A 96,383-nucleotide genomic window follows, 5' to 3' on the forward strand; every position below is an offset into this window, starting at 1 on the left:
CACCTGCAAAAATTAAGTGGACACCTAAATTACAGAACCTGATGCAGTAAACCAGACGGTGCTGACTGGACGCTTACGTCAAACATGAGTACAATCATTTTCTATCTTCATTTTAGGTGTGTATGTAGTGGCACACTGACACCATATTGCCGATTCTATGCCTCCACCTGACTGCCACTCTGTGAACTGGAATGGCATTTACGTCAAGAGAATCGCTTCGATGAAATGACTAGAATATTATGGATAATACCTTTCAGATCGATACGGAGATTATCCACGTGTTGCGCCCGATCACCACCGTCACTTATCCCTGTTTTTCCTGTATTGCAACGGCGCTACACCGATACCTTTGCGAAAAGTGCTGATAAAGTATGTCGCGTCGGAAAATCCAACCCGTGTGGCAATTTCATGAACACTCAGTTCGCTGCGCAACAGAAATTCACACGCTTTTCTGAGACGATAAGTGGTGATGTATTCGTTAATTTTCTCTCCGGTCTCGGCATGAAAGCGACGTGATATATAGCTTTTGGACTTCTTTAAGTCTGCTGCGATATTATCCAAGCTAAATTTATGCTCATAATTTTCATCCACCCACAGCATTACCTGGCTTGAAAGCCGGTATTCATCTTCCTGAACACGTCGCGCTTGCGCAGGCAACATGCTGAACAATGACAACAGCAGCGTTGCGACGTTTTCTCTATCCAGTTCATACCCTTGCGCCAATACGCTGTAATGGGTAAACAACACATTAAGCCAGTCGTGTAACACCAGTAAATCCGCAACAAACGCCTCGCTTCCTCGCGCCGATAAACGCTGGAATTTTTGCTGATGTTGTGGGAAAGCATCAAACATGTGCAGTACAGCATTTTGATCAACATGGATGATTGTCCGGCGGTAGTGGCTGGCAGTACTCTCTTCCACCATAACTTTATGCAGGGTGAACGGCGGGAAAATAAAAAGCCGCCCCGGGCGCATGGTGTAATGCCGATTATCCGCAATGACCACGCCATACCCGTCCTCCACATACAGCACCTCGAGGCACTGATGCCAGTGGTGATAGCGCACCGCATTGGCATTAAGCCGACTGAAAGAAATGAGGCTGTCTTTCAGCGAAATAAGTTCCAGTTTGTCTGATGAGGATGTTGTTGTAGGCATAGTGCAATATTCTTAAATTTTTTCTTTACTGGGGATATTAATAAAACGTTTTTTTAAATTTTCAATAACAACCACTCACCGTCATATCTTGTCTGTGACAGCGATAACATTTTGGGCCTCATCGCCTCCCTATGCTCTGTGCATCCACTCATGCAGTGCAACGGCCTGACGTTGCGGTAGCAGAGTCAATATCGTCGGGCACTAAAATAAGGGGTAACACCATGAGTTCCCAAAAAATAAAATCAAATAGGTTGTCCTCAAAACAGGATGTGATACAGCTACTTTCCGACATACTGGCTCCGTTGAATACACAATTTTCACCCGGCGATTCGGGGTTTTCCCTCGGAGATACCTGCGCGCATTACGGACCAGATATCGCACGGATGGAAGGGTTATCCCGTGCGCTGTGGGGGGTCTTCCCACTGATGGCATCCGGCGAAAGCGAACCGTTTAGTGAGCGCTATATCGATGCGATCAAGGCAGGGACGGACCCTCAATCACCCGCATATTGGGGAGAAACCGGGCCTTATGATCAGCGGTTGGTTGAGATGGCGGTCTATGGTCTGGGATTGGCCCTGCTTCAGGAGCACTTGACCAATAAATTTACCGAAAAAGAGCTAACTAACGTCTATCGTTGGCTAAATCAAATCTCCACTGCCGTTATGCCCGACAATAACTGGAATTATTTCGCCATTATGGTTCAGTTGGGTTTCAAACGCGCTGGCCTGCCGTGGGATCAGCAGGTTATCAATCAGCGTTTTGAAATGATGGAGGCCTATTATCTTGGCGAGGGATGGTATTCTGATGGTATAGGCCGCCCACGGGATTATTATATTTCCATGGCATTCCACTTTTATGGTCTTATTTACGCCACACTCAACAGTGAGGACGATCCACAAAGGGCCAACGAATTACGAGAAAGAGCACGGCGCTTTGCTGATGATTTTATCTATATGTCCACGGAAGACGGTGCGGCCATTCCTTTCGGCCGAAGCCTGACTTACCGATTTGCCACCTGCGCATTCTGGTGTGCCGTTGCTTTCGCGGAATTGGATGTACTCACTCCGGGTCAAATTAAAGGGCTCATCCTCAGAAATTTACGCTGGTGGCAAAATAAACCCATTTTTGATCGGGATGGCATTCTCACACTGGGGTATACCTATCCCAATCTGGCATTTTGCGAGGATTATAACTCCCCGGGCTCCCCCTACTGGGGTCTGAAAGTGTTCATTATTCTGGCCATGCCAGAAAAAAGTCCTTTCTGGCAGTCCGAAGAACAGTCGCTGCCAATACTGAAAGAGACACACGCCATTCCACACGCGGCGCAAATAATTATACACCCGGAAAACGCTGGGCATGTGTATATGCTGACATCAGGGCAACTTGAGCTGAATAATTACGTCAATACCGAAGCGAAATATACGAAATTTGCCTACTCAGCCCTTTTTGGGTTCACCATCGAACGAGGCCGTTTTGGGAGTAAACATGCCGCCTGTGATTCGATGCTGCTTTTATGCGAAAACGATGATTACTGGCGTGGACGTCGCGACTGTGAACAGGTATCGGTACACGATGAGTATATCTGGTCACGTTGGTCACCATGGTCCGATGTTCATATCGATACCTGGCTGATCCCCTGCGGAGAATGGCACGTTCGCGTTCATCGCATTGACAGTGCAAGAGGGTTAAAAACGCTAGAGGGGGGGTTTGCCGTCATGAACAGCGCGGAGGTTTTTGTTCAGGGCAATGACCGTGACAGCCTGTTGCAGGCCAGCAATGGCACCAGCATCATTCATGAAATCTCACCGCACTGCCGCCGGGAAAATGGCCATATTGTTACCCCGCCCAACAGCAGCATCGTTTTTGCTGAATGTGCGGCGATCCCCACCTTATCGGGTTCAATCTCTCAGGGTATAAGTTGGCTGTGTTGCGCCGTCGCCGCCACGAATGACATTGCCCGTGACTATTCCGACAAACCGCAAGTGAGTATAGAACGCAACACCCTTTGTATCCGTCATGCTAACAAAGAAAAACATATCAGTACTACTGACCAATATCCGTCCCTGCAGTAAATAACTGTATCTTATCGAGGCGTTTATGAAAAATATAACATCAAACAACAAATTAGAATATTATAAAATCAGCGCATTTATTTTTATGTATTTCTTTACCTGGTCTGCAAGTATTGGGCTGCTTGCTATTTGGCTAGGTCAGAAAGCAAACCTGAGCGGCACCGTGATCGGCACAGTATTTGCGGTGAACGGCATTTTCTCTGTCATATTAAAACCGATATACGGGTATATTCTCGACAAACTGGGCATGAATAAATACTTGCTCTATTTTGTTGTCGCAATGTCTGCCCTTATGGCGCCCTTTTTTATTTATGTCTATCAACCGTTATTACTTTCCAATACCCTGCTAGGCATTATTGTGGGTGCCATTTATTTGAGCTTTGCCTGGTACGCGGGTGTGGCTGCCTGTGAATCCTACACCGATCGTTACAGCCGCCTTAACGGCATGGAGTTCGGGCAGATACGCATGTGGGGTTCTCTGGGATGGGCCGTCGCCTCCTCATTTTCCGGCATTCTGTTTAATTTATCCCCGGCTTACAACTTTCTTCTTGGCAGTGTCACCTCGCTGGTGATGTTAGCGGTGTTGTTCAGCCTCAAGGTAAATACATCCACTGCCCATGCGAGTGAGGTTCTGTCGAAAGAAAAAATTGTCCCAGCCGATGTTTATGCCCTGTTGAAAACCAGTAAATTTTGGGCGTTCTGTATGTACATCGCGGGTGTTGCCTGGATGATGTTTATCGCCGAGCAACAATTCTCCCGCTATTTTGTGACCTTCTTTGCCGATGTCCATCAGGGAAACGCGGTATTCGGTTACCTGGGTACCGTGCAATCCGGTATGGAATTTATCATGTACATGATTATTCCGACATTCGTGAATTATATCGGTGCTAAAAAAGGCTTGCTGCTGGTGGGTCTGGTGGTCGGTTGCCGCCTCATTCTGTCAGGCGTGTGCGACTCACACCTGTTAATTTCCGTTATCAAACCCCTGTACGGGTTGGAAATCTGCCTGTTGTTGGTTTCCATCTTTAAATACATTGCCGAGCATTTCGACAAACGCGTTAACGCCACCATGTACCTTCTGGGATATCAAGCCATGCTGTATGTGGGTAACGTGGTCGTGTCGTCACCCGCAGGTCTTCTCTATGACAAAATTGGGTTTGAAAAAACCTACATCATGATGGGAAGTATCGCCCTTCTCTTCACGTTGATTTCCTCGGTAACCCTCTCCGCCTGCCGGAGCAACAGAAATAAATCGTCCCACCCCGTCAGTCAGAATACTCAGGATGAAATTCATCAATAGACAGGTTAAGAGCCTATCCCAGTAGGCTCTCAATGTGGCCTGAACATTATAGGAATCGCAGTATGTTAAATAACATCGTTAAAGAGTCGTTGCATGGCATGGCTGATGAACCTCATGATAGCCGCCAGTTTTATGATGAGCTCATTTCAGCACGTGAGCATGTTCTTAAACTGATTAGCCGTAATTTAACGGATTTCGGTGACCGTTTTCCCGCAGAAACCTGCGTCAATGGCTACTACCCGCTGACCGAGAATGTGGAATGGACCACCAGTTTTTGGACTGGTCAGTTATGGCTCGCTTGGGAGATGAGCGGTGATGACCGCTACCGTGCCATGGCGGAACGCCATGTACGTTCGTTCGGATTACGTATTGCCGGGCGTCACGACACCAACACGCATGACCTGGGCTTTCTTTATACCCTATCCTGCGTAGCAGCATGGCGACTGACGGGCAATACGGAAGCCCGTGGTTTCTCGCTACTGGCCGCGGATGCCCTGCTAGAACGCTTTCATGATAAAGCCCGCATCATCCAGGCGTGGGGTGATCTCTCGGACCCGGATCAAGCAGGACGGATGATCATCGACTGTAATATGAACCTGCCGCTGTTGTATTGGGCCAGTGAGCAGACGGGGGATAAGCGCTTTGCCGAAGCGGCCTATGAACATGCTCGTCAGGCCGCCCGTTATCTGGTGCGTAAAGATGCATCGACGTATCACACCTATTATATGGATATAACGACCGGTGCAGCGCGCTACGGCAATACACAACAGGGGTATGCAGACGACTCTTGCTGGTCTCGAGGGCAAGCCTGGGGCATTTATGGATTCACGCTCAGTTATCTCTATACCGGCGATCGGGAATTGCTGGAACTGGCGAAGCGACTGGCAAATTACTTCCTAAACCGATTGCCAGAAGACGGTGTTTGTCACTGGGATCTCGCGCTGCTGGGTACCGATGCGTTGAGGGACTCATCGTCTGCATCGATTGCCGTGTGTGGGCTGCTTGAACTGTGTAAGCATTTGCCGGTAACAGACCCGGAGCGAGCTCACTACTTACACGCAGCCCAACATATTATGTCTTCCATGACGCGAGATTATCTTGCCCGGCTTGACGATCCTTGCAACGGTCTGCTCAAACACTCTGTTTATCACCTCGCCAGTCATAAAGGCGTAGATGAATGCGCAAGCTGGGGAGACTATTTTTATGTCGAAGCACTGGTGCGGATGCTACAGAGCTGGAAACCCTACTGGTAAACCCGACGCCCACTCGGGCATTGACATGCGGAGGTGAGCGGCGACCTGTTGCCAGCATCACTCACCTCCGCATGGCCAGCATCGCCCCCATGCACTAGCCCGACAAAGGAAGATGAATGAAAGCCGCATTATTAATTGCCGATGGATTTGAAGACGCAGAAGCCGTGGTTATATATGACATTTTACGCAGACTGCATATCGACGTGACACTTATTTCCTGCGCGGCCTCAGGGCGATTAACCGTCAAAAGCTATTTTTCACTGTCAGTACACGCAGATGATCATATCGATAATCTCGCGCTTGCACACTATGACGCCGTCATTATTCCTGGGGGGCCGGATTCTACGATGCGTATGGCAACAGACCCCCAGGTTATCGATTTTATTCGACGGCATGATGCGTGGGGGGAATGGGTCTGTGCGCTCTGCTCTGCCCCTGCACGTGTGCTAGGCAATAATCATCTGTTGCATCATCGCCGCTATACGTGCTCTGGAGATCTGTGGATGCAGTGCCCAGAGGGAACCTATACCGGCGAGAATGTGGTTATCGATGGCAATCTGATTACCGGAAAGGGATTGGGTGTCGCGTTTGAATTCGCCTTCGCCGTCGCCGAAAAGCTTTTGAAGACTCCCAACCCCGGCCGGAATCAAGCAAATCATATTTATTTCAGCCATCCCGTGTAAGTCGCCATGTCTGCCAAACAGGCTTAGGGTGTTAATCCCAATAGCCGCATTACGCTCCGTTGGGAAAGGTCAATGGTACTGTTGATCTTTACCATTCTGTTCGCGTGCGACATTCCGCTGACAACACCTATTAATTAACTCTATTTACAATAAGTTATCTTGATGTTTAAACGCTAAGACTAAAAATGTAAACGATTACATAAATTAACATCAGATCATAGTTTATGTACAACGAGAGTGATAATCTCACTCCAATATAACTGGCATTAGGGGGAGTATATGCGTGTACTGGTGACAGGTGGTAGCGGTTACATTGGAAGCCACACCTGTGTACAACTGCTGCAACAGGGGCATGATGTCGTCATTCTCGACAACATGTGTAACAGCAAGCCCGGCGTGGTGCCGGTTATTGAGCGTTTGGCGGGAAAATCCGTGCAGTTCATCCATGGTGATCTCCGTGATGAAGCGCTGCTAGTCAGTACCCTGCGTTCGCACGCCATTGAAACGGTGATCCATTTCGCTGGGCTAAAAGCCGTCGGCGAATCCGTATCCAAACCCTTGGACTATTACGATAACAATGTACATGGCACGCTGTGCTTGGTGAGCGCCATGCAAACCACCAACATCAACAATCTTATCTTCAGTTCTTCTGCCACGGTGTACGGTGACCAGCCAAACATTCCCTATGAGGAAAGTTTCCCCACTGGTACACCACAAAGCCCGTATGGCAAAAGCAAGCTGATGGTTGAACATATTCTCACAGACCTGCAAAAAGCGCAGCCCGCGTGGAGCATCGTATTGTTGCGTTATTTCAACCCCGTAGGCGCACACCCTTCTGGAGAAATGGGGGAAGACCCTCAGGGTATTCCAAACAATCTGATGCCTTACATTGCACAGGTCGCCATAGGCCGTCGCCCTTCACTGGCCATCTTTGGCCATGATTATCCCACGCCTGACGGCACCGGTGTACGCGATTACATTCATGTAATGGACCTCGCCGATGGCCACATTGCCGCGATGGAGCAGCTGTCGGGAAAAGCAGGTATCCACCTCTATAACCTTGGCGCAGGGATTGGCAGCAGTGTCCTTGACGTCGTCAATGCATTCAGTAAGGCGTGCGGTACATCGGTTAACTATCATTTTGCCCCACGCCGCGATGGCGACTTATCTGCCTACTGGGCGGACGCCAGTAAAGCCAATCGAGAACTGAACTGGCGTGCCACGCGTTCGCTCGACGACATGGCACAAGATACCTGGCGCTGGCAGTCCCGCCATCCGCAGGGCTTCACCGACTAAGGAGTGACCATAATGCCATTTAATCCGGTCGATCATCCCCATCGACGTTACAATCCACTAACGGGGCAATGGGTCTTGGTTTCTCCACACCGAGCAAAACGACCCTGGCAAGGTGCGCAAGAAGCGCCAGCAAAACAGGCTCTGCCAGCCCACGATCCCGCCTGTTTTCTTTGTCCCAACAATACCCGTGTCACAGGGGATAAAAACCCGAACTACACTGGCACCTATGTCTTTATCAATGACTTTGCCGCACTGATGCCTGACACCCCGCCCGCACCAGAAAGCGACGATCCCCTCATGCGTTGCCAAAGCGCGCGCGGCACCAGTCGCGTGATTTGTTTTTCGCCGGACCACAGCAAAACGTTGCCGGAACTGAGCTTGTCCGCCTTAGAAGGGGTGGTAAAAACCTGGCAGGCGCAAACCGCAGAGCTGGGTCAAACCTACCCTTGGGTACAGGTTTTTGAAAACAAAGGGGCGGCGATGGGCTGCTCGAATCCACATCCCCATGGGCAGGTGTGGGCCAACAGTTTCCTGCCGAATGAAGCCGAAAACGAAGACCGCCGGCAAAAAGCCTATTTCGGCGAGTACGGTTCGCCCTTACTGGTGGACTACGCTGTACGCGAACGCGAAGACGGCAGCCGAATGGTAGTGGAAACGACGCACTGGCTGGCGGTCGTCCCTTATTGGGCGGCGTGGCCGTTTGAAACGCTGTTGTTGCCGAAAACACACGTGCAGCGCATGACCGAACTGACGGATGCACAACGCGTTGATTTGGCACTGGCGTTGAAACAATTAACGGTCCGTTACGACAATCTTTTCCAGTGCTCATTCCCCTATTCCATGGGCTGGCACGGTGCGCCATTCAACCGACTGGATAATACCCACTGGCAATTACACGCCCATTTTTACCCGCCACTGCTGCGTTCCGCCTCCGTGCGTAAGTTTATGGTGGGCTATGAAATGCTCGCCGAAACACAACGTGACCTCACGCCAGAGCAAGCGGCCGAACGTCTTCGTGCGGTAAGTGACATCCATTTTCGCGAATCCGGAGTATGAAAACATGAGTCTGAAAGAAAAAACGCTGTCTCTGTTTGCTGAAAAATTTGGCTACCCTGCCACACTGACCATCCAGGCACCTGGGCGCGTCAATCTGATTGGTGAACATACCGATTACAACGATGGGTTTGTTCTACCTTGCGCCATTGATTATCAGACCGTGATCAGTGGTGCCCCCCGCTCGGATAGCCTCGTTCGCGTCATTGCCGCGGATTATGACAATCAGCAGGACACATTTTCGCTGGATGCACCTATCGTGCCGCATGCTACCTGGCAATGGTCAAACTATGTGCGTGGCGTGATAAAGCACCTGCAAACACGCAACACACCTTTTAACGGTGCCGATCTCGTCATCAGCGGCAACGTTCCACAAGGTGCGGGACTCAGTTCGTCGGCATCGTTGGAAGTGGCCGTCGGCACCGTATTCCAGCAACTTTATCACCTGCCGTTGGACGGCTCTCAAATCGCACTGAATGGACAGGAAGCGGAAAACCAGTTTGTTGGCTGTAATTGCGGCATCATGGACCAGTTGATCTCCGCACTGGGTAAAAAAGGTAACGCGCTGCTGATCGACTGTCGTTCGCTGAGCAGCAAAGCGGTGTCGATGCCGAAAGGCGTTGTCATCCTCATCATCAACAGCAATTTCAAACGCACATTGGTGGGCAGCGAATACAATACTCGCCGCTTGCAGTGTGAAACGGGTGCTCGTTTTTTCCAACAGAGTTCGCTGCGTGACGTTACGCTTGATGCCTTCACGGCCCGCATACATGAATTGGATCCCACTGTGGCCAAACGTGTCCGCCATGTGTTGAGCGAAAATGCCCGCACACTTGAGGCAGCGTCCGCGTTGGAAAAAGGGGACCTAAAACGCATGGGCGTACTGATGGCGCAATCGCATACCTCCATGCGCGATGATTTTGAAATTACTGTCCCACACATAGACTCGCTGGTTGAGATCGTAAAAGGGGCCATCGGCGAAAACGGTGGCGTACGCATGACCGGCGGCGGTTTTGGCGGATGCGTGGTAGCACTGATTCCCGAGGTGCTGCTGCCCAAGGTGAAACACGCGGTGGAGATGCAATACGAAGCCAAAACGGGTATTAAAGAAACCTTTTATGTGTGCAAACCATCCCAAGGGGCGGGGCCCTGCTAGCTGTTCGCAGGCTGGCGTAGGAAAGCCCATCACGGGTCAACTATTAGGTGCAACCCGATAAACCCTATTAAGACATTAGTAACACTTCTGCGCGGTCCGGAGGGGCAACAATGGAGATGGACGACTGGTGGTTTGGCTGGAAGGGGTTCACACCCGAGCGCCCCTGCCCCGGCAAGGTTGTGTTGATGGTTGGTGCAGGGATTTCCATCGAGTCCCCCACGCTGTTACCTGACGGAGAAGCATTAACGGAAGCGCTACTCGACCATTTGCTTGACAGTAGCGCGGCCTCCGAAATTAAAAAAGTATTTAGCCAATGTAAGCAATGGATGGGGAGAAGCCTACCGCGTCTTGAACACGTTCTTGATAAAGCATTTGAACCTTTATCCGCTCGTATTAAGAACGCCGAGGTTAACGACAACATTTTCAGGCTCACAGTTGAAATCACCGCCAATCACATAATCACCGATACTCTCAGCCTGGCTAATCAGGCCGTCGATATACTGGTTTGAAAAATTGATGGACACCCCCGAAGGCGCATGCATCGAATAATAAGTTGCATTGCCCAGAGTGATACCAGTGATTGGGCGGATTCCGACAGCACCGGGAACAGGGTTCAGCACCACAACGTTAGCCGAAAAATCTACTGGCTGATCGCCAGTGGATACCAATACGGCGCACGCAGAAACACATTCCGGTGTGTTGCGCTTCCCATAGCTGCCGCCACTGCCTTGACTTATTTTGCAAAAAGTATATTTTTCGGACATGAAGAAGATCCTGATTATCGTTCCCGATGGCGGCATGCTGTTTGAGTCCGCCGGTATTGCCGACATCCTGATGCAAGCGAACCAGCTGCATACTGAGGGGCTGGCGCATCCTCGTTATCACATTAATATTGCCACCACGCAGCCGCATCAAGTCATCCACGGTCAATCCGGGCTAAATCTGCTTGCGGATCATCGCCTGCATGAGCTCGATCCTCGAGAGCCGCTCGACACCATACTGATTACCGGTCGTGGACAAAATGAGCAGGAAGGCACCGCCGTCGTCGATTGGCTGCGCCTTGCAGCGCCGCATGCGCGCCGGATTGCCTCGATTTGTGGCGGTGCGATGCTGCTTGCTCAGAGCGGGTTATTAAATGGACGGCGAGCAACCACGCATTGGAAACTGCTGGAAACCATGCAGGCAGCCTTTCCTGAGGTCAAGGTGGAAGCGGGCCCGCTGTATATACAGGATGGCCCTATCTGGACCTCTGGCGGGGTCAGCTCGGGGTTTGATCTGACGCTGGCATTGGTTGAGGAGGATTACGGTTTTAGTCTCGCCCGTGATGTCGCGCAGGATTTGGTCATGTATCTGCATCGCCCAGGCAGTCAGTTACAGTTTAGCCGCTACAACCTGCGCCAAACCGGCAATACAGGCCCGATCGGCGAGTTGCAGACGTGGATACTTGATAATATTACCGCCGATCTCTGCGTCGAAGCCCTGGCAGAAAAAGTCGCCATGAGTCCGCGTAATTTTACCCGCGTATTTACCCGGGAAACCGGCGTTTCCCCGGCGCGTTATGTGTCAGAAGCGCGCCTTGCCGCCGCACGACAACATCTGGAACAAACCACCGATACGCTGGAGCGGATCGCCACTAATACGGGATTTGGCAGCAGCATTAACCTGCGTCGTATTTTTGAAAAACAGCTGCAATTAACGCCCGGGGAATATCGCCAGCGCTTCCACTGTCGCAATATGGCGTAATGTGATCCTTTTTTGTCATTTACGCCAAATATGCCATGACCTACAGTCACTCCAGAGACAACCACTAAGGAGTTCATCATGGTCAAGGTCGGTATCAATGGTTTCGGCAGAATCGGGCGCAACGTACTGCGTGCTGCGTTGGGCAACCCAGACATCCACATCGTGGCAATCAACGATTTGACGGACAGTAAAACGCTGGCCCATTTGTTGAAATATGACTCACTGCTCGGCACACTCTCGGCCACGGTGGAAGCAACCAATGGACAGTTGCGCGTTAATGGCAACCCGATCACCGTGTTCAGCGAACGAGATCCTGCGCGCATTCCCTGGCGTGATGCTGAGGTGGATATCGTTATCGAAGCGACGGGTTTTTTCACCGACCGTGAAAAAGCGGCAGTGCATATTCATAGCGGCGGTGCCAAGCGCGTCATCATCTCTGCGCCGGGCAAGAATGATGATTTGACGGTGGTCATGGGTGTAAACCATGAATTATACGATCCGCAAAAACACTATGTGGTCAGCAATGGGAGTTGCACCACCAACGGCCTGGCGCCGGCTGCCCAAGTTCTGCACCAGCACTTTGGTATTAAACATGGCCTGATGAATACCACTCACGCCTACACCAACAGTCAGGCATTGCACGATCAGCCGGAAAAGGATCTGCGTGGCGCGCGCGCCGCAGCGTTATCGATTGTGCCCTACTCCAGCGGCGCGGCCAAAGCGCTGGGGAAAGTGATCCCTGAACTGGATGGGCGCTTGACGGGTTATTCCCTGCGCGTACCGGTTCCGGTAGTGTCCATCGTCGATCTCATCGTCACCCTTGAGCGCGAGGTCACCGTAGAAGACGTCAATAATGCGTTCCGAGAAGCCGCCGCTTCCGGCCCCTTACAAGGTATTCTTGGCTATAGCGACGAACCGCTGGTCTCAAGCGATTACCAGGGCGATCCTCGTTCGTCCATTATTGACGGGCTCTCGACGTTGGTTATCGGTGGCAATATGGTCAAAATCCTCGCCTGGTACGACAATGAGTGGGGATTTTCAAACCGCCTTGTCGATCTGGCAGTGATGATCAGCCAACGCGAACCCGCATAAATTCAGTGTCTGAGCACCCGGTTTAACCGGGTGCTCATCGCCTCGTGAAGACCCCTGCGTGACTACACTCAGAGGTCACGCCCTTGCCCCCTCAACGCCGCGCTACTAACAGGTATTACAGCGTTTTCAATGTTCCGCTTTCCATGGTTTTTTCAGGTATTGCTGTTGGTGAAGCTACGGCTATCGGTTCGCGACAGGGGGCAAACACGTCCAGATCGGATTGGTATACGGTGCTATGAACATCAAACAACCCTAACAGGGAATGGTACAAATTGTCGTGACTGTAGTCTTTGTTGTCTGCATTTTTCCGCAGACAAGCGAGATTAAGGTGGGCATGTTGAGCAAACGTCGGTGAAAACCACATCACCATAGGCACCTGTGTTTGCTCTTTAGGTGCAATGATATAAGGTGTCCCGTGCAGGTACATACCCCGCTCTCCCAGTGACTCACCATGATCGGAAACGTAGATCATGGCCACATCACGCCGATCAGAATAGCGTTGCAACACGTCAATGGTTTTGCCAAGCATCCGGTCGGTGTAGACCAGCGTATTGTCGTACGTGTTGGTGAGCGCGTCGTTAGTGCACTTCTGGATCTGATTGCTGTCACAGGTGGGGCTGAAGGCTTTGTCGTGTTCCGGGTAACGCTCAAAGTACGTTGGCCCATGGCTGCCCAGTTGGTGCAACACGATCAGCATATCGCCCTGCCTGGCATCAATGCGTGCGTTGAGTTGGTGCAGCAGAACATTGTCATAACAGGTTCCGTCTTTGTTGACACAGTGCTCAACAATGTTCAGCGTCGGCATATCTTCAGAAGGCACGCGCGCACACATCCCTTTGCAACCACCGTTGTTGTTGTTACGCCACAGCAGGTTTATACCGGTGCGTTGCAGGATGTCTAGCAGGTTCTCTTCCGTGGCTGCACGCACTTCATCGTATTGCGAACGTGTCATCCGCGAGAACATACAGGGCAGAGAAATGGCAGTGGCCGTACCGCAGGATGAAACGTGCTTGAAACTGATGATGCCTTCACGTGGTGACAAGGATGGGTTGGTCGCGCGCGGATAACCATTAAGCGCAAAATTCTGCGCTCTTGCCGTTTCACCCACCACGACAATCACCAGCTTGGGGCGCTCGCCAGCAGCAGCCGCAGGACGTGTGGCATCGGCGGCCACAATGCGTAACACCTGTGACTTTGTGCGTTTCAGATAGCGTTTCAGGTAGCCGTTGGTGTTGCGCACAACATTAAAGGGCAACACTTGATCCTTGATTTGCAGATTGTTGCGCAGCAGCGAGGCGTAGTCTTTATAGAACGCCATGGTCACTACGGCCAGCACAGCGAATGTCACCAGTACATTCCCAAGCCACCACAGCACGGTTTGCAAGGGCCGCCCAGTCTTTTGGGCCGGCAGGAAGACCATCACTACAGCAGGCAACACACCAAGCACAATAATGGTGAGCAACAGGGGGATGGAAAAGTACGAGATGAGTTCCGCTTGGTTAGTCTCAAACACGTTCTGTATCATGCTGCGGTCGATCAACACGTTGTAATAGAGCATAAAGTAACTACAACTGGCACTGATGATAACCAGCAACGCCAGCAGAGGTTTGCGCACATACGGTAGAATTAAAATCGGCGTAAGCAATAGATTGAAAAGGCAAAAAAAGAACACTGGCAAGCTGATCAAGAACAGTAAACTGTGCAGGCTGTTGACTTCCACGTTGGACCATAGCGTTTGCCACAGCGCAACGTTACCCACGGAGGTGAAGAACAGCGCAGCTACCCAGGTCAGTTGTACTGGATTGAACCGCAGAGATATCAGATATTTATACACGCGCAATTCCCAATCAATAAAGAGTCTGCGCAGTATCAGAAAGTGTCTGTCAGGAAGTTGTTAAGATGCCGTTTATCTTTTAAGGATGCCAATGCCCCATGACTCGCCTGCTTATCATTGAAGATAACCCCGAGTTGGTAGCCAATCTGTACGATTTTTTCGAACCACTGGGTTATGTGTTAGACGATGCACGTGACGGTGTCACAGGACTGCGTATGGCGACACAGCACGATTACGACGCCATCTTGTTAGATCTGATGCTGCCGCGACTGGACGGTATGACGCTATGCAGCAAACTGCGGGGAGAATTTCAGAATCCCGTACCGGTATTGATGCTGACCGCACGCGATCCCGTAGAAGACCGCGTGCAGGGCTTGGCGCTAGGTGCCGACGATTATCTGGTTAAGCCCTTTTCGCTCAAGGAACTCGATGCCCGCATCAAGGCGTTGGTGCGCCGAGCCCAAGGCCAACAGGTGCAAGGGACGTTGGCCTGGGAAGACCTGCGGGTAGACACTCGCTCACCGCAGGCATGGCGGCAAGGCCAAGCCATCAACCTGACCCCCACCACGCACAAGTTGCTGCTGTGTCTGGTCCGCGCCGCACCTGACGTGGTTAAAAGGCAGCAGATGGAATACCTGCTATGGGGCGACGAACCGCCTGAAAGTGGTGCGTTGCGTACACACATTCATGACCTGCGCCAGCGAATTGACAAAAACTTCACATCTGCTCTGATAGAAACGGTGCATGGCGTCGGTTTACGTCTCCATACGCCCGGGGAGGTTGCGCCGGAATTATCACACAGCGAGTAGGCTCACCATCATGAAATTCCTTTACCACCAGACGACGCTCAAGACACGTATTACAATTTCATTTGTACTGCTGATGGTAGCCGTCATGGGGTTTGTGATTATCGCGGAGCAACTTGATTACGATGAAGTGAGATCGTATGTCATCGCCAAAAGCCTGCACGATGAGGTGCCTCGGCTGGAAAGCGCGATTGTCAACGGCATTTCTCCCACGTTGCCTGAAGGCAGCCAGTTTTACGATGTGCACAACGCACCGGATACCCTGCGACACTACGCACTGGGCTATCACCGACTGGAAAAGCCTGGCCATTGGTATCTGCTGGTATTTGAACGCAACGATCAACGCTACTACCTGTTACAGGATGGCAAGTCCTACCCGTTTCTGGAATACCTGATTGACGGCTTCGCGCCGCTGGTGATCCTGTTGTGTATTCTGTGCGCATTCTGGATTGGCAGGTTAACATCAGCGCGCGTTACCGCGCCCATTATTCGTCTGGCCGACGTGGTACAGCGCAAGCAGAAGCCCTTGCCGTTTCAGGACGCGAGTGATGAAATTGGCGTACTGGCGCGCGCATTTGCACAGCACAGTGATGAACTGGAGCAGTTTTTGTACCGTGAGCGCTGCTTTGTGAGCGATACCAGCCATGAATTGCGCACGCCGCTGGCGATTATTGGCGGCGCGGCGGAAACTATCCTGCACCAATTGCCTGTCGACAGCCACTTGATACCTAGCGCTGAACGCATCGTACGCACCACGCAGGAAATGCAACGCCAACTGACCTGCCTGTTGCTGCTGTCACGCGATCCGCACACGTTGACGCGTACCGACGTGCCGCTTCGTCCGTTGATCGAAGAGTGCATAACGCGCTGCCAGCCCTGGCTGGCGAAAAAACCGGTCATGCTGGTTCTGGAGGCACCGCAAACGCCCCACGCGCACACTCACGCAGAACTGGCGCGCAGTATTATCTGGAACCTGCTGCGCAATGCTTGCCAGTACACGGAGCAAGGTGAAATACGAATTGCCCTGCACGGCACCACGCTTATCGTTTCCGACACTGGCCCGGGCCTGCCATCCAGCATCGATCCGCAGCACTTTCAGCGTTTTCTACCCAGTGCGCAGCAACGTGGCGAAGGACTTGGCTTATCCATTGTGCAACGTATCGTGGAGCATTTGGGCTGGCACATGCAGGTGGATAGCTCAGATCAAGGCTGTCGCTTTACGCTGGAAATGCGCCGTTGTGAATGACACATTTCCCCACCACAAAAAATTTATTTTTTAGTGCACATCGCCTCTCCCGGCGACTTAAAGTCTTCGCAGTGCCATTCATTCACACCATCAGAAATCACGTTCTCATTGACGGTCACTTTGCTCGCCTCCAATCCGGCTAACAGCTCCGGCTCAATTTTCACGAACCAGACTGACTTACCATCGGTGACGACATAATCGGATAATGCTTTAAGGCTTTTCACATCGGTATCCGGTGTGAAAATTGGGAAAGGTTTGCCGTAAATATAAAAACCGGTTTTATCCGCCGTCACGCTAAAAGAGAGGCAGGTAAAGGTATTCGCATCAAACTCACTGTTTTTTTCACCGCGAAAATAAAGCGCATCATCGATAGTCGCCCATCCAAAACACTTCTCATGAATGTTGACACCCTTTTTATAAGGCACAGTGGCTGAATCGCTTTCTCTGAAGTAATACTGTTTTTTATCGAAAGCCTGATTCGTTCCTTTTGTCTGGAACGTCGCAACGTCAGCGCCCTTTAACACCGAACCGTCACGCATGAAGATCCGTTTACCATCACTGAAGAAAGGGAAATCTAGCGCTTCAAATTTCGTCCAGTCGATGTCGCCGGTCACTTTCTTGCAATAGGCATAGGTTCCGACATCGCTAACCAGATAGGAATCAATTGCTTTGGCTTTTTCCGGGTTAAATGCCTTGGGCAAGGCGACGGCATTGCAATAATAGGTGCCATTGGCTTTCCCTACCCCAAAGGCCGTATCAGAATAGATCACCGAAAAATTCTCCGGCTTGACGTTTTTCATCGGCACGGCAGGCAGATTCACGGCACTTTGATAGTGTAATACACCGTTAATCACTTTATACGGGTATTTCACACCGCTGTAGGTGGCTGTAGTTTTTTCTGCCGAAATAGCGGGTGAGTGAATAACGGTAAACATCCCACCGAGAATTGCCACCCATAAATTAAGGGTTCCTTTTTTCACGTTCTTTTTCTCCTTTTCCATTTTTACACCAGCAAATCCTATCCCTGCCAGAGGCAAATCGTTTTTATGACTATGATTTTTCGCGGTAAAATATCAATTTTTGCGCATAGCGTAAATTCTGAAAGACAGATTAAGCACATCTAAAACAAATCCACCGTAATGTGGACGTCTCATTTTTTACAAACGAAAAAAATCAGAATAAAACGCCAGTCGGCTGAGATTTTAATGCAAAAAGATCGCTGTTCTTCCCTCTTTTTCCCTGCCTGGCTAAGCGAGGTATACGGTAGAAATAACATTTCCTCGCTATACTTGCTCACTCCCTCAAAAAACACGCAAGGGGTACGCATGAAAATTTGGCCAATCCTTACCGGTATCGCGCTATCACTGGCGCTGGTTGCCTGCAAGTCGCCCTCGCCCCCCGCAGGGGTAAACCCTGTTGCCGATTTTGATGCCACGCGTTATCTGGGAAAATGGTATGAAATCGCGCGTTTGGAAAACCGTTTTGAGCGAGGGTTAGAACAGGTAACGGCAACCTATGGAAAACGCAGTGACGGGGGGCTACGCGTGCTGAATCAAGGCTACGATCCGCTAAAGAAACAGTGGAAATCGAGCGAAGGCAAAGCCTATTTCACCGGTAAAGCCACAACAGCAGCGCTCAAGGTTTCCTTTTTTGGTCCCTTTTATGGGGGATACAACGTCATTGCGCTGGATGACGATTACCAGTACGCGTTAGTCAGTGGGCCAAACCGCGATTATTTATGGTTACTGTCGCGCACACCGGAACTTCCGGCTGAAGTAAAACAGCGCTATTTGTCTATAGCGAAATCCCTGGGCTTTGCGGTGGATAATCTGGTTTGGGTTAATCAGCAGCCACAGCGCTAACTCTCACGGTGATGCATCAGCGAAGGCATAGGAGCCTCCTTCGCTGATGCCGGTGTCAGCTCACGCAGCGCTCACCGAGCCATGCCAGCCATTGCGCCCAATTCTGCGGGGCTTTGGTCGAAAGGGGGAGAACTGCACTTCCCGGTGACAGCAGCGCGACTTCCTCTCGCACCCGTTCAAGGCTGAACTCGGCAAAATAGGGTAATAAATCCACCTTGGTCACCAGCACCGCTTCCGCCTGACGGAACATCACCGGGTATTTCTCCGGTTTATCGTCCCCTTCCGGCACAGATAGCAGCACTACGTTATGGTGTTGACCGAGATCGAAACTGGCTGGGCACACCAGGTTGCCAACGTTTTCGATAAATAAAATGTCCACCGGTTCAGAACAGAGCGTTTGCCAAGCGGTGTTGACCATTTGCGCATCGAGATGGCAGGCCATTCCCGTGGTGATTTGCACGACCGGGATACCTTTGCGGCGCAGGCGTAAGGCATCATTTTCGGTTTCCAAATCCCCTTCTATCACCGCCACGTTCACACCGCGTGCCGTAAGTTTTTCGATGGTGACTTCCAGCAGTGAGGTCTTGCCGCTCCCCGGCGAGGACATCAGGTTGAACACCCGTGTGCCATGGGCGTCAAATTGTTGGCGGTTGAGCGCCGCCCGATCGTTGTTCTCTTGCAACAGGTTCTGCATCACCGCCAGCGTGCGCGGTTCAGCCGCGTTGAGTGGTTTTATCGCCCGGATGGTGCCGTTGGATAAGCGTAATTGACTGGCATGCGGGATATTGCAACCACAGTTATCACACATCGTGTCTTCCTCGCCTCGTCAACCGCGCAGTGATATCGGCTTGAGTTGCTGCGCCATTACGGTGAGTTTTTCACTCACCGCCGTCATCTGAGCAATAACATCGCGGCAGTGTTGCGCCAGTTCTTTTTGCCCTTCCGCGTCCAATGCATGCAGGTACTTTTCCATTTCTGCGATGTGTTCATCGTTATGCTCGATCCAATGCGGCACCAGCACATTGAGTTTCTTCATCAAGGGAATAGCCATCATGGGTGTTCTCCGTTTTGTTTTTCGACGCTACGCTGAACCAGCAGCACTTCGTTGCGCAGACTATCAATGTGTTGAATATCAAAACCGCTCAGCTCGCGCGGCGGCTCAAATAAAGCGGAAAGCGTAATTTTGTCCGGCGTAACCTGAATCGCCGCAATATCGTCCAGCGACACTTCGCGTCGATCGGCATACTGCAGTCGGACTCGCAGTTGGCACATGATCTAGGCTCCTTGGTACAGGGCGGCAAGACGCTGTTCGATCACGGCAAGTTCAGCCATAAAGGTGCCACCTAGATCGTAAGGCGCACTGCCGCTGAGGTCGGCATCACGAATGGTGTCGTTCAGTGACAGAAAACCCAGCAACGGTTCACCGTTCAGTGCCGACGCCAAAAAATCCTTGTCGGAGGGTTTGGCGATTTTACTGCCGACATAAACCACGTTATGAATGCCAATATCCGCGGCCAAGCCACCAATTTGGCGTGCGGTCTGAATGCTGCGTTGACCGGGCTCCACCACCACAATCAGCATATCTACCGCTTCCGCCGTGGAGCGCCCTAAATGCTCGATACCGGCTTCCATATCCATGATCACCACATCGTCCCGCTCCAGCAGCAGGTGGCTCATCAAACGGCGCAGTAACGTATGTTCAGGACACACACAGCCCGTACCACCGTGTTCGACCGTGCCCATCAGCAGCAGGCGCACACCAGCGTGCTGCACACAGTAGGCATCCGGCAGGTCGTCCACTTTGGGATTAAGGATAAACAGGCTGCCATACCCAGCACCGGCCCCCGTGCGTTCCATAGCCAGCGTTTTCATACGGGAAAACGGTTGCAGCAGCGCATAGCTTTCAGCCGGAATACCCAATGCAGAAGCCAGATTGGCATCCGGGTCAGCATCGATCGCCAGTACCGGTTTCCCCTGCGCCGCGTAGGATCGCGCCAGCAATCCTGCCAGCGTGGTTTTTCCCACGCCGCCTTTGCCCGCGATAGCTATTTTCATATCACCCTCATCAACGGATAGTGCCAGCCGCCTCACGGCGCTGGCTGTACCTCAGGCTAGATCCCCAGTGCGTGGCGTTTCTCTTTCATCACCGCGACCAGTTTCTCAGCGGCAAGCGCGGGATCGGTCTCCACCAGGAAATAGCCACCAAACAGATCCTTGGCCTGCGTGGTGATTAAGTCCGTCACTTGCTGTGAGCCGGTAACGTGCGGCACCACACCCAGGTGTGTCGGCAACCCTAGCGCCACGCTCCAACTGGCAATCGCGATGGCTTTTTCCGACATCGCCTCCGGTGCAGAGGCCACCAGCGGCAGATCGCTCAGATCGACATTCAGCTTTTCCGCCAACGCCGTCGCTAACATCACTGCACGGCTGTTGTCTACGCAGGACCCCATATGCAGCACCAACGGCAACGGCCCCTCCAACCCAGCAGCCACACCCACGGCAGTCAGCACCGCTTTCAAACTGTCGCCCGCCCAGCTTTCTGTTGCTTGTGAGTTCATCAATCCGTTCTTGGCAAACGCCCCCGCACCGCAACCGGTGGCCAGCATCAACACGTTGTTGCGCGCCAGAATTTTGGCGATGGTTTGGAAGCTATCATCCTGTTTGACGCGGGTCGTGTTGCAGCCAGCAAACAGCGCCACGCCGAGAATATTGCCGTTGGCAATGTTCTCTACTAACGGGGCTAAGGGATCGTCGGGGTTGAGCGCTGCCAGCGCATCCATCACCGCTTCGGTGCTGAAGCCAACCACCGCCGTTTGCTTGATATCGGGGATCTTGATACGTGTTGCATCGCGACGACCATAGGCATCGATGGCATACTGCACAATCTTGCGGGCGGTTTCCCGGGCATGTTCTTCGTGGAAGCTCACGTGGCGAGCCCCCGGAATTTTGTTCTCATCTGCCGTAGTGATGAATTCCGTGTGGTAGCACTCACTGATCGGCGATAACGACGGCATGATGCACTGCACATCCACCACCATGGCATCTAACGCGCCAGTGAAAATCGCCATTTCCTGCGACAGATAGTTGGTTGCCAGCGGAATACCGTGACGCATCATCACTTCGTTGCCGGTACAACAAATACCCACGATATTGATACCTTCGCTGGCTCCAGCATCGCGCGCGATGCTCTGCATTTCACCGGCCACATCGCAAATCACTTCGCTAAGCAACGGGTTATGGCCGTTCACCGCAATGTTGACCGCCTGCTTTTTGATAACACCAATATTGGCCTGCGTTACCACCGGCGTTGGTGTGCCAAACATCGCATCTGATAACTCTGTTGCTAATACCATGCCATCAAAATCAGACAGCGCGCCGCGAATACCGCCCAACACCAGATTGGTCGGGTCAGCGTCGCAGCCGATATGGGTGCGCGACATGATCTGCGCGACCGTAGCATCAATATTGTGCGGCAACACCCCCAGCTTACTGAGCAGTGATAGACGTTTAGCCGGCAGAGAGGCATTAAGCCAATGGCACGGTTTTTTGCTGTCTTGATTCTGGTAATCTTCCAGCGTTTTTGTCGCGACGTCGTAGGCGATCTCGCGCGTGGTGCGCCCCTCTACGTCGATAGCCAGACGTTTGGCGACCGCAGCCAACTTTTTCGGATCGCGAATCTGATAATCCGGCAATTCGCCCTTGCCGACGCGCTGCATTGCCAGCGCGATGTGTCGGCCGTGTTCCGAGTGACCGGCCGCCCCGGCGGCCATCATACGGATCAGGTTGCGCGCGACGATAGTGTCTTTGGTCGCGCCGCAAATGCCATACTGTGGACCGTCCCCAAAAGGGTCAACCCGACAGGGCCCTTTCCAGCAGATACGGCAACACAGCCCCAGGCTGCCAAAACCACACTGCGGTTGTTGCATCTGATGACGATCGAACACCGTGGCGATACCCTCGTGTTCCGCCACCGGACACAGGGCAATGGTGGCGGGATCGCTCGTTCTGGTTTTGATTTCCATTACCTTCCCCTTAATACCACATCGATATTTTTCTGAGAGTTCGCCAGCTCTTTCGCTCTGGCCTGAATCAGTGCCTGACGATAGGTTTGTATATCCACCAGACTGATGGCTTTGGTGGGACAAGCCTCAATGCAGGCGGTTTGGCTTTTTCCCTGCTCTGCACGCCAGGTGACGCACAGGTCACATTTTTGTGCCACCCCTTGATTAGTGACGCTGTAACCTTTTTGTTGCTCACTGCGTCGCACGGTAATCGAACCAAACGGACACACCATCACGCACAGTTTGCATCCCACACAGTTAGCTTCGTTAATCTGCACCTGCCCATTACTTTGACGGCAAGCGCCAGTAGGACACACCAGTGCGCACGGCGCGTTGTCACACTGACGACACTGCATCGGCAGATTGACATCGCCCGCGACGACCACCTTCATACGAGGATGCAGCGGCAGTTGTTGTTTCACCGCATCAAACAACCCGCTATCGCCTCCGTGGCTGACCGCGCAGGCCATCTCACAGCTATGGCAGCCAAGGCATCGCTGCGCATTGGCGTAAATCATGACATTTTCCTGTCTTTTCATTTCGTTACCCTCTACCTCAGGCATCAAAACTTTCAATGTAAAGCTCATCGCCCTGAATCAGCCGCACACGGCGGCTGTGACAACCTGAACATTGAAAATGGAATTTGATCACTTCAAAATCCTTACCGCACGCGTCACAGCGCGCGATAGCTGGCAATACTTCAATAATCAATTCAGCATCCTCAGCCAGCGTCCCGGCACTAAACGCGTTAAAGCAAAACGCCATCGACTGAGGCTCTACGGCACGCATTTTTCCAATTCTGAGCCGCACGCACGTGATGCGTGCCACCTGGTGGCGTTGCGCTTGCGCAAGCAGAATTTTCACCAGACTCTGCGTCAATGCCGCTTCGTGCATTGCTGCATCCTCCCCACGTTGCACTCAGTCAAGCTCATCCAACTCACTCAAGGCGATCAGCATCTCGGCGGCTTGCTGTTCATCCAGTCGCGCCATAGCAAACCCCACGTGAACCAGAACCCAGTCACCGACACAGTCCTCGGCAGCGTGCTGCGGACCAACCAGACACGCGATGCTGATGTCTCGCTTCACGCCCGCTACCGACACCACGGCAATCAGATTGGCGGCATCTTTAATCGCCAGAATTTGACCTGGAATACCCAGACACATCGCAATGCCTCCTTTGATTGCCTGAGAAACGCGTTGGGATAATAAAGAACACATCGTTTTATTGACTGAGATCATCTTTATTGCGATGAAATCAAATTCAACCATAAATAAATATTATTCCTTCTCATCCAAACGCAGCGTATTAATATTCATTCTCAGTTATAAAGTGATAACGATCATGTTTTATTTCTGAGAATGTTAATTTTTGATTAATAATATTCCGTCTGTGCATCATATTCCCAGCTTTGCCCGGAAATATCTGTCAGCCAGCCGACAGACAGTATGGGTAACATTGATTACATTCACTCCCGCCTATCCGCTCTCTACGTATTGTGAGGAATAAATGGGAGTATCACTGTTCGGCGCACCATTATTAGCCTGGTCTGGAACCTTATTATTATTGGTTGGCGAAATTGTGGCGTTATTGCATTTACGCAATCTCTCCAAACTGCTGTTGTTTTCCACGCTGGCAGAAGTGGGATATGTGCTGCTGGGATTTGGTTTGAACAATGCGTCCGGCGAAACCGGGGCGTTATTGCATTTAGGCTTGCAAGCGATTATGCGCTTGTTAACCATTATCAGCGCTGCCTACCTGATAAAGCGTAACGGTTCCAGTGCATTATCCGTTTTGGCTGGCAGCGGTTCGCGTATGCCTCTGGCCTCGTTGCTGTTTGGCTTTGGGTTATTTTCCGTGATGGGGCTATCACCGTTTAAAGGCTCATTCAGCAAATTTCTCATTTTATACGGTGCGATGGAGCAAGGTGAATGGGCTATCGCCGCCGTGGCGACAGTCGCGACAATGTTGGCCTCGATTTATTATATTATTGTCATTCAGCGCGTCTGTCTGGAGCGAGACGATAATGCGATTATCGCGCCCTTTCACGTTGCCACCTTATTTTCTCCGCGCTGGTTACTAATGCTGTTGCTGACCGCAATCACCATTGCCGTCAGTATTGCGCCAGAACCGTTATTACATCTCGCCGAGCATTATGCAAAACCCTCGACAACCGCAGCGGTGCCCAATTTCGAAACCCCCTGGCATTACTGGATAATATTACCCTATGTTGGCGGCTTTTTACTTTATGCCTTGGGGATGATTAACGCCCGATTACGTGATGGCATTGCCGTGATTATTGCACTAGCAACACTGTATGGCGTATGGCAAATGGATCCCAGCGACAGCCTGTCGCATTTATTCAGCGTTCTGTTCGCAGGCCTGATAACCGTAGTGGTGCTCTATTCCCTGGCCTATATGCGTGATGATAAACACGCCAATCGCTATTATTTCTTTCTGTTTTTAATGGCGGGATCGCTTATCGGCGTCACCACAGCGGGAGATTTTGGTAATTTCTATCTGTTCTGGGAATTGATGACCTGGAGCTCCTATTTTCTGGTGGTGCATGAACGTACGCCACAGGCACTCAAGGCCGGACGTAAATACTTTCTGATGTGCTGTACCGGTGCCTATATCATGCACTTCGGCATTCTGGTGTGTCACACCCAGTTTGGCAGCTTTGATATGGCGGCGATCGCCTCACAGGCTGCCCAGCTTACACCGGGATTCGCCACGTTGATTGGCCTCTGTTTTCTCATCGGGCTTGGGGTCAAAGCGGGTTTGTATCCGCTGCACGGCTGGCTGCCTGATGCCCACCCGGTAGCACCTTCGTCGATTTCTGCACTGATGTCGGGAGTGTTAACCAAAGCAGGCGTCTACGGATTGGCAAAGATCATGCTGGTGGTGCTGGGAACCAGCCTGACCGGACAGTGGCTCACCGTCGGTACACTGCCGGCCTTCGGATTGGCACTGAGCCTGTTGGGTTGCCTGACGGTTATCTATGGCGAAGTGAAGGCACTGCGTGAGCAAAACCTGAAACGCATTCTGGCATTCTCGACGCTGGCGCAGGTGGGGGAAATTCTCGCCATGCTCGGGCTGTTGACCAGTCTGAGCGTTGCCGGTGCCTTGTTTCACGTGATGAACCATGCCATTTTCAAAAACCTGCTGTTTCTGGCCGCCGGCGGATTGATTGCGCGCGCCGCGGGTAAACACCTGTCGGACTTGGCCGGACTCGGCAGAGTCATGCCCTTCACCGCGCTGTGCTTTGCCATCGGTGCGTTAGCCGTAATGGGGTTGCCCCCGTTCAGCGGTTTTTACAGCAAATTTCTGATGATCTACGCCGCCGTACATGCCAATGCAGTCGCCGTAGCGGTGTTGTTTCTGACAGGCAGCGTGTTGGGGGCAATCTATTACCTGCGTATCGTGCGCGTACTGTTCTTCGCCCGTTATCAGGGCGCGGGCGTAGAGGAAGCGCCGCTGGCGATGCGTATCGCCATGGGCCTGTTGGCGGCGCTGGTCATTCTGGGTGGCGTGTTCCCCGATTATGGGTTACAGCACTGGATACAACCTGCCGTTGAGCAGATGGCCGACTCGCAAGGTTGGCCTATCACGCCGCTGCCAACCCTCAATCTGGATTGGTCGCCCGCCGCGGCAACAGCGATTATCGGCGCACTGCTGACGTTTTTGCTGGGGAGACGAGCGCCGCAGCGTGCGGGTCTGCTGGCTGTCGGCGTCATGGCATTAACGCTGGGAGCCGTGCTGTGGGATGCGGGTCGCTACGATCTGCTCTCTTACTGGTTTGCCGCCTTGATTGCGGGCGTTGGCGTGCTTAATTTGTGTTATGCCATCGGCTATATGGCACACAGCCATAGCCAACACCGCTTTTTCTTCTTTTTTGTGTTTATGATCGGTGGCTTGCTGGGGATCACCGCCAGCAAGGATCTGTTCAACTTCTTCGCGTTCTGGGAAATCATGAGCAGTTGGACGCTCTATTTCGTGATTGTTCACGATGAGACCGAAGAGGCGTTGCAGGAAGGTTTCAAATACTTCATTTTCAATTTTGTCGGCGCTACCTGTATGTTCCTCGGTGTCGCCATCCTGTGCGCGCGCAGCGATGCTTTCAGTTTCGATGCGATTCTCGCTGCCGCACAACATATGCCGCTCCCCTGGCTGGGTGCAGGATTATTCCTTTTCCTGTCTGGATTGCTGATGAAATCAGCGCAACTGCCCTGGCGCATTGACTACCAGATGCATCCCCCAACAGCCCCCACGCCGGTCAGCGGCTATATTTCTGCCGTGCTGTTAAAAAGCGGCATCTATGGCGTTCTCAAGCTGTTCGCACTGGGCGGTGCCGGGATGCTGTTTGTTCGATTCGGCTCGCTGGGTGATACCTCTGGGGTGATGTATGTCATCGCGCTGATCGCCACGGTTACTCTACTTTATGCTGGCGCCATGGCGCTCATCCAGAACGGCATCAAGCGCCTGTTGATCTACAGCACCGTAAGTCAGTTGGGCTATATCCTGCTCGGGCTGGCATTGGCAACGCCAGAAGGCATTGCCGGGGGGCTGATGCATCTGGTTAACCACCTGCTGCTCAAGGACATTCTGTTTCTGGCGGCGGGTTGCATCCTGGCCCAGGTGCACGTGGTGAGTCTCGATCAACTCGGCGGGCTGGGGCGCAAAATGCCAATCACCTTTGCCCTCTTTCTGTTCGCCGGGCTGTCGCTGTCGGGCATTCCACCGCTCAACGGCTTCGCCTCCAAATGGCTCATTTATCAGGCGGCATTCCAGAGTGGGCACTATCTGCTAGGACTTAGCGCCATGATGTCCAGCCTGTTTACGCTGGCCGCCGTGCTGAAATTCGCCCATGCCGCGTTTATGGGGCAACCCGCCGCGCATCTGGAAAACGTTACTGAAGCCCCGCGTTCCATGCTGTTTCCAATGGGCGTGTTAAGCGCGGCAGCGTTGGTTATCAGCCTGTTTCCGGGGGTGCTGCTGGTGCCCATCAGTCACCTGATGGCACAGGCTGGTCTCGGCCAGATAGCGGTCAGTTGGGACGGCGCACTCCCCGGCACCGCAGGCTGGCATCCACTGACCTTGTGGGTGTTGGTTGCGATAGTGGCAGGCTGCGGTGGCGTGTTCTACCGATTGAGCAACCGACAGTCACAGCACATTCATTTACATCAGGGCGGCGTCACCGATATTACCCCGGCCCAGGCGCATGTACCTGCCTCCGCGCTGTATCAGGCACCGGAACGTTTTATTCGCCTGGCCCTGCACGCTCAGAACAAGGAATAAGGTCATGATGACGACGATGTTTGCACCGCTGATGATTTTTCCGCTTGGGGCCGCCGCGCTGATTTTCAGCCTGTGGCTTAAAGGGGTCGATCGCATTCTGATTGCGCGTTTACAACGCCGTATTGGACCACCGATGCTGCAACCCTTTTTCGACATTATCAAGCTGATGCGTAAACAAACTCTGGTGCCGCACGGTGCACCGCGCGCGTTATTTCTGGCCCTGCCTGCCATTGGCGTCGGCAGCCTGTTGATCGCGATTACACTCATCCCGATCGCGCAGATCTACCAGCCTGCCATTGCATTCGGGGATCTGCTGGTCGTGCTGTATCTGCTCACCGTGCCCGCCGTGGTGCTGATGTTAGCCGGTTCCTGCTCAGGCTCAGTGTACGGCGCCATCGGTTTCTCCCGCGAAATGGCACTGGTGTTGGCCTACGAAGGGCCGTTGCTGCTGGCACTGGCGAGCGTGGCGCTGAAAACCGGGCTGGCGCAAGGCGGTTGGGTAACCTTTTCCTTGTCGGAGATTGTCGCCTATCAGCAGCAGCACGGCGCGTTTTTGTTCGATCCCTGGATGTGGCCTGCGCTGGCGGCCTATGTACTGTTTATGCCCGCCAACCTTGGTATTGCGCCGTTTGATATCCCGGAAGCGGAATCCGAAGTGCTTGAAGGCCCGATTCTGGAATACACCGGCCCCGCGCTGGCCCTCTTTCACCTGATGTCTGCCCTGAAAACGCTGGTCGTCGTGGCGCTGGGCATCACGCTGTTTTTCCCCAACGGCCCGGCGGGGTTCGCCGGTATTTTGGTATTTCTGGTGAAGTGCCTGATGGTCTCCTGCCTGTGCAAGACGTTATTGCGCGCCATGGTGGGGAGAATGCGTATCGATCAGGCATTCGTTTTTTATCTGAAGTGGCCTGAATTACTGGGCGTAATCGGCCTTATCAGCGTAATCGCTCAGGCATAGGAAAAGATGATGACGTTATTAACCGCTATCGCCACCCGCTCGCCCTGGCTGTACCGCATCAATGCGGGCTCCTGCAACGGCTGCGATGTCGAGCTGGCAACCACGGCCTGCATCCCGCGCTACGACGTGGAACGATTTGGCTGTCAGTACTGCGGCAGCCCAAAACATGCGGATATCGTGCTGATCACTGGCCCGCTAACCATGAAGGTCAAAGAGAAAGTGCTGCGAGTGTATCAGGAAATCCCAGAACCCAAGGTTACCGTCGCGATTGGCATTTGCCCCATTTCCGGCGGCGTATTTCGTGACAGTTATGCCATTGCCGGGCCCGCAGACAGCTATCTCCCCGTGGATGTTAACGTGCCGGGCTGCCCGCCGCGTCCACAGGCCATTATTGAAGGGATTGCCATGGCAATCGATATTTGGCGTCAACGCATTTAGGAACCCAGCATGAATTTTTTAAAAATCCTGATCCGTAATCTGCGCCAGGGGCCAGCCACCGACCCCTTCCCGTTTGGTGAAACCTTTACCCCCGACGCGCTGCGCGGCCGCATTGCTTTTGACGCAACCCGTTGCTCGGTATGCCGGATGTGCGAGCACGTGTGCGCAGGCGGCGCGATCCGCTTTGAGGAAACGCCACAGGGCGTCGAGTTTATCCTGTGGCACAACACCTGCACGTTTTGCGGATTGTGTGAACATTACTGCGTGCCCAAAGCCATTCATCTCACCAATGACTGGCATCTGGCGCACCGGCAGGAGGACAAATACCGCATGACGGAGGAAGGGGCAATGCCCTACCACACCTGCATCGGTTGCGGAGCGTCCTTTCTCGCACCGAGCGCGGCACTGCTGGACAACGTCTACCAGACACCGGGCAGCATCGATCCTGCGCTGAGTCTGCGTTGTCCCGACTGCCGCCGCACACGCGCCGCCGCCCAGCAAAACACGCCGGGCATCGACACGATTAGCGATCTCGGGATTGCCAACCGAACATTGCACCTTAACCTCTGCGAGAAGCCCCATGATTGACGACATCACTCAGGTAGAAAACCTGTTTAATCAACGGCTCACTTCCGGTTTCACCTTCGAAACGCGCATCAATAAATGGGGCGTCGTCAGCGCCTGGAGCCGTCTGGCTGACACAACACAATTGTTGCCCGCCGCGCTTGCCATTAAGCAGTTGGGCGGAAGGTTGCATACCATCAGTGCGTATCAGCGTCTGGCGGGAGAACCGTCCGAGATCCACGAGATTGCCTACCATTTTGACCTGGATGGCTCGACGCTGACCCTGACAGTGTTTCTCAATGAAGGCCAACGCGATGTGCCATCACTGACACCCGTGTTCTGCAACGCCGACTGGAATGAAAGAGAATTTATGGAATTGTACGATCTGAATGCGGTGGGTCACCCCAATCCCACCCGACTGTTTATTGATGAAAATATCGATGCCGCGGTACTGCAAAAATTCATTCCGTTCTCAGATATGGTCAACGCCGCCAGCACTAAGGCGCTGTGGGAAAAAATCATGCAGCAACGCGGAGAGAAATCATGACGCGCTATCAGATGCCGGTCGGCCCGCTACACGTGGCGTTGGAAGAACCGATGTATTTCAAACTCGATCTGGAAGGGGAAACCATCAAAGGGTTACACATTTCCGCCGGACATGTGCACCGGGGCATGGAGTATCTGGTGATGAAGCGTAACTTTTATCAGAATATCACCCTGACAGAACGTATCTGTTCGCTGTGCTCTAACAGCCACCCCACCACCTTTTGCATGGCGCTGGAAGAGATTGCCGGTATTGAGGTGCCACCGCGCGGTCACTATTTACGCGTGATTGCCGATGAAATTAAACGCGTGGCATCAAACCTGTTTAACGTCGGCATCATGGCGCACATCATCGGCTTTACGTCGCTGTTTATGCATGTGTTGGAAACGCGTGAAATTGTGCAAGATATCAAGGAGACGCTGTACGGCAATCGCATGGATCTCGGCGCCAACTGTATCGGCGGCGTGAAATATAATCTGGATGCTGAGCGCATCGCCTACCTGATAACACGGCTGGATGAAATAGAGCCAGCCGTGGCGGAAATTCACCAGATCTACAGCACCCATCGCAGCATACTGACCCGCACGCGCGGCGTCGGCGTTCTGCCTCAGAGCATCGCCCGCGAGTACGGACTGATCGGCCCGGTGGCGCGCGCGTCAGGCGTGGAATATGACGTTCGGGCCAAGACCCCCTACGCCATTTATCCCGAGCTGGATTTTGCCACCATGACGCGCCCCGATGGTGATGTGTGGTCGCGGGCGATGGTGCGACTGGATGAAGTACAAATGGCGATTACGCTTATCCGTCAGTGCCTGACGCAACTCCCTGATGGGCCCGTATCCATCGTGGGTATGCCGACAATCCCCGCAGGCGAAGCGGTTGCCAAAACCGAAGCACCGCGCGGTGAGCTGATTTACTATCTGCGTACCAATGGAAGCGATATGCCGGAACGTATGAAATGGCGCGTGCCGAGTTATCCGAACTGGGATGCGTTACATGTGATGATGCGAGACAACACCGTGGCCGACGTGGCGCTGATTGTGAACAGTATCGATCCGTGTATTTCCTGCACTGAACGTTAACACCGCCGGCCTGAACCGCAGGCCGGAAAACGGGCACCTGGCTTATTTTTTGTATTCTGCCAGCCGGGTAGACAACTGCTGCATATTGACAATGGCGTAGCGGTTTTTGGCGACACGAATAATATCGCCGTCTTTCATCATCACATTAAACAACGATGATGTGGTTTGTCGCGTGGCACCAATAATCAGTGAAATATTTTCCATGGTTAAATCACAATCGAACTCGATACCATTTTCTGTCATGTTACCGTTAGCGCGTCCCAGCGATAAAATAAACGCGATGAGTCGCGTTTTAGCATCATGAAAAATGATGCCTTCTATCACATCCCAGGAGCTTCCCAACATGTCACCTAATATTCCCGTCATCAACAACGCTATTTCTGGGTGATCCACAACTTGTTGACGAAACGCTTTGATAGGCGTCAATAAAATAACAGAATCCTTTACTGCTTCAATAACAGCGCGGGTATGGGTGCTAAATATATCGCCCTCTTCCAGATAATAGAGCGTGAACTCTCGCCCTTCATAAGAAAGAAAAACCCGCAGCCGCCCGGCAGAGACAATCAGCACGTCATCGCTAGCCTTATCAGGGCCACTGACCTGGCTTCCTTTTGGGCAGCGTTTGCTGCGAAATTGCTGCAAAATATGATTGTGTTGTTGCTGATTCAGTAACTCAATCAAATTTATCGCCGACACTCTCATTTTTGACCGCATCAAAAATGCCCTCATTGCATGAGTCGGGGAAATATATCCCGTATTGTTTATCACCTATTTTCATGCCAATGAGGTACAAATGCCATAACGCAGATCGAAAAAATAATGCATCGCGTAAAAATAATAATAAAGAATACGAGAAAGGCGATTTCTCGCCTTTCTCGTTGAACAACGGTTACAAGGTAAAGCGTGACACCACCTGTTCCAATTGAACAGATTGCTCTTCCATGGACTGTGCCGCCGCCGCGACCTGTTCGACCAACGCCGCATTTTGCTGCGTGGTGTTGTCCAACTGGTTGATGGCGACGTTGATCTGATCGATGCCTTTACTCTGCTCTTCGTTGGCTGAGCTGATTTCAGCAATCACACCGGTTACGCTGTTCACACCGCTCATCAACTCTTCCATGGTTGACCCCGCCTGACGTACCAAACTGCTACCTTGCTCAATATTGGAAACCGATTCCTCGATCAACGATTTAATTTCCTGTGCTGAGGTTGCACTACGTTGCGCCAGTGAACGCACTTCTCCCGCTACCACGGCAAAACCACGTCCATGCTCACCCGCCCGCGCCGCTTCTACCGCAGCATTTAGCGCCAGAATATTGGTCTGGAAGGCGATACCATCAATGACGCCGATGATCTCGACAATCTTATTGGATGACGCATTTATCCTGGTCATGGTGGAGACCACTTCATTCACCACCGATGCGCCTTTGTGCGCAATACCGGACGCATCTTCCGCGAGTTTGCTGGCGTGGCGTGCGTTGTCGGCCGTTTGCCGCACCGTTCCCGCCAGTTCTTCCACAGAAGCGGCAGTTTCGACAATCGATGATGACTGTTCTTCGGTACGCGAAGAGAGATCGGCATTACCACTGGCAATTTGGCGCGACGCGGAGGACATCGCCAGCGCGCTTTCTCCCACCTGCTGCATCAGTTCTTGCAGATAGGCGATAAAATCATTAAAGCTCTGCACGACTGCATTAAACTCAGGGTTTTTGCTGGCGGGCAACCGTTGCGTTAAATCAGCGCCACCGCTGGAGAGCGCCTGAATATTATGCTGTAACAACTTCAAGTTTTTCATGAAAATACGGAAGAAGCTGACCAGAACAATCAGCAACAGAAAGCACAACGCCCCCTGCACCACGGTGAGTTTTGTCAGTATGCTGCTGGTGTGGCGTGACAAATGGCTGGAAGGGATATCCGCCACCAGATACCACGGGCTACCGGCAATCGGCTGGACCAGCAGTGTATGCTCGCCATCAGCCCCGTCGTAGGTTCCATCGATGGCCGCGTTACCGGCACGCGACAGCAACGCCTGCAACGGTGACGCTGCCGGGGTCTTCAGATCCTTAAGATTGAGCAGCGCCGCGCTGCCCTGGCCTGGTTGACCGTTGCCAACCACTTTTCCATCCGCTTCCACAATCAGTACGTTACCTTCAACGGCAGTACTCATCTCATTAGCGAGCTTGTTGAAGAAGCCTAAGGTGACATCAATGGTGGCAACGCCCCAGGGTTTACCGTCGCGGAATATCGCCATGGCACAGTTGGTACGCGGTTGGGGGCTGGCGGCATCCTGATAGGCTTTGGCCCATGCGCATTGGCCCTGCGCCGCATTCATCCCATCTTTATACCAGGGTTGTTCCCAATATTTTTCTGACTCAGGCTGGTTCCACACCGTATTGACATGCAGTTGACCTGCCGCATCGCGCGCAAAAAAGGTGCTGAAGCGATCGCGCGCTGCGTCACGCACGCCCGGTAATGGCCAAATGCCCCCGCCAAACACGTTCAGATCGTTGTATTGGTTAACCAGATTAGGGAGCAACGTATCAATCTGCTCGCTGCTTAACACACTGACCAGTTCGGTGATGGTTTTTTGTTGCGCCTGAACCCGATTCATCTGTTCGGTGATCGCGCGCGCCTGACGGTCAACGGTAAGGCGGATGAGATTGCTTTCATTTTCAATCAACTGGGGAGAAACAAATTGGCGGATAACAACAAACGTGAGAATGAGTAGTAGTCCAAAAAAGCCGATAAGAAATAGGCTAAAGCGCGCTTGTGTGGTTTTTAAAACACCATGTTTATACATGCTACACGTCCATATTTTATAGGAAGGAACAACATATTTTTAACGACGTTATCAGGGAATTCTTTAATGGAACAGCCACGATTTTCAACGTTTGTCACAGAACCCAAAAATCAGCGCAATATACTGATATCGCTAATTATTTATGATTGATAATTTGAGGGCCGACATCAATTCATCCAACCTAGTGCTCACTCGTGGTAGCACCGGTTCCACTCAGCCCATTTTGTTCACAGCCCGTTCGGCCAGTTCGCGAACAGACAGGCCAGACAAAAGCTCATTGGCACTAAATTCAACCTGAAGTGTTCGTCTAATCTGCATCTGAAACTCCATGTACATCAAAGAATCAAGGCCAAATTGCGCCGTTGATTGATGAATATCCAGATCCTCAGTATCAGCGCCAAGCACTTGTTTAAGCAAATGAGCTAACACACCGGCAAGATAATGACTACGCTCCGCTTCAGGTAACGCAAGCAGACGTCTCTGATGCACATTACTTTTTTCATCGGCAAGGCCGTTATCCGCAATAAGCGCCTGAAACACGCCCTCATCGCTTCGCGTTCCGGTATAGTCAGCCAACGTCGCCCAGTCCATGTGAGCAAAGGCAAGTTGATGTATATCACCATTTACTGCACAGCGTAACAGTTCACCCAGCAACGATGTGGGAAGACACGTGATGCCCATTCTGGCAAGGTGTGACACCAAAGCAGCATTGTTGGCCACCATCCCCGTGTCATCAATCGCGCCCCAATTCACCGAAAGTATGGGTAGATTTTGCTGCTGCCTCAGTTCACTCAGCGCATCAAGTGCAGCATTAGCTGCCGCATAGCCCGCCTGTCCGGGATTACCAACGATAGCGGTAATGGATGAGAACAAGATAAACCAATCCAGTGCCTTGGTTTGAGTATATTGATGTAGATACACCGCGCCAGATAACTTCGCACCAAGGTTGTTTTGCAACTGTGATAACGTGAGCTTATCGCTGGCAGCATCCTCCAGGCTAGCAGCACAGTGTATAATCCCCTTGAGGGGTAAATGGTGGGCATCAATCGACATGAGTAGCTGGCGTACCTCGTGTTCCTTCGCCATATCGCACGCTTCTATACGAACGCGAACCCCGCTGTTGCGCCAATCAGAAACGCTCACTCGCTGCGCCGGTGGTAACATCCCCGTCAAACTGACAAGAATGATGTCACGCACCCCCTGTTCAACTAACCACGTGGCCATCGTAAACCCGAGCCCACGAACGCCTCCGGTCACCAAATAACTGGCCGTTTTATCAACCAGCTCCTTGGATTCGGCCCGGCGAACAGGCATTGTCTTACCCTGAAATTGCAAGACTGTGCGAGATACTTCAGCATCATCTACCGCATATCCCCGCGCTTGCACAACCTGTTCAGCAGAAAAAATCCGCGGCGGCAAAGCCCGAATCTCCCCAGCTGTCAGTGCAGTCAAAGCCAGAAGGGCCAATTGGCGAAACGCTGCGGGTCGCGTTTTTTGCATTGAACAGCAGTCAACAGAAAAAAACGACAGATTGCGTCCCCGGCAAAATTCACTGTCCACGGATAGCGGGGCCATCGCTGAACCGAATGCCACAAATACGCCAAAATCAGTCAATAATGGCATCAATCGCGCCCAATCCATACCGTCCGCCTGATGTAAAATAACATTGACCCCCTGCTCGCCTACCCACGCGAGAACATCGTTACGCCACAGCGGATCCGCGCAATCAAACACGGCATCCGCACCCTGAACGCGATAGGCTTGCATGCGCGCGCTACCGAGAGTCGCAACCAGCACGATGGCATTATCCGTTTTTGCTAAATCGATAGCGGCCTGAATGACACCGACGTCTTGCCCAACAATGAGCACCATATCACCTGCCGCCAATTGAACCCGCTGACGCAGACACGCCAATGCTGTCATGGTGTGCAACAAGACCGGATCGGTTGACACTGACAACCGTTGCGGCAAAGGAACAACCAGCGACTGTTTAACATTAAGCGTGACGTGTGAAACATAAGGCTGGTCTGGCAAGATAGCAGCCACATGATCGCCCATGCGGAACCCACTGCGATGCCCGGCACGCGTAACTATGCCGGTAATGTCGCCCACGGTTGCCTCGGCGTGATAACGTTCAGGTGAGACGGCCAGAGCAACAACCTGGATTTCAACGTCATCATCCTCAGGCAAGATTCGCATCTGAAGTGAATAATGTGGCGTCTCTTGATGCGTGAGCACCACACGTTGTACGTTATCATCCACAAAATCGACGATTGTCGGCTGACGTAACGCATTCGCAGCAACCCGAACCCACTGATGCTGATACAGATTCCCTTTTCGCTGGCAATATTCGCCCCGGCGCGGCAGAGATAATAGTCGCGAGAAACAGGCTTCATCGACTGTATCGAGATCAACCATGCGTAAATCCAACTGTGGCAGTTCATTTTGCAAAGTGCGTGCCATCCCCCAAAACGCAGACTGGGTATAGGACACAGGTGCAGACTGCCCGGGCCCTGCTGTGGCATTTACCGTGACCACTACCACAGGTTGAGGGGGAACTTGTTTTGCCCGCCAATGGATGAGTCGGGAAAACTGCAACAGTGCTTCTGCCAAGTTTTGGTGTGGTGTGTCTGGCGGAGAAATGATCGCACCGACAGAGTCCATTATCAGTGAGTCAACGGGGGGCCAAAAATGCCGCTGCACCATCCAACGATACTCGCCCGACCAGAGCTCTGGTATGGTTGAGGATTGCCATTGCCACTGATACAGCATGCCCTCTAACGGATCGCGACGAATCAGATTAACGGCATCACAGCGCAGCCCCAAGATTTCAAGAAGTATTGCGCCAGAATCATCAAACAGGGTGATATCCCCTTCAATGCAATGCTCCGCTACACAATGGCAACGAGCATGAACATGAAGATGACGCGCAGTATGCAGTGGGCGATAGAATAAGATCTGCCTCACGCGCGTTGGCAACCAGACCTTAGCCTCTGAGGTATCGGCAACCAGTGCCAAAAGAGCTTGAAATCCCGCATCCAGCACGGCTGGGTGCACCAGAAAATCTGCCAAATGCAGGCTATCAACAGGCTGAATATCTGCAATCGCTTCCCGCTGTCCGAGTATCACCCGTTGCACGAGCGTAAAGCTCGGTCCATATTCCAATCCCATATGCGCAAAACGCGCAGATAAATTGGCGGTATAAGGCCGAGTACATCGACGTCTCAGCGCGTCAATATCAACGCGACTGGCACGTAACGATCGGGCATGTTGGCAAGTTTGTCCACTAGCATGCTGTGTCCAGGGTGTCATAGCGCCAACGGTGCTGGAGAGACGCCAGTGCCCGGTCTCTTTCTGAAAGTCGAGCCGTAATCGCGTATCATCACGATCGGAAAGTGTGCACATCCGTTCAAAACGGACGTTTTCCAACACCACGGTATCGTTACCCATAACCTCAACGCTCGCCTGAAGCGCGGCTTGTATATAACCCGCAGCAGGAAAAACAGCGCTCCCTGCCACCTTGTGATGCCACAGCCAAGAAAAACGTTGGTTATCCAGCGTCTGCTCCCAGGCAGGCTGAGGTGAATCGAGCCGTTTACCCGGCAAGCGATACTGATTATCGGAACGTCTATCATTCAAAGATGCCGTGGATTCACTGTCGAACGCTGTGCGCTGCCAGGGATAATCAGGAAAGCGCAGCGTAGAACGGAACGACGTGGCGTATTGACGCTGCCAATCTACTGCAGCCCCAGCGCACCATAAGCGCTGAAACTGTTGCTGAAAACAGGTTTGTGCATCCATTTTGCGATGCTGGCTGAAAAATGCCTCACCGGCGACTTTTTTCAGATAGGGAGAAAGCACCGGGTGCCCCCCTATTTCGAGAAATAGCTTGTGCCCCTCGTTAACTAATAACTGCAATGCCGCATCAAACTGGACGGTATTGCGCATGTTCTCCCACCAATAAACCGCATCCAGCGCTTCGCTGTTAAGATAACCAGCACGCACCGTTGAACAAAACGGAATCGATTGGGGCTGTGGCAGCAACTGGCTAAACGCTTCAAGGGCCGGTCTGCGCAATACATCTAAATAATGGCTGTGATAGGGCGTGTGCACCGAGGCAAAACGTTGAAATATGCCTTCTTCTCGAAGTTGTCGTGCGATGGCTGTCAGTGACGCTTCATCACCTGACAACACCTTCGCCGTGTCGGTGTTCACGGCGGCAAGGTCCACTTTATCCTGCCACTGCATCAGGATCCGCTGTGTCGTTGACGCATCCATTTCAACCGCCAACAACCGCCCCTGACCTTCAATTTCGTGCTGTAGCTGGCTACGCGCGATGGCTAAGCGCATTGTATCTTCAAGACTCAGGATGCCTGCCGTATAGACCGCAGCCATTTCTCCTGCACTGTGACCGACCACCACAGCAGGAACAATACCTTGAGCGCGCCATAGCGCAACCAATGCAATCTGTATCGCCACAATTGCCACTTGTAATTCGGCATCGCTTGCACGCCCTTCATCATTACCCCATAAAAGCGCGTACAACGGGCAAGATTGGGGCTGCAAGACCTGAAACACCTTGTCACAGGCAGTAAATGCCTGACGAAACGCACGTTCATTCTCCCACAGCTCTCGCGCCATACCGCGATAACCCGACCCCATTCCAGAAAAAACAAACACCACACCGGGTTGCTCTGTTAATACACAGGAGGGAGCTGCGTTTTGCTCAGCCAGTTCACCCAGTTGTTCCACCAGTGCGGATTTATCGCTGGCGAGGATTAATGCCCGATAACGCAAGTGGTTACAACGTAAACGGGCAACCGCACAAAGTTCAGACACGTCAGCCGGGCTCTCATGAATAAAACGGGCATAATTCGCCGCCATGTCCCTCAATGCTGCCGGGGATTGGGCTGAAAGCGGAAAGGTATACGCCTGCTGTCTGTCAAGCGCTACAGCCATTGGCGGTGCAGTGTAACGCGACAAAATAGCGTGAGCATTAGTGCCCCCATAGCCAAAAGAATTCACTGCCGCGACAGTGAGTCGAGCCTTTTGGCAAACATTGACTAACGAGAGCCCTAACTGAGTAAAAGGAATATCTGGATTCGGGTGCTCACCGTGCAGATTTGCAGGTACAGTTTGGTGGTGCAGTACCAAGGCCGTTTTGATCAGCCCCGCCACACCTGCCGCCGCTTCAGTGTGTCCAATATTTGATTTCACCGCGCCAACCAACAGGGATTGTCCGCTCGCTTTACGTGCTAGCCCAATAACGTTACCTAGTGCCTCGCTTTCCGCACTGTCACCAGCGCGTGTGCCCGTACCGTGAGCCTCAACATAGTCGATCTGTTCAGGGGTAACGCCTGCACGACGTTGTACTGCGCGCATCAATGCTTGCTGCGCTCGCGTATTTGGCTGTGCGATTCCCGTCGTGTGACCATTATGGTTGACACCCGTGCCCAGCAAACACGCATAAATACGATCGCCCTCAGCCTGAGCACGTGACAACGGTTTTAGTACCACAATACCCGCGCCCTCGGCACGAACATAACCGTCTGCAGACTCGGCAAAGGCTTTACAACGCCCCTCCGGCGAAAGAAACTGTCCTTTACACATGGCGATACCATAGTCAGGAATCAGCATCGCATTAACGCCGCCGACCAGTGCAGTGTGACACTCACCATGAGCAATACTTTGCGCAGCCAAATGCAGCGCCACCAGTGATGATGAGCATGCCGTATCAAGGCTCATGCATGGACCGGATACATCCAGCCAATGCGCCAAGCGCGCAGAAAGGATTGTCATCGTCATGCCAGGTGCCGAGTGCGCATTAATAAGATGTCGGTTTGATTCACGCAGTTGAATAACAGTGCGATCGAGCGTGAACCCACCGATAAAAACCCCTACCGCTTGTTGGCGTAGTGATACCAACGGTAATCCGGCATCACACAGCGCTTCGTACGCCACCTCCATCAGTAACCGTTGCTGGGGATCCATCGATGCCGCTTCCCTCGGTGAGATAGCGAAGAAATCATTATCAAATTGATCAAGGCGCTGACGTATAAAACCGCCTTGGTTAACATACATTTTTCCAGGGACATCTTTATCTGGATGATAAAAGCGGCTGGCCTCCCAACGATCGGGCGGCACATCACCGATCGCATCCTCACTCTCACACAGCAGTTGCCAAAAATGCGCCAGATTATCCGCTGCACCGGGGAAGCGGCACGCCATACCAACAATCGCAATAGGTTCTGGGGATGCATTCATGATTGATGCCTTATGATGACAGGAAATGGGACTCAACAATGCCAGCGTGCGCCAACAAAAATCGGCTTATCAAACCTCGTTGATAAGCCGTAGATACCCTTAGTTATTTCTTTTTGAGGTTAATCGCACCCTTCGCACCAGGGTTACCGGCATGACCGTCAGCGCCCTTTTTCTCACCCGGATTGCCCGGGTTACCATCCTTAGCCCCATCGCCACCGCCGGTACCCGCTTTACCGCCTGCACCAACCTGTCCGCTGAGACCGGCTGCACCGCCCTGGGCGTTTTGGTTCACGGGTAGAATTTCACTGCCGTTTGTCGAACTGTAAATCACGGTCACCGTACTGGCATCTCCACCGTTCCCCCCGTTGCCGCCATTGCCGTTGATCCCACCATTCCCACCATTCCCACCATTTCCTCCGCTTTCATGGTAGGCGGCACAATCATCACTTTTCCCGCCGTTACCACCAGTGCCACCATCTCCGCCCGCGCCGCCGGTGCCGCCCAACCCACCGTTGCCCCCCCGGTTAAGCAACGAAATCGACGAGGCCAGATCATCGATCGTTAAGGTTACAATCGGCCCATCTCCGCCCTTTTTACCGTCAGTAGCCGAGCTACCTGGCTTACCGTCTTTGCCATCAGCGCCGGCTGTCCCCGGGTGATTTGTTGCAACGTTACAGTTACATTTGGCATTATCACCGTTGCCGCCACTGATACCGTTATCCGCTTTGCCCGGGCCGCTACCATTGTCGCCCGCCTTGCCGATAACGCTGATATCATAGGCCGTGCTTTGACTCCCACCTTGAACCTTCTCCAATCGGGAACACTGAAAATGGCAGGGCACGCTGATTTCGATGTAACCGCCGTCCTTCAGCGTAACCACACCGTAAACCGTAACAGAGGATGTAGAATTGATAATCAACGGTTTGCTGGCCGTTACAACGATGTTTTCTGCAACATAAGCACGATAGAGGAAGCTATTGCCGAAATTATCTTCCAACTTACCGAGATATGCCGCATTGTTCACGGGAGCCAACCCAGCAACATGCGCATGTAGCGTGCTCCGTTGCTCATGCTCACTCATGCTGTCCAGAGACTTGAGTTCAGGCGCAGCCAGCGCATTGTCTTGTGGGGCTGGAATATTAAATGCCGTTTTCAGTGCATCAATACTGTCAACGATCCGGCTGCGGATAAACGGCTTATTAGGGCTGTCAGGATCCAAGCCCAGCGCCTTAACACGACTACGCCAGTTTTCTTGCAATTCTGCCGGTAAATCTTTGAATGCTGTCATCGATAACTCCTTTGTGTCGTACGGATATATGAATGAATGCAGCTTGACTAACGGTAAGGCACCGGCACCCTATAGGTACACAAGGCCGTGATGACACGCCCGAAGGCTGTCACCACGGTGCCGGTTGTTGTGATGCAGATTAAAGTTGTCGCGCACCGGAGAGACGTGCCCACCATCGTAACGAATCAGGAGTGACGGCCCACAATGGCGGTTCGAGGCCAGCTGCGCGCACGACGGTTCGGGCCCACGTGGTACAACTGTTCGTTAAAATGTTATAGGTGCCATGGTTCTGGCCTATGCCCCCTAACATGATGGCGTTGGCTTGATTCGCCGCAGCCGTCGGAACGCGCAAAGCCGAACTATGACCAACAGGATTAAAATGAGGGAAGTCATAAACGTGAGTCTGTCCCGTTCCGCTAACCAGCAGCGAGGGCCCTCCGATACTGCCGGCCAGGTCGCCACGCAGATGTGACCATCCCAAATGCCCTCCGTTCTCAACACCGACAACAGTGTGATGTGGGAAGGGGCCCACGCTGGCAATACCAATTTCAGGATCGCCCGCGGCCGCAGAGCGTAGTAACCGCCCATTTTTGAAGCTCGACCAGCGGCCAATAACACCTGAAACGGCACCAAACAGTCCACCGAATCCGGCATTGGCCAATCCGCCTTCATTAAAATTGTGGCCGTTAATCACATTGGTAAGTCCGTTTGAGACATAACCATCAACGGCTCCTACCGCCGTTTCAGCGGCGATGGCCAACCCCGTTGACGACATTGAGGCTGTTGCCATACCAATACCGCCGGATATAGCACCAAAGGCAGCACCTATCCCCAACATGGCAGCCCATGAACCTGCATTGAAATCGGAGGTATGGCTAGCCCCGTACGCCGCGCTGCTGACGCCAGCACCCACCAGAGCGCCACCAACCACAGCGCCAGCAACCGCCGTTGTTGTTGCTGATAGCGTAATCCCCGCAATTTCGAGCGGTGCCGCTGCACCGGCTGTCGCAATGGTCAACACCGCGCCCACGACCACCAGTGCGATTCCTGCCAAAATGGCAAAGAATGAGCCCCATGAGAACTTACCGCTAGGGTCGATAAAATAAACAGGGTCATTACCCGCGTAGGTATAGGGGCTGGCAAACTCACCGGCTGGGTCAATGCTGTAAAAACGGCCAACATCCGTGTCATAAAAACGGACTTTAAAGTGGTAGAGCCCAAGCTCTATATCGAATTCCTGTCCCGTGAACAGGTAGTGTAGCGGCCGGCCTTTGGCTTCCCAGGCATTCCCCATCAAGCTACCAAACGGCTGGTAGTTGTATGCCGCAATGGCCTCTCCATCGCACAGCACCAGACGGGTCGACAGAGTATGATCGTTGAGAACAGTGTACGCGGAGCAACCGCGAAAAAAGGCCAACACGCCTTGCTTATCGCAGACATACTCGGTTTGTACACTCCCCCCTTGATCTTTCTCTATCTGGGCCAGTATCTGCCCATCGAGATCCAACAGGTAAAGCGTCTGATGGGCTCCGACTGTCTTCAACACTCGATGGCGACCACCGTCATACTGATAGCGCAGTGTCTTATCTGTCATCACCGTTAGCGCTTGCTGGTAGCGACGATCGTAGAGAATATTGGTAATCCCCCGCAGCGAAGCTCGATTCACATTGCCGTTAGCGTTATACCCCCACTCGCCTTGAATGCCACCCTCGGTATTCTTTAACTTGTTACTGCCGGGGACAAATTGATAATGCGTGTCCTCTGCACCCGATTCCAGTGCGGTAATGTTGTTGTTCGCATCGTAATCGAGGGGGCTATGTGTCCCAAGGCTGTACTTTTCTTGCGCACTATTATGGGCGACGGTCAGTCGGCCCAGCACGTCATAGGCGAACCGATACTGATAGTCGCTGATAAAATCGGCCTGAGCGATGGGGTGTTTGAACTGATTGTGCGTACTAGCAATTTTTCCAGCATAATAAGATGCTCCGTCATACCCCTCCGAGTAGGTGAGCGTCTCATTGAAATACGCATCGTCTATCTCCAACAGCCAGCCTGGGGAGTTGTAGCGATACGTGCGTTGCAGCATATCCTGTGTGCCGGGATGCCAGGTTTTCTCTCTTAGCGCACCATTTGCGTTATAGCGATAGCCAACCAGAGATGTGCCATTGCGCAGGATACCGTTAAGTTGCCCCGCCATGTTGTACTGATACTCAATACTTGACGGCCCCTCAGCATTCTCGGGGAAATGTACCTGAGTACGGTTGCCCAGGTTATCGTACGCGTAGCCGCTGCTGCGCGTACTGTCATCAAATGCAGGTACACGCAGCGTTTTTTGGCAGGTTCGCCCACGGCGGTCATAAATAAAGTGCTCTTCGACATCAGCCTGTTGCGATGTATCATCGTTTTTAGTGAGGATCGTAACGAGTTTACCAATGGCATTCGCATCGCTCCCATCACCATCATAGATCCGTTGCGTGCTCCATAGGCCTTCCGCAGGCAGCCAATCAGGTTCATCAGCATGGGCCCACTGGATGTCTTCCTGCCAGGAAACATTGCAGCACCCTTCCTCGGTGACCCGACCGAGCGCGTCATAGCGCCAGTAAAACAGATATTGTGCCAGCGCGCCGTTAGGATCCTGCATAAAGCGTGGACGATTGGCTTTGTCATAGACGTAACGATAGGACCCCGTACCGTCAGGTTCTTTTTTCTCGACCATTCGGCCCAAAAAGTCGTACGCCATGGTTTGAATAAAACGTTCTTTATTCATGACATCGCTATCGAAATAGTTTGGCAATTCGGTACGCACGCAATTTCCTGCCGGATCGAAATAATGGCGGGTCAACGCATAGTGCCCTACACCTGCATGAGGATCGCCTTCAATGGAAGCGATGATTCGTCCGGTTTTATCGGAATATTGCACTACCGAAAGTTTATCGGGATCGCAAACCACACTCAGCGGATATTCCCCAGCGGGTAAATCGGTGAGTAGCAAACCGTTTGCATTAGTGCCATAACGCGTGACTGTCACACGCTGGGTTTCCGAGTCGGTAATCGCATAACGCTTACCCGGTTTGCCCAGCAAATGAATACGCGACATGGGGGTTTTATCAAAGCAGGTACGGGTATAAGGGAAACCGTCGTCTTCAGGATAACATTGCGAAATTTCGCCGGTGATAACGCCCGTTACCCAATCAATCGACTCAACAAAGGCCGAACGATAACCCAGTAAACCGTCAGAAATAAGGGCTGAACGCGTGATGATAGCCTGGCGTCCCAGAGGGTCGAAGAGGGTCTGATTGACCACCGCCCCATCGTCCTGTTGACGCTGGGTTTGTACTGTTCGTTTCGCGTTATCGAGAAACGCGACGGAAGTCTGAGGAGCAAGCCCGAGGATCGCTGTACGCAAGGCAATTTTACCACCAGAAACCAAACGTGCATTACCATCAATACGGCTACGCAGGCGAACACGAAAAAGGCAGCGACCATCCACCAGGAAAAGCAACACCGAACCGAGTAACGATAACCACAGATCGCGACCATCCAATGTCGATTGTGCAAGGCTTGCCCGTACTTCACCGTTTTCCGTTACCTGCCATTGCCCCTTATCCCATTGCACAGACAACCCGTCACCGACATGAATGCCAATGGCATGCTCGACAGACTGCATCGGTTCGAGGATAAAACGGACTGAGAGACATCCCGCTTGTGCGCCGAGCGTAGATGCTAATGACGCAGGGGTATCCTCTCCATGCGTTAAAGCGCCATTGGCAGCCACCCAGTTCCCCGTAGCAGCCCAGTGCTCACGCCACTGTTCACCCTGACGGAAGTTATCAAAAGTCCCCCCGACGCGCAGGGCCTGAGACAATGTAGCATTCGGGGTTTCGCGATCGAAGGTGTCGCGGTCCATCCGCCAAAGCGATTCACCGCTCATGCTTTGCGGCGTATTATCGGTGCCAATGTCAGCAATCGCCCGGTACCAGCGATCGTACACCGTGCGCTGCACGTTCCCCAGCATATCCAGGGTCGCAATCCGGTGATTAAATCGCTCGTCATACACCGAGGCGCTAAATGTTGCCGCCCCCTGTAATGGTGCAATGGCAATATTATCAATCAGTAATGTCACCCCTGCTGTCGGGCAGGTTAACAGTATCTCCAGCGCAGTCAGGCGTCCCACAATCAAATCGCCGCCATGCACCGGCAGGTGAAAATACTGCCAGCGATCACCTTCACTTGGCAGCGTGTAAGAGCGCTCGCCAACGGTTTTTTCGGCGTGTCCAGTCAGCTTCACCGTAAGTGCCGCCGGTACCGCCCCCTTGCTATCCGTTTTCATCCACCCGCTGATAATCCACCCATCACAGCTGCTTTGTTGGGAGAAAGAGGCCGCCAACCCCACATTCACCCCGCTGCTATTAAGACGAAGGCTGCGTTCTCCGGTGTAGCTATCGTCATCACCAAGGTGCGATTCTAACGGGCTGTGATCGCTCATTTCCCACGGGGAAAATGTCTCATAGCGCTCAAAACCACAGTACCCTGATATCCCCTGTTGGTGCTGAGGCATAGAGAAAACGGCCACGGGGAAACGGTTATTTTTATCGTAAATAATGCGCTTCTGTATCCCCTCTAGGTCTACCGTTTCGGTGGGTAATCCATTCTCCGTCATTCCCTGTATCTGAGACACGTTCAACCAACCGACAGGAGGTTCGTTACCACCAGACTCATTTTCAAAATCAAATTGTTCAGTACCGGCCACCCCTTGCCAAACGTACTCTTTATGTGATGCCCACACCTGACTGGTTTCCCAGTTATTTTTGAAGGTATTTACGGATAACGCTGTGATCTTGTCTGCCGACTGATTGAAGGTTTGTTTCAATGCCCATGGTTGTAGCAGGTTAAGTGCTTTAATGGGGGGGTAAAACTCCCACGCATAGCGTGTCGTTTTCACTTTGACTTCTTCATGGCCGGAAGCATCGTAAGCTCGAGTGATACTCGAGGCTATTTGCCCCATGCCGTTGTAATCACTTTCCACCACACTGTCCACAGCATAGCGGACCTGAATATCACCGTTGTCTAGCACCAGCGTAAAGTGTCTGTCGATATCGTCCACCCGCCAAAAGCGGCCCACGGCAGTTGTCGATAACACGGCGTCCGCTGTCAGCGGGAAGCCAAACTGCGTAAAAGCGTCGCGAATATCCGCTGAAAGCGTGCCAGCATCCAATGCAGATGCCTGGAATCCCGGTAGTGTGAATGCCGCCAACCAGGCTGTTTCGACTTTCTTACGCAGCCGAATATAAACGCCGTATATATTCTCTCCTTCTGGCGTCTGGTCCCAGGCATAGAGATAATGCGTTGTCTTTGCGACAGGTAAACCATCGCCATCGTAAGAGAGTGCCTGATAGATTCGCCCATTAAATAAACTGAAGAACGTCTTCACATTGGTGAAGTCATCCGTATCAGGGTAATCCACCCCGGGCACATCAGGATTGAGTCCATTGAAGAAAATGCTTTCGGTATAACCGTCTTTCCCTTGAAGATCGTTCCTGTACGTTTTTGCTCGTACAAACTGCGCCACCAACCCGCGCGGATCGTACGTTGCCGTTTCCAAATCGTATTGGTAGAGGCTGGCGACAGATTGAAAACCAGTATCAACAACCGCACGACTAACAGAACGACTTACTTGCAAATCGGTCACTGACTGATTGATTACTCGGTGTAAGAGTAGCTCATCGGCACGTGCAAACGTCTCACTCTTATAGGTGATAAACGCTTCGCCACCTGCCAGATTGGTAAAAGCGCTCCCATTTGGCACATAAATTTTTTCGTTCAGCAGCATTGTCGGTTCCCCGACGATGGCACCATCCGCCAGAAACAGCACCCACGTGCTATTGTCATTGCGCAATTGATAGGCAATGTAAAACGGGCTGCGATTCTGAATAGTGACCGTATCTACGGCATCAGGTAGCGAATGGATAAGCTGCCAATCATTGTTGGCATCTTTTCCATATACACGGTTTTTAACAATACAAACGCTGCCACTGATACTTGGTGCTTCCGGCACATCCGTCGCACCACCACTGAAGGCTATCGGTCCATCACTCCACTGCCGCAGATAGGGATCAAAAACCCGAGAGGAAATAAATTCGGTATTGCCCGTTTTTGCAACTGCGATCGTCAGATCCGCACCATAGGCATAGCGATAGTCACTGCCCGCAGCAGGTGTCAGCGCCATGTTGGCGTTCCAGGTCTGTCCGCTGAAACGGAAAATATGTGCACCGTTACCAAAAACAGTCTCTGTGCTGACGCTATACCCTACGGGGTTACCCAGCGCTTTGTCTTGTTCGTAGCTGAATACATTGGCGGGGAGAAACTGATAATTTTTACGCCACTGCACCATCATAAAATCATATTTCGCCACGTCACCAGACACTTCTTTGATGTAAGTCGCAATGGCATAATCAGGCGCAATCGACCAAAATGAACTTTCAGTTGTGATGCTCCAATCAATCGTCACGTTAAACTGCTGCTGGTCGGCTGGCTGCCACAGACGCTGCTGATCGCCGTAGAAGGATCGAATAGTGAGGGACTGGCGCGGCGTGTCGTAGTATGCGGCGAGACAAATATTGTTAATGCCGCACAAGGCAACCTTGTCATAACGCTCTGTGTTTATAAGATTTTCTACCCAACGGCGCGACAAACCATCCCACTGTTGTACCCGCAGTTGTGTCGATCTCGGTGCTTGCATGGCAACAAAGTTATCACCGACACAGAGACTGATTTGGGTAAAATCGTGGTCCAGCAGCGCTTCTGTTGTTTCCCACTCACCGAAACGGTGGGCACTTTGTTTGAACATCATCACTCTGTAACGTCTTAGGTTTAGATCTTTAAACCAGACGACAAAGAAATCTCTTCCTACTCGTACGTTAAAGTCATCAATGTTCAGATTACTGATCGTATCACTCTGCCAGCCTTTCCAGGTTCCGCCCCAACTGTAGGCAGATAACAGTGCATGATTGCGGCCTGCGTTATACCAAGCCACAACGGTATAATCGCTCCCAGACCAGGTCATTGGCGTGTAATCCTGTCCAGGCGAGCGCAATACGGTACAGGTGGAAGAACTCGCCAGTTCCTGTAATGCGTATTCGTAAGACACAACGCCGCCATAAGGTCGAGTAATGCTTTTAATCGCACCAGGGTTGGCTGCGTGGGCATCATCCCAATAACTGAACGTCATTGGCGGTAACGCTGCATTATTGGCATTAAGTTGGTGAATAGCTGTCAAATACCTTTTCTTGAAATTATCATTTTCAGGTTGTTGACTGACATTCAAAAAATCATAATTGAACGTTGTGGTAAACAAGTGTTGCCGTTGTTCGTTACACACATCAATGTGAGTAAGATATTTTTCTTCATATTTAAACTGATAGGCATTATCTTCTGCAGGTGCAATATGGGGAAGTTGAATTTCAAACAATTCTTTTAACTGATAATGTAGCGTAATCGTTCGCCCTAACGAATCAGTGATTGTTTCAACCCGAGACGCGCGTGTATAGAATGCATCTTGGTTACTGCCAATTTGAATGTTTTCATTATTATACGTAAAGGAAACACATTCATTCCATGGACTCTCTATTTTCACCAAATTCCAGGCAACGGGAAAACGCTGCCCCGTCAAATCAGTTGTCGCCCCGATCCAATTATCCCAACAAACACCCCATTGAATACCGTGCAAACCAAAGGTATGGCGTTCACCGTTATCTTTAACTACTTGCCAATATTCATTTTCAGGGGTATCGCTATTGGGGAAATACCGAATATGCCAGAATGAGTACTCTCTCGACTGAAACGTGATAACAGGAGCGCCATTCTCAATAATAAAATTAGTACGATACAGTGGGATGGTCGCGCCATCCACCACAAGGTAGAAGGTATCATCCGTACTGGTTCCAGTATTTTTCGTATCTGCGACAATGCAATCAAATGGCATACTCCAACCCACACCGAGCACATCAGTCGGTGCACTTTGATTCCAACGCGTTATTTGATTGTAATTATTACTTTGATAGAAGGCTTTGACACCAAATTGAAAGCCATTATGACCATTTAATGAAATTATATTAACAGGGAAATTAACATCCCCTCTAAATAAATTCACACTGGAGTCCATATCTCCAATATTTCCGTCTTGCATTTGCAATCCGGTAATCAAGGGTTGTTCGCTGGCTTGCTGTGAGTTCATAAATGGTATCCTGAGTTTACCGGCAAAATCTCCCCCACCCCAAATAAATGGGCAGAGATTTATTAGGGTGTTTTTATTTAGTACGCTATTTATTTACTATACACAGATTTCTTTGCAACATATCAAAAGCAAGCCTTCTTCCTAACCTACGCTTCTGAACGAGGTATAAAAGAATTCTGCATCTTAATGTTCGTTTGCATTACATCCCAACAGGAATATAAAAGAGCCTATAGGAAAAGTAGTTCATCTTAGGGGAAAGTCCACACTATCAAAAAACATTCATACATAAAAACTAAAAAAACCGCATAACTTCATCAATACTGTTGATTTTTAAGCAATGTGGAAAATAAAATTAATGTTGTGTGAGAAATCACCCTGCAACATAATCATCATCTCCATTAAGTAGAGCCCTAATGGCATAAACGTCGTGGGTACCTGTTTTTGCAATCAGACTGAAACGTCATATGAATCAATGAATAATTTCACCCCTACGCATACAGCTCGGAACATACGGAGAGCATATTACCTTTGGTGATAGTGCCAGCCACACAGGGTTGGCATGCTCAGAAGGCTATCCTCGGCATGGTTCACATTGCACACCAGGTATATGCGCTGAAATGCTTAATACAAAATCCATCATTCGTTATGCTATTTTTATCCGTTCTTTGACACCAAATGTCCTGTTTATTGCCCTAGCCGCTCTGCCAACATGGCATTACACCCTCTAATGTCGTATCAAACATCTGGCAGGAACCACTCATTATGCACTATCGTCCGGTTTTAGACGCGCTTCGTCGCTTTGATCCGCCGCACGCGTTGCAAAACGCGAAAGGCCCATTAATCAATCTGGCACTGAATGAAAACAGCCTTGGCTATTCACCGTTGGTCGCGCGGGCACTTGGCGCAGCGCTGACATCCGCCTCGCGCTATCCCTCCACCTTCTGCGATGCGCTGCGAGAAAAGCTGGCGCATCATCACGATATTGACCCGCAGCGTCTGGTATTTGGCAGCGGCATTTTTGAGATCTTGTCGCTGATAAGCGCAGTCTTCGTCAGCGATGGGGATGAGGTGTTGATCCCCACGCCCTCTTTCGGCTGGTATAACCTGACCACGCGGTTGAACGGTGGCACGGTGGTTGCTGTGCCTTTAGCCGAACACGCCATTGACCTCAATGCGGTGCTGGAAGCTATCACGCCGCAGACGCGGTTGATCTGGCTGTGCAACCCGCACAACCCGATGGGAACGCTGGTTGCCACAGACGCATTACAGGCGTTTCTCGCTAACGTCCCCGCCGACGTTCCCGTCGTACTCGACGAAGCATACCGTGAATATGCCGTAGCATCGGATGTGCCCAATGGCATTGCGCTGGCACGCCAGCACGCCAATCTGATTGTGCTGCGTACCTTCTCCAAAGCCTACGGTTTGGCGGGTTTGCGAATTGGTTATGCGGTTGCCAGCGCTGAGACGGCCAGCCTGTTGCATAAAGTCAAAGTGCCGCCCAATGTGAACCATCTGGCCCAAATTGCCGCTAGCGCTGCACTGGACGACAGCGATTTTCTTGCACGCTCTGTCGCACTGGTGCGCGATGGATTGGCCGATTACTATGCCTGCTGTGAGGCGCTGGGATTTGACTATATTCCGAGTTTCGCCAATTTCCTGATGATTAACCTTGAGCGTGATGGCGATGAGGCCGCGAAAGTGTTTTTCGACGCAGGCATCGTGCTGCGCTCAGGCCGGGAAGTGGGCCTTCCCTCGTGGATTCGCGTAACGATCGGCACTGCCGATGAGAACCAACGGGTATTTGACATACTGCATCAATTGGCCGCGCAACGTCCGGCATGACAGGAAATAAAATGGAAATAATCAGAGTGGCAGAACCTTGGCAGCTCGCTGCCGTCCACTACCTCCGTATTCAAGTGGCGTTAAGCCTGGATATTACTATTTCCGGTGAGATCGACGAAAAACCGGGAGATAACTGCGACTATCTGCTGATCATGGACGGTGAAATACCCGTGGCTACCGGCCGCCTGCGTCATTATCACGGGCAGGCAAAATTCGAGCGGATAAGCGTTGCGGTGGGTTATCAGGGTAAAGGCATCGGCAGCCTGCTGATCCGTGAGATGGAAGCCTGGGCGGCAGAATTGGGGTTTACCCAGGTGCTCATCACCAGCAAATGGGACGTGCGACAGTTTTATCTGCAACTGGGCTATCAGACCGAAGGTGACATCATCAAGGGTGGGCTGTTTGCATTGATTCGTGTGACCAAAACGTTGAGTTGAAGACACGCTAACAAAGAAGGGCACCAACGGTGCCCTTTGTTTTTATGCCCAGTTACTCCGCTGTCGTTTTTATCTGCACTCGCGTCTGCCACAGAGCCAATACCAACCACACCGCTCCCGCACTGGCATAGGCCACCGGCGCAACATACATTGCTATGCCCAAGCTATAGCGATCGGACAACTGACCAACGAGTTCCGGGCCAATGACACCAGCAAGACCGGACGTCAGAACGATGGAATAGGCCATGGCGCTGTTACGCAACTGCGGTGGCACTGTCTCCACAATCAGCGTGGTCAAGGTTCCAGCGCTAAAACCAAAGGCAGCAATCCCCGCCGCAATCCCCACCTGCGCATGTGACAACGTCGGGCTACTATAGGCTAATGTAAATGCCAGCGCCGCCAGCAGTGAGGTACTGGCTAAAAATAGCGGAAATCCCCAACGATACTGACGCAATAACAGGCTGGAAAAATACCCGCCAATCAGCCCCATTGGCAATGTATACAGCAACACCTGTGCCAAAAAGCCTGAGGCCTGCGGATTGGTGAGTGCAAAAACGCGATGCAAATAAGCCGGTATCCAGATTTGCACTGACATAGCGATAAAAAACAGCAGCAAAGCAACCGTATGCAACACGTAGGCCGGATAACGGAACACCGCCAGACTGTCTCGTATCCCGGTTTTTTCGGGTGTGGTATTCGCCGTCTGTGCACTATCCATTGCGCCAATGGTCGGCTCTTTTACGCGCAGCAACAGCAACACCAGCACAATACCCGGCAAACCTGCGACAAAAAACGCCGTGCGCCAGCCATACTCACTGGCGAGCAGACTACCCAACGCAAGCGCAGCAGCAGTGCCAATTTTATTTCTCAACATGTATAACGAAAACACCACGTTGCGCCAGCGTGGACGGTAAAGATCGGCCAACCAGCCCGGCGCTACCGTGTTATAGGCCGCCTCACTGAAACCGGTGAGAACGCGCCACAACAGCAAGCCGATAAACCCGGTGGCGAGCCCCGTCGACAACGAGGCCACGCTCCACACCGTCGCGCCGATCAATAACACCGTTTTACGGTTAAAGCGGTTTGCCAACGTGCCCATAATCGGCGCACCAATGATACCGGCCAGGGTGAACATGGAGGAGAAACGCCCCATTTGCTCATCGCTGAAACCAAACTCCGCTTTGATGGGCGTCAACAGGGAGGAAATAATGGCGGAGTCCAACACACACACCACGCCCAACATCCAGATAAACGCCAGCGACAGATGGCTGTTTTGCTGCCAACCGGATGCTGCAGGCAACGCCTGATAATACGAGTCACTCAGTAATTCTTTTTGCGATACCGCCATGGCAATGCCCTCACCAATACTATTTTCAATAATCCATCGGTCGTTATCGCTATTGTTTAATAACCGGTACTGACGGCAAAAGGACAATCCGTGCCACAGATAGATAAAAACAGACTTTCGTTAGCTGTTTTATTGCATTGCTATTGAGGGGATATCCTGATTACATTTTTAGTCATGATGACATCACCACAAAGCACCAGGTGAAAAATGGAATCGCAACGCGCGGATACGCTGTCTTTAAACAGCAGAAACCCTGTCCCGACAAACCAGCCGCTCGGGACCAATGACCGATTTTTTACATTATTTCAAATATCAGGCTTATTACTTTCCTCAGCCAATACATCTATTTTCACCGACGTATTACAGCAACATGTTAATATTGAACCAACCCGACGAGATTGGTCATCCGCCACCATTTCTTATCAGGAACTGCGTTATATTTTTGAGCGTCTTTGGTTAGGGAAAAATAAAGACAGGAGCGCATGTTTATTCAACCATGCAGCGCAGATTACTTACACCAGCTTTGGTGCGATCAGCCTAGCTGCAATGACACAGAACAATGCTGAAGAAAGCATTCGTTTTTGCGCCAAACATTTCCAAACGCCGTGGAGTGCGGTGCCAGAAGCCAACCGTAATGGAGGGCTCAGTCTGCTGCATATTCCCCGATTTTACGATCCTGAGCTGCGCGCGACGCTTGAACACTTTCACTTTGTGAACTGTTTTGCGGTGTCCCGCTCCCACACGCCGGGCATCCCTATTGCTGACAGCGTGCGCTTTACCCGCTCCTGCGGCATTGCCAAATCCACGCTTGAGCACTATTTCGGCTGCCCGGTGTTCTTTGATGAAGGCATCGCACAGATCGATTTTTCGCGCCAGTGGCTTAACCGCCCCATTCCTGCATTGAACAGTACTTTGCGCACACAGGCCGAACGGCTGGCAGCAACCGTCGCGGGCCGTCTGCGGGATAAACACAGCTTACTGGAGTTTTTGCGTGCACATCTGGACACCATTCATTCTGCCGACGACATGGCGCAACGGCTTAGCATCAGCCGCCGCACGCTGGCTCGTGTCCTCGATCAGCAAGGAGCCAGTTATTCCATTTTGTCGCGTGAAGTACGACTCACCGAAGCTCGTCGCCTGCTGCGCAGCGGAGTAACCACACCTGATATCGCCGAACGATTAGGGTTCTCGGACGAACGCAGCTTCCGGCGCGCCTTTAAATCCTGGTGCGGCAGCAGTCCATCCGACTACCGCAGTGGTCAGGAACAGTTTTTACATTCATTAAAATGATCGCCAGTGCCCCTGGTTAGGAGTTGTTATGTCTACCGTGCTATACCCAGAAAAAACCGTCGAACAAACCGATGATGGCGGGTTTCGCCGCCAAAGTAACGCGTTCACCACCCGTTTCGGCCCAGGAAGTCATCAGTTGCCGGTCGAAGCGGGCCGCTATCGTCTGATCGTCAGCGCTGGCTGCGGCTGGTCACGACGCGTCCTTATTTTACGTCGCCTGTTGGGGCTGGAAGCAGCGATTTCCGTGGGATACGTATCCCATCGCGATAGCGACGGCTGGCTGTTTGCGGGTCAGCCTGACGGCGTTGATGCAGTGCTCGGCGTGAAGCGACTCAACGATCTCTATCGACGCACTATTCCTGATTACACCGGGCGCGGCACTGTACCCACGCTGGTCGATGTGAAAACCGGGAAGGTGGTCAACAACGACTACCATACCCTTCCCTACGATCTCGAAACGGCGTGGGCACCGTTGCACAGCGCAACTGCACCGGATCTTTACCCCACCGCGTTGCGCCCCGCCATCGATCTGCTTAATCAGCAGATCTTTGACGATGTCAACAATGGGCCTTACAAAATTCTGTTTGCCAACTCCCTGTTGGCCGCGCGCGTCGCTAAAAATATCTTTGAAGCGCGACTGGCGGATTACGACCACCGTCTGACGACCCGGCGCTACCTGTTTGGGGCGCAGATTACCGATTCCGATGTGCGTTTATTCCAAACGTTGCTGTCCTATGATCGGGGATACCGCCCCAGTCTGCCTCCCGAGCTGGGCACCGCGTTCGCCATCAGCGATTTCCCACACCTGTGGGCCTATGCGCGCGATTTGTTCGCTACGCCGGGCTTTGCCGATGATGCCGATAAGGTCGCTACCGGTTTATTACCACAGGCCGACGGCACCTATCGCTACGGTTTTGGCAGCGATCGCATTGCAAGCGTTACCGACGATGCGGCGTTGGCGCGCTGGCAAGCGCCCCACCAACGTGATGCGTTGAGTGGCTCACCATTGGCCTCCGGGCCCGGCGGTGCGGGCACGGAGCGCTATTGGTCCTGGCTTGAGAGAACGGGCGTGGTGAATTCAACAAACGTATAGGTATTCAATGGCCGCCAAGCCTGGCATAGTAAAGGTCACAGATAACACCTTGAATTATTTGCCGGGAAATCGCTTATGGCGGCCATAAATCGCTGGACGCGGGAACAACTGCTGGTGGCTTTTACGCTCTACAGCCAGATCCCTTTTGGAAAATTGCATGCGCTCAATCCTGATATTATCCATTATGCTGGCCTGATTGGCCGCACACCGTCGGCACTGGCGATGAAGCTGGTGAACATTGCCAGCCTAGACCCTTTTATTATCGAATCAGGGCGTCGCGGCCTGACGGGCGCATCAAAAGCGGATCGTGAATTGTGGCAGGAAATGGATCTGGATAGTGACGCGTTCGAACGACACTGCCAATCCGCGATGGCCACGCTGGAGAAACCACTGACGGCGTTGCAAGACACTCCCACAGCGGATTTCAGCGGCAAAGAAAAAACCACTATCGTCAAAGCGCGTGTCGGACAGCAATTGTTTCGCAAAAGGGTGTTGGACGCCTACGAAAACCGTTGTTGCTTAACCGGTCTGGAAGAACCGATGCTGCTGGTCGCCAGTCACATCCGTCCCTGGAATAACGCGGTTGAACATCGCCTTAATCCGAGTAACGGTTTATGCCTTTCGAGCTTGCATGACAAAGCCTTCGATCGCGGGTTGATAACCTTTAACGAGCATCTCGAATTGGTGCTTTCCCCACGAATCAAGCAGCTAAAAAGTGCAGTAAGTGAAGACAGTTTCGCTAAATATGAAGGACACACGCTAAGACCGCCCATTGCTTTCCCGCCCGATGTCAACCAGCTCGCGTACCATCGCACGCATATCTTTATCACTACGCACTAAGTCACGTTAAACACGCCCCCTAACGCGGGTTATCAGGGAGCGATATGTGTTGCCTAAATCTGGTATTCGGGTTCTAACCGCCGGTAGTAGCGGGCCAGAAAGGCTTTGGTGCGCTCATGTTTCGGATTATCAAACACCTGCTGCGCACTGCCATCCTCAATGATGCGTCCCTTTTCCAAAAAAAGTACTCGATTGGCCACCTGACGCACAAAATCCATCTCGTGGGACACAATGATCATGGTATTGCCCTCCAGCGCTGCCTGTTTAATCACATCCAGAACCTCTGTCACCAATTCGGGATCCAGTGCCGATGTCGGCTCATCCAGTAACAAAATTTGCGGCTCCATCGCCAACGCACGCGCTATTCCCACCCGCTGCTGCTGCCCACCGGACAAGTGGCGTGGATAATAATCAGCACGTTCAGCCAGACCGACCTTTTTTAATTGGGCTATCGCCACCTTCTTTGCTTTCTCTTTCGGGTATTTTTTGACGATGGTTAACCCTTCCATCACATTTTCCAGCGCCGTTTTTTGCTGAAACAAGCTGAATTGCTGGAACACCATCGCGGTACTTTGCCGCAAACGAACCAGTTCACGGCGAGACAAGGTTGCAAGATTGAAAACCTCGCCCGCGATGGTCACTTCGCCCTGTTCTGGCTGTTCAAGGCGGTTGATACAGCGCAGCAAGGTTGATTTCCCTGCACCTGAGGAACCGATAATCGCCATCACGTCCCCTTTCGCCAGATGGAACGAGATATCATTCAGGATGATATCGCTCTGAAAGGTTTTCGATAAATGTTTAATGTTTATCACTGGCTATCGCTTCCTTATTTATCCGTGGTCGCTCAGGTATCCGAATTCGGGCTTCAACCACGTTTATCAGCGCTTCAATAATAATGGTGAGTGCCCAGTAAATCAGCGCCAGTGAGACATACACCTCGAAATAGCGATAGTTGCTGCTCGCCAGGATCTTGCCGCGCGCGGTTAACTCAATCACCGAACAGACAAAGGCTAATGAGGTCCCCTTCAATAAACCAATCAAGGCATTGCCTAACGTGGGCAATGCGACCACAAAGGCTTCGGGGATCGTCACGCGCCTCAACACCTGAAGTGGCGTCATACCCAACGATTGCGCTGCTTCGATCTGCTTTTTATCCACCGATAATAGCGCCGCCCGGATACTTTCTGAGTTATACGCCGCTTCATTGAGGGAAAAGGCCAATAGCACAAACAGCAGCGAGGGAATATCATTAACGCTGTAATCAGTCTGGTTGTAATAATTGTAATATTTTAACAGAATCGGTATGCCGTAATAGGTCAGGTAGAGCTGAACGATCAGCGGCGTGCCACGAATAAAAGAGACAAACACGCCCGCACCGGAATTAAGCAACCAGACACGTTTGATTCTGATTACTGCAATTGCAAACCCCAGAATAACACCGGCGATCATCGAAAACGCGGTGATCAACAGCGTTACCGGTAAATACTCCAGCAACGCCGGGATCTGCGTAAAAACCAATTTTATGTCAAAAATAGTAGGCATTCAGCGCAGACCTTATTTTATTTTGGTGCGTAGTCGCCGTGGAAATATTTCTGGCTGATCGCTGTTATCGTGCCATCCGCGATCAGTTTTTGAAGCTGCGCATTGATGTCATTCGCCAGCGTTTCGCCCTTCGCGCCTTTGGCGATCAGGAAATAGCTGTAGGGTGCACCGATAAGTCCGCTTTCTTCTTTGCTAAGCGGTATCACCTTCAGTTTCAACTGATACTCAGCGATGTACTGCTCCAGCATCGATTTATCAATCAACTGAAAGTCAGCTGTACCACTCTCCACATTTTGTAATACGGGTAACAGTTCCGCTTCGGTGTACTTCAGCTTGACCGGATTCTCTTTGTGTTGCTGGTTATACTTTTCCAACGCGGTGGTGAAGTTGATCCCCGGATTAACTTCCGTGGATTTCCCCAGCAGATCCTTCAGGGAATGAATACTGTCATTTTTTTCGCTGATGGCAATCACAAACTGGTTTTCAAATATCGGCTGGGTAAAAATATATTTTTCTTTGCGCTGTTTGTTTTCAGCGAAGTTATTTGCGCCGACCTGAAAGCGATCGGAATCCAGCCCGGCCAGTATTGAGGGGAATTCAGTGGTAGTAAATGAGACCTTATATTGCGGCAGATGGCTGAACACCGCTCTGGCAAGATCAATATCATAGCCCACCAGTTGATTATCCTTATCAAAATAGGTAAAGGGCCGCGGGCCAGCCGAGGTGGCGATAACGATATTGACCGGTTTATCCGCCGTAGCCGCATTGGCAGGCTCAATGCCATAAAAACCGCCGATAGCCACACCGGCACCCAATAAAAAGAACGATGCAATCGCGTGCTTGGTCATCTGTAAATTCATAGTGATTATCCTGATGGTAAGAAATATGTTGTTATTTTGCGCCCACTCTCATGCGCTATGTTAGTGTTACAACGCGGCTCGCTGATGTGGAAAGTGCCAGAGTGAGACATCAGGCCCTTTTGCCAATACCGTGCCGATGCTTATTCTCAAAGGAGAATAAAACTGTACTTGAAATATTTTTTCGAATTATGCGCGTATCGATAGGCAAAGTTAAATGCAGAAAACAGATATGTTTAGCAAAAAAAAACCTGCGACAACCTTTGTTATCGCAGGTGAATGAAAAGGTTAATTCGGGGTTATTAGAACATCCACTGGAGGCCTAAGGTATATTGCGTTTGAGCGCCGTCATCATGGGCAAAACGGCTGCCCACTTCGGTGTAGACGTTTAGGTGTTTTGCCGTCACCCACTGCAAACCTAACGTGGCACGACCAAAATGTTTATCCGGTGATGCCACCTGCACGCTACGCGCTCCGCCACCATCGCGCGCATGAACGGTAAAACGGTCATTTAATCCATCAGCCAACTCATTGACCCAACTGACTGACGCATAAGGGTGCAGTGAGAATGTAGGATTGAATTCGATATTACCGCGCACACGCCAGCCAAGACGCGCTTCCAGCGAGTTCAGGTTCTGTTTTTCATAGCGAACGGCCGTGCGTAACGATTCCCGGTCATCAAAGCCGTTAATGCGATAATGGGTATAATCCATTTCTACCAACGGGCCCGTGCGCCATGCACCCAGTGAGAAATCATAACCGCTCATCAGACGCGTGCTGACAAACTGGGCTTCTGTTTCACCGCTCAGCGTATTATCCAACAGCACCGGGCCACCCGCAGACTGAATGTGCACATCACGACGGGTATCGATTGAAGCGCGCCCGCCTGAAATATCCCCCGCCGCCCACAGCGGCCCACCGTCATGCCACAGCGAGTAGAGCCCAACTTGCCAGGTGTCACTTTTCAGGTGCCCATCGCGCTCCAACTCATCAGTATTGCGCATAACGCTTAGGCTACCGCCCACAGTGACACTGTCACTCAGTGTATAATCCAGCAGTGCATAGGCCATGACCGCACGCGCATTTTTTTGTGGAGCCAGATCGAACCCGGAAGATGGCAGTTGCTGCCCTTCAATCCCGACGGCGCCATCCAGCGATCCTGGTCGACGGGGCAAATCCTGGAGCATCAACCAGCGCTGGCTGTGAAGATCCGCCAACGACTGATGTTGGCGTTTCACACTGTCTTCCATGGCACGCTGCATAGTGGCCGCCGAAATCGCAGAATGCAGACGGTCGGTATCAGAGATTTCCAGCAGCAAGCGTGAGATCAGGCGAGAAACGTCGCTCAGGCGCTGTGCCACGCGATCGGGTCCTAGCGCATCGGTCAGGACTGTTTCGTTGTCTAGGGCGGGGTTATGCCAGGTTGCGCCCCCCGGAATGGCAGGATTAGTGGTCTGCTCATAACCATCTAAATCACCGATCTCCCAGTTGGTCGCCTCCATATACAGCACCGGGATGTTAAAGGCATTGTTGAAACTGTCACCATCGCTGCAACAGCCGGTACCGGCTGGATACTCACTATTAAGACCCGGGTTGGTAAACAGTTCGATGCCAAGCTCTTTGGCGATTCGAAAGGTGTGTTCGCGCAAACTGGTCAGCGCAGGGTTTGCTACGCTATTTTCACCCGCATGGGCATAGAGCATATCGCCGGTGATCATGCTGTCCATGTTGATCATCGCCTTGAGATTGCCGTCATAGCCTTCGGTTCGCAATGCATTGACCAATGCCTGCGAGCCACGCAGCCCCTCTTCTTCCGCACCAAAAGCGGCAAATACCAGGGTTTTCTCTGTTTGCACGCCGCTGAAATTACGTGCAATTTCGGTCAGAATAGCAGCACCAGATGCATTGTCGTCGAGCCCTTGTAGCGTCGGACGATTGAAGTAAGTGTCAAAATGCGCGCCGGTGATGATGTAATCGCTGCTTAACCCTTGGTTGTAAACCAGCACATTCTGCGATGCACGTGAGGTGCCCCCAGCCGTCCAGGTAAAGTCCTGCCTGACGGCGGTATATCCTGAGGACAGCATACGCTGCTCCATCCAATCCGCAGCGCCGGCAAAATTATCGGTACCGCGATAGCGTCCAGGGTAATCATGGATCAGACGATCCACGGTCACCTGTGCATAATCGCCATAGTCCACCGCCCATGCGGAAGAAGAAAGACACGCCAATCCCACAGCCACTGCTATTTTTTTTATCATATACTGCTACCTCTTGTTATTTTTGCCGGTGTAACAGTTTCCAGCGTAAGGGTTTATGCAGTTTTTTGTTAATACGTTAATAATATGAAACATTAGGAAACAATCAGCCTGAATGCGGGGTTAGTGACGCTCCATATCCTCAATAGAGACTGAACCATCTGCACCACACTGTTTGCGTTCCGCTAACCAGCACCCCATCTGGTCGGGAGCCATCGGTTTGGCAAACAGGTAACCTTGCGCCACCGGATAACCCTGCTCGCGCAGAAAGCGATTTTGCGCCGGTGTTTCAATACCCTCAGCCACCACGGTCAAGGACAGGCTACTGCCGATCCCTAAAATGGCGCTACTCAACGCCCGCGCAGCTTCATCCGCCTCTAAATCGGCGACAAAGCTGCGATCCAGTTTCAGCTCGGTTACCGGCAAACGGCGCAGATAGCTGAGACTGGAATAGCCGGTGCCGAAATCATCCATCGACAGACGCACCCCCTGCTCACTCACTTCAGTGATGGTTTTCATGGTGTTGGGGTTGGTATCAAGTAGAACGCTCTCGGTAAGCTCGAGGGTTAAATGCTCCGGTGACAACGCATGACTGGCGAGTGTAGACGCAATCATGCGTGGCAAATCGAGATTGTGGAAACTGGTAGGTGACAAGTTAACGGAAACCGAGGGCACTGGCAGTCCTTCATCACGCCAGGCGGCCAGTTGGCAGCAGGCTTCCCGCAGCGCCCAGCGACCCAAATCGGCGATCAATCCACAATCTTCTGCCAGCGGAATAAAGCGCGTCGGCGGAATACTGCCAAGTTCCGGGTGCGTCCAGCGCGCCAGCGCTTCCACACCGTACAGTTTCCCGGTTGCCAGCTCAATTTGTGGTTGGTAGTGCAAAGAGAGCTGATTGAGTTTCAATGCCTGACGCAGTGCGGTTTCCAACACAAGACGCTCTTGCGCTAGTTGATTCATTTCATTGCTGTAGAAACGGGATTGCCCGCGCCCGCCACTTTTGGCCTGATACATCGCCATATCGGCGCGATGCAGTAGCGTATCCAAATCCCGGCCATCAGCCGGAAACATGGCGATCCCAACGCTTGCGGATATCGACACGCTGGTACCCAGCAGCACCATGGGTTCTGCCAATATTGACTGGATTTGCTCGACGCTATCACCCACCTGGGCCATACCGCATCCAGGCAAAATCACTACAAACTCGTCACCGGAAAGTCGCCCGGCAATGTCCACTGCCCGCAACTCATGGCGCAAGCGAGCGGCTACTTGTCGCAACAATTCATCCCCTGCGGGATGTCCGAGCGAATCGTTGATTTTTTTGAAGCGATCGAGATCGATAAACAAAAACGCCATCTCGTCGCCATCGCGGGTGGCGGCAGCAATGGCCTGATCGGTAGTGGCTTCGAGCAGGCTTCGGTTAGGCATTCCTGTCAAACTGTCGTAGAACGCCAGTTGCCGCATACGCTGGCGTTCATGCTCACGTACCAGCGCCAGCGCACATAAATGGGTACAGGCGTCGATCAGGCCTTGATGAAACGTTCTCGCCATGGTGTTGCGCGGCGTGCGAAAATAGAGCGCGAAGGTGGCGATAACCTGCCCATGGTTGTTGCGAACCGGCGTAGACCAGCAGGCGATATAACCGAGCGGCAGAATCAACTGGCGATAACCGTCCCAGAGTGGATCCGTCGCAATATCATCCACAATCACCACGTCGTTGCGAAATGCTGCGGTGCCACAGGATCCGGCTTTTGGCCCTATAGGGCTGCCGTCCAGTGCCTGAGAATACACATCGGGCATACTGGGCCCAGCCAGAGGATGCAGTTTGCCGTAATTATCGACCTCTAAAATAGTGGCCGCAATATCGGGTGCTATACGCTCCACTTCACGACACATCAGATTAAGCACTTCCGACAGCGGGCGTTCTGCGACCAACGCCTCCAGAGCCTGATGCTGCAGCACCTCATGCATCTTGGCGCTGGTAATATCGGTGAGCGTCGATACGGTGTACAACAGGCTGCCCTCGGCGTTCATCACCGGATTCGAGATCACTTTTGCCCAATAACGCTGCCCATGCTTCCCTACCAAAACCTCTTCTCGTTCGAACGATTTGCCCGAACGCAAAATAGTGCGCAACCCTTCCACCATCACACTATCTTGTTGGGGTGAAATCAACGCTATCGGCCGTTGCCCTATGGCTTCGTCTGCCGTCCAACCAAACATATGCACGAAACCGACGTTGACATAGATAATCTGCCATTGCGCGTCGCTGATCAGCACAGCGGTATCCGTCGCATCAGCCACCAGCGATAAACGCCGCAGCCGTTCATTTTGATCGTGTTCGTGCTTGACTCTGGCGCTGACGTCCATAGCAATTTTCAGAATATGCTGCACCTCGCCATCCTCACCCTGCACCGGAATATAGGTGGCTTCAAGCCAAAGTTGAGCACCATCGCGGTGCTGACGCGCAACCAGGTCGGAATGGGACTCGCCTCGACACAGACTGTCCCAAAACGCTGCATATACCGGGCTGTTGGTAAACGCCGGAAAACAAAATTGGCGGTGATCCCCCCCCAAAATCTCATCGTCACGGTAGCCAAACAGCGAAAGATAGTTTTGATTGACTCGACGCAACCTACCGTCGAGATCAAACTCGGCAATCGCCATAACCTGATCCAATGCGTTGAATTGCTGCGCAATGACCTCGGCAGAGAGTGATTCGGCTCTGTTAAGTGCTTCAAACATTGTTTTAGCTCCTCATTATATGAACCGCGATCGTCCCTTATCAGAGGCTCCACGCCAAAAAAGTTAATTCCAGAGGTCATCCCCATAAGACACAAATAAAAATATCATTCATATGCAAATATTCAGCATAAAACGCACGTTATGTTTTTTTTGTCATGTGGAAAAATAACTTTTTCACAGCAAATAGCGGTGATAACACACGTTAACTCGATCCATGAAATAAATAATTTTTTGACATTTTTTGTTAATTAGCATGCTAAATATTCAGTCATTTCATAATGATAAAAACTTATCATGCCATAGCAACGCCATTCATAGACTGTATAAGTATGGTACTAAACTGACATAAGGCCATTTTTCTATAAAGAAGCCGATTACCCTGCCGATAGAGGTATTAATAAGGAAAACCAATAAATAATATGGATTTATCTGCCTAATAAAACGGCAGGTGGTGTGAGGGTACTACGTTGTAAGTGTTATCTGCGGCTGCCAAGGATGGGCGGTTGGTGAGTCATCCCTCCCTTCCTGCACCTTCAGACTGCACGCTTGAATAACGCCGACATTTCCTTATTGAAACACTATGCCAGCGCCTTAGTGTGACGCTTGATTTGCCTGAAAATGAGAGAAGAGACTACACCATGAAACTACGCACTCGGATTATGCTGCTTTGCGGCGCAACACTATTGGGTCTTTTGATTTTATCTGCTGTCGCGTTGAATACACTCTATTCTTCGCTGATGAAAGAGCGCACCAGCCACCTGACAACGCTGGTTGAGTTAGCGCAAGCCTCCGCGCAAAAAGCGTATGACCGGGAAAAAGCGGGTCAGATCAGTCATGACGAAGCAATGGCCGAAGCAAAACGTGCCATTGGCAGCTTTCATAAAGATACGCGCTATTTCTTCGTGCTCGGCTACAGCGATGACGTGAACTACGTTCACCCTGATGCGAAACGCGTCGGTATTGTTGATGCCAACGGTGGCCGGGAATCCGGCGTGCGTAACCGTGATGCGCTTAAGCAGGCGGCCCAGCAGGGCCAAACGCTGGCTTTCACCTCGGGTAAGGGCATGCGCCCCGGTACCGACGGCTTGGTGGATAAACTCTACGGCATCACGCGCTTCGAACCTTTCGACTGGATTATCGGCACTGGCGACTATATTGATGATATTCAGCAAACGTTCTGGCGCAATGCGCTGATGCTGCTGGCGCTCGTTGCCGTATTGATACTTGCCACTACGCTGTTGGCTTGGAACATGTTGCGCACGTTGTTACGTCAATTGGGTGGCGAGCCGCAATACGCAGTAGAAGTGGTACGTGAAATCGCCGACGGCAACCTAACCGTTGAAGTGCAAACGCGTCCAGGTGACGACAGCAGCATTTTGTTTGCCATCAGCGCCATGCGCAATAAACTTGCCGATTTGGTAAGCCAGGTTCGCAGCAGCACCCACTCTATCACCACCGCATCGATGCAAATTGCTTCCGGCAACGAAGACCTGTCATCACGCACTGAATCGCAAGCCAGTGCGTTGCAGGAAACCGCCGCTGCCATGGAACAGCTCACCTCTACGGTGCATAACAACGCAGAGAATGCCCGTAATGCCAATACGTTGGCACAGTCGGCCTCCGACGTCGCTATTCGCGGCGGTGATGTTGTTAAACAAGTGGTGAATACCATGGACTCCATCAACGGCTCATCGCGTAAAGTGGTGGACATTATCGGTGTGATTGACAGCATCGCCTTCCAGACCAATATTCTGGCATTGAACGCCGCCGTTGAAGCGGCACGTGCCGGTGAGCAAGGACGCGGTTTTGCCGTGGTCGCCACCGAAGTGCGCACGCTGGCACAGCGCTCCGCATCAGCCGCCAAGGAGATCAAGGGTCTGATCGATGACTCGGTATCCAAGGTGGATGAAGGCACCACGTTAGTGAAACGCGCCGGTGTCACCATGAGCGAAGTGGTAGAAAGCGTACAACGCGTGACAGCCACCGTTGCCGAAATCAGCGCCGCCAGTGCAGAACAAAGCTCGGGTATCGAGCAAGTCAACCTGGCAGTCGCGCAGATGGATCAAAGCACGGAGCAAAATGCCGCACTGGTGCAAGAAGCACTGGCCGCTGCCAAATCGCTCAGCGATCAGGCTCAGGGTTTGTCGCGCACCGTGGCTCAGTTCCGCGTTGACGACGGCACGGACACCCTTCCCACGTTGGCACGGTTGAACTAAGCCGAAAACCGCCTGACGCGAGCGGCCTTATCTCGCGCCAGGCGTTCGACAGCGAACGCGTTGGGCTCAGGCAACGCCACCTGTTTTGAATGTGCTAATAGCCTTGCCCCTTACGCCATTTACGCAAACGCCCTCGCGCATTGCTATAAGGGGAAGCGGTATTGAATTGGATCATGCGGCCTTGCGTCCACTTTCCGTACCATGCCTGGCCGTAAAGTTGCTCATTGCTGCTGGTGTTAATGTGAGCAACGATCTGTGCCTGAGCGGCGATAAGGCGCTCAATCACCTGAGTGAAAGGGAGTGCATCATAATCGCGATAGAATTTTTGCGCTAACCGACCCAGTTCATTCCATTTGAAGCCTGTTTCAGGAAAGTCGATTGGCTGACCGACAGCATCCCGCGCCAACCATTTCAGCACCAGTTCGTTCCAGCCTAACAAGTAGGCCGCCAGGTTATTCACGCTCATCAATGTGTCCTTCGCGTGTCCCGGCAGACTTTGTTCATCCACTAATGCGGCAGGCACCTGCGCAAATTCACGGCACAGCTTACTGAATTCGCTGTTGATTGCCGCTAACAACGCGGTTTTATCTTGCGGAACAGCCATTCACTTTCCTCGCATTCACCCAATTACACTCGAATGCTAAGGCTAAAACGCGTGGATAATCCAGACCGTGATCGTGCTCCGATACTAACGCGTGGACGTCATGGCGAGCGCATGAATAGCAGGAAGCAAATCCACAGGACATTGGCACAGCCGGTTTGCGCCGCTGCAGGTCAACTCTTGCAGCGAGCCATATCCCCACTGTGCGCCAATCGACAACAAGTGGTTATGCTGCGCGCTAACCATATCTTCTTTACGATCGCCCACCATGACCGATGAGGAAGGCTGCAACCCTTGTTTGCCGAGCAGATGCGCGACCAGCAATCGCTTATCGTCCATACTGCCATCCACTGGTGTACCGAGAATATCGTCAAACAGCGCGCTGATGTCGAGACGCTCGAGTATTCGTTCCGCAAAGGGTTGTCGTTTGGAGGTGGCGACAAACAGGTGATGCCCCTCTGCGTGCAGTGTCTGAAGCACCTGCTGTATACCTGGATACATTAATCCCTGAAGTAATCCGATGCGGCCATAATGTTCACGATAGAGCGTCACCGTCTGCGCCACACGATCGTCCCCAAACGGTGCCAGTAGCGTCGCGACAATCTGATCCATCGGTGGGCCAATCAAGGCGGTGATATCTGTGTCTTCGGCCAACCGGTGCCCTTGTTTTTCCAGCGCGTAGGCGAGACTGGCGCGAATGCCCGGCACAGAATCAACCAGCGTGCCATCCATATCAAAAATAACATTCATCCCTTGTTCCTTAACCTTTTCCTTAATCTTAGTTACCTGATACCGTTTTAGCGCTGACGCTGGTCACCATCGCGGCACTGGCGACGGTAAACAACGCCATAATCCATGCCATGGTCCACGGCGTACCATCACTCAACCACGCCAGTAACAGCGAGGAGATAATACCGCTACCGTATTGTAATGCGCCGATCAAGGCCGAAGCCGATCCAGTCATGGTCGGCACGGCGTCCAGCGCGGCAGCGGTGGAGGTTGCGGCCACGATTCCGTTCATGGAGAAGAAAATAAACACCAGTACCACGATAGCCAGACTGCCGCCCCATTGAATTTTGACGGCCACCGCCATAACCAGCATGGCCAACGCCGCGATCCGCGTGGCGTATTTTACGAGTATTTCCAGTCTAAAACGCTGTACTAATTTGCGATTGACCAGACTTAGGGCCATCACTCCGATGATATTCACCGCAAAAAGCCATCCATAGTGCTGCGGATCAATGCCGTAATAGCGAATGTAGATCAACGGTGATCCTGCAATAAACGCATAGGCCGAGACATAATAAAAGGTCACGCACAGAGTAAATCGGCGATAGTTTGGGTTTTTCAACAAAGAAAAATAGTTGCGAAACGCATCGGTAAACGACGCCTTGACGCGCTTTTCTACCGGTAACGTTTCCGGCAGCCACAACAAAGAAATAAACATCGCGATGCCTATCACTGCCAGCAGCCAGAAAATCATCGGCCAGATACTAACGCGAATAATCTGCCCACCCAGCAGTGGGCCGACAATCGGCGCAATCGCCATCACTACCACCAACGTGGAGAGCATCTGGGCGGCGCGCGTGCGGGCAAACAGATCGCGGATCATCGCACGCGCCAGCATCGGCCCGGTACAGGCCCCCAACGCCTGGAAAACACGCCAGAACACAATCTGTTCAATAGAGGTTGAGCAAGCGCAGCCGATAGAGCCAATCACAAACAGTACCATACCGATAAACAGCGGCCTACGTCGCCCAATGCGATCGCTGATTGGTCCCCAGATTAGCTGCGCAATGGCAAAGCCGACCAGAAATCCGGTAATGGTTAATTCAGCATTGCCACGCAGCTCGCTGCCCATCACTGGCATCGCAGGCAGATAGATATCGGTAGAGAGTGAAGTAAAAGCCATCAAAGCACTGAGGATGACAATAAACCCCCATCCGCCCTGTTGTAATCGTTTGCGGGTAATGGGTTGTTGCAGTTGATTCATGTTTATTCACTAAGCAGTTAGCGCCAAGGCCATCAGAAGAGCCAGCGTACTGTCGCATCCTACCTGACGGGTAGCGCCTGATTAATCACTGAAAAGTGCAATAACGTTATGAATTGAATTCATGACCACTGTCGCTATTACTTTGCACCAAATTAATAATCAGTCAATAAAGTCATTTTCAGTTACAATAACAGAGTTTAATATCGCACAAAGATCAATTAATCGACATTTAATCTATACTCAGATCAATTTTTCCGTAGGGTAGACTTAAATGATGATGAGTTATCTGATGAAAATACGTTTAACGCAATGGTTTTCCTCTCTACTAAAACAGCAGCAACCGTCCTTAACATGGTCTTCGACGCCCAGCGCTGATGATGCCCCCCTGAAGGCGGCACTGTTCTCCAGCGCACAAATGGCACAGTACGGAAAAACGCTGGCGCAATCCCATAAACTCTCTGATACATCAATTCCCTACCATTTAACCCGGCGGCTGGCGGAGAATGAGGTGGTCATCACTCGGCATTGCTCGATGCTCAGTGCCGCCGATAAAGCCAGCATTACACCCGCAGGGGAATGGTTACTGGATAATTACTATCTGGTTGAAGAACAAATCCGTCTGGTCAGGCACCACTTACCCAAGGATTTTGGCAAAGGGCTACCTGTTTTACTCCCACCTCACCGCCGCCCGCGTATTTATGACATTGCCACCGAAATTATCGCCCACGGCGATGGCCGTTGGGATAAAGAGAGCCTCAGTCATTTTATTGTTGCCTATCAAGAGGTGACACCACTCACGCTGGGAGAACTCTGGGCATTGCCCGGTATGCTGCGCTTGGCATTGATCGATAATTTGCGCCGCGTCAGCGTTGAGGTGGCAAACATCCAGCAAGCTCGTCAGTTAGCAGAGCGCTGGGTGAGCAAACTTGTCGTCTGCGCCGAACAACGCCCGTCAGAATTGGTGATGGTGATTGCCGATTTGGCGCGTTCCAAACCGCCATTAACCAGCGCGTTTGTGGCCGAGTTAGTACGCCGCTTGCAGGGGCGAGGCAATCTGCTGATGCTGCCGCTGGCGTGGTTAGAACAGCAACTGGCAGATAGCGGCACTACCGCTGATGCACTGACGCAGCGCTTTAGTCAGCAACTTGCCGCACAGCAGCTTTCCGTCAGTAACAGCATTAACGGGTTGCGGTTACTGAGTGAAACCCACTGGGCCGATTTTACCGAGGCAATGAGTCTGGTTGACCGGACGCTGCAACAGGACCCGTCGGGGGTCTATCCCGAGATGCATTTTGATACCCGGGATCACTATCGCCACGTGATTGAGATGCTTGCCCGCCATAGCCGCCACAGCGAGGGAGACATTGCACAGCAGGTGCTTGCCCTGACACGCAAAGGGGATGCTAACACCACTGCCCACCATGTAGGCTACTATCTGATTGGCGATGGCAGAGCGCGGCTGGAACAACAACTGGCAACTGACATTTCATGGCTGGCACGATTACGAGACGGTTTTAATCAGATCCCGCTGCTGTCCTGGCTGGGTAGCCTTAGCCTGCTCACCACGGCATTCACCGCCCATTTGCTGCTCAAAACCCACGAACAGGGTATGAGCTGGACGCTGTGGTTATTGGTCGTGCCGCTGATGTTGGTCGCCAGTCAGTTAGCCACTTTCCTGCTGAGTGAAGCAACCACGCGCTGCCGCACGCCTACGCCGTTGCCCCGTATGGATTTTTCCCGCGAGATACCCGCGGCATTCAGTAGCATGGTGGTGATCCCCTGCCTGCTGACCAACCGAGAGAGCATCCGTAAACTGCTCACGCGACTCGAGGTATGCTATCTGGCGAACACCAGTGCGCACCTCTATTTTGCGCTGCTCACCGACTTTGTGGACAGTGCCACCCCTGGCACTCAGGAGCACAGCGACCTCCTGACATGGGCAGACGAACACACCCGCGCGCTCAACCGTCGCTATGCCCGTAACAACGACCCGGTTTTCTACCTGCTGCACCGCGCCCCCACGTGGAACCCCAAACAAGGGGTATGGATGGGGTATGAGCGAAAGCGCGGTAAGCTGGCCCTGTTAAACCACTGGCTGCGCCACCCCGACGCGCAATTTTCCCACATTGTCGGTAACGCCACGGGCCCGGTAAACACGATCAGGTATGTGATCACGCTTGATTGCGATACCGTACTGCCGCGCGACACCGCACACAAACTGATCGCCACGCTGGCACATCCGCTCAACCACCCGAGGTACGATCCGGCCAGCCAGCGCGTGGTCGAAGGTTATGGCATTTTGCAGCCAGGCATGGCAGAGGAGATCCCCCGTTACGGGCAAGGCCGTTATGCCACGCTGTTCAGCGGTGCGGCAGGCAACGATCCCTACACCATGATGTCATCCGACATTTATCAGGATCTGTTTGGCGAAGGCTCTTTTGTCGGTAAAGGCATCTACGATGTGGATACCTTCGTTACCGCAACGCAGCAGGTGTGCCCGGAAAATTTGGTGCTAAGCCACGATCTGCTGGAAGGCTGTTATGCCCGTTCGGGGCTGGTCAGCGACGTGCTGCTCTATGAACAGTACCCGAACCATTATCTGACCGATGTGGCACGCCGCACACGTTGGATTCGGGGTGACTGGCAACTGCTTAACTGGCTAAAGCCCCAAGTGATGCGCGCCGATGGATCGCACAGCAAAAACCCATTGAGCCTGCTTTCACGTTGGAAACTGTTTGATAATTTGCGCCGCAGCCTAGTGCCACCGGCCTTTTTAACCTTGTTAATTTGCGCCCTGTTGGTTGTACCCAACAAGGCCTATTGGCTGTCAGCGTTGACGTTGACCGTGCTGCTGCCCACGCTGCTCTCCATGTTTCAAGACATCATCAGCAAGCCTCGGCGGCGTCCGTTTGAGCAGCATATGCGGTTAGTCATTCGCGGCGCGCGCCAACGTTTACTGCGTATGGGCGTCGAGATTCTCACACTGCCGCACCGCGCAGGGTATTCGTTACACGCCATCGCCATTACCCTGTGGCGACTGAGTGTCAGTCGCCGTAATCTTAATCAGTGGATCCCCTTTGCACAGTGCAACGCGCAGCGCGACACCACACCCGTGCATTTTTACCGCGCCATGTGGCTCAACGTGGTAATAGGGCTGGCACTCCCGCTGCTTAGCACCCAGTTTGCCCCCCTGTCGCTGGTGGTGGCTCTGCCGCTTGGGGTGCTCTGGTGCCTCACGCCGTTACTGATGTGCTGGATGAGTCGCCAACCACAACGCCAGCGAACGGCGTTAACGAGTAAGCAGCAGCGACGGCTGCGACAAAATAGCCGGGAAATCTGGGCGTTTTTCGATACCTTTGTCACCGCAGACGACCACTGGCTGCCGCCGGACAATTATCAGGAAACGCCGCACGCAGGCATCGCCCATCGCACCTCGCCTACCAACATTGGCTTGTCGCTGATGGCAACGCTAACCGCCCGTGATTTCGGCTATCTGCCGCTGGAAGGTGCGCTGACACGTATCGCTGCCACCCTGGATACGCTGGATAAACTGGAGCATTATCGAGGCCATTTGTATAACTGGTACGACACTCGCACGCTGACTCCGCTGGCCCCGCGCTATATTTCCAGCGTTGACAGTGGCAATCTTGCCGGTCACTTGCTTACACTGCACGCCGCCCTGCGTTCACTGCGTCACCAGCCGGTTTTTGATGCCGAACAGGTTGTGGCCGGTCTTGATGATACGCTACGGATTCTGGTCAGGCTCTGGGGCCGTAATGCGCCAACCACACTGCGCCAAATGCAGCGCCACTGCACCCGCGCTGCCGCACTCGCACCTGCGGCCTTGTTGGGCGAACTGATGCAGATGCGTGACCTCGCCAGTCGATTGCTCACCTTGTGCCACACTGATGAGGAGCAGGTTCACCGCTGGGTTGAACGCCTTCATCAACAAATAAGTGCGCTGTGCGACGCCTGGTCCACACTGCTTGGTTGGCTGCCGGAGGACTGGGGCGGCGCCCCGCTACCGTCACTCTTCTGGCTGGCGCACGCCACCCCTGCCGGAACGGGAACGCCTGACGCAGCAACGGTGCGCACGGCATTCGCACAACTTAGCCTGATGGCCGACCTCGAACAGCGTCTGCACCAACATGCTCAGATGGATTTTGCGTTTCTCTACAACACCAACACCAACCGCCTCAGTGTGGGATTCAGCGTCGAAAACAACGCGCTGGACAGCAGCCATTACGATCTGCTGCCCTCAGAAATCCGCCTGACCAGCTTCGTGGCTATCGCCACCAATCAGTTACCGGTGAAAAGCTGGTCGGCGCTGGGTCGCCTGTTCACCAAAATTGACAATGAAACGGCGCTGATGTCCTGGAGCGGTTCCATGTTCGAATATCTGATGCCCAATCTGGTGATGCCGACCTACCCTGGCAGTTTGCTGGAGAAGATGAACCAGTCTGCCGTCGAGCGCCAGATACGCTGGGGACGAGCGCGCGGCGTGCCGTGGGGCATTTCCGAATCGGGTTATTACGCTTTCGATGCCGCGAAAAATTACCAGTATCACGCGTTTGGTGTGCCGGGGCTCGGTTTACGGCGCGGGTTGGCTGATGATACGGTGATCGCCCCTTACGCCACGCTGATGGCGCTAATGAACGCCCCGGATAAAGCCTGCGATAATCTCGCACGGTTGAAAAAACTCGGTGCTCACGGTGAATATGGTTTCTATGAAGCGCTGGATTACACCCCTGCACGTTTAGCCAGCGGGCAGACCTATGCCATCGTGCGCTCATGGATGGCACACCATCAGGGCATGGCCTTTCAGGCGCTCTCTCATGTGTTATTGGGTGCGCCGATGGTTGAACGTTTTATGTCCAGCGCAACGTTTAAATCTGCACGCCTGCTGCTGCAAGAACGTGTTCCTGAAGCCATTGAACTCTACAGTCCACGTCGGCACTTTGATACCTATGACGGTCGCCTCAAACCTGTGCAATACCACCCGCGGCGCTTTCATGACGCCGATACGCTGTTTCCTGAAGTGCAGTTGCTTTCCAATAATGACTACCACCTGATGATCACTCAGTCGGGCGGTGGCTATAGCCAATGGCGGGACATTGCACTCACCCGCTGGCGCAGCGACACGACCTGCGATAATTGGGGAAATTATTGCTATCTCAGCGATCCACAAACCGGTGAGGTGTGGAACACCACCGGGCAAAACGATGGCGGTGAGACTGGTCACTGCGAGGTGATTTTCACGGATGCCGGCGCTGAGTTCACCCGCAAAGTGGATAGCCTGCGCGTGAAAACCCACATAGTAGTATCACCGGAAGATGATATCGAACTGCGCCGCATCACTCTGCTGCATTGTGGCCGTCACCCACGCCCCCTTGCACTGACCACCTATGCCGAGGTGGTGCTGGCACCCATGGCAAGCGATCTGGCCCATCCGGCATTCAGCAACCTGTTTGTGCAAACTGAACTGGACCCTGACCGAGATGCCATTTTGTGTCACCGTCGCCCACGCGCCCCAGAAGAGCGCGGGCCTTGGCTATTCCACATGGCGGTGGTGCGTGGACAGGTGGAAAGTACGGTGTCATTTGATACTGACCGCGCCGCCTTCCTGGGGCGCGGACATGTTCCCGCCACGGCCACCGCGCTGCGCCAACCCGGTCCACTGAGTAACAGCGCCGGTGCCGTACTCGATCCGATCCTGGCGATACGCCAGTGCGTGGTATTGCCCCCCGGCGTTCCGGTCACCATAGACGTGTTCTATGGCGTGACAGAAAGCCGCACGCACAGTCAGGCGCTGATGGAGAAATACCGCGATGGGCCGATTGCCAACCGGGTATTTGAAGTGGCGAGTTCCCACAGTCATATTTTGCTACGGCAAATCAATGCCAATGAAGACGACGCCGCCCTGTTCAACCGCCTTGCCAGCGCCGTGCTGTTTCCCGTGGCGGAATTGCGCGCCGAAGGGCACGTCATCACGCGTAACCGTCGTGGGCAATCGGGTCTGTGGGGATGGGGAATCTCTGGCGACTTACCGATTGCACTGTTGACCGTCACCAGCGATGAAAGCATGACGCTGATCGCCGCACTGATTCAGGCACACCACTACTGGCGGCTAAAAGGGCTGAAGGTGGATATGGTTATCCTTAACACCCGTCAGGGTGGCTACCAACAAGAGTTACATCACCGCATCATCAACCTGATTACCGCCAGCGCAGAAGGTAATCAAATCGACAAGCCGGGCGGCATCTTCGTGCGCAACGGTGAACAGCTCTCCGCCGAAGATCGCCTATTATTGATGAGCGTGGCGCATATTTTACTTGACGATCGGGCCGGTGACCTTTCGACACAGTTGACCCAAAAACTGTCAGGTACCGTTGCACCTCCCCCCCCTCGAGTGACGCGAGCGACAGAGGGCAGCGCGCACTACCATCCCTGGCATCCCGACACACACAACCTGCAATTTTTCAATGGACTCGGGGGATTTTCTGCGGATGGACGGGAATATCACATCGTGTTGAATGAGGGTGACACCACCCCCGCTCCCTGGTCAAATGTGCTGGCTAACGCCCAGTTCGGCAGTGTCGTTTCAGAAGCGGGGCAAGCCTACACCTGGTATGAAAATGCCCATGAATACCGGTTAACACCGTGGGAAAACGATCCGATCAGCGACCGCTCGGGCGAATCCTTTTACGTGCGCGATGAAGAGAGCGGTGCCGTGTGGTCGCCAACCACGCTTCCCTTACGCGGTCAGGGGGCTTACCTGTCGCGTCACGGCTTTGGCTATAGCGTATTTGCCCATCGCGAAACCGATATCGACAGCGAATTAACCGTACTGGTCGCACTGGATGCCCCGGTGAAACTCGCTATGCTCACCCTTCACAACCGTTCAGGCCGCACGCGCACGCTTTCCGCAACCGGCTACGTGGAATGGGTGCTCGGCGTTTCACGCCTTTCCAGCGCGCGGCACGTTGCAACACGCCCTGCCACTGTGCACAAAGGCTGCGGCATTCTCGCCACTAACCATTATGGCAGCAACGGTTCGGAGCAAACGGCATTTTTCGCCGTCAGCGGTGCACAGTGTACCTTCACCGCCGATCGGCGCGAGTTTCTCGGACGCAACGGTTCGCGCTATCGCCCTGCGGCCCTGGCCCATGCGAGGCTGTCGGAGAAAACCGGGGCGGGGTTCGACCCCTGTGCCGCCGTGCAATCCGTTGTCACGTTGATCGATGGCGATCGTCAGACGCTGGTGTTCGCACTCGGCATCGGTAACACCCCTCAGGAGGCCGAAGCGCTGATTGAGCGTTACCTGAACGAAACGGCCACCCTGCGTGAGTTAGACGACGTGCACCGTTACTGGCACCAGATGCTTGATAAAGTCATCGTCAATACCCCCGATGCCGCCGTTAACCTGTTAGCCAACGGCTGGCTGCTGTATCAGACGCTGGCGTGTCGCATCATGGCGCGCAGCGGTTATTACCAATCCGGCGGCGCATTTGGTTTTCGCGATCAACTTCAGGACACGCTGGCGCTCAGTCATGCTGCCCCCGAGCGGCTGCGCGATCAACTGTTACTCTGTGCCTCACGCCAGTTTATCGAGGGGGATGTACAGCACTGGTGGCATCCGCCGTTGGGCAATGGCGTGCGTACCCGCTGCTCGGATGATTATCTCTGGCTGCCGCTGGCGCTGTGCCACTACGTGGAAACCACGGGCGATCTGTCCATTCTGGAACACGCTGTGCCCTATCTGGAGGGGCGGCAACTGCTTCCCGGCGAAGAGTCGGCCTACGAGCAGCCCGTGGTCAGCGCGCAGTCTGAAACGCTGTGGCAACACTGCGTGCGCGCTATCGAACACGGGCTTGCCACCGGTCGCCACGGTTTGCCCCTGATGGGAGCCGGGGACTGGAACGATGGCATGAACCTGGTAGGACTGGAAGGCAAAGGCGAAAGCGTCTGGTTGGCCTTCTTCCTGTACGATATTTTGCAGCGCTTTGCCACGCTGGCCGAGCGCCGTCAGGAACACACGCTTGCCGCCCGCTGCCGCGAACACGCGGTACAATTGCAGCAAAATATTGAAAACTATGCCTGGGACGGGGCCTGGTATCGCCGTGGCTATTTTGATAACGGCGAGCCGCTGGGATCGCACCTGTCCACGGAGTGTCAAATCGATGCCATTGCCCAAAGCTGGTCGGTACTGTCAGACGCGGGCAACCCGCAACGCAGTGAACAGGCGATGAAGGCGTTGGATACCTATCTGGTCAATCAGGACGCCGGACTCATCCAACTGCTCACCCCGCCGTTTAATGGCAACGGGCCAAACCCGGGATACATTCAAGGTTACGTGCCCGGCGTGCGGGAAAACGGCGGACAGTACACCCATGGCGCGATTTGGGCGATCATGGCGTTTGCGCATAGCGGGAATCGGGCGCGCGCCTGGGAGCTTTGGTCAATGATCAACCCGATCAACCATAGCCTGACCCCACACGCTACGGCGCGCTATAAAGTCGAGCCCTATGTGATGACGGCGGATATCTACAGCGTCGAACCCCATACCGGCCGCGGCGGCTGGAGTTGGTATACCGGTTCGGCGGGCTGGGCCTATCGTCTGATTGTCGAGACACTGTTGGGGGTGGCACGCCACGGTGATGAACTCACCCTTACCACCTCACTGCCCCACGATTGGCCATCGGCCAGCCTTAGCTATCAGTACGGCAACAGCCGCTATGACATCACCCTGCGCAACAGCAGCGGCGAATACCGACTGACGTTGGACGGCACCGAACTGCCGCAAGGCAAAATACCGCTCATCGATGACGGACAATCCCATCAGGTGGAGATTGCGTTAGGTCATAGCGCAGCCGGATAAATACTGCTTACGTACCGGTAGCGGACGGCAGTGGGTCCGCTACCGGGTCATGATTATGCGTTATTGAGCCCCAACTGTCCTTTCGCGCCGATGAAACACAGCAGCAGAGCCCCCCACAGCGCCAGAGTGAGGTACGGGCTGACGCCCATAATATTAAAACCGCTTTCAATGGTTTGCAGCAGGATCAATGCCAGCACCATGCCGACAATCTTTCCGCTGCCGCCATCGGGATTCACGCCGCCAAGCACCACCGCCAAAATGGAAGTCAACAGGTAAGACTCACCGTAAGAGGCTTTGGCGGAATTGAGTTTAGACATCATTAAAAACGCCGCCACGGCGCACAACAGTGCGGAAATCACATACACCCACAGCAGCACCCGGCGCGTGTTGATGCCGGAATACCCGGTGGCACGCTCATTGGAGCCGATAAGATAAATCGCCCTGCCCAGCGTGCTGCGCTCCAACACCAGCCAGAGCCCGATAGCAACCACCACAAACAGCCACATCGGAAGCGGCACACCAAACCACTGCGCGCGATTTAACCACAGCACCCATTCGGGATAATTGGCAATGGCGCTGCCGCCGGTAATCAAAATATTGATCCCCTTGAGCAGCGTCATCATGCCCAGCGTCGCCAGGATCGGCGATACCCGCAGGCCGGCAATCAATACGCCGTTACACAGCCCAATCAGTCCTGCTGCCGCAACGCCCGCCACCAGCGTGGCGACCACGGTCAACAGCGACGGCGGATAGCTGACCGCTACCCAGGCCATCACCAACGAGCAGGCATTTGCCGTTGAAATGATCGACAGGTTGATGCCACCGCACAGCATGGTCACGGCCATCGCCAACGTTAATATGCCGAGAACCGGCATCTGCGAAGCGATGGACTGAAAATTATTCACCGACCAAAACACCTGCGGCATGGTGATGCTAAACCCAATCACGGTCAGCCCCAGCAACCCCATCAGGTAGGTTTCTACGTTCTCGCGCAGCGATATCTTCATAGCAAACTCCGGTTTTGGTGCTGGCTCCACGCCGTGGCACTGATGCTGACCACAATGATGATGCCGGTGATCAAGGTCTGCCAATAGGAAGAGACGCCCAGCAAATTCAACCCATTCTGCAACACCGCCAACAGGATCACCCCAAGCACGGTACCGATAAGCGTACCGCGCCCGCCTACCAGGCTAGTGCCGCCCAACACCACCGCAGCCAGCACTGTCAGTTCGTAGCCCAGCAGCGAGTCCGGGGCGACGGTACGCACCGTCCAGGATTGCACCACGCCCGCCACGCCGGACATTAGCCCCATATAGCCATAAACAAACCATTGCAGCAGCAATACGCTAAATCCCAGCCGGCTGGCCGATTCACGATTTCCGCCCAACGCGTAAATCTTGCGGCCAACGGTGGTGAAATTCATGATAAAAGCGGTCAACGCCAGCACCGCGAACATGGTGAGCATGGGTAAACCCAACCCATAGTCGTAGCCATCAGCATCGGTGTATTTGAACAGCATAAAGCCTGACTCAAACCATGCGGGGAAGTCGTACAGCCACACCCCTTTGCTGAACCACAGCAGCAGACCGTAAAAGATGTTCAGCGTGGAGATGGTAATGATGATGGAAGGCACTCGCAGCCGATTAACCAGAATGGCATTCACACTGCCTAACAAGATGCCCACACTGCCGGCAATCAGGTAAGCCACGATGAAGTTACCGCCGATATCACGCAGTATCAGCACCATCACGTACTGTGCGATGATTGCCATGGCCGGAAAGGAGATATCGATCCCGCCGGAAATCAGTACCATGAACAGCCCGCAGGCCAGAATGGTCAACATGGCGTAGTTGTTGACCAAATCGTACAAATTCCCCAGCGTCAGAAACTCATCGCTACGCCACGCCAACCCGATAAACAGCACCAAAATCAGCAACGCCAGCCAGATTTCATGCCGGTAATGTTTTAAATCAGCCATTGACAACTCCGGCAATTTCCGTAGGGCTACTGCTACCCGGGGTGAACGTATGATGGATTTCCCCCTGTTTCATCACCAGAATACGGTGACTTTGATACCAGGCTTCATCCAGTTCGTCACAGATCATCAGAATGGCGATCCCTTGTGCGGCCAGTTCGCTGATGATGTGATAGATCCCGGCTTTATTGGCGATATCGACGCCAACCGTGGGACTGTCCAGAATCAGTACCCGTGGATCGATTGCCAGCCATTTGGCGATGGAAATGCGCTGCGCGTTACCGCCTGACAGCGTACTCACCGGCAAGCGCGGGTCGGGTGCTTTGATACTGAGTGCCGCGATCAACCGGTCTACCGTCGCCTGCACCTGTTTTTTGTTAATCAGTCCGCAGGCATTGCGCACTTTGTCAAAAATGGTGCTGATAATGTTGTCTTCAATGGACTGCGCCATCACCAACCCGCGCGACATACGATCTTCCGACACATAGCCAATGCCGTAGCGCAGTGCGTCACGGTTGCTGCGTAACTGCACCGTTTGCCCTTCGATGCGTATCTCTCCGCTATCAGGGCGCGTCATACCAAACAGACTCAGGCAGAGTTCGGTGCGCCCCGCCCCCAGCAGCCCGATGATAGACACAATTTCCCCTGCGCCGAGCGAAAACGAGATATCGCGGTATTCGCCCGCACGGCTGAGTTGCCGCACCTCCAGCACCTTGCGTGCCGCATCACCCTGCCAGGGTTCGCGAATCTGGTAGTCAAACGCTTGTCCGGTCATCAGCATGCCGAGTTGACGCGTACTCATGTCGTTGGCGGGATAGGTTCCCACCAGGTTGCCGTCTTTTAGCACGGTGATGCGATCGGATACCGCCATGACCTCTTCCAACCGGTGGCTGACAAACACCACACAGATACCGCGCTCACGCAGTTGACGTACCACGTGCAGCAGCCCTTCCACTTCCTGATGGGTTAAGGAGGCGGTGGGTTCATCCATAATGATCAGCCGGGCATCCTGCGCTAACGCCCGACAGATAGCCACCAGTTGGCAGCGCGCAATCGAGAGTGACTCCACCAGTGCGTCAAGCGGTAGGTTGACGTTGATGCTGGCCAACGCGCGCTCTGCAACCTGGCGCAGCGCCTTGCGTTTCACCAACAGGCCGTGGTGATAGTGGTTGATAACGATGTTTTCCCAAACGCTAAGATTGGGAAACAGCGATAAGTCCTGATAGATAACCTGTATACCCTGTGCCACTGACGCACCCGGCGTCAATTTAGGCCAGATCTTACCGCCTAGCGCGATGCGCGCCTTGGCATCCGGTTGGTATACCCCAGAAATAATCTTGATGAGCGTGGACTTGCCACAGCCGTTTTGTCCGGCGAGGCAGTGCACTTCGCCCGGCATAAAGGTAAGCGAAATATCATTGAGCGCACGCGTGCCATGAAACGTTTTACTGACATGGCTCAGGGACAGGAATGGTTCCATAACACCCCCTGGCAAACAGGAAAGCGGGGCGCAGTGCGCCCCGAATAAGCAGAATCAATAGAGCGTATCGATATTTTCTTTGGTTACGAGCAACACTTTGTGGAAACGAATAATGCGTTTTTCGTTATCCACATCTGCTTTGCCCAGATTTTTAACCGAGAAACCCTCGGCGATCGCTTCACCGTTGAGCAACGTGCTGGCAACCGCGGCTAACGCATAGCCTGCACTGGCAGGATCATAGGTGATGCCCGCAGTGATATCACCGCTTTTGATCAGCGATGCCGCTTGCGATGGGATCATCATGCCGTACACCGCCACTTTATTTTTTGCGCGTTTCTCCTGCACTGCTCGCCCGGCACCGATGGGGCCGTTCGAACCGAAGGACACCACCGCTTTCATATCGGGATATGCGCGCATCAAATCCAGCGTGGTACGACGCGAATCATCCACGCTTTCCGCTACCGGCATACGCTTGGTAACTTCAAACATATCGGGATAATGTTCTTTCTGGTATTTCACCAGCAAATCAGCCCACAGGTTGTGCTGTGGCACCGTCAGGCTACCGACATAGATGACGTAGCCCCCTTTTCCCCCCATACGTTTTGCCATCTGCTCCACGTATTCCGCAGCGAATTTTTGGTTATCAATGATCTCCACATCCCAGTTGGCACTGGGCTGCCCCGGGGATTCGTTGGTCAACACCACGATGCCGCCATCACGTGCTTTCTTGAACACCGGCTCCAGCACGTTGGCGTCATTCGGCACGATGGTAATAGCATTGACTTTGCGAGCGATCAGATCCTCGATGATTTTGACCTGTTGCGGCGCATCGGTACTGGCTGGCCCCACTTGGGTCGCATTGACGTTGAAATCTTTACCGGCCTGAACGACACCTTCGCCCATACGGTTGAACCAGGGCATGCCGTCCACTTTTGCGATATTGACGACCGTTTTTTGTTCTGCATAGACTGGTGTTGCGATAAGCGACATGCCCAACAACAGGGAGGACACTACGCCACAGAGAAGACGTTTTTTCATCATTTTCAGCCTCGTTACTCACCATTTGCTAGGGAACTGCGTCACAGTGACTTCCCCGTGATGCGGTGTTCCATATAACGCCGCCGCGTCATCTGCCGATGGAGATTATTTTTCCAGCTTACGTTTATTGTCTAAGTAGGGTGATTTTTCAGTAAAAAATCCAAGAAAGGGTAATCTTGGGGCGGACAACGAGAAATGCAGTTTCCTGCTATTTATATGGATAAACACCCCATCTCGTTAGAGTGTGATGCAACTCTCATTGTTAGCATCAATATAATAAGCAACGAAATGATGTGATGGCGACAGTCATCAAAAATCGCTGTTTACCCCTAAAGCATAGTTGAAACTAAGTACGAGGAAAGCGCTCATCTGAGGCAACGATCACATTGTAATGCGCCTGTTCGATATTGCACTCCGCGTAGGGCAATGTGCTGTCATGCACGTTGATGTTCAATTGATAAATCAAATTTTCAGAAATAAGGTGTGTGAAATTTTCCCACTGTTCAAAAGACATATAAGATAAATAGTCATTGCCCTTTTTCTGATATTTTATTTTCCTTAATACGTCTGGCAATGCGTCTCTTACCGCTTGTGGTGAATAGAGCGAAAACTCACCGTTCGCAATGGTGTTGTTGTAAATTATCGCATCAACACTTTCCCCCTCAGTGTCAGGAACATAGCCGTAAAGCTCGCCCATGCCAGTAATGGCATTTTTAATCGCTATCTGTATTTTAGATTCCCAATCAGTGGCTTTTATTTCCTGCAAGATAATCGATTTATCGACATCCAACCAATTTTCGTTTCTATCACGTAGCATCAAGGCCGCGCGAAACTGGCAGGCACCGTCTTGAGGTAACGCATAGCGCAGTTGACGGTTGTTGTCGCTGAAGGTGGCGTAATCTACTGCATCAAACGTCCCGTGTTGCGGGGTGTACCATTTCGGTTTGACGGGGAAATGATCGAGCTGCACGATCTTTTCTTTCACCAGAGCCGGTATATTATCCGCGTGGGGTCCCTCATCTTTGAGGTGCGTGCCAGCGATGAACAGTAGCGTAAATCGGTCTTGTAGAAACGTATTATTGATCCACTGGGGGAAATCTGTGATTAACGATTGGCATTGGGCGCGCGCCCTTTTGGCGACATGGGCTGTACCGTCCTCATCCTGGCACACGATACGGCAGAGGTAATCCTGGGCGAGCATTGCAATTTCACCTTTTCCAAGGGCGATATTTTGTAATAACTCAAGGCTTTCACAACAATTATTTTTTGCCCGGTGGTACACGCTGTCAAGGTGTTCTTTGACCGAGACACCATCACCTCCGTCACGATGTAAAGGTGTCCCCTCGATAGCCGCTGAAATAAGCACACCGAGCTGATGACTGTGCATTTCTGAATCATATAACGGCGATGATGGAATAATTGTTGAGTACGAACGATGCGGTATCAATATAGACATAAGAATAACTTATCGAGTTGAAAAGATACTGATTTTTACACCGTTGACACAGGATATTCTTTAAAAAAAGAAGCCATTATTTTTTAACTACTGTAATTTCTCTTCATGACACGCGTGAATTAAGGCAATCTACTACTATAACCCTATGGGTCGGCAGCAATATCCAATACAAAACCCCCTTCGCCTTTGGCTAACGCGCTCACGACAGCCTGACGCGCCGCGCAATGCTGACTATCACACAGAGACTCAGACATCATCTTCTCCTTGTTCTTCTCGGGGATGCACAATGAGCCATCCTTCAGCGCGCACTTTTGCCTGCCAAAAGGCCGCATAGCGTCCGTTCATGGTCAATAACTGTTGATGGTTGCCTTGCTCCACAATTTGCCCGTGATCGAGCACTATAATGTTGTCCGCACTGCGGATGGTGTGCAGTTGGTGCGCGATGACCAGCATGGTGCAGCGGCCACGCAACGCGTTAAGTCCCTGAGCGATCGCTTCCTGATTTTCAGGATCCAATGCACCGGTTGCTTCATCCAACAGCAAGATTGGCGCATTTTTCAGCAATGCGCGCGCCAGTGCGGCACGCTGACGTTCACCACCCGACAACAATCTGCCCCCTTCGCCAACCCGGCTATCCAGACCCAACGGTAAGCGCTGCACCACCTCGTCCAAACGCGACAGTTTCAAGACGTTTTGCAACGTGTCATCATCGGTCGTCGGGTTTCCCATCAGTAGGTTTTCCCGCAGGGTGCCGCTAAACAGGTAATTGTCCTGAAACACTTGCGAAATCATATTCATGTGTTTCGCAACCGGTAAATGTTTTACATTAATGCCTCCAATAGCAATGACGCCGCTATCTGGATCGAAAAAGCGGGCAATCAATTTGGTTAACGTGGTTTTCCCCGAGCCGGATGCCCCCACGACGGCGGTCATGCTGTTGGCTGGCAGCGTCGCTGAGACATTTTTCAGCACCCGAACGCCCTGCTGGTAACTGAAAGCCACATCCCGCAACTCGATGCCGTAGTGTTGCGGTAAAGGCACGGGCTCTGTCGGTGCCGGTAACGACTGCTGCGACAACACGTTTTCTGCTGCCTCCATTTGGGTTGACGCCATACGGATGCCCGAGCTGTAGGAGGCCACTTCACTGAGGGGGTCGATAACCCGGCTCACCAGCACCAGCAAGGCAAACAGCGTAGTTTGCTGCTCCGTGTCTCTCTCAATCACCACCAGCCAGGTAATTCCCACCATCAACGCCATCAACGCCAACTGTCCCAACCAGGTGTTCAGCAGCAGTGGCGGCAACACCAGCCACAGTTGACGCCGTGCGGCCCGACTTTGCGCCACAAGCGCCTGATCAAATTGCGGATATCCCTGCGCAGCTTTGCCATAGGTGCGTAACACCGGCTGGCTTTGCGCGAACTCCACCATGCGATCGCACGCCTGTACATTGGCAGTCTGAACAGCCCGGTCGGCGGTACGCCCCAGTCGTCCTGCCCACCAATACACCAGCCCTAACATGGGAAACAGAAACGCCGCGCACAGCGCTACGCGCCAGTCAAAAAAACTGGTTGCCACCACCACCACCACAGGCGTTATCACCGCCCGCAACAAAGGGGTTAACTGGTGGGCGGGTAATCCCAGGATCTCCATCACGCCCTGACTGAGCAACAGACCCAGGCGGCTGGTGTTGGCACGCACAAACCAGCCGAGAGGAAGGGTGACCACATGATCGCCAATGCGGCGGCGCAGTTGATTCATCAGCGTTGCGGCCACCTGAAATCCACTGTACACAGCGCGATAATGCAAATAGCCGGTCAGCACCACGCCAACGCCTAACGGCATCAACCACAGCAAGGCATCATCCACACGGAGATCCAGCAGGGCGCGAATGATGGGCACCACCAGTACAAAGGTCAGCCCCTGCATCAGACAATAGCCGCACACCCACAGCAAATAATGACGCAGCAGCAACGCGTGAGATTTCCCCATCAGTCTGGTCAGGCGCATCAACAGCATATGGCCTCCTGTTGCCCTTGTTTGATCCGCCCGCTGCTCTGGGTGGTAAACCAGCTGAGCGGAGCCTGAGACAGACGTTGTGCTAATTGGCGGCGCAGCGACAAGGCCAAATGATTATCAGCCAGATGCGTAATCAGTTCCGACAGGCCACGCAGGGCCAAGCCGAAAGCCAGACAGACGCAGCCCAGCATAATCACGTGCCAGGCCTCCTGATACCGCGTCAGCGATACGCCCATCAACACCTTAATCAATTCACATAATTCAACCAGCGGGACCAATACCAACCCAGCCGAAAGCATTTGCAGCAGCGCTGCAAGCAAAATCCAGCCCCGAATAGGGGCTAACAGTGACGCTGGTTTGATACTCTCAAGCGAATCAGTAGGTGACGATAAAGGGTTTATCGGCTCCGTCATTAACGGGCTCTCCTTATTGCTGGGGTAATGAAGGGGTGATGCCCACAGCAAACAGCATCGCGTTAGATAACGCCACGATGAGATAGTGTAGCGTGGCCCGTCCGGTCACCATGTCATATTGCAATCATCCTTGCTGATCGAAGGCGGCAACGTTACCGGGGTGACCATTATTTTGAAAATGAGCGTGATATCCCTTGCTGTGATGGGTGCAATGCAATCCCAGCGCGCCTTCAGCACGCAGCGTGTGCTGGGCGTTAGTGACAGGCGCCAGAATCAGACGTTGAGCACATCACGGGGGCAACGACCAAACTTACGACGATAGGCGGTAGAGAAATTGCTGGGGTGCTGATAGCCAAGTTTCACCGTCCATCCTTCCGATTCCAGCCCTTTTCGCGCACGCATCAGTCGCTGCTCGCTTAATTGTTTTAGCGATGAGAGATGTTGTACTGATGACATGTAACCCTTCCTCCAGTCCCTCGATGTTGCACCCTTACCGCGTTTTTTGCTGGAAGACCAGATAAGGCGCAATACTGTCCAACTTTTCCTGTGTTTCTGTGAATTCACGTATGGGTGATGACTGCGCAATCACCCCGGCCCCGGCCTGTAACCAACGCTGATGGCTATCCTGAAACGCAGAACGCAACACCAGTGCCGCTTCGAAATGCGTTTTACCCTCTAACCAAAGTATGGCACCGGAGTAGAGTTCGCGCGGGGACGACTCCAGCCGGGCGATTGCCGACAGTGCGGCACGCTTCGGCACGCCCGTCGCCGTTATCGCGGGAAACAGGGCATCAAAAGCATCCCACGCGTCCTTCCCGAAGCCCAATTCACCGCTGACGCGCGAGCCGAGGTGCTGCACGTTGCCGCGCTGACGTACCGACATTAAATCATTGATAACGACACTCTCCGGCTGGCACAGCACTTTCATTTCCTCTACCGCCGCTCTGACAGACATCACATGCTCAACAATCTCTTTGTCGTCGCTTAAAGAATGGTTCAGCAAGGCATTTGACCGGGCAGCGTCCTGATGCTGTAGACAGGTGCCCGCCAACGTGTCGGTACTCACTTTGTCCTGCTCGACGGACATCAACAGTTCAGGACAAAAACCGACGGCTTCCCGCTCTCCCTGGCGCAATAAAAAGGTGCGCACTGGCGTATTGGCCTGGCGTCCACGCAGCAGCGTTGCTGCCATATCCACCGATTGTTTAAGCGGCATGACCCGTGCCAGAATCACCTTGCTGTAGTAGGCATCGTTAATTTCTTCAATCGCCTGGCATACACGCTGGCAGTAATCGCCCCGATCGCAGGCGAGTTCAGCAACCTGCGCCAGTTGGACATCCCGCCCCCGACGTTTCGCCACGGCAACGGCGCTCAATACCCAATCAGACAACTGCCGACAACGCAGTGCGTCCTCAGCCAACACGGTGACGCCATTATCTGAAAAAATCAGTTCTTCACGCGGTACAACCAGGTTCAACACAGGCCAACGCCCTGGTTTGTAAGCGTGCTCCTGTACGCAAAGCGCATAGTGAAACCCCGCTTCGCCATAGATGCGCAGATTTTCACCGCCATGTGCCGCTTGAAAGCGACGGGCATGCTCCGCCGGCGATCCCTTGACGCGTGTGGTACTGATGCCGTTATCGGTAATAGTGGTCGCCTGCTCGCCTGCGGCATCGACGGTCAACGAGGCTCGTTGCCCTAACGCAAGATACCAACAGGATTGTCGCTCATAGACATAGTGGTCTTCCCCTTTCAACTGGTTGAGCAGTTCCGCGATGATTGGCAGTAATTGCGCCTCAGGCAACATCAGATGCCGTCTACTGTGATATCCCATCATGGTTGTCCTTTACCTGTTCCCTTACACGTTCGAGGATGCGCGCCGTTAGCGCCTGTTTATTGATTTTTCCCATTGGAGTAAGCGGCAATGCTTTCACCACGCTCAGCGCGTCGGGCCATCGGGATACAGGCACGCCCTGGTGTTCCAAAAAAGCACACAAATCCGCCAACAGCAGTGACCGTTTGGCAACCACCACTGCATGTACCGTTTCATCCAAGCCGGCCACAACGGCCACGTCACGCACATCAGGATGCAGGCGCAACGCCTCTTCGATGTCCCCCGGCCCCACGGATTCGCCGTGGCGGTTGATGGTTTCCTTGATACGCCCTTCGACGCACAGATTGCCATCCGGTAACCGTCGAACCCGATCGCCACTACGGTAAAAACCCTCAGGAGTGAACGGCTGCTCGTCTGAGGGATCGGTACAGAAATACCCTCGAATCGTATAGGGTCCGCGCACCCATAGTTCACCCGCATTATCAGGGGAAACAGCAATCCCAGCCGGGTCCACAATACGAATATCGTCATCCTCACACAGCGGTCTTCCCTGCGTGTTAAGGATGGTGTGTGGCGTATCGTCCAGCCTGGTCGCGGTGATCAGCCCTTCTGCCATGCCAAACACTTGTTGCAATTGGCATCCGAAACGATTCAGCATTGCACCAGCCCGAATAGCATCAAGTTTGGCGCCGCCCACCTGAATCAGACGCAGCGATCGCAAATCAGGGCGTTCACTGTCCAGCGCTTCAAGCCAACATTGGCTTAGCGACGGCACCAATGCCGTGAGTGTGACACCAAAACGGGCAATCGCTGCGAAAGCATCTTCCGGTGCTGGCGTGGCAGGAACCACCACACAACCGCCGCGCGACCACACCCCTAACGCCCCGGGACACGCCAGCGAAAAATTGTGCGCCATCGGCAAGACTGCCAAATAGCGATCCCGCTCGCTCAGCGCGCACAGTTCGGCGCAGCGCTGAAAGTTATAGCCATAATCAGCATGGGTGCGCGGGATCAATTTCGGTATACCGGTTGTTCCACCTGACAGTAACAGCAGCGCAATGTTGCCCGCTGCATCCCCTGGCGGTGGAGCAGCAATCATCGTATCCTGGCAAAAACAAAAGCGATCCGCTTTGCCACTGAAGAGCGTACGGCACCCGCATTCCGCCAGTTGCGTGGTCAACGCCTCGTTTTCGCTATGGCAGAGACGTGCGCTACCCAGATAGCGTCGAGCACGTGCTTGCACCGCCACCTGAAGCACCGTTTTGGTACACAGTGTCGGCACCACCATGACCGGCACAGCGCCAATCAGCAATAAAGCAAACAGGGCAACGGCGAAATCAGCGCCGTTTGGCAACTGCACCAACACCGTGTCGCCGGGAGAGACGCCATGTTGACTGAGCATGGTGGCAAAACGCCGCCCCTGACCAATCAGCTTCCAATAAGGCCACGCGTGCCCTTCGGCGATCAAGGCAATGTGTTCACTGTAGGTCTGTTGCCAACGGATAATGTGGGTGGAGAGCGTATCCGCTTGCCAGTAGCCCGCATCCTGATAACGCTGGGCGACATCTGGCGGCCAGGCAAGCGATGGCGGCAAGCACCGAGCATCGGTAGCGTGCAAACGGGTATCGGTCAGATAAGCATCCTGCGAATCGTTATTATGCATAAAGCACCCCAGCCTGAGCGGTGAGACGTTCTGAGCGCAACCCCGCTTCCCGCGCAAGTTCCGCCAGACTAAATGTATGCCAGACGCTCTGATTACGGATCACCTGCGCCGGGCATGGCCCGCCGCGCACCGTCCAGCAGGACGTCAGCAACATAGTATCGTCTGGCCCCGGTTCGCCTTGCAATGATGCGGTGTAATGCCGTTTACCTACCGTTTCACAAGCGAGCGGAAATGCGGGCAGTACGACAGGTTTATCCAGCGGCAGTAGTTCAACAAAAATCGGTGCGCCAGCCGACAGGCGCGGTAACAGTAGCTGCCATAGCTGCTGGCGCTTTTCCCGGCATAAATGCCCCAATACGCCATAGGCCACCACGGCGCCCAATTTATCCGGCAGGTGCAGTTGTTCCACGGGTTCAGCGACCACGGTGACGCGCTGACGCAGATGCGGGTCGTTGATAACCCGGTGCATCAACACAGCGCGCATAGCCGGTGCCGGTTCCACCGCCAAAATGTCACACTGTGGCACGCTATCAGCAATGGCCGCTACCGTGCGCCCAGTTCCTGCCCCGAGATCCAGGATCGGTTCACCGTTTAACGCGGTGGCTGCAAGGCGCTCCCGCAACACGACATCGCCTTCTGAATGTGCTCTGGCCACCAGGTCATAATATTCCGCTACGGGTGAGTAGAAATCGTCCATTGTTTATCCTTTTGTGCAGGGAGTGAGCGAGGAGAAGAAGGCCTGCTGTACGGTGTCAACCACCGCATCGCGTTGCTGATTGATGAAAAAATGGTCACCGGGGAAAATATGCACCTGACACGATGCCGAGGTGTAATCGGCCCAGGCGCAGGCTTGGTCGACGGGAAGGCAGGGATCGTCCCTTCCTGCGAGTACATCAATCGGACAGCCAATCACTGGCGTGTTATGAGGCCGATAGTTTTCAATCAAGCGATAATCACTGCGGATAATAGGCACCAGCAGGGCCGCCAATTCTGGCGATTCCACCAACGCATTGTTGCGCGAACTCAAACGACGCAGCTCAGCCAAAATTTCGCTGTCACTGCTGCGATGAATGGCACTGTCGCGCGGGTGATAACGGGGCGGCTGCCGACCTGAGATAAAAAGATGTCGTGGCGGCATGCCCTGCGCTTCCAGTTGAACCGCCAGTTCATGGGCAATCGCACCGCCCATGCTGTGCCCCAGCAACGCGTAGGGCCGGGTCGCGATATCGCGTTGCAACTCGCTCACCAACGTGGTCAGCAAGCATGACATGTCATCGATAGTCGCTTCGGTAAAACGATCTTCTCGCCCTGCATATTGCACGGCAGCCACGGCGATCTGCGTATCAAACAGTGGTGCCCAAGCGCGAAATGCGCTGGCTCCGCCCCCGGCATAGGGCAGACAAATCAACAGCGGCTGCGACGCCGAGGGCGGAGAAAAAAAACGCAAGAAATGGCGGGTCATTCGGCCTCCTGTTGGCACGGTTGCTGGCACAGCGCCACCTCAGGTGGCGTGCCGGGTTCAATCAGTGCGGGGGGACCGAGCAGGGTTGAAATCTGATGCCAACTGCGCGTGACGCTCAATGCCCAGGCGGATTGGTGCTGAGCCAGCACGGGGTTTCCGATACTGGCGATAAAGGCATCCAACGCCCGATGGATGGCCTGTGGCCATTGGGTATCGAACACCGCGCGAAGGTAAAAGCGGCCAAACGCGGTGCCGCACACGACGGCTTTGAACTTGCTGGTCATCGTTTTCCCTCTTCGAGGCGATCATCAGGCAGGTATTGACGAATCTGTGTACCCGGATGCAGACGGACAACGTCGTTAAAGGTTTGTGTTGCCATCAGGACGTCATCGGCGAAATGCACGCCGGGGGAAATGTCACCGCGTAATAATGCATTCACCGTGCTCACCGTCACGGCGGCGGTCAACGCCGCGCTGCTGTCGGTGGAGATCACCGCGCGGCGGCGCGGTGCGTGATGAGGGATAAGATCGAACACCAGTCGGTAATACGGCGAGTGTCCCTGCAGATCGAGTTCACTGGCCTGTTCAACCTGTGCCACCGCCTGCGTCAGGCGTTCAGCACTGTTGACCCAACCGCGCAAACCGGTCAGCGTCTCACGCAAGAAGCTGCCGCTAAACACGTTATACCAACGCAACTCCCGTAATTGATGGCGTAATGCCAAGCGCTCAGCATCGCTACTGAGAAACGGGAGCAGCGTTACTTCACCGGGGAAATGCGCCAAATCATGGCGCATTTCCGTCGGTAACCGGCGTAAATGCGGCTCCCCCTTAACCCAGAAGGCGCTCGCTTCGCCATACCAGTAGCTACTGGCCGCCACCCTGCCGTACTGATCGTTGACCGACAGCACCAGATCGCCCGCTGCCACACCGCGTACGCTTTCACGCCCGCCGCTGTAAACGGTAATGGCATCATCGGGCAGAACGCCCAGCCAGTCAGGCATCAAATTGGCCAACCCTGGCAACATGCCAGCCGAGAGTACTGCGGTCCAGCCCCGTGCCCGGGTCGGTGTTTGTTGCAGCAAATGCCATACCGGTGCATCACCAGATACATCGATATAATGTGTACCAGACCGTGCGGCACTGCGCGCAACCCGATCGAGCACCAAATAGGACGGCCCGGCACAGTTCACCATCAGTGCACATCCCTGACTAAAAGCATCCAGTTCATCTTGCTGATAGAGATCGACCACCTGAGATTGCGCGTTGACCCGCTGTGCCAGCGCTTGCAGTGCCTCAGGCTGTCTGGCTCCGAGGCGTAATGTGTATCCTGCCGCGCCTAGCCAGTGGGTAACTTCTCGTCCGATACTGCCTGTTGCCCCTAGAATCGCGATGCAAAGCCGCTTCACAGCGCCTCCTTCAGGCGTGTATGCCGTGCGATACAGTCAGCCAGAGACGCGGCGTGTTGCTGCGTCATGCAACTAAAATTCTCCGTGTCGAGCACCTCGTTCCAGATGGCGGCAATATCCTGTTCCAGCGCGTCACACAGCGCATCGCCTTGTACTTTCATAAGGATCCCTCCTTCATTCGAGCGCGGTCGGCTAAATGCCTTTCAATGCAAGCACACAGGCCAGATAGAGTTGCGTCAGAGAAAAACTCTTTTATGGTCAGATTGATAGCAAATCGTTCACACACCTGAGCCACCAGTTTTGTCCCCAGCAACGAGTTACCGCCCGCACGGAAGAAGGAGTCAGTGCCCGCTGGCAGTGGCCCTTCCACGAGTTGTTGCCATAACGCAGCAACAATATCCTGCAACTCGCTGATTTTATTGTGGAGTAGTAATGCTGCGTGCGGCGAAGACATCGCCAACTGATGCCTATCGATACGACCTAAAAACTCCAGCACGCCATCCGGACGGTATCGTCCGCGATCGCCGGTACGGTACCAGCGCCACGGGTAATCACCGTTAAAGTGCAGCGCCGTCAAGCGCGCATCCGCACAATAGCCGCGCGCCACCCCTAACCCGCCAATCCACAGTTCACCAGGTACCCAGTCAGGCGTGTCATTACCCAATGCGTCCACTACGCGTACACGCTGATTTCTCAGTGGGAAACCGTAGGGAACGGTGTAGCACCCTTCCGGTAGCGGTGACGACATCGGCCAGATCGTGGACCAGATAGCGGCCTCTGTAGCCCCACCCAGCGCAAACATCTGTGCTGACGGCGCAATCGTGCGCAACCGTTCGCCGCTGTCGGGCTTCACCCAATCCCCAGACAACAGTGCTATACGCAGATCGGGCAGCGTCACCTGCCGCGCACACGCCAGGGTGTGCAACATATCGAACAGCGAAGGCACACTGTTCCATACGCTGACGCCGTGGGTAGACATCAGCGTTAACCATCGGTCCGCATCATGATGGGGTGCGTCCTCCGCCAACACCACTAATCCCCCCACGCTCAGCGCGGCGAACAGATCAAACACTGACAGGTCGAAATCCAGCGCGGAAACGGCCAAAAAGACATCCTGTGCCGAGATATCAAGTTGCTGACACACCGCTTCCAGCGTATTGAGCACATTACGGTGTTCAATCATCACGCCTTTAGGTTCCCCGGTGGAGCCGGAGGTAAAGAGTACGTAGGCGAGCGTGTCATCCGGTGGAATGATCGGTGCCGTTAACGGTGCGTTGTCGCGCAACGAAGCCAGTGAATAGGCCGGTGAGGCGAACGAAAGGTTGTTGTCGCAAATGACGGCTTTCACACGCCCCTTGCGACACAGCATCGCGTGACGCGCAGCAGAATGTGCCTGATTGAGGGGCAAATAGGCCGCTCCGACAGCAAGGATGCCAAGTAACGCCACCATGCGATCGCGACCTGATGGCAGGCACAATGCCACACAATCCCCTGCGTGGATGCCTCGATGAAGCAGTCCGGCGGCAACCGTCAGCGCCTGTTCACGCAGCGCGCCGTAGCTCAGGTAGCCGTTCACGCTATCCCACAGCGCCGGGCGCTCAGGCCACTGCTGCGCCTGATTGAAAAAGGCGTCATGCAACGCCCGATGGTTTGGCATCGGGCCCCCGGAGGTGTTGGCCTGAAGTCGCATCTGGCGCTGCACAACCGGTAAATCACGAATGGGCGGCGCGAGCCAGTCATTGCCTGCCAACGCGCGCAGCGTATGGCAGTACCAGGCAAACATCTGCTCGACCATGGCGGGCAAAAACAGCTCTTCCAGATAATCCCAACTGAGCAACACGCCATCGGCTAAATCAATGACTTGATGATCGAGCCATACTTGCGGCGTTTGTGAACGGGTGTAGGTCGGCCAGGGCACTGCTTTAGCCAGCGCATCGGTCACCCCCAGCATGCTGGTGAACACCACTGGTGCGGCCTGCATGTCATTGTCTGCCCGTTGTGCTAGCGCGCGCTGTACCGAAATGGCGGACACGGAGGCGTGCCCGAGATCCTGCCACACTTGTTCCTGCAACCGCTGGGCATGCCTTAGCCAGCTCTCTGCGTTTTCGGCGTGATACTCCGCCAGCGTCAGCGAGGTAAAATCCCCCACCACGCGGTTGATGTCGGGATGAAGAGGTTGGCGATCGAACTGCGTCAAGGTGATCACCAGTGCTTTTTGTCCACTCCATCGACTCAGCGTTTCCGCAAAGCACGTCAAGAGCAGCACCGAGGGGGTAATTTGCGCCTGACGCGCGCGATCGCTGAGTTGTCGCCACAGTGCGGGTTCGAGCCGCGCTTCCAGTCGATGAAAGCGCGGCGTAATGATGGCAGCAGGCGGCATGCGTGTCGGTAATGCGGGCGCAGGCGGCAGCGCATCAAAGCGCCGTTGCCAATAGTCGATATCCTCTTGCGCTTGCCCCTGCTGCGTGCGCCAGCACTGATAATCCCGGAATTGTATCGTCAGCGCAGGCAGTTCGATCTCCGGATTGTGGTAGCACTCTAACCATTCACTAAACAGCGTCAACATGCTTAAACCATCGACAATCAAATGATCGAACAGCACGGCAAGTCGCGATTTTCCTGCGCCATAGTCAATCAGCGTAATGTCATAGAGCCTGCCACTACCGGTAGCCAGAACCTGGTGTGCCATTCGATTTCTAAGCAGTGCCAACTGTGCTGATGCATCGGTCAAATGGCGTAAGTCATGGTAGCGGAAGTAAAAATAGGGAACCTCTTCCATGATGTGCTGTTGACCATCCTCGCCGATAACGCAGCGCAGCATATCGTGCCGGGTGACCAACTGGTTCCAGGCGTGCTCAAGACGCATCAGATCGGCATGGTCCAGTTCGTATTCGTGGTAACACTGGGCGGCGATCCCGCCCAGCACAAACCCGTCACGTCGACCAAGCCAATAGGCCTGCTGAACGTCGTTCAGGGGAAACGGCTGATAACGCTGCGTGGCATCATGGCGCAAGCGGATCTGTTGTGCTGGCATCACTTCCAACTGAGAAGGGGTATCAAGTACCACTGCGACCGCTGCATCAACCTCAAGCAGACGCGCTAACGCGCCTTCAATTTCAGCCAGTTCAATGCGGTATCCCCTTACGTTGACTTGCCCATTAGCGCGCCCACAGAAAACCAGCACACCGTCGTCGCGGTAATAGGCCCGGTCACCGGTGCGATACCAAGTGATCCCCTGTCGTACAACAAACTTTTGTGCACTGCGTTGCGCATCACCAATGTAACCGTCAGCAAGCCCTACGCCACTGACCCACAATTCGCCTTTCACCTCATTCGGGCAATCGCGCTCCTGCCCATCCACCACTCGACAGCGCATATTTGCCAGCGGTTCACCATACGGCGCCGCGGGCCACCAGGGTTCATCCGGGGTGACGATGTAGCAGGTGGTGTGGATTGCCGCCTCAGTCATGCCGCCCAGGGCCGCAAAGCGTGCTTGAGGTGCCAACGCCCATAACTGATGCGGCAAGGGGTACAAGATGCGATCGCCCCCCACCATCACCAGCCGCAGCGACTGCGGCAACCCACGGTCATGGGCCGCAATGGTCAACATTTCCACTTGCGCAGG

At 53.2% G+C, this 96,383-nt stretch carries 67 protein-coding genes; 26 read left to right on the top strand and 41 right to left on the bottom strand.

The genetic code is table 11. The annotated features are described in order from the left end of the window. Positions 1-300 precede the first annotated feature (300 nt). The gene (locus J5224_RS09410) at positions 301-1,155 is read right to left on the bottom strand and encodes an AraC family transcriptional regulator (RefSeq protein WP_264625125.1); all 855 of its coding nucleotides are present in this window, start codon (positions 1,153-1,155) and stop codon (positions 301-303) included. Between the two features lie 221 nt (positions 1,156-1,376). Here J5224_RS09410 and J5224_RS09415 point away from each other — a divergent pair, with 221 nt between their 5' ends. From J5224_RS09415 to gap, 10 genes are all read left to right on the top strand, one after another. After that, positions 1,377-3,227: a DUF2264 domain-containing protein gene (locus J5224_RS09415; protein WP_264625126.1), complete on the top strand. Its 1,851-nt coding sequence runs from the start codon at positions 1,377-1,379 to the stop codon at positions 3,225-3,227. 25 nt (positions 3,228-3,252) lie between these two features. Further along, positions 3,253-4,527 carry an oligosaccharide MFS transporter gene (locus J5224_RS09420; protein WP_264625127.1) on the top strand — a complete coding sequence of 425 codons (1,275 nt, stop codon included), beginning with the start codon at positions 3,253-3,255 and terminating at the stop codon, positions 4,525-4,527. A 62-nt stretch (positions 4,528-4,589) separates the two neighbouring features. Further along, complete coding sequence (locus tag J5224_RS09425; RefSeq protein ID WP_264625128.1) at positions 4,590-5,780, top strand: glycoside hydrolase family 88 protein; 1,191 nt, start codon at positions 4,590-4,592, stop codon at positions 5,778-5,780. A 116-nt stretch (positions 5,781-5,896) separates the two neighbouring features. Next, positions 5,897-6,463, top strand: a complete 567-nt coding sequence (locus J5224_RS09430; RefSeq protein ID WP_264625129.1) for a DJ-1/PfpI family protein — start codon at positions 5,897-5,899, stop codon at positions 6,461-6,463. A gap of 279 nt (positions 6,464-6,742) precedes the next feature. Beyond that, positions 6,743-7,759, top strand: a complete 1,017-nt coding sequence (galE, locus tag J5224_RS09435; RefSeq protein ID WP_264625130.1) for a UDP-glucose 4-epimerase GalE — start codon at positions 6,743-6,745, stop codon at positions 7,757-7,759. Between the two features lie 9 nt (positions 7,760-7,768). Then, positions 7,769-8,815 carry a galactose-1-phosphate uridylyltransferase gene (galT, locus tag J5224_RS09440; RefSeq protein ID WP_264625189.1) on the top strand — a complete coding sequence of 349 codons (1,047 nt, stop codon included), beginning with the start codon at positions 7,769-7,771 and terminating at the stop codon, positions 8,813-8,815. 4 nt (positions 8,816-8,819) lie between these two features. Further along, complete coding sequence (gene galK / locus J5224_RS09445) at positions 8,820-9,968, top strand: galactokinase (RefSeq protein WP_264625131.1); 1,149 nt, start codon at positions 8,820-8,822, stop codon at positions 9,966-9,968. 110 nt (positions 9,969-10,078) lie between these two features. Continuing rightward, positions 10,079-10,477, top strand: coding sequence for a hypothetical protein (locus tag J5224_RS09450; RefSeq protein WP_264625132.1), 399 nt, complete (start codon positions 10,079-10,081; stop codon positions 10,475-10,477). 253 nt (positions 10,478-10,730) lie between these two features. After that, entirely contained in the window at positions 10,731-11,711 is a 981-nt protein-coding gene (locus tag J5224_RS09455) for a GlxA family transcriptional regulator (protein ID WP_264625133.1), read from the top strand. 78 nt (positions 11,712-11,789) lie between these two features. Next, complete coding sequence (gap, locus tag J5224_RS09460; protein WP_264625134.1) at positions 11,790-12,803, top strand: type I glyceraldehyde-3-phosphate dehydrogenase; 1,014 nt, start codon at positions 11,790-11,792, stop codon at positions 12,801-12,803. A 115-nt stretch (positions 12,804-12,918) separates the two neighbouring features. Here the strand turns inward: gap and J5224_RS09465 are convergent, their stop codons facing one another. Continuing rightward, positions 12,919-14,637 (bottom strand): phosphoethanolamine transferase, encoded by a 1,719-nt coding sequence (locus J5224_RS09465; protein WP_264625135.1) that lies wholly within the window; start codon positions 14,635-14,637, stop codon positions 12,919-12,921. Positions 14,638-14,735: 98 nt separating this feature from the next. Here J5224_RS09465 and J5224_RS09470 point away from each other — a divergent pair, with 98 nt between their 5' ends. Both J5224_RS09470 and J5224_RS09475 read left to right on the top strand, forming a co-directional pair. Next, positions 14,736-15,446, top strand: a complete 711-nt coding sequence (locus tag J5224_RS09470; RefSeq protein WP_264625136.1) for a response regulator transcription factor — start codon at positions 14,736-14,738, stop codon at positions 15,444-15,446. A 10-nt stretch (positions 15,447-15,456) separates the two neighbouring features. After that, the gene (locus J5224_RS09475; protein WP_264625137.1) at positions 15,457-16,689 is read left to right on the top strand and encodes a sensor histidine kinase; all 1,233 of its coding nucleotides are present in this window, start codon (positions 15,457-15,459) and stop codon (positions 16,687-16,689) included. A 23-nt stretch (positions 16,690-16,712) separates the two neighbouring features. Here the strand turns inward: J5224_RS09475 and J5224_RS09480 are convergent, their stop codons facing one another. Continuing rightward, positions 16,713-17,669 (bottom strand): DKNYY domain-containing protein, encoded by a 957-nt coding sequence (locus J5224_RS09480; protein ID WP_264625138.1) that lies wholly within the window; start codon positions 17,667-17,669, stop codon positions 16,713-16,715. 345 nt (positions 17,670-18,014) lie between these two features. On the opposite strand from J5224_RS09480, the gene blc reads away from it, so the two are divergent. Next, positions 18,015-18,551: an outer membrane lipoprotein Blc gene (blc, locus tag J5224_RS09485; protein WP_264625139.1), complete on the top strand. Its 537-nt coding sequence runs from the start codon at positions 18,015-18,017 to the stop codon at positions 18,549-18,551. 55 nt (positions 18,552-18,606) lie between these two features. Here blc and hypB read toward each other — a convergent pair whose 3' ends face one another. From hypB to J5224_RS09525, 8 genes are read right to left on the bottom strand one after another with little or no spacing between them, the layout of a single operon-like run. Continuing rightward, on the bottom strand, positions 18,607-19,359 hold the full coding sequence (gene hypB, locus J5224_RS09490) for a hydrogenase nickel incorporation protein HypB (protein WP_264625140.1): 753 nt from the start codon (positions 19,357-19,359) through the stop codon (positions 18,607-18,609). Between the two features lie 18 nt (positions 19,360-19,377). Further along, positions 19,378-19,605: a hypothetical protein gene (locus J5224_RS09495; RefSeq protein WP_264625141.1), complete on the bottom strand. Its 228-nt coding sequence runs from the start codon at positions 19,603-19,605 to the stop codon at positions 19,378-19,380. Then, entirely contained in the window at positions 19,602-19,823 is a 222-nt protein-coding gene (locus J5224_RS09500; protein WP_264625142.1) for a CooT family nickel-binding protein, read from the bottom strand. Before J5224_RS09500 ends, J5224_RS09495 begins: the two co-directional genes overlap by 4 nt. Before the next feature lie 3 nt (positions 19,824-19,826). Further along, entirely contained in the window at positions 19,827-20,606 is a 780-nt protein-coding gene (locus tag J5224_RS09505) for a carbon monoxide dehydrogenase accessory protein CooC (RefSeq protein WP_264625143.1), read from the bottom strand. A gap of 56 nt (positions 20,607-20,662) precedes the next feature. Beyond that, on the bottom strand, positions 20,663-22,573 hold the full coding sequence (gene cooS / locus J5224_RS09510; protein WP_264625144.1) for an anaerobic carbon-monoxide dehydrogenase catalytic subunit: 1,911 nt from the start codon (positions 22,571-22,573) through the stop codon (positions 20,663-20,665). Further along, on the bottom strand, positions 22,573-23,151 hold the full coding sequence (locus tag J5224_RS09515; RefSeq protein ID WP_264625145.1) for a 4Fe-4S dicluster domain-containing protein: 579 nt from the start codon (positions 23,149-23,151) through the stop codon (positions 22,573-22,575). Before J5224_RS09515 ends, cooS begins: the two co-directional genes overlap by 1 nt. A gap of 16 nt (positions 23,152-23,167) precedes the next feature. After that, a complete protein-coding gene (gene hypA / locus J5224_RS09520) occupies positions 23,168-23,506 on the bottom strand; it encodes a hydrogenase maturation nickel metallochaperone HypA (protein WP_264625146.1) in 339 nt (112 codons plus the stop codon). Between the two features lie 24 nt (positions 23,507-23,530). Next, the gene (locus J5224_RS09525) at positions 23,531-23,776 is read right to left on the bottom strand and encodes a HypC/HybG/HupF family hydrogenase formation chaperone (RefSeq protein WP_264625147.1); all 246 of its coding nucleotides are present in this window, start codon (positions 23,774-23,776) and stop codon (positions 23,531-23,533) included. 343 nt (positions 23,777-24,119) lie between these two features. Between J5224_RS09525 and J5224_RS09530 the strand changes: the two genes are divergently transcribed. From J5224_RS09530 to J5224_RS09555, 6 genes are read left to right on the top strand one after another with little or no spacing between them, the layout of a single operon-like run. Next, positions 24,120-27,908: a proton-conducting transporter membrane subunit gene (locus tag J5224_RS09530; protein ID WP_264625148.1), complete on the top strand. Its 3,789-nt coding sequence runs from the start codon at positions 24,120-24,122 to the stop codon at positions 27,906-27,908. Between the two features lie 4 nt (positions 27,909-27,912). After that, positions 27,913-28,866: a respiratory chain complex I subunit 1 family protein gene (locus J5224_RS09535; protein ID WP_264625149.1), complete on the top strand. Its 954-nt coding sequence runs from the start codon at positions 27,913-27,915 to the stop codon at positions 28,864-28,866. 6 nt (positions 28,867-28,872) lie between these two features. Beyond that, entirely contained in the window at positions 28,873-29,304 is a 432-nt protein-coding gene (locus J5224_RS09540) for an NADH-quinone oxidoreductase subunit B family protein (RefSeq protein WP_264625150.1), read from the top strand. 9 nt (positions 29,305-29,313) lie between these two features. Beyond that, positions 29,314-29,892 carry a 4Fe-4S ferredoxin gene (locus J5224_RS09545; protein ID WP_264625151.1) on the top strand — a complete coding sequence of 193 codons (579 nt, stop codon included), beginning with the start codon at positions 29,314-29,316 and terminating at the stop codon, positions 29,890-29,892. Beyond that, complete coding sequence (locus tag J5224_RS09550) at positions 29,885-30,415, top strand: NADH-quinone oxidoreductase subunit C (RefSeq protein ID WP_264625152.1); 531 nt, start codon at positions 29,885-29,887, stop codon at positions 30,413-30,415. The genes J5224_RS09545 and J5224_RS09550 overlap by 8 nt, the downstream gene beginning before the upstream one ends. Then, entirely contained in the window at positions 30,412-31,494 is a 1,083-nt protein-coding gene (locus J5224_RS09555) for a nickel-dependent hydrogenase large subunit (RefSeq protein ID WP_264625153.1), read from the top strand. The genes J5224_RS09550 and J5224_RS09555 overlap by 4 nt, the downstream gene beginning before the upstream one ends. 42 nt (positions 31,495-31,536) lie before the next feature. On the opposite strand, the gene J5224_RS09560 is transcribed toward J5224_RS09555, so the two are convergent. The 5 genes from J5224_RS09560 to J5224_RS09580 all read right to left on the bottom strand — a co-directional run bounded on the left by J5224_RS09560 (position 31,537) and on the right by J5224_RS09580 (position 49,827). Further along, positions 31,537-32,175, bottom strand: coding sequence for a Crp/Fnr family transcriptional regulator (locus J5224_RS09560; protein ID WP_264625154.1), 639 nt, complete (start codon positions 32,173-32,175; stop codon positions 31,537-31,539). A gap of 208 nt (positions 32,176-32,383) precedes the next feature. Continuing rightward, on the bottom strand, positions 32,384-34,294 hold the full coding sequence (locus J5224_RS09565; RefSeq protein ID WP_264625155.1) for a methyl-accepting chemotaxis protein: 1,911 nt from the start codon (positions 34,292-34,294) through the stop codon (positions 32,384-32,386). 213 nt (positions 34,295-34,507) lie between these two features. Further along, positions 34,508-40,558 carry a type I polyketide synthase gene (locus J5224_RS09570; RefSeq protein WP_264625156.1) on the bottom strand — a complete coding sequence of 2,017 codons (6,051 nt, stop codon included), beginning with the start codon at positions 40,556-40,558 and terminating at the stop codon, positions 34,508-34,510. A 103-nt stretch (positions 40,559-40,661) separates the two neighbouring features. Continuing rightward, positions 40,662-41,846 (bottom strand): hypothetical protein, encoded by a 1,185-nt coding sequence (locus J5224_RS09575; RefSeq protein ID WP_264625157.1) that lies wholly within the window; start codon positions 41,844-41,846, stop codon positions 40,662-40,664. 139 nt (positions 41,847-41,985) lie between these two features. After that, complete coding sequence (locus J5224_RS09580) at positions 41,986-49,827, bottom strand: RHS repeat domain-containing protein (protein WP_264625158.1); 7,842 nt, start codon at positions 49,825-49,827, stop codon at positions 41,986-41,988. 1,014 nt (positions 49,828-50,841) lie between these two features. On the opposite strand from J5224_RS09580, the gene hisC reads away from it, so the two are divergent. Beyond that, positions 50,842-51,921 (top strand): histidinol-phosphate transaminase, encoded by a 1,080-nt coding sequence (gene hisC / locus J5224_RS09585; protein WP_264625159.1) that lies wholly within the window; start codon positions 50,842-50,844, stop codon positions 51,919-51,921. 11 nt (positions 51,922-51,932) lie between these two features. Further along, the gene (locus J5224_RS09590) at positions 51,933-52,358 is read left to right on the top strand and encodes a GNAT family N-acetyltransferase (protein ID WP_264625160.1); all 426 of its coding nucleotides are present in this window, start codon (positions 51,933-51,935) and stop codon (positions 52,356-52,358) included. A gap of 52 nt (positions 52,359-52,410) precedes the next feature. On the opposite strand, the gene J5224_RS09595 is transcribed toward J5224_RS09590, so the two are convergent. After that, a complete protein-coding gene (locus J5224_RS09595) occupies positions 52,411-53,706 on the bottom strand; it encodes an MFS transporter (RefSeq protein ID WP_264625161.1) in 1,296 nt (431 codons plus the stop codon). 207 nt (positions 53,707-53,913) lie between these two features. Between J5224_RS09595 and J5224_RS09600 the strand changes: the two genes are divergently transcribed. The 3 genes from J5224_RS09600 to J5224_RS09610 all read left to right on the top strand — a co-directional run bounded on the left by J5224_RS09600 (position 53,914) and on the right by J5224_RS09610 (position 56,929). Then, the gene (locus tag J5224_RS09600; RefSeq protein ID WP_264625162.1) at positions 53,914-54,996 is read left to right on the top strand and encodes a helix-turn-helix transcriptional regulator; all 1,083 of its coding nucleotides are present in this window, start codon (positions 53,914-53,916) and stop codon (positions 54,994-54,996) included. A 28-nt stretch (positions 54,997-55,024) separates the two neighbouring features. Further along, positions 55,025-56,089 carry a glutathione S-transferase gene (locus J5224_RS09605; RefSeq protein ID WP_264625163.1) on the top strand — a complete coding sequence of 355 codons (1,065 nt, stop codon included), beginning with the start codon at positions 55,025-55,027 and terminating at the stop codon, positions 56,087-56,089. 75 nt (positions 56,090-56,164) lie between these two features. Then, the gene (locus J5224_RS09610; protein WP_264625164.1) at positions 56,165-56,929 is read left to right on the top strand and encodes an HNH endonuclease; all 765 of its coding nucleotides are present in this window, start codon (positions 56,165-56,167) and stop codon (positions 56,927-56,929) included. A 53-nt stretch (positions 56,930-56,982) separates the two neighbouring features. Here J5224_RS09610 and J5224_RS09615 read toward each other — a convergent pair whose 3' ends face one another. From J5224_RS09615 to J5224_RS09635, 5 genes are all read right to left on the bottom strand, one after another. Beyond that, positions 56,983-57,741, bottom strand: coding sequence for an amino acid ABC transporter ATP-binding protein (locus J5224_RS09615; RefSeq protein ID WP_264625165.1), 759 nt, complete (start codon positions 57,739-57,741; stop codon positions 56,983-56,985). Then, the gene (locus J5224_RS09620; protein WP_264625166.1) at positions 57,728-58,471 is read right to left on the bottom strand and encodes an amino acid ABC transporter permease; all 744 of its coding nucleotides are present in this window, start codon (positions 58,469-58,471) and stop codon (positions 57,728-57,730) included. Before J5224_RS09620 ends, J5224_RS09615 begins: the two co-directional genes overlap by 14 nt. A 17-nt stretch (positions 58,472-58,488) precedes the next feature. Next, positions 58,489-59,331 carry a transporter substrate-binding domain-containing protein gene (locus J5224_RS09625; RefSeq protein WP_264625167.1) on the bottom strand — a complete coding sequence of 281 codons (843 nt, stop codon included), beginning with the start codon at positions 59,329-59,331 and terminating at the stop codon, positions 58,489-58,491. 299 nt (positions 59,332-59,630) lie between these two features. Beyond that, positions 59,631-61,586 carry an autotransporter domain-containing protein gene (locus J5224_RS09630; protein ID WP_264625168.1) on the bottom strand — a complete coding sequence of 652 codons (1,956 nt, stop codon included), beginning with the start codon at positions 61,584-61,586 and terminating at the stop codon, positions 59,631-59,633. A 120-nt stretch (positions 61,587-61,706) separates the two neighbouring features. Next, on the bottom strand, positions 61,707-64,328 hold the full coding sequence (locus J5224_RS09635; RefSeq protein ID WP_264625169.1) for an EAL domain-containing protein: 2,622 nt from the start codon (positions 64,326-64,328) through the stop codon (positions 61,707-61,709). Positions 64,329-64,966: 638 nt separating this feature from the next. Between J5224_RS09635 and J5224_RS09640 the strand changes: the two genes are divergently transcribed. Continuing rightward, a complete protein-coding gene (locus J5224_RS09640; RefSeq protein WP_264625170.1) occupies positions 64,967-66,544 on the top strand; it encodes a methyl-accepting chemotaxis protein in 1,578 nt (525 codons plus the stop codon). Between the two features lie 94 nt (positions 66,545-66,638). Here J5224_RS09640 and J5224_RS09645 read toward each other — a convergent pair whose 3' ends face one another. From J5224_RS09645 to J5224_RS09655, 3 genes are all read right to left on the bottom strand, one after another. Further along, positions 66,639-67,148, bottom strand: a complete 510-nt coding sequence (locus tag J5224_RS09645) for a ClbS/DfsB family four-helix bundle protein (RefSeq protein WP_264625171.1) — start codon at positions 67,146-67,148, stop codon at positions 66,639-66,641. An 84-nt stretch (positions 67,149-67,232) separates the two neighbouring features. After that, on the bottom strand, positions 67,233-67,895 hold the full coding sequence (locus J5224_RS09650; protein ID WP_264625172.1) for an HAD hydrolase-like protein: 663 nt from the start codon (positions 67,893-67,895) through the stop codon (positions 67,233-67,235). A gap of 28 nt (positions 67,896-67,923) precedes the next feature. Continuing rightward, on the bottom strand, positions 67,924-69,138 hold the full coding sequence (locus J5224_RS09655) for a multidrug effflux MFS transporter (protein WP_264625173.1): 1,215 nt from the start codon (positions 69,136-69,138) through the stop codon (positions 67,924-67,926). A 289-nt stretch (positions 69,139-69,427) separates the two neighbouring features. On the opposite strand from J5224_RS09655, the gene J5224_RS09660 reads away from it, so the two are divergent. Further along, entirely contained in the window at positions 69,428-78,016 is an 8,589-nt protein-coding gene (locus J5224_RS09660) for a glycoside hydrolase family 94 protein (protein ID WP_264625174.1), read from the top strand. Positions 78,017-78,069: 53 nt separating this feature from the next. Here the strand turns inward: J5224_RS09660 and J5224_RS09665 are convergent, their stop codons facing one another. The 16 genes from J5224_RS09665 to J5224_RS09740 form a co-directional block, all read right to left on the bottom strand. Continuing rightward, the gene (locus J5224_RS09665) at positions 78,070-79,023 is read right to left on the bottom strand and encodes an ABC transporter permease (RefSeq protein WP_264625175.1); all 954 of its coding nucleotides are present in this window, start codon (positions 79,021-79,023) and stop codon (positions 78,070-78,072) included. Continuing rightward, on the bottom strand, positions 79,020-79,994 hold the full coding sequence (locus J5224_RS09670) for an ABC transporter permease (protein ID WP_264625176.1): 975 nt from the start codon (positions 79,992-79,994) through the stop codon (positions 79,020-79,022). The genes J5224_RS09665 and J5224_RS09670 overlap by 4 nt, the downstream gene beginning before the upstream one ends. Beyond that, positions 79,987-81,471, bottom strand: coding sequence for a sugar ABC transporter ATP-binding protein (locus J5224_RS09675; RefSeq protein WP_264625177.1), 1,485 nt, complete (start codon positions 81,469-81,471; stop codon positions 79,987-79,989). Before J5224_RS09675 ends, J5224_RS09670 begins: the two co-directional genes overlap by 8 nt. A gap of 54 nt (positions 81,472-81,525) precedes the next feature. Further along, entirely contained in the window at positions 81,526-82,509 is a 984-nt protein-coding gene (locus J5224_RS09680) for an autoinducer 2 ABC transporter substrate-binding protein (RefSeq protein ID WP_264625190.1), read from the bottom strand. 346 nt (positions 82,510-82,855) lie between these two features. Further along, positions 82,856-83,965 carry a hypothetical protein gene (locus J5224_RS09685; protein WP_264625178.1) on the bottom strand — a complete coding sequence of 370 codons (1,110 nt, stop codon included), beginning with the start codon at positions 83,963-83,965 and terminating at the stop codon, positions 82,856-82,858. Positions 83,966-84,211: 246 nt separating this feature from the next. Beyond that, on the bottom strand, positions 84,212-85,981 hold the full coding sequence (locus J5224_RS09690) for an ABC transporter ATP-binding protein (RefSeq protein ID WP_264625179.1): 1,770 nt from the start codon (positions 85,979-85,981) through the stop codon (positions 84,212-84,214). After that, on the bottom strand, positions 85,972-86,394 hold the full coding sequence (locus J5224_RS09695) for a hypothetical protein (protein ID WP_264625180.1): 423 nt from the start codon (positions 86,392-86,394) through the stop codon (positions 85,972-85,974). Before J5224_RS09695 ends, J5224_RS09690 begins: the two co-directional genes overlap by 10 nt. 273 nt (positions 86,395-86,667) lie before the next feature. Continuing rightward, the gene (locus J5224_RS09700) at positions 86,668-86,850 is read right to left on the bottom strand and encodes a helix-turn-helix domain-containing protein (protein ID WP_264625181.1); all 183 of its coding nucleotides are present in this window, start codon (positions 86,848-86,850) and stop codon (positions 86,668-86,670) included. A gap of 34 nt (positions 86,851-86,884) precedes the next feature. Further along, entirely contained in the window at positions 86,885-88,228 is a 1,344-nt protein-coding gene (locus J5224_RS09705; RefSeq protein WP_264625191.1) for a salicylate synthase, read from the bottom strand. Further along, positions 88,212-89,891, bottom strand: a complete 1,680-nt coding sequence (locus J5224_RS09710) for a (2,3-dihydroxybenzoyl)adenylate synthase (protein ID WP_264625182.1) — start codon at positions 89,889-89,891, stop codon at positions 88,212-88,214. The genes J5224_RS09705 and J5224_RS09710 overlap by 17 nt, the downstream gene beginning before the upstream one ends. Further along, a complete protein-coding gene (locus J5224_RS09715) occupies positions 89,884-90,588 on the bottom strand; it encodes a class I SAM-dependent methyltransferase (RefSeq protein WP_264625183.1) in 705 nt (234 codons plus the stop codon). Before J5224_RS09715 ends, J5224_RS09710 begins: the two co-directional genes overlap by 8 nt. A gap of 3 nt (positions 90,589-90,591) precedes the next feature. Further along, positions 90,592-91,353 carry a thioesterase II family protein gene (locus J5224_RS09720; RefSeq protein WP_264625184.1) on the bottom strand — a complete coding sequence of 254 codons (762 nt, stop codon included), beginning with the start codon at positions 91,351-91,353 and terminating at the stop codon, positions 90,592-90,594. After that, positions 91,350-91,637, bottom strand: a complete 288-nt coding sequence (locus J5224_RS09725; protein ID WP_264625185.1) for a hypothetical protein — start codon at positions 91,635-91,637, stop codon at positions 91,350-91,352. Before J5224_RS09725 ends, J5224_RS09720 begins: the two co-directional genes overlap by 4 nt. Continuing rightward, positions 91,634-92,758 carry a saccharopine dehydrogenase NADP-binding domain-containing protein gene (locus J5224_RS09730; protein WP_264625186.1) on the bottom strand — a complete coding sequence of 375 codons (1,125 nt, stop codon included), beginning with the start codon at positions 92,756-92,758 and terminating at the stop codon, positions 91,634-91,636. The genes J5224_RS09725 and J5224_RS09730 overlap by 4 nt, the downstream gene beginning before the upstream one ends. Then, entirely contained in the window at positions 92,755-92,919 is a 165-nt protein-coding gene (locus J5224_RS09735) for a hypothetical protein (protein ID WP_264625187.1), read from the bottom strand. The genes J5224_RS09730 and J5224_RS09735 overlap by 4 nt, the downstream gene beginning before the upstream one ends. Continuing rightward, positions 92,916-96,383: AMP-binding protein (locus tag J5224_RS09740; protein ID WP_264625188.1), on the bottom strand; the 3,468-nt coding region annotated here is incomplete at its 5' end. The genes J5224_RS09735 and J5224_RS09740, both read right to left, overlap by 4 nt.

It is taken from the genome of Candidatus Symbiopectobacterium sp. NZEC135 (assembly GCF_025962695.1).

Coding starts and splice junctions, on each gene's coding strand:
- J5224_RS09600 (WP_264625162.1), top strand. CDS start 53,914: ATGGAATCGCAACGCGCGGATACGCTGTCTTTAAACAGCAGAAACCCT.
- J5224_RS09500 (WP_264625142.1), bottom strand. CDS start 19,823: ATGTGCCAACTGCGAGTCCGACTGCAGTATGCCGATCGACGCGAAGTG.
- J5224_RS09630 (WP_264625168.1), bottom strand. CDS start 61,586: ATGATAAAAAAAATAGCAGTGGCTGTGGGATTGGCGTGTCTTTCTTCT.
- J5224_RS09715 (WP_264625183.1), bottom strand. CDS start 90,588: ATGGACGATTTCTACTCACCCGTAGCGGAATATTATGACCTGGTGGCC.
- blc (WP_264625139.1), top strand. CDS start 18,015: ATGAAAATTTGGCCAATCCTTACCGGTATCGCGCTATCACTGGCGCTG.
- J5224_RS09530 (WP_264625148.1), top strand. CDS start 24,120: ATGGGAGTATCACTGTTCGGCGCACCATTATTAGCCTGGTCTGGAACC.
- J5224_RS09660 (WP_264625174.1), top strand. CDS start 69,428: ATGAAAATACGTTTAACGCAATGGTTTTCCTCTCTACTAAAACAGCAG.
- J5224_RS09590 (WP_264625160.1), top strand. CDS start 51,933: ATGGAAATAATCAGAGTGGCAGAACCTTGGCAGCTCGCTGCCGTCCAC.
- J5224_RS09410 (WP_264625125.1), bottom strand. CDS start 1,155: ATGCCTACAACAACATCCTCATCAGACAAACTGGAACTTATTTCGCTG.
- J5224_RS09695 (WP_264625180.1), bottom strand. CDS start 86,394: ATGACGGAGCCGATAAACCCTTTATCGTCACCTACTGATTCGCTTGAG.
- J5224_RS09650 (WP_264625172.1), bottom strand. CDS start 67,895: ATGAATGTTATTTTTGATATGGATGGCACGCTGGTTGATTCTGTGCCG.
- J5224_RS09725 (WP_264625185.1), bottom strand. CDS start 91,637: ATGACCAGCAAGTTCAAAGCCGTCGTGTGCGGCACCGCGTTTGGCCGC.
- J5224_RS09580 (WP_264625158.1), bottom strand. CDS start 49,827: ATGCCATTTGATTGCATTGTCGCAGATACGAAAAATACTGGAACCAGT.
- J5224_RS09635 (WP_264625169.1), bottom strand. CDS start 64,328: ATGTTTGAAGCACTTAACAGAGCCGAATCACTCTCTGCCGAGGTCATT.
- J5224_RS09705 (WP_264625191.1), bottom strand. CDS start 88,228: ATGGGATATCACAGTAGACGGCATCTGATGTTGCCTGAGGCGCAATTA.
- J5224_RS09515 (WP_264625145.1), bottom strand. CDS start 23,151: ATGAAAAGACAGGAAAATGTCATGATTTACGCCAATGCGCAGCGATGC.
- J5224_RS09545 (WP_264625151.1), top strand. CDS start 29,314: ATGAATTTTTTAAAAATCCTGATCCGTAATCTGCGCCAGGGGCCAGCC.
- J5224_RS09570 (WP_264625156.1), bottom strand. CDS start 40,558: ATGAATGCATCCCCAGAACCTATTGCGATTGTTGGTATGGCGTGCCGC.
- J5224_RS09685 (WP_264625178.1), bottom strand. CDS start 83,965: ATGTCTATATTGATACCGCATCGTTCGTACTCAACAATTATTCCATCA.
- J5224_RS09470 (WP_264625136.1), top strand. CDS start 14,736: ATGACTCGCCTGCTTATCATTGAAGATAACCCCGAGTTGGTAGCCAAT.
- J5224_RS09620 (WP_264625166.1), bottom strand. CDS start 58,471: ATGCCTACTATTTTTGACATAAAATTGGTTTTTACGCAGATCCCGGCG.
- gap (WP_264625134.1), top strand. CDS start 11,790: ATGGTCAAGGTCGGTATCAATGGTTTCGGCAGAATCGGGCGCAACGTA.
- J5224_RS09425 (WP_264625128.1), top strand. CDS start 4,590: ATGTTAAATAACATCGTTAAAGAGTCGTTGCATGGCATGGCTGATGAA.
- J5224_RS09450 (WP_264625132.1), top strand. CDS start 10,079: ATGGAGATGGACGACTGGTGGTTTGGCTGGAAGGGGTTCACACCCGAG.
- J5224_RS09610 (WP_264625164.1), top strand. CDS start 56,165: ATGGCGGCCATAAATCGCTGGACGCGGGAACAACTGCTGGTGGCTTTT.
- J5224_RS09625 (WP_264625167.1), bottom strand. CDS start 59,331: ATGAATTTACAGATGACCAAGCACGCGATTGCATCGTTCTTTTTATTG.
- J5224_RS09595 (WP_264625161.1), bottom strand. CDS start 53,706: ATGGCGGTATCGCAAAAAGAATTACTGAGTGACTCGTATTATCAGGCG.
- J5224_RS09495 (WP_264625141.1), bottom strand. CDS start 19,605: ATGATGGCTATTCCCTTGATGAAGAAACTCAATGTGCTGGTGCCGCAT.
- J5224_RS09670 (WP_264625176.1), bottom strand. CDS start 79,994: ATGGCTGATTTAAAACATTACCGGCATGAAATCTGGCTGGCGTTGCTG.
- J5224_RS09720 (WP_264625184.1), bottom strand. CDS start 91,353: ATGACCCGCCATTTCTTGCGTTTTTTTTCTCCGCCCTCGGCGTCGCAG.
- galE (WP_264625130.1), top strand. CDS start 6,743: ATGCGTGTACTGGTGACAGGTGGTAGCGGTTACATTGGAAGCCACACC.
- hypB (WP_264625140.1), bottom strand. CDS start 19,359: ATGTGTGATAACTGTGGTTGCAATATCCCGCATGCCAGTCAATTACGC.
- J5224_RS09525 (WP_264625147.1), bottom strand. CDS start 23,776: ATGTGTCTGGGTATTCCAGGTCAAATTCTGGCGATTAAAGATGCCGCC.
- J5224_RS09565 (WP_264625155.1), bottom strand. CDS start 34,294: ATGTATAAACATGGTGTTTTAAAAACCACACAAGCGCGCTTTAGCCTA.
- J5224_RS09665 (WP_264625175.1), bottom strand. CDS start 79,023: ATGAAGATATCGCTGCGCGAGAACGTAGAAACCTACCTGATGGGGTTG.
- hypA (WP_264625146.1), bottom strand. CDS start 23,506: ATGCACGAAGCGGCATTGACGCAGAGTCTGGTGAAAATTCTGCTTGCG.
- J5224_RS09540 (WP_264625150.1), top strand. CDS start 28,873: ATGATGACGTTATTAACCGCTATCGCCACCCGCTCGCCCTGGCTGTAC.
- J5224_RS09535 (WP_264625149.1), top strand. CDS start 27,913: ATGATGACGACGATGTTTGCACCGCTGATGATTTTTCCGCTTGGGGCC.
- J5224_RS09420 (WP_264625127.1), top strand. CDS start 3,253: ATGAAAAATATAACATCAAACAACAAATTAGAATATTATAAAATCAGC.
- J5224_RS09700 (WP_264625181.1), bottom strand. CDS start 86,850: ATGTCATCAGTACAACATCTCTCATCGCTAAAACAATTAAGCGAGCAG.
- J5224_RS09640 (WP_264625170.1), top strand. CDS start 64,967: ATGAAACTACGCACTCGGATTATGCTGCTTTGCGGCGCAACACTATTG.
- cooS (WP_264625144.1), bottom strand. CDS start 22,573: ATGGAAATCAAAACCAGAACGAGCGATCCCGCCACCATTGCCCTGTGT.
- J5224_RS09505 (WP_264625143.1), bottom strand. CDS start 20,606: ATGAAAATAGCTATCGCGGGCAAAGGCGGCGTGGGAAAAACCACGCTG.
- J5224_RS09680 (WP_264625190.1), bottom strand. CDS start 82,509: ATGAAAAAACGTCTTCTCTGTGGCGTAGTGTCCTCCCTGTTGTTGGGC.
- J5224_RS09575 (WP_264625157.1), bottom strand. CDS start 41,846: ATGACAGCATTCAAAGATTTACCGGCAGAATTGCAAGAAAACTGGCGT.
- J5224_RS09455 (WP_264625133.1), top strand. CDS start 10,731: ATGAAGAAGATCCTGATTATCGTTCCCGATGGCGGCATGCTGTTTGAG.
- J5224_RS09605 (WP_264625163.1), top strand. CDS start 55,025: ATGTCTACCGTGCTATACCCAGAAAAAACCGTCGAACAAACCGATGAT.
- J5224_RS09655 (WP_264625173.1), bottom strand. CDS start 69,138: ATGAATCAACTGCAACAACCCATTACCCGCAAACGATTACAACAGGGC.
- J5224_RS09430 (WP_264625129.1), top strand. CDS start 5,897: ATGAAAGCCGCATTATTAATTGCCGATGGATTTGAAGACGCAGAAGCC.
- J5224_RS09555 (WP_264625153.1), top strand. CDS start 30,412: ATGACGCGCTATCAGATGCCGGTCGGCCCGCTACACGTGGCGTTGGAA.
- J5224_RS09550 (WP_264625152.1), top strand. CDS start 29,885: ATGATTGACGACATCACTCAGGTAGAAAACCTGTTTAATCAACGGCTC.
- J5224_RS09735 (WP_264625187.1), bottom strand. CDS start 92,919: ATGAAAGTACAAGGCGATGCGCTGTGTGACGCGCTGGAACAGGATATT.
- J5224_RS09710 (WP_264625182.1), bottom strand. CDS start 89,891: ATGCATAATAACGATTCGCAGGATGCTTATCTGACCGATACCCGTTTG.
- J5224_RS09645 (WP_264625171.1), bottom strand. CDS start 67,148: ATGGCTGTTCCGCAAGATAAAACCGCGTTGTTAGCGGCAATCAACAGC.
- J5224_RS09475 (WP_264625137.1), top strand. CDS start 15,457: ATGAAATTCCTTTACCACCAGACGACGCTCAAGACACGTATTACAATT.
- J5224_RS09675 (WP_264625177.1), bottom strand. CDS start 81,471: ATGGAACCATTCCTGTCCCTGAGCCATGTCAGTAAAACGTTTCATGGC.
- hisC (WP_264625159.1), top strand. CDS start 50,842: ATGCACTATCGTCCGGTTTTAGACGCGCTTCGTCGCTTTGATCCGCCG.
- galK (WP_264625131.1), top strand. CDS start 8,820: ATGAGTCTGAAAGAAAAAACGCTGTCTCTGTTTGCTGAAAAATTTGGC.
- J5224_RS09690 (WP_264625179.1), bottom strand. CDS start 85,981: ATGCTGTTGATGCGCCTGACCAGACTGATGGGGAAATCTCACGCGTTG.
- J5224_RS09415 (WP_264625126.1), top strand. CDS start 1,377: ATGAGTTCCCAAAAAATAAAATCAAATAGGTTGTCCTCAAAACAGGAT.